We start from the raw sequence: 112,056 nt of genomic DNA, 5'->3' as shown, positions 1-112,056 counted from the left end.
AAATCGACGGCGGTACGCGGCTTGGCCGCGGTGCTGACCGCGGTCGACGACGATGCCCGCTTGGTCGAACTGCCGATCGGGGCGACCGAGGACCGGGTGGTCGGTTCACTGGACCTGCAGAAGGTGCTCCGAGACGGCGAACACGCCTTCTCTCCGGGTCTGCTGGCCCGCGCCCACGGTGGTGTGCTCTACGTCGACGAGGTCAACCTGTTGCACGACCATCTGGTCGACGTACTGCTCGATGCGGCCGCCATGGGCCGGGTGCATGTTGAGCGCGAGGGGATTTCGCACTCGCACGAGTCCCGGTTCGTCCTGATCGGCACCATGAACCCCGAGGAAGGCGAATTGCGTCCGCAGCTGCTCGACCGATTCGGGCTGACGGTGGACGTGGCTGCCTCCCGCGATGTCGACGTACGCGTCGAGGTGATCCGGGCCCGCATGGCCTACGAGGCCGACCCGCAGGCGTTCGTCGATCGCCATGCGGCCGCCGACGCCGAGCTGGCCGGCCGTATCACCGCGGCCCGGGCAGCGATCGGCTCGGTGGTACTGCCCGACATCGAATTGCGCCGGATCGCCGCCCTGTGCGCGGCATTCGACGTCGACGGGATGCGGGCCGATCTGGTGGTCGCACGCACCGCTGTCGCTCATGCGGCCTGGCGCGGCGTCACCACGGTCGCCGAAGACGACATCCGGGTGGCGGCCGAACTGGCACTGCCGCACCGGCGGCGCCGTGATCCGTTCGACGATCCGGGGCTGGACCCCGAGCGTCTCGAAGAGGCCATGCAGCAGGCGGGGGAGTCCGCGGCGCAGTCTGAGCCGGAGACGGGATCCGAGCCCGATCCAGACTTCGATCCCGATTTCGACCCACCCGGTGGCGGGGCCGAAGCGAATTCGGAAAGCCAGGCCCCGCAGGGCAATTCGAAGCAATCCGCTACGCGTCCCAGTGCCCCGCCTGCCGCGGTGTTCCGGACCAGGGCGCTGGTGGTACCCGGTGTCGGGGAGGGCGCCCCAGGGCGTCGTTCACGGGCCCGCAACCGCACCGGCACGCCGATCGCGGCGACCGCCGAACCCGGCAGCGGGTACGGACTGCACATGTTCGCCACGCTGCTCGCCACCGTCGGTCGCCAACAGGGTGCGGGTCTTCCCCGGCCCCGGCCCGAGGACATCCGGCGTGCGGTTCGTGAAGGCCGCGAAGGCAATCTGGTGATCTTCGTCGTCGACGCCTCTGGCTCCATGGCGGCCCGCGACCGGATGTCGGCCGTCACCGGTGCGACGCTGTCGCTGCTGCGCGATGCTTACCAGCGCCGGGACAAGGTCGCGGTGATCACGTTCCGCAGGCAGGACGCCCAGGTGCTGCTTCCGCCCACCACGTCGGTGCACATCGCCGGCCGGCGGCTGGCTCGGTTCGACACCGGGGGCAAGACCCCGTTGGCCCAGGGCCTGATGGCGGCCCGCGATCTCGTCATCCGCGAGAAGGCCCGCGACCGCGCCCGGCGCAGCCTGGTGGTGGTCCTGACCGACGGCCGCGCCACCGGTGGCCCGGATCCGCTGGGCCGCACCAGGCAGGCCGCGGCCGCGTTGGTGGCCGAGGGTGCCGCCGCCGTGGTGGTCGACTGCGAAACATCGTTTGTGCGACTGGGATTGGCCGGACAACTGGCCGAACAGCTGGGGGCGCCGGCGGTACGGCTCGAGCAGCTGCGCGCGGCCGAGCTGACCCGGCTGGTCCAGCACCAGACCGCCGCTTGACCGGCCCGCAGAATCCGCGCAGGAAGGACCGCCCATGCCACAGGGACAGCCGCTGACCGTTCCCGACGACGGCCTGACCACCAAGGCCCGCCGCAACGCGCCGCTGCTCGCCGTGCACACCGGGCCGGGGAAGGGGAAGTCGACCGCGGCCTTCGGGATGGCGCTGCGGGCGTGGAACCAGGGCTTCTCGGTGGCGGTGTTCCAGTTCGTCAAGAGCGCGAAGTGGAAGGTCGGGGAGGAGGCCGTGTTCGGTCAGCTCGGTCGACTGCACGACGAGCACGGGGCCGGCGGACCGGTGGAGTGGCACAAGATGGGGTCGGGCTGGTCCTGGACCCGCAAGCACGGCAGTGACGTCGACCATGCGGCGGCCGCCGCCGACGGCTGGGCCGAGATCCGCCGCCGCCTGGCCGAGGAGCGCCACGACTTTTACGTGCTCGACGAGTTCACCTACCCGCTCAAGTGGGGCTGGGTCTCCGTAGACGAGGTTGTCGACGTGCTCAGCACGCGTCCCGGCACGCAGCACGTGGTGATCACCGGCCGCGACGCCCCGCAAGGCTTGATCGACGCCGCGGATCTGGTGACGGAGATGACCAAGATCAAGCACCCGATGGATGCCGGCCGCAAAGGCCAGAAGGGCATCGAATGGTAGGCGGGGCGTGGTGAGCGCGGTGCGCGGGTGACCACTCCGGCGGTGGTGATCGCCGCACCGGCCTCGGGCAGCGGGAAGACCACGGTGGCAACGGGTCTCATCGGTGCACTGCGCCAGGCCGGTCATGCGGTGGCGCCGTTCAAGGTCGGGCCGGACTTCATCGACCCCGGCTACCACGCCCTGGCCGCGGGCCGTCCGGGCCGCAACCTCGACCCGGTACTCGTCGGTGAGGATCTGATCGGTCCGCTCTACCGGCACGGCTGCACCGGCGCCGACATCGCGGTCGTCGAGGGCGTCATGGGCCTGTTCGACGGTCGGATCGAGGGGCAGATGACCGGTATCCCGCGGGGTTCGGCGGCCCAGGTCGCCGGTCTGCTGGGGGCTCCGGTGGTATTGGTGGTCGACGCCCGCGGGCAGAGCCACAGCATCGCCGCGCTGCTACACGGGTTCGTCACGTTCGACCCCTCGGTGCGGATCGCCGGGGTGATCCTCAACCGGGTGGGTTCGGACCGGCACGAGGCGGTGTTGCGCCAAGCCTGTGAGCATGCCGGGGTCGCGGTATTCGGCTCGATCCCGCGGGCCGATGAATTGTCTGTTCCCTCACGGCATCTCGGGCTCATCACCGCGGTCGAACACGGCCGTCAGGCGCGCGATGCGGTGGCTGCCATGACCGCGCTGGTGGCCCGTCACGTCGACCTGAACGCCGTTGTCGCCGCATCGTCTGCCCACGTGACCGCCGAGCCGTGGAGTCCGGCGGCGGAGTCGGTGACCAATGTCACGGTCGCCCTCGCGGCGGGCAAGGCGTTCAGCTTCAGCTACGCCGAGCACGCCGAACTGTTGCGTGGGGCCGGCGCGCAGGTGGCGGAGTTCGACCCGCTGACCGGCGCACTGCCCGCCGGTGTGGACGCGCTGGTGCTGCCCGGCGGGTTCCCCGAACAGTTCACCGCCGAACTGTCGGCCAACGACATTGTGCGCCAGCAGATCAGGGACCTGGCCGCCCGCGGCGCCCCCGTGCATGCCGAGTGCGCCGGTCTGACCTATCTGGTCGACGACCTCGACGGGGTACCGATGTGCGGTGTGGTGGCCGGCTCGGCACGGTTCACCGAGCGCCTGACCCTGGGGTACCGCGACGCGGTCGCCGTCGTCGACTCGTGCCTGCATGCCGCCGGTGACCGCGTCACGGGACATGAATTCCACCGAACCGCAGTGGAATTCGCCGGCGACGTGCCACCTGCGTGGGCCTTCGCCGGCCCCGGACAGGCGGTTCGGCGCGACGGCACGGTCCGGGGCGGCGTGCACGCCGGGTACCTGCACACCCACCCTGCGGCGCATCCCGCGGCGATCACCCGGTTCGTCACGACAGCGGCACGAACTAAGCTCGGCGGGTGACTTCGGAGAATGCCTACCTCGTCGGCCTGCGGTTGTCCGGCAAGAAGGTCGTCGTCGTCGGTGGCGGGACCGTCGCGCAACGCCGGCTGCCCCTGCTGATCGCCCACGGTGCCGACGTGCACGTGATCGCCCGGGCGGCGAGCCCCGCGGTCGAGGCGCTGTCGCACGACGAACCGGGGATCACGCTGCAACTGCGCGACTTCCGGGCCGGCGATCTCGACGGCGCCTGGTATGTGCTCGCGGCGACCGACGACTCCGAGGTCAATGCCGCCATCGCGGCCGAAGCCGACGAACGGCGGATCTTCTGTGTCCGGGCCGACGTGGCTCGCGAGGGCTCCGCGGTGACCCCCGCGACATTCGACTCCGACGGTCTCTCGGTGGGTGTCCTCGCGGGCGGTGAGCATCGCCGCTCGGCTGCCATCCGCACCGCCATCCACGAAGCGCTGCAGCGCGGTCTGCTCACCGCCGATTCCGGTGAAGAGCCGGGCGAGGCACCCAAGGGTGTGGCCCTCGTCGGTGGCGGTCCGGGCGACCCCGAGCTGATCACCGTGCGGGGACGGCGCCTGCTGGCGCGCGCCGATGTCGTCGTCGCCGACCGGCTGGCACCCCAGGAGCTGTTGGCCGAACTCGGACCCCATGTCGAGGTGATCGACGCGGCCAAGATCCCTTATGGCCGGGCGATGGCGCAGGAGGCGATCAACCAGCTCCTTGTCGACCGGGCCCGCGCCGGAAAGTTCGTGGTCCGCCTCAAGGGCGGCGATCCGTTCGTCTTCGCCCGCGGTTATGAAGAGGTTCTGGCCTGCACCGAGGCCGGTATCCCGGTCACCGTCGTCCCGGGTGTGACCAGCGCCATATCGGTACCGGCGCTGGCCGGGGTTCCGGTCACCCACCGGGGCATGACCCATGAGTTCGTGGTGGTGAGCGGCCATGTCGCGCCCGGTCACCCCGAATCGTTAGTCAATTGGAATGCGCTGGCCGCGATGACCGGCACGATCGTGCTGCTGATGGCGGTCGAACGCATCGAGCTGTTCACCAAGGTGCTGCTGGATGGTGGCCGACCTGCGGATACGCCGGTGCTGGTGGTGCAACACGGCACGACCGTCGCGCAGCGCACCATGCGGGCCACCCTGGCCGACGCCCCCGAGAGGATTCGTGCGGACGGCATTCGACCTCCGGCGATCATCGTGATCGGACCCGTGGCAGCCTTCGCCGGTTAAAGGATTCTTAAGATTCCGGTAAGGTGGCGCGGTATGACGGCACTCAACGACGCCGAGCGCCAGGGCCTCGCTGCCCGCCTCCCGTCCTGGTTCCCGTCCTGGGGCTTCCTTTCCGCAGTCATCGCGATCGGCGGTATGCAACTGCTGGCCACGATGGACAGCACGGTCGCGATCGTGGCACTGCCGAGGATCCAGGACGAGTTGGGCCTTTCCGACGCCGGGCGCAGCTGGGTGATCACCGCGTACGTCCTCACCTTCGGCGGCTTGATGCTGCTGGGCGGGCGGCTCGGCGACACGATCGGGCGCAAACGGACCTTCATCGTCGGCGTCGCGTTGTTCACCATCGCCTCGATCCTGTGCGGCATCGCCTGGAACGAGACGACCCTGGTCACTGCCCGGCTGTTGCAGGGCGTCGGCGCCGCCATCGCATCTCCGACAGGTTTGGCGCTGGTCGCCACCACATTCCCCAAGGGGCCGGCACGTAACGCCGCCACCGCGGTGTTCGGCGCCATGACCGCCATCGGCTCGGTGATGGGCCTGGTGGTCGGCGGCGCCCTCACCGAGGTGTCCTGGCGGTTGGCGTTCCTGGTCAACGTGCCGATCGGCCTGGTGATGCTCTACCTGGCCCGCACCGCGCTGCGCGAGACCAACCGCGAGCGGATGAAGCTCGACGCGGCCGGCGCCATGCTGGCGACCCTGGCCTGCACGGCCGCGGTGTTCGCCTTCACCCAGGGGCCCGAGAGCGGCTGGTTGGCGCCGATCACGCTGGGCTCAGGTGCTGCCGCGGCGGTCTTCGGCATCGCCTTCCTCATAGCCGAACGCAGCGCCGAGAACCCGGTGGTGCCGTTCGACCTGTTCCACGAGCGCAACCGGGTCGCCACGTTCGCGGCGATCTTCCTGGCCGGCGGCGTGCTGTTCACCCTCACCGTGCTGATCGGCCTCTACGTGCAGGACATCCTCGGTTACAGCGCCCTGCACGCCGGCGTGGGCTTCATCCCCTTCGTGATCGGCATGGGCATCGGCCTGGGGACCTCGTCGCAGGTCGTGCGGTTCTTCCAGCCGCGCATCGTGGTCATCGCGGGCGGCGTCCTGGTGCTGGGCGCGATGCTCTACGGCTCGACGCTGCACGCCGGCATCCCTTATTTCCCGAACCTGGTACTTCCGATCACCGTCGGCGGCATCGGCATCGGCATGATCGTGGTGCCGCTGACCCTCGCGGCGATCGCCGGAGTCGGCTTCGACCGCATCGGCCCCGCCTCGGCCATCGCGCTGATGCTGCAGAACCTCGGCGGCCCGCTCGTGCTGGCCATCATCCAGGCGGTCATCACCTCGCGGACTCTGTTCCTCGGTGGGGTCACCGGCCCGGTGAAGGACATGAACGGTCCGCAACTGGCCGCACTCGACGCGGGCTATACCTACGGGCTGCTGTGGGTGGCCGCGGTCGCGGTCCTGGTCGGCGTCGCCGCGTTGTTCATCGGCTACACCTCCGAACAGGTGGCGCATGCCCAAGAGGTCAAGGACGCCATCGATGCGGGAGAGCTCGAGGTCGACTGACACCCCTGAGAGGTCGACACCGATGAATCGCCGGGAGATCTCCGAAGCCGTCGGCCCGCTGGGCTGGCGTCTGGTGTTGGGCGCGCTCTACACCGAGGTGCTCTCGCCTTCGATGGCCGATGCCGTTGCCGCGGCCTCTCATGCTGTGCACGCGGCCGGTTCCGATGCGTCCGGCCATCTTTCGATCGACATCCGGTCGGACCGGGCCATACTGCGTCTGCGCACTCAGGACGCCCATGCGGTGACCGAGCGGGACCTGGCGCTGGCCGCCGCGGTGTCACAGGTGTTGGCGGCGCATGGCTTCGAACTGTCTACCGGGCCGGGTGCCATCCAGGCATTCGAGATCGCGATCGACGCGCTCGACATCGGCGCCATACGCCCCTTCTGGAAGGCCGCCACAGGATATGTCGACGAGCCGGGCAACCTCGACCTCAATGCCGGACTCGTCGATCCGTTCGGCCGCGGCCCCGCCATCTGGTTCCAGCAGATGGATGCGCCCCGCTCGCAACGCAATCGGATCCACCTCGACATCGATGTCACCCACGATGCGGCGCAGGCCCGCGTCGACGCGGCACTGGCCGCCGGCGGCAGATTGGTCAGTGACCGGGTGGCGCCACGCTTCTGGGTGCTCGCCGACGCGGAGGGCAACGAGGCCTGCATCTGTACCTGGCAGGGCCGTGACTGAAGACACGCCTTAAGGTTGTCGCCTGTGATCACCCGCATGTCCGAGCTGTTCCTGCGAACTCTGCGCGACGACCCCGCTGATGCCGAAGTACCCAGCCACAAGCTGCTGATCCGGGCCGGCTACGTCCGACCGGTCGGCCCCGGCATCTATAGCTGGCTGCCGCTGGGTCTGCGGGTGCTGCGCCGCATCGAGGGCATTGTGCGGGAAGAGATGAACGCGATCGGCGGCCAGGAGATCCTGCTGCCCGCGCTGCTGCCCCGTGGTCCGTATGAGACCACCAACAGGTGGACCGAGTACGGCGACACCTTGTTCCGGCTGCAGGACCGGCGTGGCAACGACTATCTGCTCGGGCCGACGCACGAGGAGATCTTCACGCTGACCGTCAAGGGGGAGTACTCCTCCTACAAGGATTTCCCGGCGATCCTGTATCAGATCCAGACCAAGTACCGCGACGAGGCGCGGCCGCGCGCAGGCATCCTGCGTGGCCGCGAGTTCGTGATGAAGGACTCGTACTCGTTCGACGTGGACGAGGACGGTCTCAAGAACGCCTACCACGCCCACCGCGAGGCGTACCAGAAGATCTTCGGCCGCCTGGGCGTGCGCTACGTGATCGTGTCGGCGGTCTCCGGCGCGATGGGCGGCAGTGCCTCGGAGGAGTTCCTGGCCGAGAGCGAGGTCGGTGAGGACACGTTCGTGCGCTGCCTGGATTCCGGGTATGCCGCCAATGTCGAAGCGGTGATCACCCGGGCGCCTGCGCCGCTGCCGATCGAAGGTCTGCCCGAGGCCCAGGTACACCAGACCCCGGACACCCCGACCATCGCGACCCTGGTCGATTGGGCGAATTCGGCTGAGCTGGAACAGTTCTCGGGGCGTGCGGTCACCGCCGCCGACACCTTGAAGAACGTCCTGCTCAAGACCCGCGTGCCGGGTGGCGAGTGGGAGCTGCTGGCGGTGGGCATACCCGGCGACCGTGAGGTCGACGAGAAGCGCCTCGGTGCTGCGCTGGAGCCGGCCGAGTTCGCGCTGCTCGACGACGGCGACTTCGCCAAGAACCCGTTCCTGGTGAAGGGCTACGTCGGACCGAAGGCGTTGTTGGACAACGGCGTTCGTTACCTCGTAGATCCGCGCGTGGTGGACGGTACCTCGTGGATCACCGGTGCCGATGCGCCCAACCAGCACGTGGTCGGCCTCGTCGCGGGCCGCGACTTCACCCCTGACGGCACCATCGAGGCCGCCGAGGTCCGCGACGGCGACCTGTCGCCGGACGGCGCCGGTGTGCTGACCTCGGCCCGTGGCATCGAGATCGGCCACATCTTCCAGCTGGGCCGCAAGTACGCCGATGCCTTCACCGCCGACGTGCTCGGCGAGGACGGCAAGCCGGTGCGGCTCACGATGGGCTCGTACGGGATCGGTGTGTCCCGCATGGTCGCGGTGATCGCCGAGCAGCAGCACGACGAGTTGGGCCTGCGCTGGCCGAGCGCCGTCGCGCCCTTTGACGTGCACGTGGTGGTGGCCAACAAGGACGACGCCGCACGGGCCGGAGCGACCGAACTCGTCGCCGCCCTGGACCGGCTGGGCCATGAGGTGCTGTTCGACGACCGCAAGGCCTCACCCGGCGTGAAGTTCAAGGACGCCGAGTTGCTGGGGATGCCGTGGATCGTGGTGGTCGGGCGCGGATTCTCCGACGGTGTGGTGGAGCTGCGCAACCGGTTCACCGGCGAGAACCGCGAGATCGCCGTCGACGACGCGGCCACCGAGATCTCGGCCGCACTCACCGGTTAGCCCGCAGCGTCGTCGCTTTCCACACCGGGGTCGCCGCCTCCCACGCGCTGTGACCCTCAGGTGGAAAGCGGCGAACGGCTGTTCGCCTATTCGCCGCCGCCGGGGAAGGCGACCGTCACCGGCCAGGTATTCACGATCGCGCGCCACTTGGCGGCGGTGACGGCTGTCTGCGTCAGCGCGGTCATCGCGAACGCGCGGTCCTCGGGGCTGGTGGCCTGCTCGAGCACTGCCCGCCAGGCCACCGAGGTGTCCTCTTCCATGCGTATCGCCAGGTTGGCGGCGTCGGACGGGTCCGCCACAGGTGAGGGCAGCTGATAGCCGGCCGCGGGCAGCGGCGGAGTCACCGAGCGCGCTTGGAGCATCGTGATGGCGGATTCACGCCGTGACCGGTGGTCGGCCATCGCCGTCGCCACCAGGGCGTTTTCCTCGGGCGTCGAATGGGCCGATACCAGCCCGTAGCCGTAGATGGCCCCGTGCTCGACGGCCACGGCGTCGAACAGGGCGGCATCGGCCGCGGTGGTCGGGCGGGTCGGTGACGTGGTCGATCGGGGTCCCGGTGAGGTCACTGTCCGCCTCCCAGTGCGACGGTGTAGGCGGCCGTGCACGAGGCCGCGATGGATCCGAGTAGGCCGGCGCGGTAGCCGGAGAGCGTGCGGGCCAGGCCCGCGGCGCTGTCGGCGGACTGCTTGAGTGCGTTGACGACGTCGTCGACACCGGGTGCGGACGGATCGGCACCGGTGCTCGGGGTGGACGTGGTCGTGGTGCCGGCGGGGTCGTCCGCGGGGGCGGTTCCCGTCATCCGGGTCAACTCGTCGGACAGTGCCTTGGCGTGCGCGGTGCGGTCATTCGCCACCGCCGTCAACGCCCGCGTCGCCGCTGACTGGGCGGACTGGGCGGCCGCCGCATCTGCGGCCAGTGCACTGTCGGCACGCGCCCGGTCCCACTGCTCGGTCAGGTCGTCCACTTCGGGCTGAGGGGTCGTCGTACCGCAGGCGGCGGCGGTGGCGCCCAACAGGGCAAGGGCCGCGGCCGAGAGCAGTACGCGCCGTCGGCTGATGTCTGCATGGGCGCTCGGCACGTGAACATCCTGCCATTGCCCGAGCACCGGTCTGACGCGGCGCTGACCGGCCGGCGGGCTTCGGGGCGACGACATTCGCCACGCACCAGCCGTCGATTGGCGGTTGCTGCGGCGGGCCTGGCGTATCGTGAATAGGCGATTCCGGGGCCGCCCAGGTGGCTGGCCCTGGCATTTGTGTCGGAGACAATTCAAGATGAGGAGCTCGCCGTGGCACCGGATCCAAAGTTGCGGTCTGCGGATTTGCCGTCGCAGACGCAGGTGATCGAGCTACTTGACGGCGAGTTCGCGCGCGCCGGTTATGAAATCGACGATGTCGTGATCGACGCCTCGGTCCGCCCTCCCCGCATCACCGTGATCGCCGATGGCGAAGAAGGCCTCGATCTCGATTCGCTGGCAGGGCTGTCGCGGAGGGCCTCGGAGCTGCTCGATCAGGTAGCGCAGGGCGACACGCCGTATGTGCTCGACGTCACCTCGCCGGGTGTGGACCGGCCGCTGACCCAGGCCAAGCACTTTCGCCGCGCCCGCGGGCGCAAGGCTGAGCTGACGCTGACCGATGGTTCGGTTCTCACCGGCAGGCTGGGTGAAACCGACGGCACGGTGCTGAAAGTCGTGGTCCCAGAAGGACGTGATCTGGCCGTCCGTGAGCTGGCCCTTGAAGATATCGCCAAAGCCGTTGTCCAAGTGGAGTTTTCACCTCCGAACCGACGTGAACTGGAACTGTCGGGAGAAACCGGGAAGGGGGCCGGCGAATGAACATCGACATGGCGGCGCTGCATGCCATCGAAGCGGACAAAGGCATCACCGTCGATGTGGTTGTCGAGACCATCAAATCGGCATTGCTCACCGCATATCGCCACACCGAAGGGCACGAGCCCGACGCGTACATCGACATCGACCGCAAGACCGGTGTGGTCAAGGTGATCGCTCGTCAGACCGATGCCGACGGCAACGTGCTGCATGAATGGGATGACACGCCTGAGGGATTCGGCCGGATCGCGGCCACCACGGCACGGCAGGTGATCTTGCAGCGGCTGCGTGACGCGGAGAACGAGAAGACCTACGGCGAGTTCGCGGCTCATGAGGGCGACATCGTCGCCGGCGTGATCCAGCGCGACGCGCGAGCCAACGCCCGCGGGCTGGTCGTCGTACGGATCGGCAGCGAGACCAAGGGCTCCGAAGGGGTGATCCCCAGCGCCGAGCAGGTGCCGGGGGAGCGCTACGAGCACGGTGACCGCCTGCGGTGCTACGTCGTCGGCGTCACCCGAGGCGCGCGTGAGCCGTTGATCACCTTGTCACGCACCCATCCGAACCTGGTCCGCAAGCTGTTCTCGCTGGAGGTACCCGAGATCGCCGACGGATCGGTGGAGATCGTGGCCGTGGCCCGCGAGGCGGGACACCGGTCCAAGATCGCGGTGGCCTCCCGGGTCCCGGGCCTCAATGCCAAGGGCGCATGTATCGGCCCGATGGGCCAGCGCGTGCGCAATGTGATGAGTGAATTGTCCGGCGAGAAGATCGACATCATCGACTACGACGAGGACCCGGCCCGTTTCGTCGCCAATGCCCTGTCGCCGGCCAAAGTGGTGTCGGTATCGGTGATCGACGAGGCGGCGCGGGCCGCACGAGTGATCGTGCCCGATTTCCAGCTCTCCCTGGCGATCGGCAAGGAGGGGCAGAACGCCAGGTTGGCGGCCCGCCTCACCGGTTGGCGCATCGATATCCGCAGCGACGCGGCGCCGCAACCGGACAATGATGTCCGGCCCGGGGCGGTACACGATTGACAGAAGTGCCGGGCGTTTCGGAGCACAGCGCCCGGGGCGGTAGACTCAGCCGTGATCCAGCGCGAGACTCCGGCTCTGACGCATCGAAGCACCTCCGACACCTCTGTCGGACCAGTGCGGACCTGCATCGGGTGCCGGAAGCGAGAGTTGGCCGCCGAGTTGCTCCGAGTGGTCGCGGTGACCGACGGGAACGGGACGAGTTCCGTAACCGTTGACCCCACGGCAAGCCTGCCAGGGCGTGGTGCGTGGCTGCACCCCGACCAGCAGTGCGCACAGATGGCAGTGCGGCGACGAGCTTTCGTCCGAGCGTTGCGACTCACCGGTTCACCGGATTCATCCGCGGTGATCGAGTACGTCGAGAGGATCGCTGAAGATCTCGACAGCTCGGTGCCCCGGCAACAGAACAGGTAGCGAAGAACATGAGCACACCGTGAAGTCCCGATGACCATGCGTCATAGCTAAACCCGAGGCGCGGCGCCTACCACCGCTGTTGCCTCCAGACGAGGAGATGTAGTGGCAGCAGGTAAGGCCCGCGTGCACGAGTTGGCGAAGGAACTCGGTGTCACCAGCAAGGAACTCTTGGCCAAGCTCAAGGAGCAGGGCGAGTTCGTGAAGTCGGCGTCCTCCACAGTGGAGGCGCCAGTCGCGCGTCGATTGCGCGAATCGTTCGGCGCAAAAGCCGGCGGTAAGAAGCCCGAAGACAAGCCGCGTCCGCAGGCTGGGTCCGCGTCCGCGGCACCCAAGCCCGGCGCTCCCAGCCCGGCGACCGCAGCCAAGCCGGCTCCGGCCAAGCCCGCGGCTCCGGCGCCCGAACCCGAGGCTCCGGCCGCTGAGGCCGCCCCGGCCTCGCCGCGGCCCGCAGCACCCAAGCCCGCGGCTCCGCAGCCTCCGGCCGCACCGAGTGCACCGGCTGCCGCTGCACCCAGTGCCCCGGAAGCACCGGCACCAGGCGCAACGCCCGGTCCCCGGCCGAGCCCCGGTGCCACCCCCGGCCCCCGTCCGGGCCCGGCATCGGGTGCGCCGAAGCCGGCCCCCCGTGCACCGCGCGTCGGCAACAATCCGTTCTCATCACAGCAGCCCGTCGAACGGCCCATTCCGCGTCCGCAGCCGCGGCCGGGTGCGCCGCGTCCCGGCGGCGGCCCGCGTCCCTCGCCCGGCAACATGCCCCCGCGTCCGGCAGGTGCCGGCGCTCCGGGCCGTGGCGGCCCACGCCCCGGACCCCGTCCGGGCGGTGGACCCCGTCCCGGTGGCGGCGGTCAGGGAGCTCGTCCCGGCGGTGGCGGCGGCGGTAACTACCGCGGCGGCGGCGCCGGCGGCGGTGGCGGCGCTGGAGCAGGCGCGGCCGCTGGTGGCTTCAGGGGCCGTCCCGGTGGTGGCGGCGGTCGTCCCGGTCAGCGCGGTGGCGCGGCGGGTGCGTTCGGTCGTCCCGGCGGCGCGCCCAAGCGCGGCCGCAAGTCGAAGCGCGCGAAACGCGCCGAATACGAGAACATGCAGGCACCGGTCGTCGGTGGCGTGCGGTTGCCGAAGGGCAACGGCGAGACCATCCGGCTGGCCCGCGGTGCATCGCTGAGCGACTTCGCCGAGAAGATCGACGCCAACCCGGCCGCACTGGTCCAGGCGCTGTTCAACCTCGGTGAGATGGTCACCGCGACCCAGTCGGTCGGTGACGACACCCTCGAGCTGCTCGGCAGCGAGATGAACTTCAAGGTGCAGGTTGTCTCGCCCGAGGACGAGGACCGCGAACTGCTGCAGTCCTTCGACCTCACCTACGGCGAGGACGAGGGCGACGAGGACGATCTCGAGTTCCGCCCGCCTGTGGTCACCGTCATGGGTCACGTCGACCACGGCAAGACCCGACTGCTGGACACCATCCGCAACGCCACCGTCCGCGAGGGCGAGGCCGGCGGTATCACCCAGCACATCGGTGCCTACCAGGTCGAGGTCGATCTGGACGGCAACGTCCGGCCGATCACCTTCATCGACACCCCGGGTCACGAGGCGTTCACCGCCATGCGTGCCCGTGGTGCCAAGGCCACCGACATCGCGATCCTGGTGGTCGCCGCCGACGACGGTGTCATGCCGCAGACGGTGGAGGCCATCAACCACGCGCAGGCAGCTGACGTGCCGATCGTGGTGGCGGTCAACAAGATCGACAAGGAAGGCGCTGATCCGGCAAAGATCCGGGCGCAGCTCACCGAGTACAACCTGGTGGCCGAGGAGTACGGCGGCGAGACCATGTTCGTCGATATCTCCGCCAAGCAGGGCACCAACATCGAGGCGCTGCTGGAAGCGGTCATCCTGACCGCCGATGCATCCCTGGACCTGCGGGCCAACCCCGACATGGAGGCCCAGGGTGTGGCCATCGAGGCACACCTGGACCGCGGTCGCGGTCCGGTGGCCACGGTGCTCATCCAGCGCGGCACGCTGCGCGTCGGCGACTCGGTGGTGGCCGGCGATGCCTATGGCCGCGTCCGCCGCATGGTCGACGAGCACGGCGAGGACGTCGAAGAGGCGCTGCCCTCGCGTCCGGTCCAGGTCATCGGCTTCACGTCGGTGCCCGGTGCCGGTGACAACTTCCTGGTTGTCGACGAGGACCGCATCGCCCGGCAGATCGCCGACCGGCGCAGCGCGCGCAAGCGCAACGCGCTGGCCGCACGCAGCCGCAAGCGGATCAGCCTGGAAGACCTGGATTCGGCGCTGAAGGAAACCAGTCAGCTGAACCTGATCCTCAAGGGCGACAACGCCGGTACGGTCGAAGCCCTCGAGGAAGCCTTGATGGGCATCCAGATCGACGACGAAGTGGAGCTGCGGGTCATCGACCGCGGTGTCGGTGGTGTCACCGAGACCAACGTCAACCTGGCATCGGCCTCGGACGCGATCATCATCGGGTTCAACGTCCGTGCCGAGGGCAAGGCGACCGAGCTGGCCAACCGCGAGGGTGTGGAGATCCGGTACTACTCGGTGATCTACCAGGCCATCGACGAGATCGAGAAGGCCCTCAAGGGCATGCTCAAGCCGGTGTACGAGGAGAAGGAACTCGGCCGCGCCGAGATCCGGGCTATCTTCCGGTCGTCCAAGGTCGGCAACATCGCCGGCTGCCTCGTCACCTCGGGCATCATGCGCCGCAACGCCAAGGCCCGCCTGCTGCGGGACAACACGGTGGTGGCGCAGAACCTCACGGTGTCCTCGCTCAAGCGGGAGAAGGACGATGCCACCGAGGTCCGCGAAGGTTACGAGTGTGGTCTGACTCTGACCTACAACGACATCAAGGAAGGCGACGTCATCGAGACGTACGAGCTGGTGGAAAAGCAGCGTGTGTAGGGGCGGCGAAGTAAATGGCTGATCCCGCACGGGCCAAGCGGCTTGCCAAACGGATCTCCACCATCGTCGCCTCGGCGATCGAGTACGAGATCAAGGATCCGCGGCTGAACGGCGTGACGATCACCGATGCCAAGATGACCGGTGATCTGCACGACGCCACGCTGTACTACACCGTCATCGGCACCAGTCTCGATGAGGAACCGGATTATGCCGGTGTGGCGGCGGCGCTGGAGAGCGCCAAGGGCGTATTGCGGACCAAGGTGGGCGCCGGGACCGGGGTGCGATTCACCCCGACCCTGGCGTTCGTCCGGGACACCGTGCCCGACGCGGCGCACCGGATGGAGGAGCTGCTGGCCCGCGCACGGGCCGCCGACGAGGATTTGGCGAGAGTTCGGGAGGGCGCCAAGCACGCCGGTGACGCGGACCCGTACCGTGTGAGCGGGGCGGAAGACATGGACGGGCTTGCCGACGGGGCAGACACAGAGGATGCCGGTGACCGCGATCGAACGGATGACTGATACTGCTCATTCAGGGGTTCCCAACGGGTGCCCTCCCGGTCAGCGTGTCGATGCGCGTGCGGCCGCCGACCTCCTGTCGGATGCCGCCAGCATCAGCGTGGTGTGTCACGTCTATCCCGATGCCGACACCATCGGTGCCGGCCTGGCGCTGGCCCAGGTGCTCGACGACGCGGGCAAGCAGGTCGAGGTAGCCTTCGCGGCTCCCGACCAGCTGCCCGAATCCCTGCAGACCCTGCCGGGCGGGCACCTCATGGTTGCGCCGAACGCGATCCGCGATGATGCGGATCTGGTTGTCACAGTGGACATTCCGAGCGTCAACCGACTCGGCGCGTTGCGGGCGCTGGCCGAGGACGGACGCCAGGTGCTGGTCATCGACCACCATGCGTCCAACCAGTTGTTCGGCACGGCCAACTACGTCGATCCCACGGCGGACTCCACCACCATGCTGGTGGCCGAACTCCTCGACGCCTGGGACAAACCCATCGACAAGTGGGTGGCGCACTGTCTGTACGCCGGGCTGACCACCGACACCGGTTCGTTCCGCTGGGCGACCGCGCGGGCGCACCGGTTGGCGGCCCGACTGGTCGAACTCGGGGTGGACAACGCCTCGATCAGTCGTACCCTGCTCGACACACACCCATTCGCGTGGCTGCCGATGCTGTCACGGGTATTGGCGTCGGCACGGTTGCTGCCGGAGGCGGTCGGTGGCCGCGGACTGGTGTATGCCGTTGTGCCGCATGACGAATGGTCCAGCGCCCGGCCCGAGGAAGTGGAGAGCATCGTCGACATCGTGCGGACCACCCAGCAGGCAGAGGTGGCGGCGGTGTTCAAAGAGATCGAGCCGCAACACTGGTCGGTGTCGATGCGGGCGAAGTCGCTCAATCTGGCCGCGGTCGCCAGTTCTTTCGGTGGCGGTGGCCATCCGCACGCCGCCGGATACTCCGCGGCCGGGCCCGCCGACGACGTCGTTCAGGCGCTTGCCCAGGCTCTTGCCTGACCCGTCAGAGGGCATCTTGCTTCACTGCATCAATGGCGCCGCGCCTGGTGAGTCCCATGGTTGAGCCCGAAGGCGACGTTCCGGTCGCCCCGGCCACCACCCGTCGTATCGCCGGCCTGGCACTTCCCGCGCTGGGCGTGCTGGCGGCCGAGCCCATCTACTTGTTGTTCGACATCGCGATCGTCGGACGTCTGGGCGCCCTGAGCCTGGCCGGTTTGGCCATCGGCGGCCTGATCCTCGGCCTGGTCAACTCGCAGGGGACATTCCTGTCCTACGGGACCACCTCACGCTCGGCCCGTCTGTTCGGGGCAGGCGACCGGAAGTCGGCGGTCGGCGAAGGCGTGCAGGCCACCTGGCTGGCTCTGGGGTTGGGACTGCTCATCATCACGGTGGTGCAGGCTGCGGCGGTGCCGCTGCTGGCGGCGATCGCCGGCCGTTCAGACATCGCGGATGCCGCGCTGCCCTGGCTGAAGATCGCGATCCTGGCCGCCCCGGCGATTCTGGTGTCTCTGGCCGGTAACGGCTGGATGCGCGGAGTGCAGGACACCGCCCGTCCGCTGCGCTACGTGGTGTTCGGGTTCGCGGTGTCGGCAGTGTTGTGCCCGCTGTTGGTATACGGCTGGCTGGGCCTGCCGCGACTGGAGCTGGCCGGTTCGGCGGTGGCGAACCTGGTCGGGCAATGGCTGGCAGCGCTGCTGTTTCTCCGCGCCCTGGTGATCGAGAAGGTGGCGCTGCGGGTACAGCCCGCGGTGCTGCGGGCCCAGCTGACCATGGGCCGCGATCTGTTGCTGCGCTCGATGGCCTTCCAAGCCTGCTTCCTGTCCGCAGGGGCGGTGGCAGCGCGATTCGGTGCGGCAGCCGTGGCAGCGCATCAGGTGGTTCTGCAGGTGTGGAGTTTCCTTGCGCTGGTGCTGGATTCGCTGGCCATCGCCGCGCAGTCACTGGTGGGCGCGGCGCTCGGTGCGGGTCAACTCGCGCATGCCAAGAGCGTGGCCTGGCGGGTCACGCTGTTCTCCACGATGGCAGGGCTGGCGCTGGCCGTGATTTTCGCCGTCGGCTCCTCGGTCCTGCCGTCTGTCTTCACCGACGACGAATCGGTGCTGGCCGCCATCGACGTGCCGTGGTGGTTCATGGTGGCCCAATTGCCGGTGGCCGGCATCGTCTTCGCGCTCGACGGCGTGCTACTGGGTGCGGGCGACGCGAAGTTCATGCGCAACGCCACCCTGACCAGCGCGCTGGTCGGCTTCCTGCCGCTGATCTGGTTGTCGCTGATCTACGGCTGGGGTCTGTTCGGCATCTGGTCTGGGCTCAGCACGTTCATGGTGCTGCGACTCATCTTCGTGGGCTGGCGGGCGTCCTCAGGTCGTTGGCTCGTGCCCGGTACGGGTTGAGCCTTCTCGGCGCCTTCCGCACACCACCCACACCGCGTCCCGTCCGCGGCCGCGCGCTGCCACGGAAACGTCGTCGAATCCGGTGTCGCGACACACCTCGCCGAAGGCCTCGGCCTGCTGGTCGGTCCAGCCGTGGCTGGCCAGTCCGGTGGCATCGGCGGGTGATTGCCGCTCGATCGCGATCAACCGCCCATCCGGCGCCAGCACCCGGTGTGCTTCAGCAACCGCTGCATCGACGTTCTGCCAGTGGTGCACGGTGGCCAGCGCCCACACCACTGTCGCGGAGCCGTCCCGCACCGGGAGGGCCTCAGCGGTGCCCTCACTCCAGGTGATGGGCGCGCGCCTCGGGGTGACCAGGCGGGCGATTCGCAGCATGGTCGACGCGGGGTCGACGCCTGTCACTCGGGCACCTCGGCGGACTGCCACCCGGGCGGCTGTGCCCGGTCCGCAACCCACATCGACCACATGGTCTGCGGCCGAGACCTGCGCGATATCGGAGGCCAGCCGGGCCTTGGCCCGGCCCACCATCAAGAAGAGCAGCCCGCACAGCACCCCGCCGACACCCGCGAACCCGGGGTGGTCGGCATGGTGATTGATCGCACGCCCGGCGTTCATGGGGTAGACCTTGCCGGTTCAAGGTGGGTTGAAGTCAAATGGCGGGATGGACGTGATCCCGATCGGCGAGGCCGCCGCGCGGTTGCAGATGAGCCCGTCGGCGTTGCGGTACTACGACGAACGCGGACTGGTCTCCCCGCGGGCGCGGCGCGCCGGCGTGCGTATGTACGGACCCGAGGAGCTTCGCCGGCTCGCGTTGCTCAAGATCGTGAACCGGTTGGGTCTTCCGCTGGACACCGCGGCCGCGGTGCTCGACGCGCCGAGCGAGCAGTGGCGCGAGACGGTGCGCGAACAGATCGCCGCGCTGGATCGGGTGATCGCGCAAGCGCAAGGGGCGCAACAGTTTCTGACACATGCGCTGAGTTGTCCGAAAGACCACCCGGCCCGTGAGTGCGCCACGATGATCGGCGCGCTGGACCGGCTCATCGACGGGATGAGTGTCGAGGAACTGGCCACCGATCAGACCGGAAACGGCTGGCTCGTCGACTGATCAGCCTGTCAGCGCACCTGCGAACGCCCCCGCTCGATCACGGCACTGCGGCTGGCCGCGATGTCGTCACCGCTCGCCGTCGCCATCCACTCGCGCGCCGAGGCCGCCTCGATCCACAGCCCCTGATTGGTCTGGGACTCGTCGATGCGGTGATACGAGGCGAGCAGGGCGCGGACGGCGGCCTGATTGTTGGCAACGATCGAAGCGGCCACCTTGCGCGCGGCGGGCATCAGTTCGTCGTGAGGGACCACCTCGGTGACCAGCCCGGCGCGCAGCGCCTCGGTGGCCGAGAGGTAGTCGCCGGTGAGGCTCATCCGCCGGGCCAGGCCCACGCCGACCTTCTGCGGCAGGCGCACGCTCAGACCCCAGGTCGGCAGCAACCCGACCCGGGCGTGGGTGTCGGCGAATTTGGCCTGCTCGGAGGCGATCAGGATGTCGCAATACAGCGCCAGTTCCAGGCCTCCGGTGACGGCGGCGCCGTTGATCGCGCCGATCACCGGCTTGGTCATGGCCGGCCACTTGGGGGAGATGTCGGGCAACTCCGTGGTGTCGCCCAGTTCCTTGAGGTCCAGGCCCGCACAGAACACCGGATCGGCGCCGGTGAGGATGACGACGTCGACATCGTCGTCGGCTTGTGCTGCGCGCAGCGCGCCGTAGAACTCGGCCCGCAGTCGCGCCGAGAGCGCATTGCGTGCCTGGGGCCGGTTCAGCGTCAAGGTGCGGACCCGATCGGTGGTCTCGACGAGCAGTACGGAATCGGTCATGCGCTCACCGTATCCGCGGCGCTCATCGCGCCTATGGTGGGTCTCATGTGCCGCAACATCACCGAGCTGCGGGGGCTGGAACCCGCTGCTACCGACGAAGAGATCGAGGCCGCGGCGCGCCAGTACGTGCGCAAGGTCAGCGGCCTCACCCGTCCCACCGGCGCCAATGTCGAGGCGTTCGAGGCCGCCGTCGCCGAGGTCACCGCCACCACCACCCGGCTGCTCGACGGGCTGGCGCCGCGCCGTCAGCCGCCGAAGACCATTCCGCCACTGCGTCGTCCGGAGGTCCGCGCGCGGCTGGCCGCGCAGTGAGCGAAAGCTTCGCGACTCAGCCCGCGCTCAAGGAGTGGAGCGCGGCGGTGCACGCGCTGCTCGACGGCCGGCAGACCGTGCTGCTGCGCAAGGGCGGCATCCATGAGAAGCGGTTCTCGGTGGCGGCACCCGAGTTCGTCCTGTTCCCGACGATCGCGCACAGCCATGCCGAACGGGTGCGGCCACAACACGCAGACCTGCTCGACGCCGCGGCGCCAGACAGCACCGACGATGCGGTGACCATTCGAGCCGGAGCGAAAGTTGTTGCGGCAGTGGAGGTCAACCGGCCCGACGCGATCGACGAGCTGGCGTCGTTACATATCTGGACCGCCGAGTCCGTGCGGGCGGACCGGCTCGATTTTCGTCCCAAACATCGACTGACCGTCGTGGTCGTCCAGGTGAACCCGCTACGCGCGCCGATCACGCTGGCCCGCACGCCCGAGTTCGCCGGGTGCAAGAGCTGGGTCGACCTGCCGGTGCGGGCGGACTGGGGCACACCGGTGCACGACGACGCGGTACTGCGTGACGTCGCTGAGCGGGTGCGCCGAGCAGTGGGCTGACAGCGACAGTGCTGCGGATTGGAGTCACCACGTGACCGCAACCTTCAGCACTGTTCGCGCTCATCCGAACGGGTGCGCGCCTCAGCCGGCTGACGGCGGGACGGGGCCTGCCGGCAGCACCACCCTGGACACGCCATCGCGACCGTGATGCACCGTATGAGTGGCCCGCACCAACTGAGAACCGGAGACCGGTGGCTCGGCGGTTCCCAGGTTGCGGGCGAATCGCGGATGTGAGCCGCCGGCGATCATCACCCGGATCCGCGAACCGGCCCGGAACCGATGGGCGACGGCATCGAGCTCGAGCCGAACCGGCCCGGTGTGCCCGTTCAACCGGCGGAATCCGTCGGTTACGTTGCGGGACCGGCCTTTTGCGTCCACCTCGCTGATCCGGACGAAGATGTCGTGATAGGGGTTGTCGCAGCTGTGGGCAAGCTCGACGACAGGGCTGCCCGCCACGTACAGGTCGGTCGCAAGCGAGTCGCCGGTGAACGTCAGCACATCGCTGCGCCGGGCGAGGCGGGTGTCGTCGCGGTAGCCGCCGGTAGCTGCCAGCAACCGGCCGCCGACCGTGGGAGTGGGGTCGGCGGGGTGATAGACAAATGACGAGCCGGGTGCGGTTTCCGGGGGCGCGGGGGGACCCAGCCGTCCCATCGGCTGCAAGAACAGCTCGTGCTCCGGCATGGCAGGCGGCCAGTCCGGCAGGTCCACCCAGCCGTGCCCGTTGATGTGAACGCGGACCGGGCTGCGGGTCGTCTCGCCCTGGCCGGCCAGATGGGCCCCCAGCCAGTCGAGCGATTCGCCGACCACGGTGGCGACTCCCTTGGTCATCAACTGCGTGTGGGTCCACGGGCCGACGGTCAACGCCACCGGGACACCGCGCCGGTGGAGTTGCTCGTACTGCTTCAGGCTCTGGTCCAGGAACAGGTCCTGCCATCCACTGAGCAACAGGATGGGTATCTCGGCCCGCTCCAATGCCTCGTCGAACCGCAGCTGGTCCCAGAACGGATCGTCGAGTTCGGGATGTTCCAGCCAGGATTCGAACCACGGTGCACCGCTGCCCAGCAACTGGCGGGCGGCTGTACCCATCGGCAGTCCGGCGGTCGCTTTGGCGAGCTCGGCGGGCCCGCGCAGCTGCCGGGAGAGGGCTTGCATCACGCCGGGCTCCTCCTGGCGGGCCACCATCGCGCTCCAGCCCAGGAAGTCGCTGAGGCTGAAGGCTCCGGTGCCCCAGGATGATGTGCTGAAATCGTGCGGGCCGACCGTGATGACGGCGGCCTTCATCTCCGGCGGCGGGTCGGCCAGCAGGGCCCACTGGGTGAACCCGAGATAGGACAGGCCCACCGTGGCGAACGAGCCGGTGAACCAGGGCTGCTCGCGCAGCCAGGCCACGGTGTCGGCGCCGTCGGCCATCTCGTGGACCATCGGCGTGAACTTCCCGCCAGAGCCGAACGTGCCGCGCACACTCTGCAACACCACGTGATAGCCGCGCGCCGCGTACACCTGAGCGAACAAGGGTGAGAAGGGAAACCGCCGGCCGTACGGTCCGCGGACCAGCAGTGTCCCCGCGGGCGAGTCGGTGACTGGTGCGTAATGGTCCGCGACCAGTTGGACACCGTCGCGCATCGGCACCCGCAACCCGTGGTGCACGGTGAAGTCGGTCTGGTGCGGGGGGAGCCCCAGGACCCTGCTGGCGGCCTTACCGGCGTACCGGTGGAATCTGCTCACGCGACCAGGCTACGGATCGGTCCCCGCCGTTCTCAGAACTTGTAGTACGGCGCCAGTTCATGGGCCCGCTGCAGGTTGGTCTGTAGGCAGTCCGGCCGGTCCGGGGAGTGGACGGGCGAGTAGAACAGCGACTGCTGGATGACGCCGTAGCTGGTGTCGAACGAGATCATGCAGGTGATCCACCAGCGGTCGTTCCAGTCGGTGGGCTTCATGATCCAGTACTGGGCGGCCCGGTGCCCGTCGATGTCCAGTTCGACCGCGTCGGGCGGGATGGTCTGCTCATAGGTGCGCCAGACGAATGCCTCGACCGCCATCTGGTAGTTACCCGCGTCGTAGTGGCACCGCAGGCTGTCCTCGGGCTCCGGCGGGGTGACGGCCAGGCCGATCCGCTGGACCACGTCGAACGGGATGTCGTTGCACGGATCGAACGGGGACGGGTCCGTGGTTTCGATGACCGGCCATTTGATCGTCGTGGACACATTGGTCATCGGAAGATCCGTGACATCGAGGTGTAGCGGGCCGGCGCCGGCGCCGTCGGAGGGACTCGACTGGCACACCACTATCACCGCCGACACCAGCGCCGTCACCGCCGACAACAGGCGCAACTTGGCGGCCATCACACTCCCTCGCAGATTGGTGGCAACAACGTTCCCCGGCTTGCGGGGAGTGTAGCGGTCAGCCGCAACGGACTCGACCATAAACGAGAACTTGTTCTAGTTGTCAACGGCCCATGGTGACGGCGCCCGGTTAGGCTGGTCCGTTGTGGTGGTGCAACTGTGATGGATCATGAGGCGAGGGACCGGCAGCCGATTCTCTGGGCGATCAGCGATCTGCATACCGGCCACAACGGGAACAAGCCCGTCACCGAGTCGCTCTATCCGGCCTCGCCGGACGATTGGCTGATCGTCGCGGGCGATGTCGGCGAGCGCACCGACGAGATCCGGTGGGCGCTGGACCTGCTGCGCAAACGGTTCGCGAAGGTCATCTGGGTGCCGGGCAACCACGAGCTGTGGACCACCAACAAGGACCCGATGCAGATCTTCGGCCGGGCCCGCTACGACTACCTGGTCGACATGTGCGATCAGATGGGCGTCGTCACCCCCGAGCACCCGTTCCCCGTGTGGACCGAACAGGGTGGCCCGGCCACCATCGTGCCGATGTTCCTGCTGTACGACTACACCTTCCTGCCCGAGGGGGCTTCGACGAAAGCCGAGGGCCTGGCCATCGCGCGGGAACGCAACATCGTCGGCACCGACGAGTTCCTGCTGTCCTGCGAGCCCTATGCGACGCGCGACGCCTGGTGCCGCGACAGGGTGGCGGCCACCCGCAAGCGGCTCGAGGACCTGGACTGGATGAATCCGACGGTTCTGGTCAACCACTTCCCGCTGGTCCGCGAACCCTGCGATGCGATGTTCTATCCCGAGTTCTCGCTGTGGTGCGGAACGACGGCCACCAAGGACTGGCACACCCGTTACAACGCGATCTGCTCCGTGTACGGCCACCTGCACATTCCGCGCACCACCTGGTATGACGACGTGCGCTTCGAAGAGGTTTCCGTCGGCTATCCACGAGAGTGGCGACGCCGCAAGCCTTTCCGCTGGTTGCGCCAAATTCTGCCCGATCCCAATTACGCCCCCGGTTACCTCAACGAGTTCGGTGGACACTTTCAGATCACCGCGGAGATGCGTGCCCACGCCCAGCAGATGCAGGAGCGGATCAAGGCGAAGCGCTCATGAGTACCTTGCTGGGGCAGGTGCTGCCCGACATGCCGGACAAACTCGCGGCCGCCGAGATGTACGACGACCCGCCTGGCTTGACGGCGCTGCCCGAGGAGGCGGCACTGGTGGCCCGCGCGGTGGCCAAGCGCCGCAACGAGTTCACCACGGTCCGCTATTGCGCTCGCCAGGCGCTGGGCGAACTCGGTGTGGGTCCGGTGCCGATCCTCAAGGGGGACAAGGGCGAACCGTGCTGGCCTGACGGCATCGTCGGCAGCCTGACCCACTGTCAGGGCTTTCGCGGTGCCGTCGTCGGGCGCGTCGGCGGCGTACGTTCGGTCGGCATCGACGCCGAGCCGCACGATGTGTTGCCCGACGGGGTGCTGGGCGCCATCTCGCTGCCATTGGAGCGTTCCGAGCTCGGCGGGCTGCCGGACGGCCTGCATTGGGACCGGATCCTGTTCTGCGCCAAGGAAGCCACGTACAAGGCGTGGTACCCGCTGACGCACCGTTGGCTCGGGTTCGAGGACGCTCACATCACTTTCGGCGTGGACCAAACAGGTGCGGCCGGAACGTTCCGGTCCCAGATCCTGATCGATCCGGCCGCCGAACACGGGCCGCCACTGACGGCGCTGGACGGCCGGTGGTCGGTGCGAGACGGTGTGACGCTGACGGCGATCGTGCTGTGAGCCGACCAATTCCGGAGCCCGGCCTGGTGATCGTCGACAAGCCGGCCGGGATGACCAGCCATGATGTCGTGGGCCGGTGCCGGCGACTGTTCGGCACTCGCAAGGTCGGCCACGCCGGAACGCTCGACCCGATGGCGACCGGGGTGCTGGTGATCGGCATCGAGCGCGCCACCAAGATCCTCGGCCTGCTCACCGCCACCGACAAGTCCTATGCCGCGACCATTCGGCTGGGGCAGACGACCACCACCGACGACGCCGAAGGCGAAGTGTTGCAGACGGTCTCGGCTGTGGGCGTCAGCGATACGCAGATCGAGTCGGCGGTCGCGGCGCTGCGCGGTGACATCGAGCAGGTGCCGTCAGCGGTCAGCGCCATCAAGGTCGCCGGGCAGCGGGCCTACAAGCTGGCCCGTGAGGGGCAGACCGTCGAGCTGGCCGCGCGGCCGGTGCGCATCGAGCGGTTCGAGGTGCTCGCCGTCCGGCGAGTGGACGAATTCGTCGATGTGGATGTCGATGTGGACTGTTCGTCGGGCACCTACATCCGCGCCCTGGCTCGCGACGTGGGTGTGGCACTCGGTGTCGGCGGCCATCTGACGGCGTTGCGCCGCACCAGGGTTGGTCGATACGGCCTCGACGAGGCCCGCACTCTCGATGAGCTTGCCGAGGAGGCACGGCTGAGCTATTCGCTCGACGAGGCCTGCCTGCTCGGGTTTCCGCGCCGTGACCTGACCTCCGAGGAAACCGAGGACACCCGGCACGGCAGGCCGCTCAAACCGGCCGGGATCGACGGGGTCTATGCCGCCACCGCGCCTGACGGCCGGGTCATCGCACTGCTCGAAGACGGGCCGAAGCGCACCAAGAACGTGGTCGTGTTGCGCCCGGCGACGTTGTAGTCCCGAATCCTCAAAGTTGGCCGTGGCGAGGCGGTTTCGTCCCCGAGAGGGTGTAGTTGCCGATGTGGCGGATCTTCCACCGGGTGGCGTCGTGCAGCGTGTGAGTGCGGGCGTCACGCCAGTAGCGCGACAGGTTGCCCGACGCCGACGCGCTGCGGGTGCCGCCGAACTCGAACAGTGCGCTGCCGGCTTCCACCGCGGCCCGTGCCGCGGAGACCTTCGCGACCGCCACCGCGATCGAGGCGGCCGCGGTGCTGTCCTCGGTGAGATCGGCGCGGGCCGCGTCGACCTGGCGGGCGGCGTCGGCGAGTAACGCCTGGGCGGCGCGCACCGTCACGGTCAGTTCGCCGGCCACCTGTACCAGTGTCGGATCCTCGACGGCGCTGGACACCGATGCCTCAAAATGTGGCCGTGCCTTGGCGGCCTGACGCACCCCTTCCTCCAGTGCCGCCGTTGCGATCCCCACGTCGAGCGCCGCATGGAGCAGCTGAGCGCGCGCCCCGTACACCGTGGGACGCGTGAAGATCGGACTGAAGTCGATGACGTGGGCGCCCGGCACCTCGACGTCGGAAAGCGTGACGGTGCCCGACGCCGTGGTCCGCTGGCCCATACCGTCCCAGTCGTCGACGATCTCGACGCCGCGGGCGTCGCGCGGGACGAATGCGATGGCCTTCGGTGTGGCAGCCGTCGGCACCTGGCCGGAACCGTCTGCGCGCGAGGCCCGCACGATCAGCCAATCGGCGAACAACGCTCCGGTCGAGTAGTACTTGCGGCCGTCGAGCACGTAGCCCGAACCGGCCGCCGCGAGCGTGGTGGTGTCCACGTCGACGGGATGCGGTCCGCGTTCGGACTGGGCATTGGCGAACAACGCCCCGTCCAGCACCAGCCCATAGAAGTACGCCTGCTGCGCCGGCGTGCCCTGCAACCGCAGAGCCTCCAAGAACGTGAAATGCGAATGCGGGATCTGGCCGATGGACGGATCGCCGTGCGCGATCAATCGCAGCACCTCGGCGAGGACGCCTACGGACACGTCGAGCCCACCGTGCTCGGCCGGCACGCTCAGGGCCAACAGCCCCGACTCCTTGAGTGCCTGAACCTGCTCGTGCGGCAGTAGCCGGTGCGCGTCGCGCGCACCGGCGCCCTCGGCGAACGATCTCGACAGCTGTGCCGCGGTGGTCAGCGCCGCCCCCGCGGACGCGATACGGGCGGCGCCGGCCAGGTCGGTCATCGCGGCGTGCCGACGAACGGAATCGAGGCCGGTGTGCCGGATTGCGTGCCGCCGCCAATTAGGCCGCGCTCGCGCAAGATCGGCACCACGCCCTCGCCGAACCAGAACAACTCCTCCAGATGCGGATAGCCGGAGAAGATGAACTCGTCGATACCGATCTCGGCGTACTCGGCGATCCGGTCGGCCACCTCGGTGTGGCTGCCCACCAGCGCGGTGCCCGCGCCGCCGCGCACCAGTCCGACGCCCGACCACAGGTTCGGGGCGATCTCCAGGCTTCGCGCATCACTCCAGGTGCCGTTGCGCCGGTTGTTCTCGTGCAGCGCCAGCATGCGCTTCTGGCCCTCGGACTGGCTTCGGGCCAGCCCGGCCTGTGCCGCGGCGACCGTCTCCTCGTCGAGCGCGGCGACCAGTCGGTCGGCCTGGGCCCACGCCTCCTCGGAGGTGTCGCGCGAGATGGTGTGCAGGCGGATGCCGAAGCGCAGCTTGCGTCCCTGCTCCTCGCCGAGCGCCCGGATCCACTCGATCTTCTCGCGCACCGCGGCAGGCGGCTCGCCCCAGGTCAGGTAGACGTCGGAATGCCGGGCCGCCACCGGGCCCGCCGCCTGCGAGCTGCCGCCGAAGTAGAGCGGCGGCACCGGAGTGGGCGGGAGCGCCAGCGAGGCCTCTTCGACGTCGATGTACTGACCCTTGTGCGTGACGGTCTCGCCGGCCCACAGCCGGCGGACCACGTCGAGAAACTCGTCGCAACGCGCATACCGCGCGTCCTTGTCCAAGTGGTCGCCGAAGGCCCGCTGTTCGTGTGCCTCCCCGCCGACGACGACGTTGAGCAGGATCCGCCCCGGCGCATGCCGGGCGAACGTCGCCGCCATCTGTGCCGACAGGGTCGGGCTGACCAGACCCGGGCGGAAGGCCACCAGGAAGGCCAGCGACGTGGTCTCGCGGGCCAGCAGCGCCGCGGTGATGAAGGCGTCCTCGCACCAGGCCCCGGTCGGGATGAGCGCGCCGGTGAAGCCGAACCGCTCGGCCGAGCGCACGATCGACGCCAGATAGTCGATCGACGCCTCACGGTCACCACCCGCGGAGCCGGCGGGAGTGCCGTGGCCGCCGCCGACGATGAGCCGGCTGTCGCCGTAGGTGGGCAGGAACCAGTGCAGGGAAACAGTCACGAACAGGACATCTTGGTGGCGGATCGGCTTTTCCGCACGGGTAAAAATCGTCGTGATCCCGGGGCCCACGGATTTCGACCGCAGGGTCGTTGACCGGCAACTTCTACAGCCCAGGGGTCGAAAACGGCGCACGGCAGCCGCGAGAAACCTAGCTGGCGACGACCCAGATCGCCTCGGCCGCCGGATTGCCGAGTTCGACCATCACGCTGGCGTCGTCTCCCACTGAAGCGCCGGTCCGACCGGGTTTCTGGACGGCCACGGAGATCACGCCGGCGAAATCGCGGCGCGCGAGCACGCGTACCCGTGAATCGAGGCTGATGCCGACGCTGTCGAAGTACCTCAGCATCTCCGGATCAGCATCGGAGATGCGGGCCACCGTGCCGGCATCTCCGTCCTGGCATGCCGAGAGCTGCCGGGCCGGCGGGGTGGGCACCTGGCCGTCGGCGGCCGGGATCGGATCACCGTGTGGATCGCGCGTGGGGTGGCCCAGCTTGGCATCGATCCGGTCGAGCATCCGGTCGGAGACCGCGTGCTCGAGAATCTCGGCCTCGTCGTGCACCTCGTCCCAGCTGTAGCCGAGCTCCTGAACGAGGAAAGTCTCCATCAGCCGGTGCCGACGGACCATCGCCAGCGCGGCGTGGCGGCCCGCATCGGTCAGCGTCACGGCGCCGTACTTCTCGTGGTGGACCAGGCCCTGGTCGGCGAGTTTGCGAATCGACTCCGACGCGGTGGACGCCGACACGCCGATCCGCTCGGCCAGCAGTTTCGTGCTGACCTTGTCGCGAGACCATTCCTGGGCTGTCCAGATGACTTTCAGGTAGTCCTGGGCAACCGTGGACAGGTCTTGATGGTTACCGTCGGGACTCACAGTAGGAAAGTTTAGGCAATCATCACCTGATCGGGGGATCTAGAGCAGACCGCGCCGCCTTCGGGTCGTAGGCTGATTGCGTGCAGCGCTGGCGTGGGCAGGACGAGATCCCCACGGACTGGGGCAGGTGTGTAGTCACCATCGGGGTGTTCGACGGGGTTCACCGTGGACACGCGGAGCTGATCAGCCACGCGGTGAAAGCGGGCCGATCACGCGGAGTGCCGGTGGTTCTCATGACCTTCGACCCACATCCGATGGAGGTGGTGTTTCCGGGGAGTCATCCGGCTCAGTTGACCACGCTCACCCGGCGTGCCGAGCTGGTCGAGGAACTCGGCGTCGACGTGTTCCTGGTGATGCCGTTCACCTCCGATTTCATGAAACTCACCCCCGAGCGCTACATCCACGAGTTGTTGGTGGAAGACCTGCACGTGGTGGAGGTCGTGGTGGGGGAGAACTTCACCTTCGGCAAGAAGGCGGCAGGCAACGTCGCGATGCTTCGTGCGGCCGGGGAGCGCTTCGGGTTCGCCGTAGAGAGCATGTCTCTGGTGACCGAAACGCTCGACGCCGAGCATCGCGACGAGCGGGTCACCTTCTCTTCGACTTACATCCGGTCCTGCGTCGACGCCGGCGACGTGGTGGCTGCCACCGAAGCGCTGGGGCGTCCGCATCGCGTCGAAGGCGTGGTGGTGCGCGGCGACGGGCGCGGCCGGGTGTTGGGGTTCCCGACTGCCAACGTGGCGCCGCCGATGTTCTCGGCGATTCCGGCCGACGGGGTCTATGCCGCCTGGTTCACGGTGTTGGGACACGGCCCGGTGATGGGAACGGTGATTCCCGGCGAGCGGTACGAGGCCGCGGTGTCGGTGGGCACCAACCCGACCTTCTCTGGGCGAACCCGCACGGTCGAGGCGTTCGTGCTCGACACCAACGCCGACCTCTACGGACAGCACGTCGCGGTCGATTTCGTGGCCCGGATCCGCGGACAGGAGAAGTTCGAATCCGTGAAGGATCTGGTGGTCGCCATGGAAGGCGATACCGATCGGGCCCGCGCGATTCTGGCTGCGCAGACGCAGGGTTGAATTCGCGGGCTCACCCACGGTCCTGATTTCGGCGGTTAGCTGGGGTGCTGCTAGACTTTGCCCCGATCCGGCGCATGCTGCAGTCCGCGGTGGCTGTGCCGAGAATATGTTCGCGGGACTGATTGATGGAGTTATTTCGTGGCGCTTACCGCCGAGCAGAAAAAAGAAATCCTGAGCAGCTACGGTCTGCACGAGACCGACACCGGTTCGCCGGAGGCCCAGGTCGCCCTGCTGACCAAGCGGATCTCGGATCTGACCGAGCACCTCAAGCAGCACAAGCATGACCACCACTCGCGTCGCGGCCTGCTGCTGCTGGTCGGCCGTCGTCGCCGGTTGCTGAAGTACGTCGCCCAGGTCGACGTGGCGCGTTACCGCTCGCTGATCGAGCGCCTCGGGCTGCGTCGCTGACGCGGCGTCGATGCCACAACTTTCCGCGGCTGCCCCTCTCGGGGCAGCCGCGATACTTTTCGTCGGAGGATTGACCGCGTGCTCGTCGGCGGCGGCCGCGGACATGAAGGCAGGGGACTGCCTGAAGATGAGCGGCACGTACGAGCGTCCGGACGCCGGTCCGGCCCAGTGCGGCAGCGACGCGTCCAATTACAAGGTGATCTCCACGGTCACCGACAGCGACCAGTGCCCCGGTGACGTCGACACCTATTACTCCGTGCGCAGCGCATTCAGTGAGGAGACCCAGACGCTCTGTCTGGACATCGACTGGACCACCGGCGGCTGCATGAGCATCGATCCGGAGAACGACAAAGACCCGTACCGGGTGGACTGCGCGGATTCGTCTGCGCCGCACCGCCAACGGGCCACCGAGGTCCTCCGCGGGGTGTCGAACGTCGACCAGTGCGCCAGCGGAGTGGGCTACGCGTACCCGGAACGCCAGTTCACCGTATGTGTGGAGGACGTGTCATAAGCAGGTCTGCAATAGCGGTCGTGCTGTTGCTGCCGTGTAACATAAGGTCGTTCGCCGGCTGAAAGCTGCGCTGAACGAGGTGCAACGCCCGCATTCCGCGGGGGTTGTTCCTGCGAGTCATATCGGGCCCGCCTGGTCGGGCGGTCTTCGGTAGTGGCTGCCGGAACCCCGGTCACAGGGTTTTCCCTGGGGGTTCATCCGGCCGCTTCGATCGACGGCCGTAGCCGTATCCAGGCCCCGTGGCCTAGCGCCATCGTGACGCCGCGAAACAGTTGAAGATTTCGAAAGAGGCCAACGGACTCTATGTCTGTAGTTGAACTTGAAAACGGTGTGTTCGAATCCACCGCAACCCTCGACAACGGGAGCTTCGGCACCCGCACCATCCGTTTCGAGGCCGGGCGGCTCGCGCAGCAGGCCGCCGGCTCCGTCGTCGCCTACCTCGACGACGAGACCATGCTGCTGAGCGCCACCACCGCCAGCAAGACGCCGAAGGATCACTTCGACTTTTTCCCGCTGACCATCGACGTCGAGGAGCGGATGTACGCCGCGGGCCGGATCCCCGGCTCGTTCTTCCGGCGTGAGGGCCGGCCGTCGACCGATGCGATCCTGACCTGTCGCCTGATCGACCGGCCGCTGCGCCCGTCGTTCGTCAGTGGCCTGCGTAACGAGATCCAGGTCGTGGTGACCGTGCTGAGCCTGGATCCCAAGGACCTGTACGACGTGCTGGCCATCAACGCCGCGTCGGCATCCACCCAGATTTCGGGCCTCCCGTTCTCGGGTCCGGTCGGCGGCGTGCGCGTCGCCCTGATCGATGGCCAGTGGGTCGCCTTCCCGACCGTCGAGCAGCTCGAGAAGGCTGTGTTCGACATGGTCGTCGCCGGCCGCAAGGTGGGCGACGACGTCGCGATCATGATGGTCGAGGCCGAAGCCACCGAGAACGTGATCGAGTTGGTCGCCGGCGGCGCCCAGGCTCCCACTGAAGCCGTCGTCGCCGAAGGCCTGGAGGCGGCCAAACCGTTCATCGCGACGCTGTGCGACGCCCAGGCCGCGCTGGCCGAGAAGGCCGCCAAGGAGATCGCCGATTACCCACTGTTCCCGGATTACGCCGACGACGTCTACGACGCCGTGGCCGCGGTGGCGACTGAGGCGCTCGGGGAGGCACTGACCATCGCGGGCAAGCACGAACGTGATGACCGCACCAACGAGATCAAGGTCGAGGTGCTCGAGCGCCTGGCCGATCAGTTCGCCGGCCGGGAGAAGGAGATCGGTGCGGCTTACCGATCGCTGACCAAAAAGCTTGTGCGCCAGCGCATCCTGACCGACCACTTCCGTATCGACGGCCGTGGCGTGACCGACATCCGCGCTCTGAGCGCCGAGGTGGCCATCATCCCGCGGGCGCACGGCAGCGCGCTGTTCGAGCGTGGCGAGACCCAGATCATGGGTGTCACCACACTGGACATGGTCAAGATGGCCCAGCAGATCGACTCGCTCGGGCCCGAGACTTCCAAGCGCTACATGCACCACTACAACTTCCCGCCGTTCTCGACCGGTGAGACCGGTCGCGTCGGGTCGCCCAAGCGTCGCGAGATCGGCCACGGCGCGCTCGCCGAGCGTGCGCTGGTGCCGGTGCTGCCGAGCGTCGAGGAGTTCCCGTACGCCATCCGTCAGGTGTCAGAGGCGTTGGGCTCCAACGGTTCCACCTCGATGGGCTCGGTGTGTGCCTCGACGCTGTCACTGCTGAACGCCGGTGTGCCGCTCAAGGCGCCGGTGGCCGGCATCGCCATGGGCCTGGTCTCCGACGAGGTAAACGGTGAGACCCGCTACGTGACGCTGACCGACATCCTCGGCGCCGAGGATGCCTTCGGCGACATGGACTTCAAGTGCGCAGGCACCAAGGACTTCGTCACCGCGCTGCAGCTGGACACCAAGCTGGACGGCATTCCGTCCAAGGTGCTGGCCGGTGCGCTGGCGCAGGCCAAGGACGCACGCCTGACCATTCTGGATGTCATGGCCGAGGCCATCGACGCTCCTGACGAGATGAGCCCGTTCGCACCGCGGATCACCACCATCAAGGTGCCGGTCGACAAGATCGGCGAGGTCATCGGGCCCAAGGGCAAGATGATCAACTCGATCACCGAGGAGACCGGCGCGTCGATCTCGATCGAGGATGACGGCACCGTGTTCGTCGGCGCCTCCAACGGCGAGGCGGCGCAGGCCGCGATCGACAAGATCAACGCCATCGCCAACCCGCAGCTGCCCAAGATCGGTGAGCGGTTCCTCGGAACCGTGGTCAAGACCACCGATTTCGGCGCGTTCGTGTCGCTGCTGCCCGGCCGTGACGGCCTGGTCCACATCTCCAAGCTGGGCCGCGGCAAGCGGATCAACAAGGTCGAGGATGTGGTGAAGGTCGGCGACAAGCTGCGCGTCGAGATCGCCGATATCGACAACCGCGGCAAGATCTCGCTGGTGCTCGTCGACGAAGACCAAGCGGAGCAGGCCACCGACGCCGCGCAGGCGCCGGCTGAACCCGCATCCGCTGTCGAGTCCTGATCACCTCGGCTCGGTAAGGCGTTTGCGCTGAACACCACACATGTCCGCCGGACAGTTCTGCCCGGCGGACTCCGGGTGGTCACTGAGTACCTCCCTTCGGTGCGTTCTGCATCGGTCGGGGTCTGGGTGGGAGTCGGTTCCCGCGACGAGGGGCGAAGCGTCGCGGGTGCCGCCCACTTCCTGGAACACCTGTTGTTCAAGGCGACCCCGACCCGTAGCGCCGTCGACATAGCGCAGGCTGTCGACGCGGTCGGTGGTGAGCTGAATGCGTTCACCGCACGAGAGCACACCTGTTACTACGCGCATGTGCTCGACTCGGACCTGGAGCTCGCGGTCGACCTGGTGGCCGATGTCGTGCTGCGGGGTCGTTGCGCCACCGAGGATGTCGAGGTGGAACGCGACGTCGTCCTCGAAGAGATCGCCATGCGCGACGACGATCCCGAGGACAGTCTCGGCGATGTCTTCCTGTCGGCGATGTTCGGCGATCACCCGGTCGGACGTCCGGTGATCGGCAGTGTCGAGTCGATCGAGACGATGACGCGCGCACAACTGCATTCGTTCCACGTCCGTCGCTACACACCCGAACGGATGATCGTGGCGGTGGCGGGCAACGTCGACCATGACGTGGTCGTGTCGTTGGTCCGGCAGCATTTCGGTCCACGCCTGGAAGCGGGGCGTACCGCGCTGGCCCCGCGCAAGGGCTCGGGACGTATCGGTGGCAAGCCGTCTCTGCTCGTGGTCGACCGCGATGGGGAGCAGACCCACGTATCGCTGGGCGTCCGTACGCCCGGCCGGCACTGGGAACACCGGTGGGCGCTGTCGGTGCTGAACACCGCACTCGGCGGTGGGCTGAGTTCCCGCCTGTTCCAACAGATTCGGGAATCGCGCGGTCTTGCCTACTCGGTGTACTCCACGGTGGACACCTTCTCCGACAGCGGTGCGCTCTCGGTGTACGCCGGCTGCCAGCCAGAGCGGTTCGACGAGGTGGTCCGGGTGACCACCGATGTTCTCGAAGGTGTTGCCCGAGACGGGATCACCGCCGACGAATGTCGGATCGCCAAGGGCTCGCTGCGCGGTGGGCTGGTGCTCGGCTTGGAGGATTCCGGGTCACGCATGCACCGGATCGGGCGAAGCGAGCTCAACTATGGTGAGCACCGGACGATCGACCACACCCTGGCCCAGATCGAGGCGGTTACTCTCGATGAGGTCAACGCGGTCGCGCGCCAGTTGCTGTCCCACGATTACGGTGCGGCGGTGCTTGGACCGTACCGTTCGAAAAAGTCTCTGCCGCAGCAACTTCAAGCGATCGCCGGCTGACACGCTAGGCTGGGCGCGATGACGGGACTCTCGCGACGCAATGTTCTGATCGGTTCGCTCGTGGCGGCGGCTGCCGTCGGCACCGGTGTGGGTAACGCCGCGCCGGCACTCGCGGCCCCGATCGATGGCCAGATCGCGGAACTGGAACGACGTGACAACGCCCTGATCGGGTTGTACGCGGCGAACCTGGATTCCGGCCGGACCATCACGCATCGGCCCGATGAGATGTTCGCGATGTGCTCGACGTTCAAGGGCTATGCCGCCGCGCGGGTACTGCAGATGGTCGGACGCGGGCAGCTGTCACTGGACAACCGCGTTTTCGTCGATCGGAACGCGATCGTGCCGAACTCGCCGGTCACCGAGACTCACGCCGGCGCGGAGATGACGCTGGCGCAGTTGTGTCAGGCAGCGCTGCAGCGCAGTGACAACACTGCGGGCAACCTGCTGCTGAAAACCATTGACGGGCCTGGAGGAATCACCGCGTTCGCCCGCAGCGTCGGCGACGAGCGCACCCGGTTGGACCGGTGGGAAGTCGAGTTGAACTCGGCGATACCGGGGGACCCGAGGGATACCTCCACCCCGGCCGCGCTGGCCGTCGGATACCGCGCGGTGCTGGCCGGCGACGCGTTGAGCCCGCCGCAGCGCCGCCAGCTGGAGGACTGGATGCGGGCCAATCAGACATCGAGCGTGCGCGCCGGACTTCCCGAGGGCTGGACCACGGCCGACAAGACGGGCAGCGGCGATTACGGCAGCACCAACGATGTCGGGATCGCCTACGGGCCCGACGGTCAACGGCTGTTGTTGGCGGTGATGACGCGGTCGCAGGCCGACGACCCGAAGGCCGACAACCTGCGTCCGCTCATCGGTGAGCTGACGGGGCTCGTTGTGCCGTCGTTACTCTGAGTGCTCCACGGATCCGATTGCGGCCGAGCCGTTCTCGGTGCCCTGGATCTCGATCTGGCGGGCTCCGGCGGGATTCTGCGACAACGGCACGCGCACGGTCAGGATGCCGCGCTCGTAGCCGGCTGTGATGTTGTCCTCGTCAGCCTCGGCCGGCAGCGTCACGGTGCGCAGGAACGAGCCGTAGGAGAACTCCGACCGTGCCGTGGTGTCGGCGCGTTCTGAACGCTCGGCCTTCACGGTCAGTTGGCCATCGGCCACGGTGATCTGAACATCCGCGGCCGGATCGATGCCGGGGATCTCGGCGCGCAGCTCGTAATGATCCTCGGTGACCTCGTCCTCGATGCGCATGAGGTTGCGCTCGAAGATGGGGCGCAAGCTGGCGAACGGCGTGATCCCGGCGAAGAACTCCGAAAGCTCGGGCAGCAATGGGCGGGGCTGGTGTGCGACGGGCAGGTTGACCATGGGTGACTCCTCAGTCCTGGAACGTAGATCGGAGGAAAAGGCCTTGTAACGCTTGCCCTTTCGATCCAAGCACTGGCGTGGAGCCGTCGGTCGAATGCGGGGTGAACAGCGTGGGTACGTGCGGCTGCTAGGTCACCTGCAGAGAGTCGTCGCGGCGCAGCACGAAGAAGTACGGCTTGGGAGAGTTCCGCAGGTCCATCGCGCCGATCACTGCGTCGGGGGACAGGCGCCGGAACACGTCGTTGATCGGCAGCTGGTCGTAGACCATCGTCGCCGTGTCGATGCCGCGGTAGCGGGTGGTGCGCAACCTGGCCTTGGGCGCGCGGGTTTGCAACACCGGCCGCAACGCCGCGATCGGGCCCACCATCGACCGGCCCCGAAGTAGTGGGAGCTTGGCCGATACCGCGAGGCCGCCGAACGCCAGCGCCGGGTTGAGGGCCCACAGCGATGCGCCGTCGGTTCCGGGGAACAGCAGCGGGTGCACTGTCTCGGCGTCGACGAACTGCTTGCCCCACCAGCCGCTGGCTGCCAGCAGGCCGTCCATCGGATGTCCGGTTGGCAGTTCGGCGCCGTGCCAGGTGCCGACCATGAACTCCGGTTCGACCGCCTCGGCCGCGTCGAACACGTCGAGCGCCTCGGTTGTGGTCGACGGGACGGTGGAAAACAGCTGCTGCAACATGGACGCCACCATACTTGACACGTGTCAAGAATGGCTACGGGGCGGAATGCGCGATCGCCCGGCCGGAGCCAACTCCAGCCGGGCGATCATGGGGGTATCAGGCCAGGAAGGCGGCCGGATCGGTGAACGGCATGTCGAGGTCGGAGGCGACCTGCTCGGACAGCAGCGCGCCCTCGTGCGTGGAGAGGCCCTTGGCGAGTGCCTGGTCAGCCGCGCAGGCGGCCTTCCAGCCCTTGTCGGCCAACTTGAGCACGTACGGCATCGTGGCGTTGGTCAGCCCGAATGTCGACGTGCGCGGGACGGAGCCGGGCATGTTGGCCACGCAGTAGAACACCGTGTCGTGGACGGCGAACGTCGGGTCGTCGTGGGTGGTGGGCCGCGAATCCTCGAAGCAGCCACCCTGATCGATGGCGATGTCGACCAGGACCGCACCGGCCTTCATGTGAGAAACGGTCGCGTTGGTGACGAGCTTTGGCGCCTTCGCGCCCGGGATGAGCACCGCCCCGATCACCAGGTCGGCCTTCTTGACGGCCTCCTCGAGCTCCAGGCTCGACGAGTAACGGGTCTCGATGCTGCCGTTGTTCTCGTTGTCGATCTTGCGCAGCGTGTTCACGTTCAGGTCGAACACCGTGACGTGGGCGCCCATGCCCTTGGCGATGCGGGCGGCGTTGTAGCCGGCCACGCCACCGCCGATGACGACGACCTCGGCCGGTGCGACGCCGGGGACGCCACCCATGAGGACACCGCGGCCGCCCTGGGTCCGCATGAGGTGGTAGGAGCCGACCTGTGCGGAAAGCCGGCCGGCGACCTCGCTCATCGGGGCGAGGAGGGGAAGCGCGCCGTCGGTGGTCTGCACGGTCTCGTAGGCGATCGAGGTGGTACCCGAGGCCAGTAGGGCGTCAGTGCATTCCTTGGACGCCGCCAGGTGCAGGTAGGTGAACAGCGTCTGGCCCTTGCGCATGCGCGAGTACTCGGCTGCGATGGGTTCTTTGACCTTGAGGAGCAGTTCGGCCTCGGCCCACACCTGGTCGGCCGAAGTCACGATCTCGGCGCCGGCGGCTTTGAAGTCGTTGTCGGTGATGGCCGAGCCCTCGCCCGCGCCGGCCTGGATGATCACGTCGTGGCCGCGCCGGGTCAGCTCCGCCACACCCGCCGGGGTGATCGCCACTCGGTACTCGTTGTTCTTGATCTCGGTCGGGATGCCGACGAGCATGCTCGCTCCTTCAAAGTTGATGTGCTGAAATAATTGTGAAGAACCTTCGATTAATGAGCAATATCTCGGACGAAGATTCGCTACGCTTGGCGCATGGCAGAAGAATCATCAATCTCGGCCGTGCGTGCGGCCCGTTCGCCGAAGGATGTTCGGCCTGAGCTCGATGACGTCGACCGGCGCATCCTGCTCGCGTTGCACGCCGACGCCCGCATCTCCAACAGCGCGTTGGCCGACGCGGTAGGGATCGCGGCGTCGACCTGCCACGGTCGCGTGCGCAGGCTCCAGGACATCGGGGTGATCCGGGGCTTCTACACAGACATCGATCCCACCGCCGTGGGGCTCAGCCTGCAGGCCATGATCTCGGTGAGTCTGCAATCGAACGCCCGGGGCAAGATCCGCAATTTCATCGCCCACATCCGCACCAGGCCACAGGTGATGGACGTGTATTTCCTGGCCGGAGGCGACGACTTCATCCTGCACGTGGCCGCGCGTGACACCGACGATCTGCGGGCGTTCGTGGTCGAGAACCTCAATGCCGACGCCGACGTGGCGGGTACCCAGACCTCGCTGATCTTCGAGCATCTGCGCGGAGCGTCACCGCTCTGAGTTCACGGCTCTGAATTCACTTCGCGCGCAACACCAATCCATTGCCGTCGGCGCCGGAGAGCGTCAATTCGTCGGAGTCGACAGCGGTCTGGACCGTGCCCTTGAGGACCCGTAGGACGGCTTGCTCGATTTCGGCGACCTCGGGTGCGCAGGCCATTCTGGTGGTGGCCAGCGGCCCGAACTCGATGATTGCCGGTGACCCGGAAACCGTGGCGTGTCCGGTGATCCGGTTGCAGCCCGTCGAACCGGTCACCGCGCCGTCGTCGCCGATGGTCAAGGTGGGCTTGGACTGTTCGAGAGCGACCGACGTGCTGACCGCCTGCGCCGAGACCAGGCTGGTGACCTGCCAGGTGGTGCCGGTGAGCGGCCGATCGGGATCGGCCACCTTCTTGTCGCGCAACGTGACGGTCGCGGCGTCGGTGCGCAACGTGAGCGTGTCGCCGGAGAGCGCCCAGGTGGGCTTGGCGTCGAAAAACTTCGATACCCAGGCATCCGAATCACCGACGGGCGGCGCGCAGGCCATCATCGTCATGGCCAGTTGTGTGCTGATCCGGCCCTCGGCCACATCGACGGTGCCAGAACCGTGGTTGCAGCCGGCGAAGGTGCTGATCTGACTCCCGTCGAAACCGATGGTCAGTGGCCCACCGCCGGGGATCTGCTCGCCTTCCACCCGATCCGAGACGAACGTTCGGCCGGTGAGGTCTGCATCGTCGGCGGCTGCGTTGTCGGAACACCCCATGAACGCGAGAACAGCAACGGCGAACGGCACCGCATGGATCAGACGCATGGCTCCACCCTAGAGACCGGTTGTCCGTGTGGCCCCTGGTGTGCGCAATCATGTTGGTTGGCAGTCGGTTTCGTCATCGCTTTGGTTGTTGTCAGTGAGGTAGCGCTGAGGGTGGTGGTGCGTGTTGGTGCGGGCCTGGCCGGTGTCCAGCAGGCGGGGTGGAATCCATTCACACTTGCCGTGGGCGTTGATGCGAGTGGTCCATTTGCCAGGGCCTACCAGGCGTTGGTCGGGCCCGCAGCCCAGGGTCAGTTCATCCACATTGGTGTGCCCGCCTTTGGCCCAGTCGCGGTGGGCGTGGTGGACCTGTGACCGGTTGGCCGGAGCGGTGCAGCCCGGGCGGGTGCAGCCGCGTTCCCTGCCGAACAGCATCAACCGTTGTGCCGGGGTGGCAATGCGTCGGGTGCGTCCCAGATACAGCGGCATGCTGGTGTGTTTGTCGTAGATGGCCAGGTAGTGCCAGGCGTGGGCAGCCAACCGGATCACGTCGGAGATGGGCAGCTTCGATCCGCTGGTGGTCACTGCGACGCCGGCCCCGGCCGCGATTTCCTGCAGGGTGGTGGTGACCACGATCGACACCGGTAGCCCGTTGTGTTGGCCGAGTTCCCCGGACATCAGTGCGTTGCGGGTCAGTGCCAGCAGGGCGTCGTGGGTGCGTTGAGGTGGGGTGCGGGTGTCAGCCTGAACCTGTTCTTCGGACGGGGAGCCGCTGGTGCAGGGGTTCTCGTCGTCGGGGTTGCACATGCCTGGGGCCGCCGTTTTGGCGTTGACCGCCTCCAGGCCGGCGCGCAGTTCGGGGTTGATCCAGCCGCGAATCTGGGACATCCCGTCGGGTTCCTGCGGCCCGAGCACGATGCCGCGGCGTCGGGCGCACCGTTTGTCGGAGGGTTCGGGGCCGTCCTGATCGAGCAAGTACAGCGCCTCGCTGGCCGCTTGCTGCAGAGTCTCGGGGGCGTTGGTGGCGGCGACGGCGACCAGTTTCTCCTCGAACCGCGCCCGGCCGACCGCGTCAACCCAGGGCGGGCATTTGCGGAAGAACGATTCCAGGATCTCGATGTGTTCGGCGTTGATCCAGCCGCCGGCCTGGGCGGCGCCGGTCGCGGCCCGCAGCGGCGGCAAGGACTCTCCCGTTGTCGAGATGCGCGGCGCGAAGTTCAGCGCGTCGCGGTAGCGCCGGCGGGCCTCGGTCCCAGAGATCCGCAACCGGATGCGCAGTGCTTCGGGCCAGGACTTGGCGCCGATCCTGGCCGCGGCGCCTTGCTCGGCCAGTGCGGCGACCGCCGGGTGTTCGATCGTCGGGATCAGATTGCGGGCCTGCTGCATCCCCGAGCACACGTCCAGCAACTGCGCGGTGGACAGGGCGGTGAACGGCAGGGACTGCAGGTCGGCTACCGCGGCGGTCAACGCGGCGAGCTTGGCAGCGACCCCGTCGTTCATGATTCGAACACTAGTTCGATACCCTGACAGGTCTGCACGATTTGGGGCAGCAGTGACGAACGAGGCCAAAGTTTCCTTTTGCACCGGACCGAATACCCGAATAAGCCCGGGCAGTAGGCTCCCAGACATGCGAGTTGGTGTTCTCGGAGCTAAGGGCAAAGTCGGCGCGACCATGGTGCACGCGGTCGAATCCGCGGAGGATCTGACATTTTCGACCGGGGTCGATGTGGGCGATCCGCTGACCTTGCTGACCGATACCAAGACCGATGTGGTCATCGACTTCACCCATCCCGACGTGGTGATGGACAACCTGAAGTTCCTCATCGACAACGGTATTCACGCTGTCGTCGGGACCACCGGATTCACCTGGGACCGCATCGAACAGGTAGAGGCCTGGCTCAAGGCAAAGCCGGATGCCGCGGTGCTGATCGCGCCGAACTTCGCCATCGGCGCCGTGCTGTCCATGCACTTCGCCCAGCAGGCGGCGCGTTATTTCGAGTCCGTCGAAATCATCGAACTGCATCACCCACACAAGGCCGACGCACCGTCGGGCACCGCCGCACGCACCGCGAAGCTCATCGCCGAGGCGCGAAAAGGCATGCCCCCCAATCCCGATGCCACGAGTACGGGCCTCGAAGGCGCCCGTGGCGCCGATGTCGACGGCGTTCCGGTGCACTCGGTGCGGCTGGCCGGTCTGATTGCCCATCAGGAGGTGCTGTTCGGAACCCAGGGGGAGACGCTGACCATCCGGCACGACAGCCTGGACCGGTCCTCATTCGTGCCGGGCGTGCTGCTGGCGGTGCGCAAGGTCGGCGAGCGGCCGGGTTTGACCATCGGCATTGAACCGCTGCTCGATCTGTCGTGAGTGACGGCGCGCGGTCGCTGCGCATCCAACTGGTGATCGGCTTCATGTGCCTGGCGCTGATCGCCTACTTCCTGATGCTGGGTCGTACCGCGTTCGTCTTCATCACCTCGGGTGAGCCGGCTGCGATCGGCCTGGGCCTGGCGCTTCTGGCGTTCCCGCTCATCGGTATCTGGGTGCTGGTCACCACGCTGCGCGCCGGCCTGACGCACCAACGGCTGGCCCGCCTCGCCCGGGAACAGGACATGGAACTCGACGTCAGCGAGCTGCCGACGCGCCCGTCCGGGCGTATCGAACGCGACGCGGCCGATGGGCTTTTCGCGACGGTCAAGGCCGAACTGGAAGCAGATCCGGACAATTGGGTTCGCTGGTACCGCCTGGCCCGCGCCTACGACTTCGCCGGTGACCGTGGCCGTGCGCGCGAGACCATGCGCACGGCAGTGCGGATGCAGGAACAGCACTCGTCATGACCAAAACCCTGCTGGTGGTGCATCACACGCCGTCCCCGGCAACGCGGGAGCTCCTGGAAGCGGTGCTGGCCGGAACGCACGATCCGGACATCTCCGGAGTCACAGTCGAACTCAAGCCGGCGTTAGCTGCGACCGTGACGGACATGCTCGCCGCCGACGGCTATTTGTTCGGAACCACAGCCAATTTCGGCTACATGAGCGGTGCGCTGAAGCACTTTTTCGATACGGTGTACTACCCGAGCCTCGACCATGTGGCCGGGCGTCCGTACGGGCTGTGGGTGCACGGCAACAACGACACCGTGGGCGCGGCGAATGCGGTCGACAAGATCGTGACGGGACTGGCGTTGGTCAAGGCAGCGGACGTGCTCGAAGTTGCGGGCGCCGTCGATGCCGGGATTCGGGAACGGGCCTACGAGCTGGGCGGCACCCTGGCCGCAACGCTGATGGAGTGATGGAGGGACGTAATGCCAGGAATCGCCGAACTTGCGCTGGGGGCGGCGCCCATTGCCGGTGGTGCCCTGCTCGGAGCGGCTGCAGGCAACCTCAAGCCACCAGACGTACGCGGTCTGATCACCAAGGATCTCGATCTGCTCGCGCGTATTCCGGAGGACCAGGTCGAACGCCGGGCCAGAATGCAGGCCAGCATCGATCGGCGGATCGACGAATTGATCGATGCGGGCGAGCGCACCCGCGAACTCCGCGAAGCCGCGTTGTCCTATCGCGGCAATTGGCGCGACATCCTGGTGTTCGTCTGCGCGTTGCTGTTCACGTTCATCTGGTGGAACGTCAGCCACAGCAGGCCCAACTGGACGCTGACTTTTGGTTTGATGATCGTGGTGTCGGTGGCCGCGGGTATCTACGCGGGCCGCGGAATCGCCCGCGCGATCAGCAGCTTCATCCACCGCCACGACGACAAACCGCAGGCCTGAACCGGCGTCAGTAGTGGTACGTGTCGGACGGGGCCGGCACGTGGTCCGGATCGTCGCTGTACTCGGGCTCGTGGATGCCGTACGTCCGCGCCAGATCGAGGATCTTGTTGGCCCGGGCGATACGGGGCAGGTCTGAGCCGTTGCGGATCTCCCCGCCGTCGCGCTGAAATTCCGCGAAAAACTCTTTGGCCCAGCTGATCTCATCCTGCGACGGGGCCAGCCCCTCGTTGACCGTCGGGCATTGATCGGGTGTCAGGCAGATCTTGCCGGTCATGCCGAACTCGGCCGAGACCGCCGTTGCCTCCGACAGGCGCAGTGCGCTGGACCCCACTGTGGGCCCGTCGATGGCGCCGGGCAGCCCGGCGGCCTTGGCGGCGATGGTGAACCGTGACCGCGCGTATGCCAGCGTTGCCGGGTTGTCGCCGAATCCGGTGTCGCGCCGGAAGTCGCCGATGCCGAACGCGAGCCGGAATGCGCCCTTGGCCGAGGCGATCTCGGTGATCCGCTCGAGGCCACGTGCGGTCTCGACCAATGCGACGATCGGCACGCCGGGCAGCCGCCGGGCGGTCTCGGTGACGTGATCCACCGATTCGACCATGGCCAGCATGACGCCGCCCACCGCGGTGCCGGCCAGCATCTCCAGATCATCGGCCCACCACGGGGTGCCGAAGCCGTTGATCCGGACCCAGTCGCTGTTGCCGTCGGCCAGCCACCGGGTCACCTTCTCGCGCGCGGACACCTTGTCTTTGGGAGCAACCGCATCCTCGATGTCGAGGACGACGATGTCGGCGCGGGAGCGGGCCGCGGGGGCGAACCGCTCGAACTGTGCGCCGTTTACCAGCAACCAGCTCCGGGCCAGTACCGGGTCGATCCGGAATCCGGGTTCGGTGGGATGGGACTCGTCGGAGAAGGGCTGGTCATACACGCCGACAATCGTCGCTTACCGCCTATGCCGGGGCCAAAGCGGCCCCGAACACCCGCTCCGTGTTCTCCCAATGCCGCTTTGCGGCCGCCTCGTCGTACACCGCCGCGTGATCGGGTACCGCGAAGCCGTGCGCCGCCGGGTAGAACTCGATGGTGTGGTCGACGGCGGCGCCGGACAGCGCATCCTCCAACCTCTTGGCGTCGTCCTCGGTGAAGGAGGCATCGTTCTCGGCGGCGGCCACGTACACCGTCGCCTGGATCTTGTCGGCCAGAAGGTGAGGACTGTCGGGATCGTCCTCCACGGCCAGCCTGCCGCCGTGGAACGAGAGAGCGGCAGCAACCCGCTCCGGCACTCGCGTTGCGACGATGAGAGACGCCCGCCCGCCCATGCAGTAGCCGGTGGTGCCGAATTTCTCACCGGTGACATCCGTCCGGGCGGCGAGGTAGTCGAAGAACGCCTCGGCGTCGGAGGCGATGATCTCAGGGGTGAGTGTGCCCATCAGCTCGAAGAGCTGCCTGCGCTGCTCCTGGTCGGTGAACACGGTGTTGAGGTCGAACGGTCCCCAGCCCGGCGTGCGGTAGTAGACGTCGGGTACCAGTACGACGTAACCGAATCCGGCCAGCTTGGCCGCCATCTGTTCCATGGTGGGGCGCAGGCCGCCGGCGTCGGGGAACAGCACGACACCGGGCCATGGGCCGTCACCCTCCGGCGTGGCGACGGTGACGGGGCAGGTGCCATCAGATGTGGTGATTGTGTCTGTGGTGGTCGGCATGGCTACCGTTTTACTCCCTGGGCCGGCACGTAAGCTGAGTGCGTGCAGATCCAGACGCCCTACGAGGACCTGTTGCGGAAGGTATCCGAGCACGGGGTGCAGAAGTCGGACCGCACCGGCACCGGCACCCGCAGTCTGTTCGGCCACCAGATGCGCTACGACCTGGCCGCCGGCTTTCCGCTCATCACCACCAAGAAGGTGCACACCAAATCGGTGATCTACGAGCTGCTGTGGTTCTTGCGCGGTGATTCGAACGTGCGGTGGCTGCAGGATCACGGCGTGACCATCTGGGATGAATGGGCTAGTGAGACAGGCGATCTCGGCCCGGTGTACGGCGTGCAGTGGCGGTCGTGGCCCACACCGTCCGGTGAGCACGTCGACCAGATCTCGGGTGCCCTCGACCTGCTCAAGCGTGACCCCGACTCGCGGCGCAACATCGTCTCGGCGTGGAACGTCGGTGAGATCCCTCAGATGGCGCTGCCGCCCTGCCACGCCTTCTTCCAGTTCTATGTGGCCGACGGCAAGCTGTCCTGCCAGCTGTATCAGCGCAGCGCGGACCTCTTTCTGGGTGTCCCGTTCAACATCGCCAGCTACGCTCTGCTGACCCACATGATGGCGGCGCAGGCGGGCTTGGGTGTCGGTGAGTTCGTTTGGACCGGCGGCGATTGTCACATCTACGACAACCATGTCGACCAGGTGGCGCTGCAGCTGAGCCGTGAACCCCGGCCATATCCGGAACTTGTTCTGGCGCATCGTGATTCAATCTTCGACTACATCTATGAAGACGTCGCGATCCTGAATTACGCTCCACATCCGGCGATCAAGGCGCCCGTCGCTGTATGACCGACAAGCATGTGACAGGTGACCTCCGACGCCTGGCGCTGATCTGGGCGCAGTCGAGTAGCGGCATCATCGGCCGCGACAACGGCATCCCGTGGCGTCTGCCCGAGGACCAGGCCCGGTTCAAACAACTCACCCTCGGCCAGACCGTGGCGATGGGTCGGCTCACCTGGGAGTCGCTGCCGGCCAAGGTGCGGCCGCTGCCGGGCCGGCGCAACGTCGTCATCACCCGCAATGCCCGATACGTGGCGGATGGTGCCGAGGTGGTCACCGAACTCGGTGACGTCTTCCGGGGCTGGGTGATCGGTGGTGCGCAGATCTATGTGCAGGCCCTCCCGTTCGCGGACCGCTGTGAGGTCACCGAGATCGACCTGGACCTGCCACCCGCCGAGGGCGACGCGATGGCACCGGTGCTCGACGATTCCTGGAGCAAGACCACGGGTGAGTGGCTGACCAGCAGCTCGGGACTGCGGTACCGATTCTGCAGCTACGTGCGAGCGCGGTAGCCGGCCAGCCTGCGTACTTCGCTGTCCGGGTCTGCAGCGGCAAGCTCGTCGATCCGCTTCTCCAGCGCCGCGACGTCGTCGCTGTCGAGATCGCTCGGGCCCATGGGCCCGATCAGATCACCGATGACGATCACCGCGTGGCGACGGATCACCGGCTCGGGATGCTCGAGGCCGGACCGGACACCCGGGAGATCGCCGGCGTCGAGCGTGCAGAATCCGCGCCCCGGTTTCAGGTCCTCGGCCAGGAGCGCCGCGACGGCCGGATCTGCGAGCCCGGCGGCCAGCAGCGTGTAATCCAGCGGCGGATGCCCGCGTCCGTGATCGCGAAACGAAAGGTACGGCGCGGCGACCGCGGCCGATCTGCTGTCGGCCGGTAGGTCACGGCGTGCCAGCACCTCCAGCCCGGCGCCGAGGCGGCCCAGGGCCGTCGCCACCCAATCGTGGGCGTTGCCGCGCAGCGGTAGTGCAGCCCACAATGCGCCCAACACCTCGGGCGTCGCGATGTTGAGGTCGGCGAGGAGTTTGGCGCCGGTCCAGGCGTTCTCGGAGTGCCCGAGCGCCGCGATTCCGACCGGTACCGCGGCCGCACCGGTATCGAGCAGAAGCTCGATCGCCCGTTCTCTGCCGAGTGCGTTGTCCGGTCCGGCGGCCAGACCCGCCGCTACGGCGAGGGCTGCCACACGCTGCTCGACCGGCATGGCCAGGAGCTGTCGTTCGGCTTCCGCCACGGCGACGTAGTAGGGGAAGTGACGGCGCAGCTCCTCCTCGGTCACCGACCGAACCAGAAGATCCGCGTCCTCGTCGTCGAGGTAGACCACAACGTCGGCAGGCAGCGTGCCATCAGCGACGAGCGCGGTGCGCGTGCGCGCGGCGATGTCCAGCATCGACTGTGCGAACCGGTCCCATTCTTGCTCCCACTCCGCGCGGGGCAGACCCGTGACCGCCTTGCCGAGCCGCTCACCCCACCGCGCATCGGTGTCGCCCCACTCGTAGTCCTGGTACGGCCAATCGGGTGGGCTGAACCGGCAGTCCGGGTCCTCGACTGATTCCTCGGTGGCCAGCGCGAGATTGGGCAGGTAGATCACGCCGGTGGTCTCGGCGTAGAACTCGCTGAACGCCACGGCGTACGGCGTTTGCGAACCGGCCGTCTCGACCATCGCGCGGACGGCATCCGCTGCGGCCACGGTCAACTCTGCCTCGAACGCATCCCACTCGAACGCCACGCGGACCAGTATCGCCGACGCGCCTCTTGCTCCAATCCGCTTCGCTCCTTGTCGGTGCCGTAGGGGACGATGGCCATCGTGGCCACCCTCACCAGCGCACAGGCCCGCCGCATTGCCGTCGCCGCTCAGGGGTTTCACGAACCCAAGCCCCGCGGCGCGGTGACCCGTGCGCATCTGCGCAGGCTCATCTCCCGGATCCAGGTGCTGCAGTTGGATTCGGTGTCGGTGGCCGTGCGCGCGCACTACGCTCCGGTGTTCAGTCGGCTGGGGCCGTATGACCGGGAGACGCTGGACCGGGCCGCATGGTCGCACAGCGCGCGCTCACCCCGGCTGTTGGTGGAGTACTGGGCGCACGAGGCCGCGCTGATGGCGGTCGAGGACTGGCCGCTGCTGCGGTGGCGGATGCGTGAGTACACGCACGGCCGGTGGGGTACCGAGATCGTCCGGAAGAACCCCAAGCTCGCCGAGGACATCGTCGCGGCCGTTGCCGAGCTCGGCCCGTCGACCGCCGGCCAGATCGAGGCGCACCTGGAAGCCGAGCCGCGCGGCCGCAAGGGGCCGTGGTGGGACCGCAGCGAGACGAAATGGGTGGCCGAGGCGCTGTGGTCCGCAGGGGTTTTGACGACGGCGACCCGGGTCGGGTTCGCCCGGCATTACGACCTCACCGAACGGGTGCTACCACCGGAGGTTCTGGCCCGGCAGGTCGGTGACGAGGAGGCGATCCGCGAGCTGGCATTGCGGGCGGCCACCGCGCTGGGGGTGGGCACCGAGGCCGATATCCGCGACTATTTCCGGTTGGCGGCCAGGCAGATCAAGCCGGCGATCGCGAAGCTGGTGGCCGACGGTGAGCTGGAGCCCGTCGACATAGAAGGCGTTCCGGCCTACCTGCGGGCGGGGCAGACCGTGCCGCGTAATGACCGCGGGACGGCGCTGCTGTGCCCGTTCGATCCGTTGATCTTCTTCCGGCCCCGGGTCGAGCGGTTGTTCGACTTCCACTACCGGATCGAGATCTACACACCAGCGGCAAAACGCCAATTCGGTTACTACGTATGGCCGTTCATGCTGGACGGGGAGCTGGTCGCACGCGTCGACCTCAAACGCACCGATGCCGCGCTACAGGTTCCCGGTGCGTTCATGGAGGACGGCCAGGGCCCCGCGCGGGTGGCGGAGGCCCTGGCCGTCGAGCTGAGGACGATGGCGTCGTGGCTGGGGGTGGGCGAGGTCGAGGTGGGGGGCCGTGGCGACCTCGCCGAGCCGTTACGTCGCCGTGTCCTCAGCTAGCTCGGGAACCCCACGCCCACGGATCATGTTGGTGGCGAAGATGATTCCGCCGATGATCAGCCACACGAGGCCACCGATCTTGGCCAGCGCGTCGGCGTTGATCAACACATAGCCGATGATCAGGAAGCCCACGATCGGCACCACGAGATGCAGCAGATAGTTCTTCGACTTCTTGCGCACCGTGTAGTACCAGATCACCGAGGCATGCAACAGGCAGAAGCCGAACAGCGCGCCGAAATTCACCAACGATGAGATCAGGCCGATCTGACCGACGAAGAACAGCACCAGCACCAGGCTCAGGGCGCTGACCACCAGGATGGCCGCGATCGGCACCTTGCGGGAGCTGATCGTGGACAGAAACGCGGGCAGCTGGCGGTCGCGGCTCATCGAGAACAGCAGGCGGCTGGTGGCGGCTTGGGCGGCCATGGCGTTGGCGAAGCCGACCGCGAGCACGTTGACGACGAAGAACGCGTTCATCCACCCGGTGCTCGACGCGGCCTGCACCAGTAGGAAGAACGCGTTACCCACCTCGTCGTCGCTGAACGATTCGCGGCCTCCGGCCAGCAGACTGGCCAGCCAGGTCTGGGTGATGAACAGGAAGGCGACCACGAACAGGGCGACGATCATCGCGCGGCCGGCCGGATTCTTCTTGCCGGTCGATTCCTCGGCAAGCGTGGAGATACCGTCGAAGCCGAGGAAGCTCAGCACGGCGATCGACAGAGCGGCCGCAATGAGTGGCGCGGTCACCACCTCGGAGTTCCAGATCGGCAGCGCACTCCACCCGACGTCGGGCAGTGACTGCCCGTTGATGGCGCGCACCGCGATGATGACGAACAGCACGACGAAAACCAGCTCGACGGCGAGGAATACGCGGTTGACGAGCTTGAGCGAACCCACGCCGAGCAGGTTGATGATCGTGTTCACCACCACGAAGACGATCGCCCACACCCAGCGCGGAGTACCGGGAAAGAGCCCGACCATGGATTCGGCGGCGAAGACGTACAGCAGGGTGGGGATCAGCAGGTAATCGAGCAGGATGGCCCAGCCGGCGAAGAACCCCAAACCGGGGTGGATGCCGCGGCCCACGTAGGCGTAAACCGATCCGGCGAGCGGGAACGACTTGGCCATCTGCGAGTAGGCCAGGGCGGTGAACACCATGGCGATCAGGCCGATCAGATAGACCAGCGGCACCATGCCCGATGCGCTGTTGTAGACCGTGCCGAAGATGGTCCAGGGTGCGATCGGCACCATGAAGACCAGGCCGTAGACGATGAGGTCGGCCGTCGAGACCGACCGGCTGAGTTCCTGTTTGTAGCCGAATGATTCGAGATCGCGTTGCCCTTCACCGGTGGTGAGATGGGCGGCGGCCGCTTCGGTTGCCATGGCGTTCCTGTCGAGTCGAGAGGGAGAGGGGTCAGACCCGGGCGGCAGCGGCCAGATCGTGCTGATTGAGGAACTCGGCGATCACCGAGCGGAACTCCTCGGGCTTCTCCAGGTGAGTGCAGTGGCTGGTGTCGGGAAACACGTGACTGCGGGCGTCGGGAATGAGGTCGACATAGGGCTGCCAGGTTGCCGGGGTCGCCTCGTCGAACTCTCCGGCGATGACGAGCGTCGGGGCGTTGACCGACGGCAGCCGGTCGATGATGCTCCAGCCGCGCAGAGTTCCGATCACGTGAAACTCGTTGGGGCCGTTCATGGTGTGGTACACCGTCGGCTCGGCCTCCATCTGGGCCACGGTGTCGGCGAAGTCCTTCGGCATCGGCTCGACCCGGCAGACATGGCGACGGTAGAACTCCTCGGTGGCGGCCAGGTAGGCGGGATCGGTGACGGTGCCATCGGCCTCATGGCGGTCCAGTGCGGCCCGGGCTTCCGACGGAAGTTGAGCGCGCAGTTCAGCGGCGCCTTCGACCCACAGTTGCATCGAGGCGGGGGAGTTGCAGATCGACAGGGAGGCCAGTCCTGCCGGTGCACGGACGGCGATCTCGGCGCCGAGCATGCCGCCCCACGATTGGCCGAGCACGTGATAGCGGTCGACCCCGAGGGCCTCTCGGACGGTGTGGAACTCGTCGACGAACAGCTGTGGCGTCCAGAAGTCGGCGGGGGCGTCGGGCAGGTGTGTGCTGTTGCCGCAGCCCAGTTGGTCGTAGTGGATGACGGTGCGGCCGGTCTCGTCGGCGAGGGCGGCGATATTGGCGACGTAGTTGTGGGCCATGCCGGGCCCGCCATGCAGGACGAAGAGGGGAAGGGTGTCGGGCCTGGCGGTTTCGGGGGTGGTGACCTGGACCCAGGTCTCGTGACCGCGGAAGGGCACCGTGCGGGTGGTACGAGGCATGGCGGTCAGCATGAACCAATAATGGTCTTGTGACAAGACCATTAATCAGGATTTAATGTGAGACGTCGATATTGTGTGCCCATGGGGAATCCCGAGCCGCAGCCGACAGAGCCCGCGGGCGCCACGCCTGGGCTGCTGGAGCGTGAACTCGAGCCCTCGTCACGGGTGGACGAAATCACCGATCGTCTCGTCACCGCAGTCGCGATCGGCGAATACCTGCCCGGGTCCCGTCTGCCCTCCGAGCGTGAACTCGCAGCGTCGCTGCGGGTCGGGCGGATGACCGTGCGCGCGGCCCTGGCCAGGTTGGTCGACCTGGGCCTGGTGGAAACCAGACGCAGCGGCCGCAGCGGTGGAACCTACGTGCTGCAGCAATGGCCGGAATCGTCGACCGCGGCCGTCGGGCGCACCCTGACCATGCGAATCGACGAACTGCGGGACCGCTGCGATGCCATCTGCCGGATCCACGGCGCGGTATGCCGGGCGGCGGCCGAAGCCCGCACTGATCACGACGTCGCGGTGCTGCGCGAACGGCTTGAGGCATACCGACAGGCCGAGAGCGGACTGGCGGCTCAGCAGGCCGACAGCGCGCTGCACCTGGCGATCATGGACGCCTCCCGCAACACCGTGCTCAAAGGCCTGCTGCTCGAGCTGGAAGCCTCGGTGAGCATCGCCGCGCCGGCGCATCTGTGGGGTGAGCCGGCGACGATGCGACAGATGGAACTGCGGGCACTGCGCGAGCATGAACAGTTGATCGACGCGATCGCCCAGCGGCGCGGAGACGACGCCGAAGCGCTGGCGCGGGCCCACCTGGCGATCGACTTCGAACACATCTCGGCCGCGATGCGCCGCGTCGGTGCACTCGCCGACTGACGGCCGGCCGGATCGTAGCCTGTACGCTCCAACGCCCCGGTGGGCACACCGAGGCGCTGGAGACCATTGTTGAGCTGAGATCAGCTGTGGTGCAGCTCGATTCATTCCTCCGCTGGCGCCAGAAACCGCTCCCGGTACTCGCGGAATCGTTCCGCCAGGGCGGCGGGATCGAGCTGAAGGTTCGCCGCGTCATAGATGACGCCTCCGTAGCGTCCTCGCGGGTGTTCCGTGAGGAAGCTGGTCATCGCCGCGCGTACGTCCTCGCCGAACGGCTGATCGGCGAGTCGGTAGAGGTCGGCCAGGGTGCCTCGCTCGTCGGCCATGAAGTCCTCGAACCGGATGTCGATGGACTGCCCGGCGGGCAGCGCACCGCGATCGCGGACGCAACCGGCGAGCAGATCGTCGATGCGGTTCAGCCAGTGCCCGGTCACCTTGACCACATCGGGCCGCGTCACCGCCATCCGCATGGCGTAGCAGATCATGGTCATCATCGACAACGTCACGTCTACCGGATCACGATGTGTGACAACGAATATCGCATCCGGGAAGGTGGCGGCGAGGGTCGGGAACTGTTCCAGATGCTGGGGCGATTTCAGTACCCACCGGGTGCCGCCGCGCAACCACTGCATCGCCTGCAGGCTGCGTTTGAGATAGCCGTAGGACGCTGACTGATCGTGCGCCTTGTAGTGAGCGGCGAAACTCGGTACGTAGTAAGTGGTTTCGAAGAGCATGCCGGAAATGTCGTTGGCCAGGAGCTGGATCTCCTCGTGGGCATGCTCAACGGTCATGTCATGCATGCGCCGGAACTCCGGCATCGAGGTATTCACCATTTCCAGCCCGGCTCCGCACCGCTCCCGCCGCGGTTCTGGCGTGTCCTCACCCGGGGCGGGCACCGGCTCGAGGCTCTCCCAGTAGGGCAGGTAGCGCAGTGCCGGGTCCGCGGCGAGCAGATTGTGCAGATGCGTGGTGCCGGTACGGGGGAGACCACAGATGACGATCGGCCGCTCGATCGTGACGTCCTCGATCTCGGGATGCTCGGCGATCAGCGCCTCCAATCGCAGCCGGTTGACCAGGTTGCCCACCAGTTGCTCGAACGCGATCGCCAGTCCGGTATCGGACAGACCCGCCTCGTCCCGGAGCGCGGTACAGAGTACGTCGAGACGTTCCCGGAAGGCGGGGTCGCCGAAATCGTCCAGCCCGGTGCGTTCGACTGCGGCCGTCAGCAGCGCCTCAGGGTTGAGGTCCAGGGTGGTGCCGTACGCGGCGAGTCCATCGCGAATCGGTTGGGCCGCCGGCGGATACACCGGGTTGGTGAGATCGTCGAACCTGATCGGTGCCGGACGTTGGGTGCTTGTGGTCACAGGGCCGCTACCTCGGCCACGTCGACCACCCGGCACTTCGGATGTTCCGGTGTCTCGTCGGGCAGGAACCAGCGCAGCCAGATGAGGCCCTTGGACCGGCCGGCCGTCGAGACCCAGTTCGGGTGGCCGGGATCCTTGTCGCTGATGACGATGCGCCACGACCCGTCCGGTTCGTAGCTGACGTGGGCGCCGTTGATCGTCACGCGTTCGTGGGTGTAGTCGTAGGTATGGAGGAACGGGTTCCACAGGCACAGGTTCCAGAACACGCAGTCCGGTGAGGTGCCTTCGATGACCAGGGCCTGATCCGGTGCGAGATCGTAAGCGCCCATCGCATAGGCGGCGTCGGCAGCCGACCAGCCGTAGGCGTTCTGCGGGACCGGGAACGGCGGGTGCAGCTGATTGGCCGGTTCCACCTTGGTCGGCAGGAACGAAACCTGTTCGTGCAGCCATCTTCTGGCGTACTCGAAGCGTCGGGCCAGCTCGGCGGCACTGTCAGAGCGTCGGGCCGGCGGGTCGAGCGTCTCGATCCGCCACTCCGGCCGGCGCCCCGTGGTGGGATCGTTCAGATAATCACGGGTCAAGGAGAATTCGGCGTCAGGGTCGAGCTTCAGCCATGCGCCGGTCTGAGGGTCGGGGCTCATCACGAACTCGAAGTTCCCGTCCTCGTCGAAATCCAGGTCGCGGTTGTTGATCGTGCCGACAATGCGATCGCTGTAGCGGCCTTCACCCGGTCCGCCGTAGACCGTCATCGACAGGTACACCGCATCGCCGCGGTTGCCGATGACCCGGTAGGTGCGGGAGGGGTCCAGCGGTGCCAGCTTGTAGAAGGCGTCCGCGTTGTCACCGCCCCATTTGAGGTAGGGGCTGATGACGTCGACCAGGATCGGCTTGTCCCGGTCGCCCCACACGTACGCGTCGACGGTGACGCGCAGCAGACTGAACGCCAGCCGGTAGCCGTCGAGCAGGTCGGGTTCGCTGAGCGCGGGGTCGGCATCGAGCAGCTTCTGCTCGATGCCGCGCACCTCGTCGAGCAGCCCGTTGAATGCCGCGGACAACTCGGTCGTGTCGGTCATGGGTGGTCCTTCCTTTGGGGGTGGGTACGTCCGGCTCCTTCGATCAGCAAGGAGCACAGTCGATCTGCGGTGTCATCGACGTCGACACCCGGTTCCATATGGGCGGTGTAGAACGCGGTGCCGATCAACGACTGGTAGGCCATGTCGACGTCGACTTCGGGATGGACCCTGCGCTGCTCGATGCCGGACTGGACCAGCGACTTGAACGCGTCCTTGGTCCGCTCATCGAGCAGTTGTTGGGTCCTGATGTGCAGCTCCGGATCGCGACGGCGTTCGGTGAGGATGCCCAGCGCGGCGGCCTCGACCACGGGATCAAGCCAGAAGGTGAGCACCGCACGGGCGAAGGCGCGTAAGTCGTGGTCGAAATCGCCTGTGAGCGACAGTAGTTCGCCCCCGGGCGGCTGGCCGAATGCGGCGTCGAACACCAGGTGCGCCTTCGAGGGCCACCGCCGGTAGATGGTGGGCCGGCTGACGCCGGCCTCGCGGGCGATGGCCTCGATGGACAGTTGGTCATAGCCGTCTCGGGCAAGCAGGTGCCGGGTGGCGCTCATGATGTCGTGCTGGGTTCGGGGGTCACGGGGCCGTCCGGGGCCTGTGATCGGGGACACACGATTACGTTACGATACGTCACGTAATTAGGCAATAGGCGAGTTTGGTGCTCGCCGCTTCGACACCTGGGTCGTGGTCGTCGTCGATCGACGGCCGTGGGGTCGAAAACGACGTGGCAGGGGAAGTTGTGCGGTCAGGTGCCTCGGTCGATCAGGTCGAACACCATCACAGCGTGTGAAAAGCGTTGTGGGGTAACGCCGATCGGGCCGTACGGATGGTCCAGCATGAAAACCAGGTACAGCAACAAGGCAAGCAGGACGGTCACCGAGCTCACCAAGACCATGTGAGCGCGGTTGTTCTCGAGCCGCATGAAGCTCGCGAGGCTGATCAGTACCACGCTGCCGAAGACCAGGCTGAACCACAACAGCGTGGGTATCCGGGGGCTCGAGTTGAGGATCCGCGCGCTGCGGTCCGAGGTCAGCACAGCCAACTGGCTGAGGAACTGACTGTTGATGGCGCTCGCGGTACCGTCCGATTTCGACGTGCCGACGATGCGATACATCTCGGTGAGTGCGCTGCGGCCATTGTTACTGATGGTGCCGAACTCTTCCCGGCCCCATTCGGGGCCCTGCACTGCGGCCGCGTACCTGCGAAGTTGTTCGCGCACCTGCGTCTGCTGCGGCTGGGGCATCGCCACGGTCTGGCGGTACAGAGTTACCAAGGTCGAGGCCTCGTTGGACACGTTGGTCTCGGCCGAGAGGTATTGCTGCCATCCGACGACGACGGTGAACCCGAGGAGCGCACCGTAGACGAGGCCGACGACAGTGAGAAACGGTGACAATACCGAATTGTGTTCTGGACGCGTGTCACGCGCGATGACGCGGCTGGCCAACAGCACGGTCCCGACGGCCAACAACACTGCGCCGACCACCACCACGACGAGCATGACCCACGCACCGACCGTCCCGAAGTCGCCCATAGCTGATCAGGATGGCAGCAAACTTCTCGCCACTGAGGCGGATCGCTCGGATTTCGCCGTGTGGTTTGGCGATCAGATCATCGCGAGCGCCGCGAGATAGATATCGGTCGATGCGAATGCTGTGGTGGGCTTGACGCGTTTGTGGGCGATACCGCCTCTGCGCCGCTCGGAAAAGACGATGCGGCCGTCGGGGCTGAAGCCGATCTCCAACTCGGTCGCCACACCTGTTGAGCTGAGCACCGGATGCTCCCACACCATCGTGCGGTACTCCGCCTGTGGGCCGCTGTCGAAGATCAAGTCCCAGTCTTTCTCGTTGGCGCGTTCGCGGACCAGATCCAACATTTCGTATTGCACGGCCGCTCCTTTCATGATCGGACTGTGTGACTGCAATCTTCGGTCGACCCGACTTCGGTGTCTGTCCACCGATCGGCCTGCTGGGAGTACCAACTCCGGATCGGCCGATCAGGGGACGTGACGCGCGACGAGATGGTCGTGTCGCTCGGGGCCGTGCAGTCCCGGGCTCGTCAGGAAATCTGAGCGCGCTCGTACTCGGCCGCGCTGGACACGGCGATCGCGACCGCACCGCCCACCGCCGCGATGAAGGCGATGACCACCAGCCAGCCGTAGCCGGGGCGTGAAACGTCACCCAGCAGAACCACACCCACGATCCCTGGGATGACGGTTTCGCCGACCACCAACGCCGCCGCGACCCCGTTCACCGACCCGACCTGCAAGGCCACGGTGAACAGATAGAACCCGCCCAGACCAGCGACCAGAATGGCCCACAACGCCGGGTCCGCGATCAGCACACCCACGTCGAGGGGCTCGAGACCGTCGACGACGCGAACAGCGACGGCCATAGCCCCGTAGAGCACCCCGGCGATGAGGCCGGCCGGCACGGCGGCATTCCTGCCGAGCAGCCGGACCAGCGCGGCACCCAGGCCCAGGATGATCGCGGACACCACGAGGACGCCCCAATGCATCACCGCACCCGGGTCCCGGTCGCCGAGGCGGCCGGCGGTAGCGCCCAGGATGCACAGCGCCACAAGTACTATGGCGATCGCTGTCCAGTCACGCCGATGCAGCCGGGCGTGGAGCACGAAGATGCTCAACACCGCGGTCACCACCAGATTGGCGCTGATGATGGTCTGTGACAGGAACAGCGGAATCAGCCGCGCCGATACCAGGCTGCCCCCGAAACCGAGAAGGTCGAGCGCCATGCCCGCGATGAAGATCGGAGCCAGCATCGCAGTGATAGTCGACCGCAGCGTGGGGCCGTTCTCGGCGGTCTGCGGAGGAGCTCCGGAATGTCCCGCGGCAAACGACTGCAGAACCGAGGCTGTGCCGTAACCGAGGCACGCGAGGAGTGCGGCGGCCACACCGATCAGCACTGCGAACCGCGCTGGCGTATCGGTGCGAACGGGACGGCGCTGAGCATCAGGCGATTGTAGGAGCGTGACTTCTGCGGTTCGGGTAAATGGTGGCCGATTTCTGCAGCAGGGTTGTCGTCTCGGCCGAGCAACAGCCCGGAGGTAGAAACCGGTGCGTCAGCGATGCTCAGGTCAGATCGGAAGTTGCTTCAGCGTCGCTGCCATGACATCGGAGACGATTGGGGTGCTGTCGCCGTTGATCTCCACGACGGGGACAAGTCGACCGACGCGGCCCGCGTCGACACCGTCGAACTCGTCACCCACGATCGCCCCGGCAAAAGTCGTCTCCTCGTGCACCTTGCGGTAGCCGTCGTAGTTCGCGAATTTCGTCGGATCTGCCCCGGTGCTGACGAGTTCGCGTGCCTGGTAGGCGAATGTCAGCAAGATGTCGACTCCGTCGACAGTGAAGAAGCACGAAGTGAGGGACTGGTCCTTCCAGTCAAAAGCCACCTTCCGGAACTTCTGCAGCTCAGGCACCACCGCGCACGGCGAAGCGTCGGTGAGGACGGTGACGGTCGTGTTCGGGGAACTGCCCTGCCGGGGCTGATCGGGCCACTCGGAGATCACGGCACGCGCCAGCGGTTCGGCGGTTGCGCACGCGTCGCGATCCCGCTCCATCGACACTCGCATCCGCACGGCGATCTCGTTCTCGAACGCCACGTCGTAAGTGCAAGCGCTTTCGACGAGCTGGTTCCGCATGTCGGGTGCGAAGGCCGATGCAGGATCTGCTCGCCGGGCCTTGCGACCGTCGATGTCTTCGAGCGTGCCGACCGACGAGGTGAGGAAATCGTTCGGGCTGAAGGCGATCGACCAACTGACGTCGATGCCACGTGGGGTGCCGTCGTCGACAAGCGCCTCGCACGACGTCGAATTCGACGATGTGCCGACCGCTTTGACGGTGCCGAGCGACGCCAGCCGGTCGGGGCCGATCAACGCACACGGGTCGATGCCACGAGCCCACGCGATGGCTTTCTCGCGGGACAGCGCCGCCGGCACTGACGTGGTGGTCGACGGTGCTGTGGTTGGACCCGTCGCAGTCGAGCAACCCGCGGCCAGCAATGTCACTGCGGACAGCGCCGCCCACCCCCGGTTCACATGGGCAAGCCTAGGTCGGCGTCGAGTAGGCCGATTGCGGCAATTCTGTCCGCCGCGAGTCTGAAGCGCGGATGCCTGGAAGGCCGACAGTAAGGTGAGTCCGTGGCCGAGATCGCGCCGCTGCGCGTGCAGCTGATCGCCAAGACCGAGTTCCAGGCACCGCCTGATGTGCCGTGGAGCACCGATGCCGACGGGGGACCTGCGCTCACCGAGTTCGCCGGCCGGGCCTGCTACCAGAGCTGGTCGAAGCCCAACCCCAAGACGGCGACCAATGCGGGCTACATCCGCCACATCATCGACGTCGGACACTTCTCAGTGCTCGAACACGCCTCGGTGTCCTTCTACATCAGCGGCATCTCCCGATCGGCGACCCATGAGCTGATCCGGCACCGGCACTTCTCCTACTCACAGCTGTCGCAGCGCTACGTACCCGAGAACGACGCCGAGGTGGTGGTTCCGCCGGGGTTCGAAGACGACCCGGAGCTGGTGGAGATCTTCACCGCCGCTGCCGACGCCAGCCGCGCCACCTACATCGAGTTGCTGGCTCGTCTGGAGGCCAAGTTCGCCGACCAGCCCAATGCGGTTCTGCGGCGTAAGCAGGCCCGACAGGCTGCCCGCGCGGTGCTGCCCAATGCCACCGAGACGCGAATCGTGGTCACGGGCAACTACCGCGCCTGGCGCCATTTCATCGCGATGCGGGCCAGCGAACACGCCGATGTGGAGATCCGCAGGCTGGCGATCGCCTGCCTTCGTGAGCTCGTCGAGGCGGCTCCGGCGGTGTTCTCTGATTTCGAGATTTCGACGCTGGCGGATGGTAGTGAGGTGGCTACGTCGCCTTTGGCCACGGAGGCTTGACGGAGTGGCCGGTCAACACCGCGACGGAGGCTTGAGACCACCGGGTAATCTTGGCGCGTGAGTACGAGCGGAATCGATGTAACAGCGCAGTTGGGCACGGTGTTGACCGCAATGGCAACTCCGTTCAAGCCCGACGGCTCGCTTGACCTCGACGCTGCCGCTCGCTTGGCGAATCGCCTGGTCGACGCCGGATGTGACGGCTTGGTGCTCTCGGGCACCACCGGTGAGTCGCCGACCACCACGGACGACGAGAAGCTCGCGCTGCTGCGCACGGTGCTGGAGGCCGTGGGAGACCGGGCCCGCATCGTCGCCGGCGCGGGCAGCTACGACACCGCCCACAGCGTGCACCTGGCCAAGGCCTGTGCCGCCGCGGGTGCCCACGCTCTGCTCGTGGTGACGCCGTACTACTCGCGTCCCGCACAGGCCGGTCTGGTCGCGCACTTCACCGCCGTCGCCGACGCCACGGATCTGCCCAACCTGCTCTATGACATTCCGGGCCGGTCGTCGATTCCGATCGCCTGGGAGACCATCCGCACCTTGGCCGCTCACCCGAACATCGTGGGCGTCAAGGACGCCAAGGGCGATCTGCACGGTGGCGGTCAGATCATCGCCGAGACCGGTCTGGCGTATTACTCCGGCGACGACGCCCTGAACCTACCCTGGTTGGCCATGGGCGCCGTCGGCTTCGTCAGTGTGTGGGGTCATCTGGCCGCCGGCCAGTTGCGAGACATGTTGACCGCGTTCAATTCCGGCGACATCGCCACGGCCCGCAAGATCAACGTCTCGCTGGGCCCGCTGGCTGCCGCCCAGATACGTCTCGGTGGGGTGACGATGTCCAAAGAAGGCCTGAGGTTGCAGGGATTCGACGCCGGTCAACCACGGTTGCCGCAGATTCCGGCATCCGCGGACGAGATCGAGGCGCTGGCCGTCGATATGCGTGCGGCTGCGGTGTTGCGATAGTGAGCACCGAACTCGCGCCCCCCAAGCCACTGGCCCCCGGCGGTCTGCGAGTCACCGCGCTGGGCGGAATCAGCGAAATCGGCCGCAACATGACGGTCTTCGAGCACCTCGGCAGGTTGCTCATCGTGGACTGCGGGGTGCTCTTCCCCGGACATGACGAACCCGGGGTCGATCTGATCCTGCCGGACCTGCGCCACGTCGAGCACCGGCTCGACGATGTCGAAGCGCTCGTCGTCACCCACGCCCATGAAGACCACATCGGCGCGATTCCGTTCCTGCTCAAGCTGCGCCCCGACATCCCGGTGGTCGGCTCGAAGTTCACCATCGCACTGATTCGGGAGAAGTGCCGGGAGCACCGCATCAAGCCGGTGTTCGTCGAGGTCGCCGAACGGCAGAGCAGCCAGCACGGCGTCTTCGAATGCGAGTACTTCGCAGTCAACCACTCGATCCCGGGCTGCCTGGCCGTGGCGATTCACACCGGTGCCGGCACCGTGCTGCACACCGGCGACATCAAGCTCGACCAGCAGCCGCTCGACGGACGCCCGACCGACCTGCCGGGTATGTCGCGGCTCGGTGACGCCGGCGTCGACCTGTTCCTGTGTGACTCGACCAATTCCGAACACCCCGGCGTCAGTCCGTCGGAGACCGAGGTCGGCCCGACGCTGCACCGGCTGATCCGTGGGGCCGAGGGCCGGGTGATCGTCGCCTGTTTCGCGTCGAATGTCGATCGCGTACAACAGATCGTGGACGCCGCGGTGGCGCTGGGCCGGCGGGTGTCGTTCGTCGGACGCTCGATGGTGCGCAACATGGGCATCGCCCGCGAGTTGGGCTACCTGCGGGTGGCCGATTCCGACATCCTCGACATCGGCGCGGCCGAGATGATGCCGGCCGAGAAGGTCGTGCTGATCACCACCGGCACGCAGGGCGAGCCGATGGCAGCGCTGTCGCGGATGTCGCGCGGCGAACATCGCAGCATCACGCTGACCGCTGGCGATCTGATCATCCTGTCCTCCTCACTGATCCCGGGCAATGAGGAGGCGGTCTACGGTGTCATCGACGCGCTGGCCAAGATCGGTGCCCGTGTGGTCACCAATGCTCAAGCGCGCGTACACGTTTCCGGCCACGCCTACGCGGGGGAGCTGCTGTTCCTCTACAACGGGGTGCGCCCGCGCAACGTGATGCCGGTGCACGGCACCTGGCGTCACATGCGCGCCAACGCGGCACTGGCCGCGAGCACCGGGGTGCCGCCGGAGAACATCGTGCTTGCCGAGAACGGCGTGAGTGTCGACCTGGTGGCAGGTAAGGCTTCGATCGCCGGTGCGGTGACCGTCGGCAAGATGTTCGTGGACGGGTTGATCACGGGCGATGTCGGTGATGCCACCCTCGGCGAACGCCTGATCCTGACTTCGGGATTCGTGGCGGTGACGGTGGTGGTGCACCGTGAGACCGGAAAGCCCGCCGCGCCGGCCCACCTGTATTCCCGCGGATTCTCCGAAGATCCCAAGGCGCTGGAACCGGTGGCCCGCAACGTTGAGCGGGAGCTGGAAAGCCTTGCCGCGGATAACATCACGGATCCGGCCCGGATCGCCCAAGCGGTCCGGCGCACCGTCGGCAAGTGGGTGGGCGAGACCTACCGGCGCCAGCCGATGATCGTTCCGACCGTCATCGAGATCTAGCCGGATTGGTGCACTGGCCGACTCGGCGGTGCCGAGTCTGGAGTCAGCCGGCAAGTAGCAGGACCCCGCCGGTCAGCAGGGCCACGACTTTGATGAGCTCGAACGCGACGTAGACGTAGTGCGCCTGCGACCGCCCCTCTGCTTCCTGTCCCGGAGCGGTGGCCAGCACGGCGTTCGAGCGCTGAGTCAGCTTGGGCCGCACGGCGATCAGTTGTACGGCCAGTGCCACGACGGCAATCGCGAAGGCGGCGATCGTTGCCCCCGACGGGCGGTGCAGGGCGAGAGCCACGATGATGACGACGGCGAACGCGGTTTCCACGGTGTTGAGCGCACGAAAAACCCTGCGCCCGATGCCGAGTCCTATCTGCAACGTCACACCCGGCGCGCGGAACTTCAGTGGCGCTTCGATGAACGATATCGCCAGCACCATGCCCAGCCAGCAGAAGGCGACGGCGATCGCGACAGCCAGACCGACATTCATCATGAATCTCCCCTCGGGCCCAAGCGGGCCACGCACAGGTCCGGTTCGACGAACGCGTCGAGCCGCTCGACTGCGACGGGTGCCTGCCAGCTTTCCAACGCTCCCTGCATCAACCCCAGGTGGATGGGACACACGACGGAGGCACGGGTCTGGGCGAGTTCGAGAAACGGGCAGTGGCGCAAACGGAGTTGGTCGTCGTCGGGTGGCTCCGGCGCGAAGCCGATCTCATCGAGCGTCTGCACGAGGGCGTCAACAGGGGAGTCGGCAGCCGGGCGCGGCAGCGTGCGTCCCCAGGCGCGCCCCATCTCCCGTGCCCTGGCGGCGGGATCGTCGTCGGCGGCCAATCCACTGGCGAGGATCTCTGCCAGCATCCGGTACTGGGCCGGCCCGGTCGGGTCCATCCGGCGCACCGCCCGGTACCGCTGCGGAGGACGCCCGGGGCCGCGGTGGTGAGGTTGGACACGCTCCACCTGACCGCCGGCCTCGAGGTGTTCGAGGTGAAACCGCACGGTGTTGGCGTGGACCGCGAGTTCGGCGGCGATCTGCGCGATGGTCATCGGCGTCGCCGAGGCCTTCAACGTGCCGAGCACGTCAACTCGGCGCTTCCCGATCGCGGCGATCATGGCTAGAGTTTATACAACTCCAAGTTGTAGAAACTAGGGGCGGCGCCAACTCGGAAAGGGGCCTGTCCATGGCTGACGACCTATCTGGGCACGACGATGTCGAGCTGCTGCTGTGGCGCTTCTACAGCAAGGCGCTGACCGATCCGGTACTCGCCGAACCGTTCTCCGAACTGCGCGCCAAAGGCCTGCGATCCCATCTGCCCGTCATGTGCGACTTCTGGGAGACCGTGCTGTTCCGTGCCGGGCTCTATCAGCGCAGCGCACTGACCGTGCACCGCGAACTACATGCCCGCCATCAATTGTCGGCAGAGCATTTCGTGCGGTGGCTGACGTTGTGGACCGGCACCGTCGATGAGCTGTTCGAAGGTCCGCACGCGGAGCGGGCCAAGCTACAGGCGGGGCGCATCGCCAAGGCCATGCACCGTCGACTGGTCGGTGCCGATGCCGCCGAACTCGACGCGCTGGTCGCCTGCTAGCGCTTTTCGGCGAAAGCCGACCATTCCACCTGGGAGGCGGTCAGATTCCGGCCGGACGGCGAAATGTAGTGCTCGGTAAGGTAATCGGGCCCGGCCTGCTCGATCAACTGCCAGCCGTACGGCTCGATGAACGGAGCAACCTGGTCCGGGTCCAGGCCGAACTGCCAGATCTGGCTCCGAACGCGGAACCGTCGATACAGGGATTCGGCTCCGTACCGGTTGGTGCCGTCGATGAAATCCCTGCGGACGTACGTGAACGCCAGCCGGCTACCCGGTGCCGCCGAGCGAAGAAACGTGAACGTCGATGCGACGCCGTCGGCGCTGAGGTACTGCGTCACGCCTTCCCAGACGAAAAAGGTGCGATGAGCATCTACGTGGCCGTGCCGCGCGAGTTCGGTGGCCAGGTCATCGTGCTCGAAATCCACCGGCACCAGGTGCACCGAGTCCGGCACGGTTCCCAGGGCGCGGCGCACCACCGAACGTTTGCGCTCGATGTTGACCGGCAGGTCCACTTCGAACACCGGAATCGCGCTGTGCCGGGCAAGCCGGTAGCCCTTGGTGTCCAGACCGGCACCGAGAATCACCACGGCGTCGATGTTGGGCAACGCCTGCGTGAGCTTGTCGCCGATATAACGCTTGCGGCAGGTCAGATTCGCCCACAGCCCCGGACCCGAGCGCTCGGTGGCCTGGATCAGAAGCCTGCGGGCAACCGACCACCGTGTGGTCCGGGTGAACGCGCGTAGCCCCGCCGGCAGAAAGGACAACGCCATGTCGTCGTCGACTAGCCGTTGCCGCACCGGTTCGTATTGCTCGACGGCGGCCAGCACCATCGGGCCGATTGCGGTTGCGGCGACGGGATTGCTCATCGTTTGTTGACGATGCCAGCATCCACGGGAAGTGTCACGCCGGTGACGTAGCGCGCCTGATCGGAGACCAGCCAGGCCACCGCGTTGGCGATGTCCTCGACCTGCACCACCTGCACCGGCAGCGCGTTGCCGAAATCGGTTGGAGCGTTGAGCTCCTCGGCGACGTGTTTGAGCCATGACCGGGTGAACTCGTTGTTGATCATCGGGGTGTCCACGCCGGTGGGGTGGATCGAGTTGACCCGAATGCTGCGCGGCGCGAGGAAATTGGCGTACGCCCGCATCAATCCCACCACGCCGTGCTTGGCGGCGGTGTAGCCGAGTGATCCGCGATCGCCGCCGCCCACGCCGATCAGGCCGGCTGCCGAGCTGATCAAGACGATCGACCCGCCGTCACCCTGCTCGACCATGATCGGCATCGCCGCCTCGACGGTGTGGTGTACGCCCGTGAGGTTCACATCGATGACGTCGCGCCAGCCGTCGGGGCCCGACTGCATCGGGGCGATGCCGGCATTGGCGACGACGATGTCGAGCCGGCCGAGCTGTTCCACTCCGGCCCGCAGCGCCGATCGCAGAGCCTCCTCGTCGCGCACATCGACTTGCGCGGCGACGATGCGCGCCCCCGACTCCTCGACGAGCTTGACCGTGGCCGCCAGATCGTCGGGGGTGGCCAGGGGATAGGGCACCGACTCGATCTGGGCGCACAGATCGATCGCGATGATGTCAGCCCCGTCGGCGGCCAGCCGCAGGGCCTCGGCCCGCCCCTGGCCGCGTGCCGCGCCGGTGATGAAGGCGACCTTTCCGGCCAGGGGAGCCTCGTTGCTCATCTCTGCCATCTCCTCTTCGCGCAAGCGCTCATCAGCCCCGCAGCTGGCCCTTGGCCGGGTCTCCGGCGACCACCGGTTGCAACATCTTGATATCGGGAGCGCCGTCGAGCAGCTCGCCGATGGAGCCGAACAGGGCTCCGATGGCCGGGGCGGTGCTGTGTGCCTTCAGTGCATCGGCGTCGGCCCACTGCTCGACGAACACGAAGGTGCCGTCGGACTCGTGCAACGAATACAGCTGGCATCCCGGCTCGTCGTGCACGGCCGCGACCGCGTTTGTGCAGGCCTCGCGCACGGCTTCGACGGACTCGGGCTTGGCCTTCATGGTGGCGACGACGACAACAGGCATAGGGGAGTGCTCCTCGATGAGTGCCAGAACTGGACGAGTGTCCACCCTAGGCGATAACCGGCCAGATTCGGTTCGTATAGCTAAGTGTCATTCGATACCGTCTTGTGACCCGTGTGGCAGATGGTGGTTGTGGGGCATATGCGACTAGGCTTGCGGTCATGGCTAACAAGACCGCCGGCCGATCCGCAGCGCGTTCGAGCAGGTCAAACGCCAGCTCGAGAAGCGGTTCGCGGCGTCCGGCGCAGGCCCGCCAGGGCCGCGCGGCCGCGCCACGGCGCAAGCCCGCGCGCAAGCCGCAGGCCTCGCCCGTATCGGTCGCCGGCCAGAAGCTCGGCCAAGGCGCCCGGGCGGGCTGGTTGATGCTCGCCAAGGGGGCCGGATCGACCGCCCGCTCCGTGGGCCGCGCCCGCGAAATCGAGCCCGGCCACCGACGTGACGGACTGGCGCTCGCGCTGCTCGGCATCGCCGTCGTCGTCGCCGCCAGCTCGTGGTTCCACGCGGCCGGCCCGGTGGGGCAGTGGATCGACACGGCGCTGCGGACCCTGATCGGCGGTCCGGTGGTCCTGGTGCCCGTCGTCCTCGGCGCCATCGCCGTCGTCCTGATGCGTACCGAGCCGGATCCGGAGGCACGCCCCAGGCTGATCCTGGGATCGGCCATGATCGCGTTGCCGATGCTGGGCCTGTGGCACCTGTGGTCCGGCTCGCCGCAGGATCCCATCGCCCGTCAGCACGCCGCCGGATTCGTCGGCTTCGCCATCGGCGGGCCGCTGTCGGATGGGCTCACCGAGTGGATCGCCGCGCCGCTGCTGTTCATGGGTGTGCTGTTCGGCGTGCTGCTGATCACCGGGACGACGATTCGCGAGGTGCCTTCGACCCTGCGGACCATGTTCAGCACCCGTGCCTTCCGGGACGACTACGACGACGAGTACGACGAATACGACGACGAGTACGGGGCCGAACCCGACGATTTCTCCGACGGCTACTACGACGACGACACGGCGGGCAGCGACGCCGCGGCCCAGGCCTGGCCCACGGCCGCGATCGAGGCGCCCAAGGCACCGACCGGTTCGCCGATGGACAACTACCCGCTGTCCGACGACACGGACGCACCCACCGTTCCCGAACCCGCGGTCAAGGCTCGCCGCAAGAAGCCCGAGATCAAGCCCAAGCCCGACGACACCCTGGTGATGGACCGGGTCATCGAAGGGCCGTACACGCTGCCCCCGCTGGATCTGCTGATCGCCGGCGACCCGCCCAAACTGCGCACCGCCGCCAACGACCAGATGGAAGCCGCCATCACCTCGGTGCTGGAACAGTTCAAGGTCGACGCGGCCGTCACCGGCTGCACCCGCGGCCCGACGGTGACCCGCTACGAAGTCGAGCTCGGCCCGGGCGTGAAGGTCGAGAAGATCACCGCCCTGCACCGCAACATCGCCTATGCGGTCGCCACCGAGAGCGTCCGCATGTTGGCCCCGATCCCCGGCAAGTCCGCCGTCGGCATCGAGGTGCCGAACACCGACCGTGAGATGGTCCGGCTCGCCGACGTGCTCACCGCGCCGTCGACCCGGCGCGACCATCACCCGTTGGTGATCGGCCTGGGCAAGGACATCGAAGGCGACTTCGTCTCGGCCAACCTGGCCAAGATGCCGCACCTGTTGGTCGCCGGTTCCACCGGTTCCGGTAAGTCCAGCTTCGTCAACTCGATGCTGGTGTCGCTGCTGGCGCGGGCCACGCCGGAAGAGGTCAGGATGATCCTGATCGACCCGAAGATGGTGGAACTGACGCCGTACGAAGGCATTCCGCACCTCATCACGCCCATCATCACCGAGCCGAAGAAGGCCGCCGCAGCGCTGGCCTGGTTGGTCGAGGAGATGGAACAGCGCTACCAGGACATGAAGTCCTCCCGGGTGCGCCACATCGACGTGTTCAACGAGAAGGTGCGCAGCGGTGAGATCAGCACGCCGCTGGGCAGCGAGCGGGTCTACAAGCCGTACCCCTACATCCTGGCCATCGTCGACGAGCTCGCGGACCTGATGATGACCGCGCCCCGTGACGTCGAAGACGCCATCGTGCGCATCACTCAGAAGGCCCGCGCCGCCGGTATCCACCTGGTGCTGGCCACGCAGAGGCCGTCGGTGGACGTCGTCACCGGTCTCATCAAGACCAACGTGCCGTCCCGGCTGGCGTTCGCCACCTCGTCGCTCACGGACAGCCGCGTCATCCTGGACCAGCCCGGCGCCGAGAAGCTGATCGGTATGGGCGACGGCCTGTTCCTCCCGATGGGTGCCAACAAACCCTTGCGTATGCAGGGCGCGTTCATCACCGACGAGGAGATCCACGCCGTCGTCGAGGCCACCAAGACCCAGGCCGAGCCGGAGTTCATCGAGGGCGTCACCGCGGTCAAGGCGGGCGAGCGCAAGGACGTCGACCCCGACATCGGCGACGACATGGACGTCCTGCTGCAGGCCGTCGAACTCGTGGTGTCTTCACAGTTCGGGTCGACCTCGATGCTGCAGCGCAAGCTGCGCGTCGGTTTCGCCAAGGCCGGCCGGCTGATGGACCTGATGGAGACCCGCGGCATCGTCGGGCCGTCCGAGGGCTCCAAGGCGCGTGAGGTGTTGGTCAAGCCCGACGAACTCGCCGGGACGCTGGCGTTGATCCGTGGTGGGGCCGACGCCAATGGTGCCGACGCTGACGACGATCCGGACGAGTTCTAGCCCGCGACTTGTGGAGTCTCAACCGTGACCGGTACGGGTGAGACTCCACAAATCGCCTAGAGCGTCAACAACATCCGGGTGTTGCCCAACGTGTTGGGCTTGACGTAGGACAGGTCGAGGAATTCCGCCACACCGGTGTCATACGACCGGCACATCTCCTCGTACACCTCGGCGGTGACCGGCGTGCCGTCGATCTCCTCGAAACCGTGCTTGGCGAAGAATTCGACCTCGAAGGTCAGCACGAAGATCCGTCCCAGGTGAAGCTCGCGGGCCACGTCGAGCAACTGCTCGACCAGCACGTGGCCGACACCCGTACCGCGGACCTTGGGGTGCACCGCCACTGTGCGCACCTCGCCGAGATCGGCCCACAGCACGTGGAGCGCGCCGCATCCGACGAGTTCGCCGTCCAGTTCGGCCACCCAGAATTCCTGGACCGCCTCGTAGAGCGTCACCAGGTTTTTCTCCAGCAAGATCTTGCCCGCGTAGACATCGACGAGGTTCTTGATTGCCGGTACATCGGACGTGCGGGCGCGCCGCACCACAGGGTGTTTGCGCTCCTCGACACTGCCTGGGTTCACAGGCGCAAGAGTATCGGTTACGGCAACGGATATTCTGTTGCGGTGCCGGGCCAACCTTCTACCGATCCGGTGGTCCCGCGTGCGCGCGTGGCCAACCTCGCCAACGTGCTCACCGGTGTGCGAATGGTGCTTGTTCCGGTCTTCCTCGTCTTCTTGTTCGTCGGTGACGGTCATGAAAGCTTCTGGCGGATCGCCGCTTTCGCGGTGTTCGCGGTAGCCGTGATCACCGATCATTTCGACGGGGCGTTGGCCCGCAGTTACGGAATGATCACCGAGTTCGGCACTCTGGCCGATCCGATCGCCGACAAGGCGCTGATCGGGGCGGCGCTGATCGGCCTGTCGATGCTCGGGGATCTGCCGTGGTGGATCACCGCGGTGGTGCTGACCCGTGAGATCGGAATCACGGTGCTGCGGTTCGCGGTGCTGCGTCACGGTGTCATCCCCGCGAGCCGCGGCGGCAAGCTCAAGACCCTGGTGCAGGCCGTCGCCATCGGACTGTTCATCCTGCCACTGCATGCCTGGCCCGACATCTGGCTGAACGTCGCGTGGGTGATCATGTGGGCCGCAGTGGTGCTGACCGTGCTCACCGGCGCCGATTACGTCATATCCGCGATCAGGGACAGCCGTGGACGATCCGCTGCTCACTGACGACGCCAGGGCACTGGTCGCGGACCTGACGGTGCGCGCACAGAGCGTGGCCACCGCTGAGTCGCTCACCGGTGGGCTGCTCGCGGCGACGATTGCCGGGGTCTCCGGGGCCAGTGCGGTTCTGCAGGGTGGCCTGGTCACCTACAACGAGGACACCAAGATCTGGCTCGCCGGTGTGGCCCCTCAGGTGCTCGACGCGGTCGGCCCGGTTTCCGCTCCCACGGCGCGGGCGCTGGCTGTCGGAGCCCGGCAGCGCTGCGCAGCGACCTGGGGCGTCGGCCTGACCGGCGTGGCCGGCCCGGAACCGCACGGCGGACACCCGGTGGGCACGGTATTCATCGGGCTGGCCGGTCCTGTCGACACCGATGTCGTCGAGTTGTCGTTGTCCGGCTCACGCTGGGATATCCGCCGCGCCGCCGTCGACGAGGCGATCGCCCGGTTGCGTGCCCTGGTCCAGAACCAATAACCGAAAACCGTCGCCGCGGTTGCCCCGGGAACCATGCGGTGGCCCGCGGCGTTGGTCTGATAGCGAACCTGTGACAGGCGAGGCGAAGGAGAGCGCGATGACGACATTGCTGCGTGAGGTGATTGGCGACGTGCTGCGTAACGCCCGCACCGAACAGGGGCGCACGTTGCGCGAGGTCTCCGACGCGGCGCGCGTGAGCCTCGGGTACCTCTCTGAGGTGGAGCGGGGCCGCAAGGAAGCATCCAGCGAACTGCTCGGGGCCATCTGCGATGCCCTGGACGTCCCGCTGTCACGGGTACTCACCGATGCCGGCGAGAACATGGCCGAACGTGAGCACGCCGGCGCAGCGGTCCAGGTGCCGGACCGCACCGATGTCACTGCCAACGTCGCCCACATCGATGCGGCCATCAAGGTCGTCATTCCGCAGCCCGTGTCGATGGCCGTCGCCTGACATGAGCACGGTTCTGACTGCGGCCTGATTGCCCTGCTCGTGCCTGGGTCGCGAATTTTCGCAAAACGCCCATACGAACCGCGTGCGGGGCTGTGGCTGCATGTCCGGAACCGATAAGTTGGCAGCAGAGGAATTGCGGCAACCTGAATGACAAGGCCCGATGAGGGCCTGGCAGACAAGCCCGACAGATAAGGCGGAACGAACCAATGGCCAATCCGTTCGTCAAGGCGTGGAAGTACCTGATGGCGCTGTTCAGCTCCAAGGTGGACGAATACGCGGATCCGAAGGTGCAGATCCAGCAGGCCATCGAGGACGCGCAGCGTCAGCACCAGGCCCTCACCCAGCAGGCCGCCCAGGTCATCGGCAACCAGCGCCAGCTGGAGATGCGGCTCAGCCGTCAGCTTGCCGACATCGAGAAGCTGCAGGTCAACGTCCGTCAGGCATTGACGCTGGCTGATCAGGCCACGGCTGCCGGCGACGCAGCCAAGGCCACCGAGTACAACAACGCCGCCGAGGCGTTCGCGGCGCAACTGGTGACCTCCGAGCAGAGCGTCGAGGACCTCAAGGCTCTGCACGATCAGGCTCTGCAGGCTGCCGGGCAGGCCAAGAAGGCCGTCGAGCAGAACGCGATGATGCTGCAGCAGAAGATCGCCGAACGCACCAAGCTGCTGTCGCAGCTCGAGCAGGCCAAGATGCAGGAGCAGGTCAGTTCCTCGCTCCGGTCCATGAGTGAGGTCGCCGCGCCGGGTAACACCCCGAGCCTCGATGAGGTGCGCCAGAAGATCGAACGCCGCTACGCCAACGCCATGGGCGAGGCCGAGCTGGCCCAGAACTCCGTGCAGGGCCGCATGATGGAGGTCCAGCAGGCGAGCGTTCAGATGGCAGGCCACTCTCGGCTGGAGCAGATCCGCGCCTCGATGCGCGGCGACGCCCTGCCCAGCGGTGGTGCCACCCCGGCCACGCCTGCCTCTCCGGCAACCAATCAAACTTCGCCCACCCCCGAAAACCCGCTCGGGCAATAACGATTCGAGTGTTTTAGATCATGGCTACCAAGACCGGTCGACCGGACGCGTGGAGATCGCTGGCGCAGCGGGCTGTCGACACCGCGGCCGATCTGTCCGGTGCGCTGACCGAAAAGCTCAGCGCCGCCGCCGATCCGCGCGCAAAGCTGTTGCGCAAGCGGCGGTGGGCACTGCGGTTCAGTGTGTTCTTCACCCTGTCCAGTGCGTTCTGGGTCTTGGTGACGGCGTTGCTGGCGTCGTGGAGCACACCGGTCTGGGGCCTGATCATCAGCGGAGCGATCGCGGCAGGCGCGGCGTTCCCGGCCACGTTGTTCTGGCTGCGCTACCGGTGGCTGCGCGCGGAACCTCTTCCGGTGCAGCGGCCGGTTTCCGGGCGCCGGTTACCGCCATGGGGTTCGGCGGCCCGGCAACCGATGGCAGCGCTGATGGCCTCCGAGCGGGGCATGTTCTCGCTGCTCGGGGTGTTGGAGCGCGGCCGGATGCTCCCGCCCGACGAACTGCGGGAACTGACCGCGGTGGCCAATCACACAGCACTGACCATGGCAGCCACCGCCACCGAGGTGGTGTCGATGGAGCGGGCGATCACCAACGCCCCGCAGTCGCGCCAGCATCTGGTACCGACCATCAACGCGTTCACCGCGCAGCTTGGTGAGGGCGTGCGGCAGTACAACGAGATGGTCACTGCCGCAGCACAACTCGTGTCCACGGTGAACGGCGGGCAGGGCGCGGTGTCGCCGTTGTCGCAGCAGCGCTACCGCAGCGAGTTGACCGGCGCCACCGATCGCCTGATCGGCTGGGCGCAGGCATTCGACGAGCTGGGCCGGCTGCGTCGGGCCTGAGCCGCCGCTACAGCGATGTACGGAGTGAGGGCACGACCACCCCGACAAGGCCGCGTGCCGTTGCCTTGAGCATGTCCAGCATGTCGAAGTAGTCCCGCCACAGGGTGATTCGGCCTTCGTGCACCTCGAACACGCCGCAGACCCAGAACTGCAGGCGCAGCGGCCCGAACACCAGCGCATCGGTGCGCTCGGTGAGCACGGCGGCGCCATCGGCGGCGATCCGGTGGATCTTCACCTCGAAGCCCATGCGGCCCGGCATCGACCGGAACAGCTTCATCGCGCGGTTGCGTCCATAGATGGTCGGAAAACCGACGTTCTGGTACACCAGGTTCTGCGCCAGCGCGTTCTCGGCTGTGTCGAAGTCCTGCTCCTGCAGTGCGTTGAGGAAGGTCTCGACCGTGCTGGTCTGGGACGCAGCCGCGGTGGTGGATTGGTCAGCCATGCCCGCAGCCTAGTGCGGACAGCTGTGGCAGGGTAGGCCGGTGCGCGTAGCTGTAGTCGCCGGACCTGATCCCGGACATGCCTTCCCGGCCCTTGCCCTGTGCCTGAAGTTCCTGGCCGCGGGGGATGTCCCGACATTGCTCACGGGGGTGGAATGGCTCGACACCGCGCGGGCCGCCGGTGTCGACGCGGTCGAACTCGTCGGTCTCGATGCGACCGACGCCGACGACGACGCGGATGCCGGGTCCAAGATCCATCGGCGGGCCGGGAGGATGGCGCAGCTCAACCTGCCGGGGCTGGGGGAGTTGCAGCCGGATCTCGTGGTCTCCGACGTGATCACCGCCTGTGGCGGGTTGGCCGCGGAGTTACTCGGATTGCCGTGGGTCGAGCTCAATCCGCACCCGCTGTACCTGCCGTCGAAGGGCTTGCCGCCGCTCGGCAGCGGATTGGCCCCGGGTGTCGGGCTGCGCGGACGCCTGCGCGACAACCTCATGCGTGCCTTGACCGCGAGATCCATCCGGGCCGGTCTGGCAGAGCGGGCTTCCGTACGGGCCGACATCGGTCTTCCCTCCGTCGACCCCGGCCCATTGCGGCGCCTGATCGCCACTCTGCCCGCGCTGGAGGTACCACGCCCGGACTGGCCGGATGAGGCCGTGGTGGTGGGTCCGCTGCACTTCGAGCCCACCGACGCGGTGCTGACCGTGCCGCCGGGGTCGGGGCCCGTCGTGATGGTCGCGCCCTCCACCGCGACCACCGGGACACAGGGCATGACCGAGCTGGTCCTGGAGTCGCTGCGCCCGGGCGAGACGCTGCCCGATGGGGCTCGTGTGGTGGTGTCGCGACTGGGCGGTGCCGACGTCGCGGTACCCCCGTGGGCGGCGGTCGGGCTCGGCCGTCAGGACGAGTTGTTGTCGCACGCCGATCTGGTGGTGTGCGGTGGTGGGCACGGCCTGGTGTCCAAGGCGATGCTGGCCGGTGTGCCGATGGTGGTGGTCCCGGGCGGTGGTGACCAATGGGAGATCGCCAATCGTGTTGTGCGCCAGGGCAGTGGACAGCTGGTGCGGCCACTGTCGGCGGATTCGCTGACCGCCGCGGTCGGCACCGTGCTGGCGTCGTCGTCCTATCGCGCGGCCGCGCAGCGGGCCGGCGCGTCCGTGGAAGGGGTGGCGGATCCGGTACGGGTGTGCCATGACGCCCTCGCACACACTGGGTAGGTTGGGGCCGTGCGGTTGACGGAATTCAATGAACTCGTGGACGGCCAATTCGGTCCGGTACGGGGTCGCTCACTGCTCGTCGATCACGTGCTCGGCGCTCTCGGCGGCCGCACGGCCGCACAGGCCATCGAGGACGGCGTGGAGCCGCGCACCGTGTGGCGGGCGCTGTGCGCCGACTTCGACGTCCCGCGCGACGTGTGGTGAACCGCGCTGCTTCCCCTGTGCCTGTTTTCGGCGTATACCGGAGGCATGGGTCTCGGTGACCATCCGATGCGGACGCCTCTCTACGGTGTTCTGCTGGTGATCGCGGCGGTTCTGCTGTGCTGGTTGGTCGCGTCCACCCTCGACGGGTGGCAGGCCGCTCTCGGGTATTTCCTGGCAGTCGCCGTCGGCGCGTTCGGTTTCGTGATGACGCTGCGGGATCTCGACAACTTTCCGAACTGGCGTCGCTGATCCCGTATCGCTAGCGCCGCAGCAACAGCTGCGCGGTTTCTCGATGCAACCTGCCGAAGTTGTAGTAGGCCGCGCAAGCGCCCTCGGGGGACACCATGCAGGTACCGATCGGAGTTTCCGGTGTGCAGGCCGTCCCGAACACCTTGCACTCCCACGGTTTGATGACGCCCTTCAGCACCTCACCGCATTGGCAGGCCTTGGGGTCGGCCACCCGCACCCCGGGCATGTCGAACTTCAGCTCGGCGTCGTATTCGGAGTAGTCGGCATGGACCTTCAGTGCGCTCTGCGAGATGAATCCCAGGCCGCGCCATTCGAAATGCGGACGCAATTCGAACGTCTCCGCCATCAGCTTGAGCGCCGCGGTGTTGCCTTCGGGCCGCACCACGCGGGTGTACTGGTTCTCCACCTCGCAGCGGCCATCCCGGATCTGCCGCAGCAGCATGTGTACCGACGCCAGGATGTCGAGCGGCTCGAAGCCGGCGACCACGATCGGTTTCCCATAGACGGCGGGGACGAACCGGTACGGGCGCAAACCCACCACGGTCGAGACGTGCCCCGGCCCGAGGAACCCGGAAAGGCGCAGGTCAGGCGACTCGAGTATGGCCTTTATGGGCGGGACGATGGTGACGTGGTTACAAAACACACTGAAGTTGCGGACACCGAGCGCGCGAGCCCGGACCAGCGTGACCGCAGTCGACGGTGCCGTTGTCTCGAACCCCACGGCGAAGAACACCACGTGGCGGTCAGGGTTGTCCCTGGCGATCTTGAGCGCGTCGAGTGGGGAGTACACGAACCGTACGTCGGCGCCACGGGCCTTGGCCTCGATCAGGTTCCCGTTGGAGCCGGGGACACGCATCATGTCGCCGAATGTCGTGAAGATGACGCCCGACTGCTCGGCGAGCCACATCGCATCGTCCACCCGGCCCATCGGGATCACGCACACCGGGCATCCGGGGCCGTGGACCAGTTCGATCGATTCCGGTAGGAGATGCTCGATACCGTGCCGATAGATGGTGTGGGTATGGCCGCCGCACACCTCCATGAACTTGAACTCGTCACCGGATGAGAGTTCGGTGATGGCTTTGACCAGGGCGCGGGCGGCGGCCGGGTCCCGGAATTCGTCGACGAACTTCATGCGGGGAACCTTCTTCTGTCTCAAGCGATTTCAGAGGAATTGAAGGCGTCGATCTCGGTTGTGTAATCGGCACCCATTTTCTGCACCTGATCGAGGGTCAGCTTCGCCTCGCGCTCGTCGATCTTGGCCATCGCGAAACCGACGTGCACGAGTACCCAGTCACCGATCCGCAGGTTGTCGTCGGCGAGCAGACGCACGCTGATGATGCGGCGCACCCCATTGACATCGACCTTGGCGAGGTGGGCCTCGGCATCGACGATGTCGACCACCTGGCCCGGTATTCCAAGACACATATCTTGCTCCTTACCGTACCTAGCAGATCCGCGGCAGCGGGTCGCCGACGAGCATGTCGACAATCCGGCTGCCGCCGAATGATGTTCGCAGCGCGACGATTCCCGGCGGTTCGGGCACGATCTCGCCGACGACGGCTGCCTGTGCCCCCTGTGGGTGCGCGCGCAACGCAGCCACTGCGGCATCGGCCTCGTCGCACGCGACGATTGCCAGGAACTTGCCTTCGTTGGCGACATAGAGCGGATCGATGCCCAGCATGTCGCACGCTCCGAGCACCTGCGGTTCGATCGGCAGTCGGTCCTCGTCGAGGATCACCGCGAACGGCGAGTCCTTGGCGAGCTCGTTGCACACCGTGCCGACACCGCCGCGGGTGGCGTCACGCATCCATCGGGTGGACGGTGCGGCCTCCAACAGGATCTCGACGAGTTCGTGCACGGGCGCGGTGTCGGAGACGATGTCGGCGTCGATCGCCAGGTCACCGCGCGCAAGCATGACCGCCATACCGTGTTCGCCGATCGTGCCCGACAGCAGCACCTTGTCGCCGGCCTGCACCTTCTCGCGTGACAATCGCCTGCCCGCGGGAATCACGCCGACACCGGCGGTGCAGATGAACATCCCGTCGGCGGCGCCCTTTCCGACCACCTTGGTGTCGCCGGTGACGATCTGGACCCCGGCGCGAGCAGCGGCTTCACTCATGTCGGCGACGATCTCGCGCAACTCGGAGATCGGGAAACCTTCCTCGATGACGAAGCCCGCCGACAGCCACTGAGGACGTGCACCGGACACCGCGAGGTCGTTGATCGTTCCGTGCACCGCGACATGGCCGATCGAACCGCCCGGGAATCGATGTGGGGCAACCACATACGAGTCGGTGGAGAACGCCAGCGTGTCACCGGACGGGGTGTGAAGGACAGCGGCGTCACCGAGCTGCTCGAGTTCGGGGTTGCGGAATGCTTCGAGGAAGACCGCATCGACCAGCGCTGCCGACGATTTGCCGCCGGCCCCGTGCGCGAGCGTCACCACCTCATCGAGTAGGCGCGGGCGCCGGTGCCGGAACTTGTCGATCCGTTCCAGAACCCGGTCTTCACGTTGCGCTGCTGTCGTCATGACGTGCGTACCTCGTCTCGGGTGCGGGACATCTTCTCCTGGGTCACGGTCCAGAGCCGGTAGCCGAGCATGGCGTGGGACTCCTGGATGCGATGGATGCTCTGGCTGTGCACGGTGAAGCAGAAATCCAGGTCCTCGGTGAGAGCCATGCGGCCGCCGTCGTGCCCGGAGAATCCGATGGTGAGCACGCCTCGCTGCTTGGCTTCGGTGATCGCCGTCATCAGATCCTCGGAGTTGCCCGACGTGGACAGTGAGATGGCGATGTCACGATCACGGGCGTGGGCGATGATCTGGCGTTTGAAGATCAGCTCGAAGCCCACGTCGTTGCCGAGCGCGGTGACCACCGCCTCGTCGGCGGCCAGTGACCAGGCCGCAACGGGCCGGCCCAGTGCGGGGCGGCTGAACAGCGACGCCAGGGTCGCCGCATCGGTGGAACTGCCGCCGTTGCCGAGTGTGTAGAGGCGGCCGCCACGCAGGAACCTCTCGGCCATGGCGGTGCCCGCCGCCGTCAGCGCGGGAGCGTACTCCTCCAACGATTCCTGTTGCAGCCGAGCGCTTTCAGTCGCTTTACCGCGTGCGGAGGCAGCCAGGTCATCGAGCAGCGCGTGGGTGTCGGTCTCCTCGGAATCGATGAAAGGGTAGAGGAAGCCGGTGGCTTCGCCTCCGGTGATGTTCGATGTCATCAGTTCACCTCGTTCAGTCGCGCCATGGCCGCGCCCGCGTGCACCAGAACCAGATCGTTGGTCGCGACGTCGCCGAGCATCCCGATGTCCACCCATTCCTCACCACCGGCGGTGCGGACCAGTGCTTGACCACTTGAGTCGGTGGGCGCCAGGATCACCTCGGCGAGGCGTCCCTCGTCGCTGCACGTGACGCAGGCCTGCTCGGTGTCCTGCGCGCCAGGGGATTTCAGCAGGCCCGGATGTTCGAAGCAGACGTGGGTGAGTTCCCACAGCAGGTGATACATCAAGACGAACCGCCCGGTGGCCGGCACCATCGGGTTGTCTGAGTCGACCCACAGGACGTGGTGCGCGGCGCCCGCGGGGGGCCTCGGTCCGGACCCGATCCATACCGTCGACACTCCCCAGGCGGCCGCCCGCCGCATGGCGTCGATCACCGCGGGCTCGTCGGCCGAGGCCACCGCCAGCAGGAGGTCACCGGGCTGACTGGCCACCCTGGCCTGGGCCACCGGATCAGGTTCGACCAGCGCGACCGAAGGCAGCGCCCGCTTGCCCACGATCACCGGATGGACGAACTCGACGGCCACGTGGTGCGCATGCGGTTCCCATTGGGGTGCAATCACCCAGAGGGTTGCGCCATCGTGGAACTTGCGGGCGACATCCAGTGCCGCGGCGGCCAGATCGGCGGCCAGATCGGTGTCGACGAATGGTGCGCCCGGTGGTGTGGTGACAGTCATTGTCGACCTCCCTTCGATTCTCGTTGCCTGCCGACGCCTGACCGGATCGTGTTCACCAGGTGGAGCGTGGTCCGTGTCGCTTCGGCCAGCGCGGCGCCCTCGGCGGGGGTCAGGGTGTCGCACACCCAGTCCCAGTGCGCTGACACGGTGTCACCGGGTGCCGGCGGGGCAGTCAGCGAGGAGCCGTCCCGGCTCCACCGCGTCCGTTCGGTGACCGCTGCGCCGAGTCGGATGTCGCCGCGGTCCACGACCAGTGGGCAGGAGTCGAGCAGCACGTGCTCGCCGTCGATGGCAGTGACTGTGCCCCAACGTATCCGGCAGTTCTGCAGCACCCGCAGCGCGGTCTGCGGATCCCGCTCCAGGAAGCGGACCCATGGATAGACGACGAACACGTGGAAGCTGTGGTGTGCCAGCGCGGAGCCGGCCCCGTGCACGTCGTCGAGCAGCCCGGTCACCTGACCCTTGAACGCCCCCTGGAGCTCGGCGAGTAATGCGACCGGGTCGACCCGATCCAGCAGCGGTCCGCCGACCCAATAGCCGCGTACGACGTCGGGAGCCAGCGGATCCGAGCCGGCTGCCCTTGCGATGGCATCCAGATACGGCCACGCGCCGTCGAACTCCCTGGCGTGTGTGCCCAATTCGGCCGGCTCGTGAAGCAGTTCAGTGGACCCGGTGGGCCCGCAGTACCCGAGCTCGTTCGGCGGATACGCGTAGCGGGCGAACAACCCGTATCCGGAGGGCAGACGGTGCGTCGATTGCACGCTCATCGAGCTACCCCGCATTCCCCACGAGTAGTTGTCCCAACGCGATGCCACCATCGTTCGGGGGCACCTGTCGGTGGGTGATCACGCGGAAACCGTTCATCCGCAATCCGGCCAGGGCCAGTCGCAGCAGCAGGGCATTCTGGAACACCCCGCCGGACAATGCCACCGGTTGGTCCACGGCCCCATCCTCGGCCGCCAGTTCGACGATCAGGTCGGCGACCGCACGGTGGAATCGCGCACCGATCACGGCTGCCGCGACACCGGCGCGCAGGTCCTCGACCACCGCGGCCAGCACGGGTCCGGGATCGACCAGCATCGGCTGTTGAGCGGTATCGAGTGCGAAGGCGTACCGCGACGTGCCTGCTGGAGTGTTCCGTGACAACCCCTCCAACTCGACCGCGGCCTGAGCCTCGTAGGCGACCACCTGACGCACACCGATCAGCGCGGACACCGCGTCGAACAGCCGACCCATGCTGGACGTCGGAACGCAGCCGGTCCCGGTTCTCAGCTGATGTGCCAGCGCCCGGCGTTCGTCATCCGGGCATGCCTGAACCGGCGGCAGGTCGGCATCCCAGGGGATCCCGGCGGCCCACAGGTGTGACAGTGCCATCCGGTAGGGCCGCAGCACACTCACATCGCCGCCCGCCAGCGGCGCATACCTGAGGTGGGCGACCCGCTGGAAGCCCTTGTAGTCGGCGAGCAGCACCTCACCGCCCCATACGGCGCCGTCGGATCCGTAGCCGGTTCCGTCGAAAGCGAAACCGAGCACCTGCCGGGAGCCGTCCAGACCGTGCTCGGCCATGACAGCGGCGATGTGGGCGTGATGATGCTGTACGGCTCGCACCGGCCTGCTCCGGGCATTCCGATGTGCCCAGTCAGCCGACCGGTAGCCGGGATGTGCGTCGGTGACAAGTGTTTCCGGTGTGACGCCGGTCAACGACCCGAGGTGGGTGGCCGCTTTCCCGAACGCCGACAGCGTGGCCAGATCGTCCATGTCGCCGATGTAGGCGCTCAACCAGGCGTACTTGTGTTCGGCGATGGCCAGCGTGTTCTTCAGGTCGGCCCCCACCGCGAGCGTCGGCGGAACGGATACCGGCAGGGCGACAGGTAACGGCGCATAGCCACGGGATCGACGGATCGCCAACTCGTCCCCGTCGACGACCCGCAGCACGGAATCGTCACAGGGGACCAGGATCTCCCGGTCATGCCACAACCAGCCGTCGGCAAGCGATGAAAGCCGTTCCAGCGCATCGTCATCGATGAAGCAGATCGGCTCGCCGGTGCGGTTGGCCGATGTCATGACCAGCACGGGCGGCACCGGGGCGTCACCGGGCAGTCCGAACACCAACGTGTGCACCGGGCTGTACGCGAGCATGACCCCGAGGTCGGGGTTGGACGGCGCTACGGCGGTCGAGACCCTGACACCTCGCACGGCTGGAAGGCGGGGCATGAGAACGATCGGACGCTGCGGGCCGCACAACAACCGCGCGGCCGCGGCGTCGACCTCGGCGATGGCTCGCGCTGTCGTCAGGTCGGGCACCATCACCGCGAACGGCTTGTCACCGCGCCGCTTGCGCCGCCGCAGCTCGGCGACCGCGGTGTCGCTCCCGGCATCGCAGGCGAGGTGGTATCCGCCGATCCCCTTGACTGCGAGGATCTTTCCGTCGACCAGCAGTTGCCGGGCGCGCTGCAGCCCTGATTCGCCCACCAGGTCGCCGTGGCCGTCCCGGAACCGCAACGTGGGGCCGCAGTTGGGACAGCACACGGGCTGAGCGTGGAAGCGCCGGTCGGTGGGATCTCCGTACTCATGAGCGCAGGTCGCACACATGGCGAAGGCCGCCATGGTGGTGGAGCCGCGGTCGTAGGGCAGTGACGCGATGATCGTGAACCGCGGGCCGCAGTTCGTGCAGTTCACGAATGCGTGCCGATAGCGGCGATTGGCCGGGTCGCGTTGCTCGGCAGCGCATTCCGTGCACATTGCGACGTCGGGCGAAGCCAGCGTGCGGCCGCCGCCGGCCCTGGACGTGTCGGCGATCGTGAATCCGGTGCCGCCGGCAACCGGGACGGGCTGTGTGTCGACCGATTCGATGACCGCCAGCGGGGGAGGGGCGGTGCGCAGCCGGTGCAGGAATCGGTCGAGGTCGGCGACCCTGCCTTCGATTTCGATGATCGCGCCGGAAGGGTCGTTGCGCACGCTGCCGCTCAGCCCGAGTGCCGCCGCGGTGGTGTAGACGAACGGCCGGAAGCCCACGCCCTGGACGACTCCGTGCACTCCGACACGTAGGCGGCGGCGCCCGGTCATGGTGGCGCCTCGGCATCTCGTCCCCGGCCCATCAGCTCCAGGCCCTGCAAGGCTGCCTCGGCACCGGCGCTGTCGGTTTTCTCGACGACGAAACCCATGTGAATGATCACCCAGTCGCCGGGAGCGAACGTCTCGTCCGGCAGCATGCCGATGTTGACCTTGCGGTGTTCGCCCGCGACGTCGACGAGTGCGAGCTGGTTGCCGTAGCCCTCCAGCATCCGGACGACCTGCCCCGGGATTCCCAGGCACATGATTCAGCCCTCCCGTACCGGTGTGGACAGTTGGGCCACGGCAGCTTCCACGGCGGCTACGGCGTCGGGAACGGCTGCTGCGACAGCCTCGGACAACCCGATGCCCTCGGCGACGTTGTCGACTTCACAACCGATCACGATCGTGTACGGGGCAGTGCCGCCGAGCGCGTTCAGACTCGCGAACACCGCGGCCGGGTCCATGGCGTGTGCGTCCAGACCTGAGGTTGCAGACAGGCTTTCGCGATCGGCCTCGAACACGTGCAGCGCGCCGGGCCGTTGTCGGCAGGGCACCGCGTCGACCAGCACGAGTGCGTCCCAGCCGTCGAGGAGGTCGTAGGCCAGGTGCATACCCCGGATGCCGTAGTCGCACAGGCGAACACGCGGGCCTGCCAGTTGCCGCGGCACGTGGCGCATCACCTCGGGACCGAATCCGTCGTCACCGAGGAAGATATTGCCGATGCCGGCTACCAGAACAGAAGACGTGATCGCACCTGCTACATGCGTCGCATCTTCAGGTAACGCCGGGCGTCGGGAATCGACCGAACCCCTACCAGCACTCCGGCGATCACGACTACCGCGACCGCCGTAACGGCTATCCAACCCACGACTTCCATCTCGAATTCCTCTCACTGCTGCAATGGCTCGACTTCGTCAGGTGCGAAGTACAGATAGCGGCCGTACCACTCGTGCAGGTCGGCAGCGGGGTCGTCGTCGATGACGACACCGACGTGTCGCTCGCCCTCGACGTCCTCGTGGACCGAGGCCACCCGTGCGACCCGGTCGGCGAAGAAGAGATCCTGAGCGTCGGCACGGCGGGAGGGGTGCAGCCGCACCCGGCTGCCGCGACTGACCCGAACCCCGTTGATCAGCACGGCGTCGACGGAAGGATCGACAGCGTTGTCTGCCATTGGGTCCCACCAGCCGATACCGTCGGGAACCTCTGGGATCAGGCTGGGTGAATCGGCCCTGCCGTGGGGATCTCGCAGCACTCCATGCAGATTGAGCATCGCGTCAGGCGACATCGAGTCACACCGATCGATGATCGCCGCCGCCAGCGGGTCAGTGGCCCGGGCGTGTGCCTTCTCCTCGTCCGTCATCGTCATGATCCTCAGGGTCAGGATCTCGTCGATCTCGGTCGAGTCGTAGAGGGCGCCTTCGCTCTGGTCGGCGATCTCCGGGTGGTCATAGAGGATGATCGGTGACACCAGCATCAGGCCATGGTCGCCGGGCGGCCCGGCCAGCACTGGGAAGCAGCGGTGGCGCGTGCAGCGTGACACCGCTGCGGCGGCGGATTCGTCCGGCTCCAGGAGCGAGACGAACTCGCCCTCGGTGACCTCGGTGACCAGGTGGGTGCCGATGAACGACAACGCAATGGCTTCCTCTTTGTCTACGGCGGCTTGGGCGCAATTGCGTACCGCCACCGTCAACCGCACCAGACCGTCGTCGGGTTCCGCCGCGATTGTCAGCTCGCCGCGCAGTTCCCGTCGTGAACGAACGAGCCGGCCGCCCTCGACGATTTCGATGTCGGTTCCGGCCGCGACGACAATGGGATGTGTCTGCGGTGCCACCAGGTCGGCGGTGTCGAACGGGCCGAAGGCGAGTTGGTGTTCCACCGCCTCGTCCCAGCTCAGCCAGGACCGTGCACCGGCGGTGAATTCACCGACCGGCTCAAAGGTGTCGTCGTCACGGCGACGTTCCGCGGATCGGCGCTGCAGCTGCAGGAACCGGACCAGGATCGTGATCTGCGGGCGGTCCTGCGGACGCACGACGAGCTGCGCCGACAGAGAGCTGTCCTCTCCGACGCCGGCGCGCTCGGCGCCGGTCGGGCCCAGCACTCCGAACTGCCAGCGGCATTGATTCTTGGCTGAATTCGCTCGGTACGGGTAGAGCAGATAGCCCTCGTAGAGGACGGCGTCCGCCACCGCGAGGGCTTGTTCCCAACGGCCGCTCATCGGATTTCCTCGCACGCCATCAGTGAGGCGATCGCTTCGTCGTAGGACAGCAATGCGCGCTGCGTCTTGTAGGCGGTGAGTTGGCCGAGGGTGTCGCGTCGCAGCCGCAACCAACCGGTGTTCGGGAAGTGTTGTGCCATGAGGTTCTGCCACACCGAGACCGGAAGTTCGAAATGGTCCTCGCGATCCCACGGCACCTGCTGCACCGCGAAGCCGCGGGTGCCTCGGGTGAAAACGGTTCCACTGAAAAGGAATTGCAGCGGTATCGTTCCTTCGCGAAGCGCGTGCAGATACTTCGAGGCCGCGACCTCGAAGTCGTAGGTGCAATCCAGCGCGAGGTCGACCTGGGTGGTGTCGACGAAACCGGGCACCATCGCGGCGCCATGCTGCCAGAGAAAATTGCGCTGTGTCGAGCTCCAACGTTCGCGCGGCCCGAAAAGGTCCAGCAGTCCGGCCGCTTCCGGATCGGTGTAGTCGCGCCGCAGTGGCTCGATGCGGACCTGGCAGCGCAGTGCGATGGCGTGCACCGGATCGTCTCCGATGGCGGCCACCCCGATCCGAGCGGTCAGGATCGGAGTCACGGCATACGGTTCCGGTGCGATCTCCAGGACGGCGAAGGTGACCGCGGTGGCCGGTTCGGTGTCAGGGCTGGTCATCGCGGCACCACTGAGCTGCGTTCTTCGAGGGTGCCGAAGAATTCGTCGATGTAATTGCGCACGTCCTGGCCGCCGTCGAATCCGCGCCACAGCATCCGCAGCCTTCCGACGAACTCGTAACAAGCGTCGATGGGCACCAAATGGCATACCGGCGGCTGGTTTTCGTCGTCCGGTATCAGGACGATCAACGCCTCGGTGTCCTCGGCCAGCAGGTCCACCCTCGGGTCGGCGGCCCTGACGGTTTCCCAGGTGACCAGGTCGAGTTCGGATTCGGTGGCACCGGCGGGGCCGGGATAGAACGCCACCATGCGGTTCAGCGCGGAGTTCAGGAAGAAGAATGCGAGGCCGACCGGAATCTGGAGCGACTCCCATTCGCGCCTGCCGAGGGCGAGGTCGGGGAACATCACGTAACGGTCGGGAACTGCGCGGTAACGCAGCCCGGCGTTACTGTCGGTGAACAGCAGATAACAGCCGCGGCATACGCACATCAGCTGGCGGCCTTCGACATTCACCACATGCTGGTGCTGGTCGGCGATCGGTTCTGAGCACATTTCACAGCGCTCACCGACCGGCTCGGGCATGCCCCGGTTGGCGCGAATGCGGGCGATGACGTCCAACGGACCGGTCACGACGCGAACTCCTCGGCCAGCGCCATCGTGGGCACCCCGTCGCGCACCAGAACCGGAATCGGCTCCAGGTGCGGGCCGCCCGGGTCGTGCGCGCCGGCCCCCGCGTGGACGACATCGAAATCGGTGCCGCACTGTGGGCAGCGCAGCATTGCCCCGGTCAGCGTCGCCCCCGCGAACGGTTGGGCGCAGTTGGCACAGTGATCGTGGTAGGCGAAGAACTCGTCACCGATCCGACAGGCCAGCACGGCAGTGCCCGCGACCGCGAAGCCACCGACCTCTCCGGGTGCGAGCCCGGTCAGCGCCGCGACCGGCTGCCAGGAGGCATGCCGGTGCCCGTTGGCGTGCACCCGGCTCAGCAGTGACTGCGCGGGTATCACATTCGGCGTCGAGTCGGCCGGCGCCTCCACCACCTCGATCGACGAGATTTCCGGTGCCGCGGCCCGGACCGCATCTTCGATCGCGAGCTCCAGGGTCACCGCCGAAGACGGGCAGCTCTTGCAGCTTCCGGCGAAACTCAGCCGGACCACCTCGCCGTCGACCTCGAGGAGGTGGACGTCACCGCCGTGGGAGCCGAGGTACGGCCGGACCCCGTCGAGAGCGTCGGCGATGCGCCGCTCGACGGGATGCGGATGCAATCCGTGCACCAACAGCAGGCTGGCGATCAGATCGTCACCGGCGAACGCCTCTGCCAGGCCGGGATCGGCGGTAGTTGCCGTGCGCAGCATCCGGTCCAGACCGGCACCGTAGAGATCGGTGACCTCGCGCACCAGTTGCTCAGCCCGATCGCGCGCCGCGGTACCGCCTGCGGCGCTGGCATCGAGCAGGGTCTGTATCCGTTCGCCCGCCACGCGCCATCGTGTGTCGTCTTCGGGACAGTCCGGGACTGGCGATGCGGCGGGCGGCATATGTCATTCCCCGGTTGCGGATTGGGTGGGGGAGTGCAGCAGGTCCAATGTCTTGCCGTCGCCCAGGTACATGTGCACGCCGCACGGGAGACATGGGTCGAAACTGCGCACCGTGCGCATGATGTCGATGCCCTTGAAGTGCTCCCGGTCGTTCTCCTCGAAGATCGGCTGGCCCTGCACCGCATCTTCGTACGGGCCCGGGGTGCCGTAGCTGTCCCGCGGATTGGCGTTCCACGGTGTCGGCGGATATGGGTGGTAGTTGGCGATCTTGCCGTCCCGAATGACCATGTGGTGGCTGAGCACGCCGCGCACCGCTTCGGTGAATCCGCAGCCGATGCCCTCGTCCGGCACCTCGAATTTCTCCCAGGTTTTCGTCCGGCCTGCACGGATCTCGGTGAGCGCCTGCTCGGCGAAATGCAAGGCGCAGGCAGCGGCGTAGGCCTGGAAGTACGTGCGGGCGCGATTGCGTTCGATGGTGTTGCTGCCCTTGGCAGGGATCTTCCACTCGAACTCGACCGGACCCTTCAGCGCGGTCTTCGGCAGGTTGATCCGCACACTGCTGCCGGTGGCCTTGACGTAACCGATGTCTACGAGCCCGGCCAGGGCGGTCGACCAGAGCCGGGCCAGCGGACCCCCACCGGTGTCGAGAGCCAGATGGTCCTTGCCGTCATACCAGCGCGGCGACATCACCCAGCTGTACTTGTCGTCCATGTCCCGCTTCTGCGGGTGGGGGTTGGTGTGCTGGTTCCACGGGTGGCGGCGGTCGATCGGATTGCCCAGCGGATCGTTCTTGACGAACATCTCCTGATCGGTCCAGTCGTCGTAATACGAACTGCCCAAAAGGATTCGGATGCCCAGGTTGATGTCCAGCAGCGACGTGGTGACCAACTTTCCGTCCACCACCACGCCCGGCGTGACGAACATCGCCCGGCCCCAGTCCTCCATGTCCTTGTAGGCGAAGTTGCACACCTCAGGATCCTGGAACGAACCCCAGCACCCCAGCAGGGTGCGCCGCAAGCCGACCTTTTCGTAGCCGGGCAGCGCCTCGTAGAAGAAGTCGAACAGGTCGTCGTGCATCGGAACGACCTTCTTCATGAACTCGACGTACCGCATGAGCCGGGTCACGTAGTCGGTCATCAGCTGCACGGTGGCCGTCGTACCGATCCCGCCGGGATAGAGCGTGGACGGATGCACGTGCCGGCCCTCCATCAGACAGAACATCTCCCGGGTCCAGCGACTGACCTGGAGCGCCTCGCGGTAGAAGTCGCCGGTGAACGGGTTGAGCGCGCGCATGATGTCGGCGATCGTGCGGTATCCGTGGGCGTCGGCGTGCGGGGACTGAGCGTTCTCAGCCTTGGCCAGCACGCTCGGATTGGTCTCGGACACCATCTTCTCGCAGTAATCCACGCCGACCAGGTTTTCCTGGAAGATGTTGTGGTCGAACATGTATTCCGCGGCCTCGCCGAGATTCACCAGCCACTCACCGAGATGCGGCGGCTTGACTCCATACGCCATGTTCTGGCAATAGCAGGAGCAGGTGGCGTGGTTGTCACCGCAGATGCCGCAGATCCGGCTCGTGATGAAGTGCGCGTCGCGGGGATCCTTGCCCTTCATGAAGATCGAGTAGCCGCGGAAGATCGACGACGTGCTGTGGCACTCGACAACCTCCCGGTTCTCGAAGTCGATCTTGGTGTAGATACCGAGGCTGCCGACGATGCGGGTGATCGGATCCCACGCCATCTCCACCAGTTGGCCCGGTTCGCGTTTCACCTGTGACGGCTCGGGGATGATGGTTGTCATCGAACTTCTTCTTCCCTATGGATCACTGCGGTGCAATCAATTTCGACGACCTGTCGTCGATACGTGTGGTGACTGCAAACGGGTGGCTGACCCACCCGCGCTACCAGGTGCGAGCGGCTCCGGTCTCGAGCTTGGTGCCGCGATGGCGCCACTTCGGTTCTTTGTCGACGGTTCGGGCCGTCACATGGCGCAGGCTGCGAATCACCGAGCCGTACAACCCGGATGCCGTTGTCGAGACCTTGCCGCCGGGCGGCTCATCCATGAACGGCATGAACTTGTCCGGGAATCCCGGCATCGTGCACCCGATGCAGATGCCACCGACGTTCGGGCAACCGCCGATTCCATTGATCCAGCCGCGCTTGGGCACGTTGCATTTGACTACCGGTCCCCAACAGCCAAGTTTCACAATGCATTTCGGTGAACCGTACTCGGTGGCGAAATCACCTTGCTCGTAGTAACCGGCCCGGTCGCATCCTTCGTGCACGGTGTTGCCGAACAACCACTTCGGTCGCAGTGCCTCGTCCAACGGGATCATCGGCGCCTGGTCTGTGGCCATGTACAACAGGTACGTCAGGGTCTCGGACAGATTGTCGGGCTGGATGGGACATCCCGGGACACACACGATCGGGATCCCGGCCTTGCTCTTCCAGTCCCAGCCGAGATAGTCGGGTACGCCCATCGCGCCGGTCGGATTGCCCGCCATCGCGTGGATTCCGCCGTAGGTCGCGCAGGTGCCCACCGCCACCACGGCGGTGGCCTTCGGCGTCAACCGATCGAGCCACTCGCTGGTGGTCATCGGCTGGTTGGTCGCCGGATCGTTCCCGAACCCGCACCAATAGCCTTCGCTCTTGAGTTCCTCGTTCGGGATGGATCCCTCGACGACCAGGACGAAAGGATCCAGTTCGCCGCGGTCGGCTTTGAAGAACCAGGCGAGAAAATCGTCGGCACCTCCACTTGGCCCGCATTCGAAGTCGATGAGGGGCCAATGGACAGCGATCTTGGGCAGGCCGGGGAGCGCCCCAAGGGCGATTTCCTCGATGCTCGGTTGGGTGGCCGCAGTCAACGCCACCGAATCGCCGTCACAACTCAAACCGGCATTGATCCACAGCACGTGGATCAATGCCTCTTCCGCTTTGACTGCTGCCTCGGTTGGCATACGTCACAGCTTTCCGGGGCCCGGGCTGAGAGCCCCAACGTCTTGTGTTCAGACGCAAGCGCCGGCGTCTTTCCAGCGCTGATCTCGGTCTACTCCCGGCGCTATGTCTTGTCAACGACAGAGGGTGAGTTTGCCAGATCGCCGATCTCGGTGCGGATCCAGTCGTACCATGCTTCTACGCCATCTCCCCGAGTCGCGGAGACGGGCAATACTCGGACGCCGGGGTTCACCAATCGCACATTGCCCATAAATGTTTCAAGATCAAAGGTTACGTAGGGAACAAGATCCATCTTGTTGATCACGACCAGCCCCGCCGCGGCAAACATGTGTGGGTACTTCAGGGGTTTGTCCTGACCCTCCGTCACTGATATGACGACAACTTTGCTGTGCTCGCCGAGATCGAAGAGGGCGGGACAGACGAGATTGCCCACGTTCTCGATCAGTAGTAGTGACTCCGACTCCGGACCCAGCGCGTGAAGTGCGCGATGAATCATGTCGGCGTCGAGGTGGCAGCCGGCGCCTGTGTTGACCTGGACCGCGCGTGCCCCCGCCGCCCGTATCCGCTCAGCGTCGAGCAAGGTTTCCTGGTCGCCCTCTATGACGGTGACCGGGCGAATGCCCCCGAGCTCTCGGATGGTCCGTTCGAGAAGCGTCGTCTTCCCCGCGCCGGGTGAACTCGTCACGTTGAGGGCCAGGATGGCCCGCTCGGCCAGCCACGTGCGGTTGTGCTCGGCGATGAGGTCGTTCTTCGCCAGCACCTTCTGCTCCAGGGAAATGGTTTCGGTAGGTCCCGTTTCGGTATGAACATGGGGGTGGTCGTGGTGGTGTGCGTGATCGTGCGGATGGTCGTGCTGTTGATCGCCGGCCAGGGTGATCACCGCTGAGTCTTCGCCGCATCCGCATGTTGCGCACATATCAGCTCACTTCCATCGAAAGGATCTTCAATTCCCGGCCTGCGAGCACTTCGACGTCGGCACTCCCGCAGGGGCACAACAGGATCGGGTCACGTAGCTCGAACTCGTCGGCGCAGGTGCGGCAACGGGCGATGCCGGGATGCACGTTGAGTTCGAGCTGCGCACCGTCGGCCGCGGTGCCCTCGGTCGCCAATTCGAAGCAGAACCGCATCGAATCGGGGACCACGGCGCACAGCGCACCGATCTCAAGCTTGACGCTGTGCACACGCCGGCCTGCGGCGTGTTCGCACACCGCCTCGACAACGCTCTGGGTGATCGCCATCTCGTGCATCGCTTACCCCGTTATCGGCCGGGTCGGCCGGATGTTCCCACGATAGGCCTGATTCACCGTGAGCACGGCGTGTCTACTTGAGTCGAACAGGTGTTCGCTTTACTGTGGGCGGTGTTCGGCTGGAAAACCGGGGTTGTCGGTGTCTTGCTCTAGCGTCACGGCCAACCGATCGGAACACCGGTCAGCACGACTACTCGGAGAGGCACCATCATGGCGCAACAGGCCCCTGATCGCGAAAAAGCGCTCGAACTGGCGATGGCCCAGATCGACAAGAACTTCGGTAAAGGCTCGGTGATGCGCCTCGGCGAGGAGGTGCGCCAGCCGATCTCGGTGATCCCCACCGGTTCGATAGCCCTGGATGTGGCCCTCGGCATCGGCGGCCTGCCGCGCGGCAGGGTGGTCGAGATCTACGGCCCGGAATCCTCGGGTAAGACCACCGTGGCGTTGCATGCCGTGGCCAATGCCCAGGCCGCCGGCGGTATCGCGGCGTTCATCGACGCCGAGCATGCGCTGGATCCCGAGTACGCCAAGAAGCTCGGTGTGGACACCGATTCGCTGCTGGTGAGCCAGCCGGATACCGGTGAGCAGGCGCTGGAGATCGCCGACATGCTGGTGCGCTCGGGCGCTCTGGACATCTTGGTCATCGACTCCGTGGCGGCCCTTGTGCCCCGCGCCGAGATCGAGGGTGAGATGGGTGACAGCCACGTCGGACTGCAGGCCCGCCTGATGAGCCAGGCGCTGCGCAAGATGACCGGTGCGCTGAACAACTCGGGCACCACCGCGATCTTCATCAACCAGCTCCGCGAGAAGATCGGTGTGATGTTCGGCTCACCCGAAACCACTACGGGCGGTAAGGCTTTGAAGTTCTACGCCTCGGTCCGTCTGGACGTCCGCCGCATCGAGACGCTCAAGGACGGCACCGACGCGGTCGGTAACCGGACCCGCGTCAAGGTGGTCAAGAACAAGGTCTCCCCGCCGTTCAAGCAGGCTGAGTTCGACATCCTGTACGGCCATGGCATCAGCCGTGAAGGGTCGCTCATCGACATGGGTGTCGAGCACGGCTTCATCCGCAAGTCCGGCTCCTGGTTCACCTATGAGGGCGAGCAGTTGGGGCAGGGCAAGGAGAACGCCCGCAAGTTCCTGTTGGAGAACGGCGACGTCGCCAACGAGATCGAGAAGAAGATCAAGGAAAAGCTCGGCATCGGTGCTGTCGTGACCGCCGAGGCGAAGGCTGATGACGTCCTTCCCGCCCCGGTTGACTTCTGAGTCGTCGGGTAAGCCCGAGGGGGAGCAGGCGCACGATCCTCGCAAACGCGAGGAGCAGGCCAAGAACGTCTGCCTGCGCCTGCTCACCGTACGGGCCCGCACCCGCGCCGAGTTGATCGAACAGCTCACCAAACGGGGCTACGAAGAAGACCTCAGTGCCAGAGTGCTCGACCGGCTCGCCGAGGTGGGCCTGATCGATGACCAGGACTTCGCCGAGCAGTGGGTGCGGTCCCGGCATGCCAACGCGGGAAAAGGCAAGCGCGCCTTGGCTGTCGAGCTTCGCAAGAAGGGTGTCGACAACGACGTCATCGACGCGGCGCTCGCCGACCTGGATCCGGCCACCGAACGGCAACGGGCAGAGCAGTTGGTCCGTGACAAGCTGCGTCGCGAACGACTCGATGACGACGACGGCGACGTGAAGGTCACCCGTCGGCTGGTCGGCATGCTGGCCCGCCGCGGCTACAACCAGTCGATGGCCTTCGACGTGGTCAGCGGGGGGTTGGCGGCCGAAAGGGAACGGCGCTCGGTCTGACAACGGCGCAGACGCCGGAGGTGTAGTTTGCGGACATGCTGGTATCGGTGAAGCTCGCGCCCACGTTCGACTATCCCGTGCTGGAGGAGTTCTGGTGCACCGCCGACAAACTGGGATTCCACGGCATCTGGGATTACGACCACTTTTACGGGCTCGTCGATCCTGAACAGCTGACCTTCGAAGGTTGGACGATGTTGGCAGGCATGGCCGCGTTGACCCACAATTCGCGGATCGGTTGCCTGGTCAGTTCGGTCACCTACCGCAACCCGGCGATGCTCGCCAAGATGGCAGTCACCGTCGATCACATGTCCGGCGGCCGACTCGAGTTCGGGATCGGCGCGGGCTGGCATGAGAACGAGCACCAGGGCTATGGCATCGAATTCCCCAGTCCGGGAGCACGTGTCGAGATGCTCGATGAAGCGCTGACCGTCGTCCGCCGACTCTGGACCGAGGAGCGCGTCAGCTTCGACGGCAAGTTCTTCACATTGGACGCGGCCCTGGGCAATCCGAAGCCACTGCAGAAACCCCACCCGCCGATCGTCATCGGCGGTGTCAAGCCGAAAATGCTGCGCGTGGTGGCCCGGCACGCGGACGAGTGGAATGCCCCTGGCCAGGGGCCGCAGGACTGGGCGCAGGCCAGCGCAAACCTCGACACGGCCTGCGCCGAAGTAGGTCGCGACCCGCGGGAGATCCGCCGCTCGGTGCAAGTGTTCCTACATCCACAGCAGCCGGACCAGGTTGACGGACAACTGAACTCATTGGCTGCCTATGCAGACGCCGGCTGCGAGCACGCGGTGCTGTCGTTCTATCAACCGCCGGACGCCGCGCTGCTGGAGCGCTGTGCGACGTTGTGACGAACGCCGCGATAGGCGTCGCGAACGTCGACGCCTGCGCTATGTGGCGAATGCGGCGTGATGCGGATCCGGTCAGTCGCGCTGGGCCTGCAGCACCTGCGCGCCCGGGGCACCTTCTTGTTCGATGGCCTCGGCCTCCAGCGGCGCCGGCCCGCGTTTGGACCGGCGCAGCCGCCGTTCCAGCCACGTCGCGAACCAGGACAGCGTGAAGTTCACCGTGATCATCAAGATGGCGATCACGATCAGCGCGGGCAGGTAATTGCCGTACGCCGACCCGATATTGGTGCCTTGGCGCACCATCTCCACAAAGGTGATCTGATAGCCGATCGCGGTGTCCTTGAGTACCACCACCAGTTGGGACACCAGTACCGGCAGCATGGCGGTGATCGCCTGCGGCACCAGAATCAAGCGCATCGTCTGGGACCACGACATGCCGAGTGACGCGGCCGCCTCGCGCTGCCCGCGGGGCAGGGAGTTGATACCGGCCCGCACGATTTCGGCGATCACCGCGCTGTTGTACAGCGTGAGGCCGGTGATCACACCGGCCAGCGCGAGTTGGTTGGAGGGGAACACGTCGTACAGCGCGTAGAGGAAGTACGCGAAGATCATCATGATCAGGACAGGAACCGCGCGGAAGAACTCCACGATCACCGCGCTGACCCAGCGGACCGGCCTGATCGGCGCCAGTCGGGCCACCCCGAGCAACATGCCGAGAATCCCCGCCAACACGATGGAGACCGCGGCGGCGGTCAACGTTCCCTCCACACCCGGAAGGACATACGTCCGCCACAGGTCGGGGGTCAGGAACGGTTCCCACTTCTGGCCGGTGAGTTGGTCTTTGGCGGCCATCCGCGAGATCACGAGACCGAACAGCACCACGGCGACCGCCACCGTCAGCAGCGTGAGAAGGCGGTTGCGGATCCGCGCCCGCGGACCCGGCGCGTCGAAGAGAACAGATGCGCCCATTACCGTGCCACCGCCAGTCGCTTACCCAGCCACCCGAACAGCAGTCCCAGTGGCAATGTCAGAATCACGAACCCGGTCGCGAAGATGGTACCGACGGTCAACAGTGCCGCGGTGCTCTCGATCATCTCCTTCATCAACAGCGCGGCCTCGGCAACCCCGATCGCCGAGGCGATGGTGGTGTTCTTGGCCAGTGCGATCAGTACCGATCCCAGTGGGATGATCACTGCCCGAAAAGCCTGAGGCAGCAGGATGATCCGCAGGTTCTGGCCGAAGCTCAGACCCAGCGAGCGGGCCGCCTCGGCTTGGCCCATCGGCACCGTATTGACTCCCGAACGCACCGTCTCGCAGACGAAAGACGCTGTATAGACGGTCAACCCGAGCACCGCGAGCCGGAAATTGCTGTCCGCGATCGATGTTGGCGACGTGGGGTCGACGAGGGTGATGCCCATGGTCTGGCCGACACCGAACGAGCAGAACAGGATGATCAGCGTCAACGGCGTGTTGCGCACGATGTTCACGTAAGCCGCGCCCAACCAGTTCATCACCGGCGTCGGTGCCAGTCGCATCGCGGCCAGCACCGTGCCCAGGACCAGCGCACCGATCGCGGAGTACACCGTCAGCTGGATCGTGGTCCAGAACGCCGCGAAAATCTGGTCGCGGTACTCATTGAAAATGTCCACGGTCGGTGCGCTGCCCCGGAACTCAGTTGCGGTCGACGGCAGGCGGTTCCGGCGTCTTGATGCCGGCCGGACCCAGATTGCGCTCGAACGCTTCCTTCCAGGCGCCGCTCGATTCCATCTTCTCGATGGCGGCGTTGATCTTCGTGCGCAGTTCGCTGTCGCCCTTCTTCAGACCGATGCCATAGCGCTCCTCGGAGAACGTGTCACCGACGATCTTGAAGGTGCCGGGGCTCTGCGCGGCGAAGCCGGCCAGGATCACCTCATCGGTGGTCACCGCGTCGATGACACCGTTCTTGAGCGCGTCCACGCATGCCGAGTAGGTGTCGAACTGCTGCAGTTGCACCTTCGGGTACTTGGTCTTGATGTTCTGCGCCGGCGTCGAACCCGACACGGAGCACAGCTTCTTGTTGTTCTCCAGCGAGGCGGCCCCGGTGATGTCGTTGTTGTCGGCACGAACCAGAAGACTCTGCCCGGTGAGCAGGTACGGGCCGGCGAAGTCCACCTTCTCCTTGCGGGCGTCGGTGATGGAGTAGGTCCCGACGATGTACTCCACCTGACCGTTCTGGATCAGCGTCTCGCGCTGGGGCGAGGGTGCTTCTTTCCACTCGATCTTGTCCTCGGGGTAGCCGAGTTCGTTGGCCACATACTTGGCCACATCGACGTCGAACCCGGACATGGTGCCGTCGGGCTTCTTCTGGCCCAGCCCGGGCTGGTCGTACTTGGTACCGATGACGATCTTGCCGGAATCTCCACCGCCGCCACACGCGGTCGCGGCGAACGGCAGTGCGATCGCCAGAGCGAGGGCACCGACCAACTTGAACGGCACAGAGGGCATGTTCGGGGTTCCTTTCGGCGGAGCGTCAGTGATGTCAGTGATGCAGGATCTTGCCGAGAAAATCTTTGGCGCGGTCCGATTTCGGATTGTCGAAGAACTCGGCAGGCTGAGCGTCCTCGACGATCGCGCCGTCGGCCATGAACACCACGCGGTCGGACGCCCGCCGGGCGAAGCCCATCTCGTGGGTGACCACGACCATCGTCATGCCCTCGCCGGCCAGTGAGGTCATCACTGCCAGCACCTCGTTGATCATCTCGGGATCCAGGGCGCTGGTGGGCTCGTCGAACAGCATGACCTTCGGGTTCATCGCCAGCGAACGGGCAATCGCGACGCGCTGCTGCTGACCACCCGACAGTTGGGCGGGGTACTTGTCGGCCTGGTTGGCCACCCCGACCCGCTCCAGCAGCGCCATCGCCTTGTCCCGGGCCTCGGACTTGGATTTCCTGCGCACCTTCACCGGACCGAGCGTGACGTTGTCCAGGATGGTCTTGTGGGCGAAGAGGTTGAACGACTGGAACACCATGCCCACATCCGAACGCAGCTGCGCGAGCTTGCGACCCTCTGCGGGCAGTGCCTGGCCATCGATCGAGATGCTGCCGGAGTCGATGGTCTCCAGTCGATTGATGGTGCGGCACAACGTGGATTTACCCGAGCCCGAAGGCCCGAGCACCACCACCACCTCGCCGCGACCCACGTCGAGGTTGATGTCGTTGAGCACATGAAGCGGTCCGAAGTGCTTGTTGACTGCCTGGAGTGAGATCATCGGCACTTCTGGCGGTGCCGTCTCGTCGACCTGCGGCTGCTCGCCGGGGCTACCCATGGCAGGTGACCTTACCCAGGGAACGTCCAGCCTGCCCGGATCTCGTGAATCCGCCGCGTTAACGTTTCGGGCGGCTCCGTACCATTGAGTCCGTGACGACGATGGAGACCAGGGACGCGGCGGCCGCCCCGGCCAAGCAGCGCAACCTCGGCTCCGCCCGTACCTATCAGGTCCGCACCTACGGCTGCCAGATGAACGTGCATGACTCCGAGCGGCTGTCGGGGCTGCTGGAGGACGCCGGATACCGGCGGGCCGAGGACGGTGCCGATGCCGACATCGTGGTGTTCAACACCTGCGCGGTCCGCGAGAACGCCGACAACAAGCTCTACGGCAATCTCAGCCACCTGGCCCCGCGCAAGCAGGCCGACCCGAACATGCAGATCGCCGTCGGCGGCTGTCTGGCGCAGAAGGACCGTGACTCGGTACTGCGTCGGGCCCCGTGGGTCGACGTGGTCTTCGGCACCCACAACATCGGATCCCTGCCCACGCTGCTGGAACGTGCCCGCCACAACCGGGTCGCCCAGGTGGAGATCGTCGAGTCCCTGCAGGAATTTCCGTCCACCCTGCCCGCGACACGGGAGTCCGCCTACGCGGCCTGGGTGTCCATCTCGGTGGGCTGCAACAACACCTGCACGTTCTGCATCGTGCCGTCGCTGCGCGGCAAAGAGGTCGACCGCAGGCCCGGCGACATTCTGGCCGAGGTGCAGGCATTGGCCGACCAGGGAGTGCTTGAGATCACCCTGCTGGGGCAGAACGTGAACGCCTACGGCGTGTCGTTTGCTGCGGACGAGCAATTGCGCGAGGACCCGATGAACTGGTCGGAGGTATCCCGCGACCGCAGCGCCTTCGCGAAGCTGCTTCGTGCCTGCGGTGATGTGGACGGGTTGGAGCGGGTCCGGTTCACCTCGCCGCACCCGGCCGAGTTCACCGACGACGTGATCGAGGCGATGGCGCAGACGCCCAACGTGTGCCCGACGCTGCACATGCCGTTGCAGTCCGGTTCGGACCGCATCCTCAAGGCGATGCGCCGCTCGTACCGGGCCGAGCGCTATCTGGGCATCATCGACAAGGTCCGGGCCGCGATCCCGGACGCCGCGATCACCACCGACCTCATCGTCGGTTTCCCCGGCGAGACCGAGGAAGATTTCCAGGCCACCCTCGACGTCGTCGAACAGGCCCGGTTCGCCAGCGCCTTCACCTTCCAATACTCCATCCGGCCCGGCACCCCGGCCGCCGAGATGCCCGACCAGTTGCCGAAAGCGGTTGTGTCCGAACGCTATCAGCGGCTGATCGACCTTCAGGAGCGAATTTCCCTGCAGGAGAACCAGGCCCAGGTCGGCCGGACCGTCGAGCTGCTGGTCGCCACCGGCGAGGGCCGCAAGGATGCCAGCACTGCCCGTATGTCGGGCCGGGCCCGCGATGGGCGCCTGGTCCATTTCGCGCCAGGACTCAACGACATTCGGCCCGGCGACATCGTCACCACCGCCGTGACCGGCGCGGCGCCCCATCATCTGATCGCCGACGCTCCGCTGGTCACCCATCGGCGCACCCGCGCCGGTGATGCGCATGCCGCTGGGCAGCGCCCCCGCACCGGCGTCGGTCTCGGGCTACCACGGATCGGCGCGCCGACGACGCCGCCGGCATCAGAAGGATGTGGCTGTTGAGCAACGAGAGCGACTTCGACCGGTTCAAGGACGACCTCGCCGCAGTCGAACGCAAGGTCACCCGGGAATTCGACACGGGTCCACGGGCGATGGTGGTCGCGATCCTGGTGTTCGTGGTGCTGCTGTCGTTCGTCCTGCCGCACACCGGCTCCAGTAAGGGCTTCGACGTCCTGGTCGGTGATGCCACAGCCCTGGCCGACGGCATCTCGCTGCCGTCGCGGGTGTTCACCTGGCTGGCGCTGGTGTTCTCGGTCGGTTTCTCGACGTTGGCGCTGATCACCCGCCGCTGGGCGTTGGCCTGGGTGGCACTGGCCGGTTCGGCGGTGGCCAGCGCGCTCGGCATGCTCGCGGTGTGGTCACGTCAGACCGCCGCAGGCTATCCCGGCCCGGGCATCGGTCTGATCATCGGCTGGCTCGCGGTGATCGTGCTGACGTTCCACTGGGCCCGGGTGGTGTGGTCGCGCACCGCGCTGCAGCTGGCGGCCGAGGCGGAGCGCCGTCGCGACGTCGCGGAGCATCAGCAGCACGGGGTGCTCGGCTTCCCCACGGCAGCCCCGGAGAACGACTCGACCAAGCGCGACCCCGGCAAGAAGCCGGACCAGCCCGACCAGACCTAGACGCGTCGACCGAGCCGCTCCGGCTCTACTTGCGCTCTCCGAGCGCGGCTGCCGCCGCGTCGGCCCACTGACGCCACTGCTCAGCGCTCGCCCTGGCCTCGGCCGCATCCTTGGCCCGGCCGGCCGCCTCGGCCTTCTCGGCCTGCCGCTCGAACTGTTCGGCGCGTGAGCGGAATTGATCGGCACGGGCCTTGGCCTCGGGATCGACTCCACCGGAGGGCGCGTCGCGGACCTTCTTCTCCACGGCGCGCAGTCGTCGTTCCAGATCGGCGGCGCGTTCGCGGGGGACCTTGCCGATCGCATCCCACTTGTCGCCGATGGTGCGCAGTGCCGCGCGGGCCGCGTCCAGATCGGTCGTGTCGATCTTCTCGGCCTCGGCCAGGAGCGCCTCCTTGGCGGCGGCGTTGGCCTTGAACTCGGCGTCACGTTCGGCGTGTGCGGCGTTACGGGCGCCGAAGAACGTGTCCTGGGCAGCCTTGAACCGGTGCCACAGTGCGTCGTCGACGTCTTTGGCGGCGCGGCCGGCGGACTTCCACTCGGTCAGCAGGTCGCGGAAGGCGGCCGCGGTGGCACCCCAGTCGGTCGAGCCGGAGAGCTGTTCGGCCTGCTCACACAGCGCCTCCTTGACCTGGCGGGCGCCGACGCGGCCGCGGTCGAGTTCGGCGAAGTGCGAGCCGCGACGGCGATTGAAGGTCTCCCGGGCGGTCGAATACCGCTTCCACAGGGCATCGTCGACCTTGCGGTCCAGCCCGGTGATGGTGCGCCACTCATCGAGGATCTCGCGCAGCCGGTCACCGGCGGACTTCCACTGGGTGGAGTTCGCGGCCAGATCCTCGGCCTCGGCGGCGAGCGCCTCCTTGCGGGCGGTCTGCGCCGCGCGGTGCTCGTCACGCTGGGCCCGCTCGGTCTTGGCGGCCTCGTCGGCGTGCTCCAGGATCGCTGTCAGGCGGGTGTTCAACGCATCAACGTCGCCGAGAACCGCTGCCGTGGGCAGACTTTCGGCCAGCGCGGCGGCTGCGGACTTGATCTTGCGGGCGTCGCCGGTGCCGGTGGACAGCCGACGCTCCAGCAGTGCCACCTCGGTGTGCAGATCATCGAAGCGCCGGCCGAAGTGAGCGAACGCCGCTTCGGTGTCGCCGGCCTGCCACGAACCGATGACGCGCTCACCGGATCCGTTGACCAACCACACCGTGCCGTCGTCGTCCACCCGCCCGAAGCGGTGCGGATCGCTGGTGGGCGCCACCGCAACCACCGGGGCGACCCGGCTGGGACGGGGAACGGGGCGAGGCGGTCCCGGCCTCGGGGCAGGCGAAGGAGTGGGCCTGGGTGTGGGCTCGGACGTCGGCTGGGGGGTGGCTCCGCCTGGCTCACTGGTTGTCATATCCGCTCCTCGTACTCCGCGCGGTTTGCCCGCGCATCTGCCGCGCGACGCGGCGCCTGATGCTGTCGCTTTGTCCGCTATTGAAGCAGGTCGCGCTGTGCCATGCCCATGGCTTTCGGCTCAATGTCCCCACAAAGCCCGATGGGCCGGGGTGGATCGGGCTGATCCGGCGGGCTCGTGGGGGTCATGGCGAGGTCGTTTCCGAGGGTCTCACCGGCACTCGGCGCAGCGCAGCACGGGCCGCGCATTAGTTTGGTGACGTGCTCAGCGCCATCGCGATCGTCCCCGCCACACCGGTCCTCGTGCCCGAATTGGTGGGTGCGGCCGCGGGGGAGGTGGCTGGGTTACGCGACGCGGTGATCGCCACGGCAACGGCGCTACCGCCGCGCTGGCTGGCTGTGGGCGTCGGCCCCGCCGACGCGGTGTACGGACCCGGAAGCGCCGGGACCTTCGCCGGCTATGGCGTCGACATCCCGGTGGCCCTGGGGCCCGGCCCGGTGGCCGAGGCGACCGAGCTGCCGCTGTGTGCGCTGATTGCCGGGTGGATCCGCGGCCAGGCCGCACCCCACGCGAGTGTCGACGTGCACACCTTCGCCGCCTCGCACCCGGCCGGGGAGGCCCTGGCCCACGGGCGCGCCCTGCGGGCCCGAATCGACGAATCCCCGGACCCCGTGGGCGTCCTCGTGGTCGCCGACGGGCTGAACACCCTCACTCCGGCGGCCCCCGGCGGTCACCTGCCGGCGTCGGTGGCCGATCAGCAGGATCTCGACGACGCACTGGCCACCGGCGACCTGGCGGCGCTGGTGGAGCTGCCCGAGCCCGTCCTCGGCAGGGTGGCCTTTCAGGTGCTGGCAGGCCTGACCGTATCGTCGCCCGGCTCGGCACGTGAGCTCTACCGCGGGGCGCCCTACGGCGTCGGCTACTTCGTCGGCGCATGGCTGCCGTGACCCGGCCCATCGCGATCATCGGGCCGACCGGCACCGGGAAATCGGCACTCGGGTTGGCGATCGCCGAGGCACTGGGCGGCGAAATCGTGAACGCCGACGCGATGCAGCTCTACCGCGGCATGGACATCGGCACCGCGAAGCTGCCCGTCGCCGAGCGGCGCGGTATCCCGCACCACCAGCTCGATGTCCTGGAAGTCACCGAGACCGCGACGGTGGCCCGCTATCAACAGGACGCCGCGGACGATGTCGAGGCCATCGCGGCCCGTGGCGCGGTCCCGGTGATCGTGGGCGGGTCGATGCTCTACATCCAGTCGCTGCTCGACGAATGGACGTTTCCGGCCACCGACCCGGCCGTGCGGGCGCGGTGGGAGGCCCGGCTGGCGGAGGTGGGTGTGGCCGCACTCCATGCTGAGCTGACCCGGGTGGATCCCGCCGCCGGGGCTTCGATCCTGCCCACCGATGGTCGGCGGATCGTGCGGGCCTTGGAGGTCGTCGAGCTCACCGGTCAACCGTTCGCCGCGTCGGCGCCGAAGATCGGTGCGCCCCGATGGGACACCGCGATCATCGGATTAGATTGGGAAACAACAGTTCTCGATGAGCGCCTGGAGCAACGCACCGACCTGATGTTTGCCGGCGGGTTGGTGGACGAGGTCCGGACACTGATCGGCCGGGGGCTGCGGGACGGGGTGACCGCTGCGCGGGCCCTGGGTTATTCGCAGGTGCTGGCCGACCTCGATGCCGGGGGAGATGGCACCGCGGCGCGGGAACCCACGTTCATCGGCACCCGCCGCTATGTGCGACGGCAGCGGTCCTGGTTCCGCCGCGACCATCGGGTGGTGTGGCTGGACGGCGCCGCCGGCGGGCTGGTGCAGGAGGCCCTGCGGGTGTGGCGGCACGTATCCTGAACAGGTGATCTCCGGCAGCGTGGGCTTTGTGAAAGGGCACGGCACCCAGAACGACTTCGTGGTGCTGCCCGACCTTGATGCCGCCTTGTCGCTGACGCCTGCCGCCGTGGCCGCACTGTGCGACCGCCGCCGCGGCCTCGGCGCCGACGGCGTGCTCCGGGTGACGACGGCCGCCGCTGCGCAGGCCGCAGGCGTTTTCGAGCGGCTGCCCGACGGGGTGGCGGCCTCCGACTGGTACATGGACTACCGCAACGCCGACGGCTCGATCGCCCAGATGTGCGGCAACGGGGTGCGGGTGTTCGCGCATTACCTGCGTGCCTCAGGCCTGGAAACCGCCGACGAGTTCGTGGTGGGCTCGCTGGCCGGCCCACGTCCCGTGGTGCTGCACAGGGTCGACGCGACCTCCGCCGAGGTCACCGTGGAGATGGGCAAGGCCAACCGGTTCGGCACGGGAACCGCGGTGGTCGGCGGCCGCAGCCTCAGCGGTGTGGCCGTCGATGTGGGTAATCCGCATCTGGCGTGTGTCGGGCTGACCGAGGGCGAGTTGGCTGTGCTCGACGTCGCGGCGCCGGTGTCGTTCGATCAGCAACTGTTCCCCGAGGGCGTCAACGTCGAAGTGCTGACTGCTCCGGTCGATGGCGCGGTGTCGATGCGTGTGCACGAGCGGGGCGTCGGCGAGACCCGCTCCTGCGGCACCGGAACTGTCGCGGCCGCCCTCGCGGCCCTGGCCCATCAGGGCGCCGACACGGGCTCGCTGCAGGTGCGCATCCCCGGCGGTGAGGTCACCGTGACGATCACCGAATCCACGAGCTACCTGCGTGGACCGTCGGTGCTGGTGGCCCGCGGTGACCTGTCCGAGCAGTGGTGGAATGCTGCGCACGCCTAATTGGAGTGCGGGCGGCACGATCCACGTGACAACCTGTAAGTACATATGACTGAACCAGAACATCCCGTCACCCCCAGCACCGGTGAGCTGGCCCTCGAAGACCGCGCCTCGCTGCGCCGCGTCGCCGGGTTGTCCACCGAGCTCACCGACGTCACCGAAGTCGAATACCGCCAGCTGAGGCTGGAGCGCGTAGTCCTGGTCGGCGTGTGGACCGAGGGCAGTGCGGCCGACGCCGACGCGAGTCTTGCCGAGCTGGCGGCCCTGGCCGAGACCGCGGGCTCGGAAGTGCTCGAGGGGCTCATCCAGCGCCGGGACAAGCCCGACCCGTCCACCTACATCGGCTCGGGCAAGGCCATCGAGCTGCGCGAGGTGGTCCTCGCGACCGGGGCGGACACTGTCATCTGTGACGGCGAGCTCTCACCCGCACAGCTCAACTCGCTGGAGAAAGTGGTCAAGGTCAAGGTCATCGACCGCACGGCGCTGATCCTCGACATCTTCGCCCAGCACGCCACCAGCCGGGAGGGCAAGGCCCAGGTGTCGCTGGCCCAGATGGAGTACATGCTGCCGCGGCTGCGCGGCTGGGGTGAGTCGATGTCGCGTCAGGCCGGCGGTCGCGCCGGTGGTGCCGGGGGCGGAGTGGGCACCCGCGGGCCGGGTGAGACCAAGATCGAAACCGACCGCAGGCGCATCCGTGAGCGGATGGCCAAGCTGCGCCGCGAGATTCGCGACATGAAGAAGATCCGCGACACCCAGCGCAGCCGCAGGCTGGGCTCCGACGCCGCGTCAGTCGCCATCGTCGGCTACACCAACGCCGGCAAGTCCAGCCTGCTGAACGCACTGACCGGGGCGGGTGTGCTGGTGGAGAACGCCCTGTTCGCCACCCTCGAACCCACAACGCGCCGTGGGGAATTCGATGACGGGCGGCCATTCGTGCTGACCGACACCGTCGGCTTCGTCCGGCATCTGCCCACCCAGCTGGTCGAGGCGTTCCGCTCCACCCTCGAGGAAGTGGTCGACGCGGATCTGCTGGTGCACGTGGTGGACGGTTCCGACGAGCACCCGCTGGCACAGATCAATGCGGTCCGTCAGGTGGTCAACGACGTGGTGGCCGAGTACGACATCGCCCCTCCGCCGGAATTGTTGGTGGTCAACAAGATCGACGCGGCCACCGGCCTCGGGTTGGCGGCACTGCGGCGCGCGCTGCCCGACGCCGTGTTCGTCTCAGCGCGCACCGGCGACGGGCTGGACCGGCTGCGGGCCCGCATGGCGGAGATGATTCCTCCCACCGATGCCACGGTGGACGTGACGATTCCCTACGACCGTGGGGATCTGGTGGCGCGGGTGCACACCGACGGTCGGGTGGACGCGACCGAGCACACCGCCGACGGCACCCGCATCAAGGCACGGGTGCCCATGGCGCTGGCCGCGAGCCTGAGCGAGTTCGACACCTTCTGACGTGCGATGCGGGCGTCAGGCCGCGGGCTTCTTCTCGGTGGCGCCGGTCTGCTTCGCCTTGGCCGTGTCCTTGGCCTTGTCCATGTCCTTGCCGACGCTGTGGCCGCCGATCGCTTTGCGCACGGTGCTGCGGATCGACTTCGCCACCTCACGGGCCGGATGTCCCTTGACGCCCTGGGCTTTCGGCGACGACGGACGCTCCTGCCGGGTAACTGTGGCCGGCTCGGTGTCGGGTGTGGTGACCGCCGTCGCGGCCTCGGCGGCCCGATTCAGTCGCGAGAGCGGTCGGCGTTCGGTCTGCTCGGCGATCTTCGTGGTGGTGAGGACGGCGTCGTCAGGGGTGTCCTGGACTGCGACGGTGTCGCCTGGCTCGGTCGGATCGGTCCACCCGGGCAGTGGATCGAGGCCTGGGTTGAGCGCTGCCCGGATGCCTTCGGGGATGTCGTTGACGAGGTCGGTCGCCACTGTCACGGGGTTGAACCGGGGCAGCAGCCGGAACGGCGTGGGGGTGCTGTAGTCGGTTCTGGTGTAACCGGTTTCGATCAGGGTCTGCGCCATCGGTGACACCAGGTCGACGAGCGGAACCACCAGGGCCGAGGTGCCGGTCGCCGCGCCCAGATCGAGGAACGGCTGCATGATCGGCAGGGTCTTCGCCGGCAGGGTGATGTAGTAGGTGTCGCTGCCGTCGACCTTCTGGCAGTGGGTTTCGGTGCTGCAGTTCTCCTTGGCGTTCTCGATCGCGGCCTGTACCTGCTCGGGCGTATATCCGTAGGGCGTGGCCGTGGCCGGATCGTCGCCCCGGGGATCCAGGTACGTGCCGTGCACGTACTGGAAGCCGGCCAGCGCGTTCGCCAGGGCAAGCGGGTTGAGCACCCAGGACGGAGCGTCGGCGACCCCGTCGTACTGCAGCGCGATGTCGTAGGTCTCGATGCCCGTGTCGGTCGGGGTCGGTTGGCCGAACGTCGCATCGAGGACGGGAACGGTGCCAAGGATCGCGAGCCGTTCGAAGAGCCCACCGTCCGGGCGGTTCGGATTGCCGATCAGGACGAAGCTGAGATTCTCCTTCTGCTCGTCGGTGAGGTCGGCCAGATTGCCTTTGACAATGCTGGCCACGGTGGCACCCTGCGAATAACCGAAGACGACTACGGGGTGCGCGGCACTGGGATTGTTCTCACCGACCAGCTCACTCGTCAGCCGGGTGACTCCGCTGGCCACCGACACGTTCCACTTGGCCCCCTCCAGCCCACCCCAGCCCGGCAGCGGAATCGGCCAGAACTGGGCGATGTAGGGGATTGCCACCGGCTCCGCACAGTCCGCGGCGCCGCAACTGCCACTCGGCTGTACGTAGTACGCGACCGCGTTGGCCATGTAGTTGTTGGAGTCCTGCGGGTTCGGAGTCCCGGTGCCGGGCACCACCAGCGGTGTCACCGCCACCACCAAGCCGAGCGCTGCCGTGCCCACGGGCGTCAGACCGATGGCTACCGAACCGGACAGGGCCACGGCGCCGACCAGCAGCGATCTGGCAGCAGAACGGGGTGAGAGTCGCATCGGCCCGGATCTCCTTCTGCTGACGGCCTCGTCAGCGCTGAGGGGATCTTTGCACCGGCACGTATGGGTTACCGGGCAAACGGCGAAACTGCCTGCCGCCCAACGATTTCAGCGTGCCCGGATCACCGGCGGCTCGTGTGCCCGCACCGGGGGCGGTGCTGCGTCGAACTTCTCCACCTGCACCAGCACATGGGCGCCCGTGCAGCCGCGCGCCAACGAGGAGGTGCCGACATCGGCGGTGAGCACGTTGGGATTGCCGTGCACACACATCGAGTCGGGGTCGGCCGGATCGGCCGGGTCGAACCAGGCCCCGGTCGACAGTTGCACCACCGCCGGTCGCAGCCGGTCGTCGATCACCACGCCGGCCAGGCAGGCGCCGCGGTCGTTGAACACCCGCACCACGTCACCGCCGGCGAGTCCACGTGCCGTGGCGTCGTCCGGATGGAGCCGGATCGGTTCGCGCCCTTGCACCTTCGACGCCTGGCTGGTGGCGCCGCCGTCGAGTTGGCTGTGCAGGCGGGTCGCGGGCTGATTGGCGACCAGGTGTAGCGGATAGCGGGCGGCCCGCGCGCCGCCCAGCCATTCCGTGGGCTCGTACCACTTGGGATGGCCGGCGCAGTCGTCGTAGCCGAACCGGTCGATGTCGGCCGAGAAGATCTCGATGCGGCCGCTCGGGGTGGCCAGCCGGCGCCCGACCGGGTCGGCCCGGAACTCGGCGAGAAGCGTCAGCCCCGGTTCGGTGGGTAGCCGTAGGCTCCCGGCCGCCCAGAAATCGTCGAATCCCGGCACGTCGAAATCGAGCCCGGCAGACCACTTTTCGTACATGTGGATCAACCACTCTCGCGCCGTACGGCCCTCGGTGAACTTCAGGCCGAAGCCGAGCCGCTCGGCCAGCGCCGAAAACGTGGTGTAGTCGTCACGGGAGTCGGCATACGGTTGCGCCAGCGCGGGCATGGCCACGAGCAGCGGATCGTTGCGCGAGCCCGAGTAGTCCTCGCGCTCATAGGCGGTGGTCGAGGGCACAACGATGTCGGCGTGCTTGGCCATCGCCGTCCAGTACGGGTCGTGCACCACGACGGTCTCCATCCGGGACAGGGCCCGGCGGAACCTCGGAATGTTCTGGTGGTGGTGGAACGGGTTCCCGCCGGCCCAGTACACGCACTTGATGTCGGGATAGGTCAGTCGCATGCCGTTGTAATCGAACGGCTGACCCGGGTGCAGCAGCATGTCGGTGACCGCCGCGACCGGGATGAACGTCCGCACCGGGTTGAGCCCCTGTGGTAGGGCGGGCAGACCGCACCGCAGCGGCGGCAACCCCGGTTCGTTCATCGACCCGTAGCCGTGCCCGAAACCTCCTCCGGGAACTCCGATCTGGCCGAGCATGGCAGCCAGGGTCAGCCCCATCCACGGTGCCTGCTCGCCGTGCCTGATGCGCTGCAGCGACCAACTGACGGTGACCAGGGTGCGTGAGGCGGCCATCCGGCGGGCCAGCGCGGTGAGCTCGCCCGCAGGCAGGCCGCTGAGCGCCGATGCCCACTGCGGGGTCTTGGCGACGCCGTCGTCGTGGCCCAGCAGGTAACGCTCGAAGCGGGGATATCCGGTGCAGTGCGTGCCGAGGAAATCGCGATCGGCCAGACCTTCGGTGGCCAGTACGTAGGCCAGCGCGAGCATCACCGCCACGTCGGTGCCGGGAATCGGCGCCAGCCACTGGCAGTCGCCGTCGACGTCGTCGCGCAGCGGGCTGAACGAAACGATCTGTCCGCCGCGGTCACGCAACCGGCGCAGCGCGTCACGGGCCGGATGTGCGGTGGTGCCACCGTGATTGATACCGGTGTTCTTCAGCGCGACACCGCCGAAGCACACCAGCAGGTCGGTGTGCTCGGCGATGACGTCCCAGTCCGTGGAGCGTTTGAACAGATCGTCGTGGGTACCGACCACCCGGGGCATGATCACCCCGGTCGCCCCCAGGCTGTAGGAATGGCGGGAAAAGGTATAGCCGCCAAGCATTTTCAGAAAGCGGTGCACCTGGCTCTGGGCATGGTGGAAGCGGCCGGCGCTGGCCCAGCCGTAGGAGCCGCCGTAGATCGCCTCGTTGCCGTGGGTGTCGACGACTCGGCGCAACTCGGCGGCGAGCAGTTCGGTGAGCTCGTCCCAGGACACCGCGACGTACTCGTCGGCACCGCGCTCGGTGCTCGGGCCGGGGCCGTCGCGCAGCCAGCCGCGCCGCACTGCGGGCCCCGCGATGCGGGAGCGGTGCCGCAGTGAGCCCGCCAGGTTGCCGAGCAACGGTGAGGGGTCGGTGTCGCCGGCCGCCGGGGCGACGGCGGCGATGTCACCGTCGGCGAGATCGGCGGTGAAGGCCCCCCAGTGCGCGAGGGTCGCGGGGGACTGAGGCATGGCCCGAGTTTACGGGCGGTACCGACCCTCCCCGGGGCTGACCAACCACCCGGTTGGTATAGGTTGGCCCCAAATCCGTAACCAGTACCGGAGGTCACACCATGGGCAGTGTCGTGAAGTACGACCGCACGTTGTTCGAGCCTGAGCACGAATTGTTCCGCGAGTCGTACCGGGCATTCCTGGACAAGCATGTCGCGCCGTTCCACGACCAGTGGGAGAAGGACAAGATCGTCGACCGCGGGGTCTGGCTGGAGGCGGGTAAGCAGGGCTTTCTCGGAATGGCGGTGCCCGAGGAGTACGGCGGCGGCGGTAACGACGACTTCCGGTACAACACGATCGTCTGCGAGGAGACCGTGGCCGGCCGGTACAGCGGCATCGGCTTCAGCCTGCACAACGACGTCGTCGCGCCCTATCTTCTCCGCCTGGCCAACGAGGAGCAGAAGCAGCGCTGGCTGCCCAAGTTCTGTACCGGTGAATTGATCACGGCGATCGCAATGACCGAGCCGGGCACCGGCAGCGACCTCCAGGGCATCAAGACCCGCGCGGTCCGCGACGGCGACCACTATGTGCTCAACGGGTCGAAGACCTTCATCACCAACGGCATCCACTCCGACCTGGTGATCGTGGTCGCGCAGACCGATCCGGAGAAGGGCGCCCTTGGCTTCTCCCTGTTGGTGGTGGAGCGCGGCATGGAGGGCTTCGAGCGCGGCCGTCACCTCGACAAGATCGGCCTGGAGGCCCAGGACACCGCCGAACTGTCGTTCACCGACGTGCGCGTGCCGGTCGAGAATCTGCTCGGCGAGGAGGGCCAGGGATTCGTCTATCTCATGCAGAACCTGCCGCAGGAACGCATCTCGATCGCCATCATGGCCGCCGCGGCGATGGAGGCGGTACTGGAGCAGACGGTGCAGTACACCAAGGAGCGCAAGGCCTTCGGGAAGCCCATCGGCAGCTTCCAGAACAGCCGGTTCCTGTTGGCCGAACTGGCGACCGAGGCCACCGTGGTGCGGATGATGGTCGACGAGTTCATCCGCCTGCACCTCGAGGAGAAGCTCACCGTGGAACAGGCCGCGATGGCCAAGTGGTACTCGACCGAGAAGCAGGTGGAGCTCATCGACCGCTGCCTGCAGCTGCACGGCGGTTACGGCTACATGCGGGAGTACCCGGTCGCGCGGGCCTACCTGGATGCGCGGGTGCAGACCATTTACGGCGGAACCACCGAGATCATGAAGGAGATCATCGGACGCGGTCTGGGCGTCTGATGAGCCCGAAATACCCCGGATGAGAGCCCGAGAAGCCCAAATCTGGGTCCTCAGGCCCGGATATTGCGGCTTTTTTGGTCATGATCGGCCACGTTCCTTGGTTATCGTCACCTGCTGAAGCAAAGTTGTCGGGGCGGGACAATTCTGAGGAAACTTTGCCGAACGAGCGGGGAGGGCGCATGACTAGGCCTGGAGCGAGGCTGAACGCGGCCGTGTGGCGGTTGGCGGTCGGCCTGCTCGCCCTCGCGGTCGCTGCTTTGATGGGTCCGGCGGTGGCTTCGGCCACCCCGGAGTCCGATGCCGACGCAGCGGTCACCGCCGCCTGGGATGCCAGCGGCGGCGAAGGCGGGCCGCTGGGGCCGCGCCAAGGCGACGTCTACGCGGTGGGTTCGGGCTTCGCGCAGAACTTCGCCGGCGGCAAGATGTTCTTCACGCCGGCGACGGGCGCGCACTTCATGCAAGGCGCGATTCTGGAGAAGTACGAGTCGCTGGGCGGTGCCGCCGACGGCGACCTGGGTTTCCCCACCATCGACGAAGGCGCCGGGCGGGCCGCCGACAGCCGAAACTCGACGCTGAGCGCGCCGGATCACCCCGTCATCTTCTGGACGCCGTCGACCGGCGCCCGGGTGGTCCGGGGTGCGGTCAACGCCGCGTGGGACAAGCTCGGTGGTTCCGCTGGAGTACTGGGCGTCCCGACCGAGGACGAGTCGTTCGACGGCGACGTGAGCTCCCAAGCCTTCACCGGCGGAGAGATCTCCTGGAACCGCAAGACCAAGGTGTTCACCACCGTGCCGCCGGAGCTGGCCGATCAACTCGCCGGCCTGGACGTCCCGTCGGATCCCGCGGCGGCGATCGCGGCGGCCCGCAGGGCGGCAGGCGGGCCGATGGGTCCGCTGGGAGCCAAGGACGGCGATCAGTATCCGATCGGCGACGGCGGGCTGGGCCAGAACTACGCGGGCGGCAAGATCTTCTACAGCCCGGCCACGGGCGCCAACGCCGTGACCGGCCAGCTGCTGGAGAAGTACGAGAGCGTAGGTGGTCCCGAAGGCGATCTCGGCTTCCCGACCGCAGGCGAGTCGGAAGGCGGGCTGGGACCCAACAGCCGGATCAGCACCTTCGCCGCGGCCGACAACCCCGTCATCTTCTGGACGCCCGACTACGGCGCGGTGATAGTCCGGGGCGCGATGAAGGCGGCCTGGGACAAGCTGGGCGGGGCCAAGGGCGCGCTGGGTGCTCCGATGGCCGACCAGACCGAAGACGGCTCGGTCATCAGCCAGCGATTCAGCGGGGGCGCGGTCTCCTGGGATCGCGAGGCCAACAAGTTCACCACCGAGCCGTCCAAGCTCGCCTCCGAGTTGAGTGGCCTGCAGGTTCCGGGGCTCGAGCAGCCTCACGCCGCCGGTCCGCAGCAATCCGGCACCGATACCAAGAAGCCCTTCGCCTGGCATTGGAGCTGGTGGTGGCTGATCGCCGTGGTGCCCGTGTTGCTGCTCGCCGGCCTGATCGTGGGTGCGGCGCTGTGGCACCGACGCCGGGCTGGTGGCGACGACGACTTCGACCACGACCCGTTCGACGACGACTACGACGGCGGACCCGGCGAACCGCACTATGACGACGGTGGCTATTCCGACGCGCACTACGAATCGCGTGGATACGACCACGACGAATATGTCGACGACCGGGACGCCGACGTGCCGAGCGGTTACCGACCGGGCCCCGCATACGGTCCCGCTGAAGCCGCGACCGCGCGATTCGCCGGGCCGGCCGAGGATTCGGCAAGCGGCGCGGCGTCGCCGTACGACGATCCCACCGATATCGCGATGCCGGTCAGTCAGTGGGCCGCTCCTCATCAAGGGCCGGCCGGTGAATACGGAGCACCGGGCGAGGACGACGAACCGCCCGAGGATTCCTCGCGGCTGGCGGGCCCGGAGCCGGGACAGGGCTTCGACAGGTTCCAAGACGATGGCTACCAGGACGGTGGCTACCGGGACGACGACGACTACGAGGACGACGACTTCGAAGAGGACGACTTCGACGACGACTACGACGAGGACGAGGACCTCGACACGCCTATCGACGCGGAGTTCGAGGAGGTCGCCGAAGGTGAGGACACCGACGGAGAGATCGAAGCCGAACTCGCGGACGACGTGACCGTGACCGGGGGACTCGCTGGTGCGGCCGGCAGCATGCGGGAGGCGCAGGGTTTCGCGGCGCTGAGCGGCCTGGTCAGGCCCAGCGAGCGGGGCGGCGATCAGGACAGCGACCAGGACAATGTCGACACCGCTCCGACCCGTGTCATCACCGAAGCCGAGGCATACAACAGTGAGGCCCACAGCGGGCGTCATGCCGCCATCGAACTCGACGAGATTCCCAGTGCCACGGCCATTCACCTACCGCTGGACGACCCGAACCGCGCACCGGAGGGCTACCCCATCAAGGCGGACACGAAGTCCGGCCGGTACTGGGCACCCGACAGCAGCCAATACGACGACGCCGTGGCCGAGATCTGGTTCGCCAGTGAGGAATTCGCCCGCACCAACGGATTCGTGCGGACGGACTGAGTCTGCAGGGCCCGGCCACGGTTCGACGTGGCCGGGCTACGGCACGTCAGATCTTGCGGATGACAGTGACGACCTTGCCGAGCACTGCTGCGTCGTTACCCGGAATCGGGTCGTATGCCGGATTGTGCGGCATGAGCCAGACCTGACCGCGGGTCCGCTTGAACGTCTTCACAGTGGCTTCGCCGTCGATCATCGCGGCCACGATTTCCCCGTTGTCGGCCACGCTCTGCTGGCGCACGACCACCCAGTCGCCGTCGCAGATGGCGGCATCCACCATCGAATCCCCGACGACCTTGAGCAGGAACAGCGAGCCCTCGCCGACCAATTCGCGGGGCAGCGGGAAGACGTCCTCGACAGCCTG

At 67.1% G+C, this 112,056-nt stretch carries 118 protein-coding genes (2 of these 118 only partly in view); 59 read left to right on the top strand and 59 right to left on the bottom strand.

Annotated elements, in window-relative coordinates; genetic code table 11:
* The 7 genes in view from H977_RS0129225 to H977_RS0129195 are tightly spaced (at most 34 nt apart) and all read left to right on the top strand, a layout consistent with a single transcriptional unit that may run on beyond the window.
* Positions 1-1,746, top strand: partial view of a magnesium chelatase subunit D family protein gene (locus H977_RS0129225; protein WP_029111176.1) — the 3' portion only. The gene continues 132 nt to the left of window position 1, outside the view; only the last 1,746 of its 1,878 coding nucleotides appear in the window; its start codon lies off the left edge, out of view; the stop codon is at positions 1,744-1,746.
* A 34-nt stretch (positions 1,747-1,780) separates the two neighbouring features.
* Positions 1,781-2,395 (top strand): cob(I)yrinic acid a,c-diamide adenosyltransferase, encoded by a 615-nt coding sequence (gene cobO / locus H977_RS0129220; protein WP_029111175.1) that lies wholly within the window; start codon positions 1,781-1,783, stop codon positions 2,393-2,395.
* Between the two features lie 27 nt (positions 2,396-2,422).
* Positions 2,423-3,784 (top strand): cobyrinic acid a,c-diamide synthase CobB, encoded by a 1,362-nt coding sequence (locus H977_RS0129215; RefSeq protein WP_029111174.1) that lies wholly within the window; start codon positions 2,423-2,425, stop codon positions 3,782-3,784.
* Entirely contained in the window at positions 3,781-5,001 is a 1,221-nt protein-coding gene (gene cobA / locus H977_RS0129210) for a uroporphyrinogen-III C-methyltransferase (protein WP_029111173.1), read from the top strand. The genes H977_RS0129215 and cobA overlap by 4 nt, the downstream gene beginning before the upstream one ends.
* Positions 5,002-5,034: 33 nt before the next feature.
* Positions 5,035-6,555, top strand: coding sequence for an MFS transporter (locus H977_RS0129205; protein ID WP_029111172.1), 1,521 nt, complete (start codon positions 5,035-5,037; stop codon positions 6,553-6,555).
* 22 nt (positions 6,556-6,577) lie between these two features.
* Positions 6,578-7,240 (top strand): 4a-hydroxytetrahydrobiopterin dehydratase family protein, encoded by a 663-nt coding sequence (locus H977_RS0129200; protein ID WP_029111171.1) that lies wholly within the window; start codon positions 6,578-6,580, stop codon positions 7,238-7,240.
* Positions 7,241-7,264: 24 nt separating this feature from the next.
* Entirely contained in the window at positions 7,265-9,022 is a 1,758-nt protein-coding gene (locus H977_RS0129195; protein ID WP_029111170.1) for a proline--tRNA ligase, read from the top strand.
* Between the two features lie 86 nt (positions 9,023-9,108).
* Here H977_RS0129195 and H977_RS0129190 read toward each other — a convergent pair whose 3' ends face one another.
* Both H977_RS0129190 and H977_RS0129185 read right to left on the bottom strand, forming a co-directional pair.
* Positions 9,109-9,588: a ferritin-like domain-containing protein gene (locus H977_RS0129190; protein ID WP_029111169.1), complete on the bottom strand. Its 480-nt coding sequence runs from the start codon at positions 9,586-9,588 to the stop codon at positions 9,109-9,111.
* Positions 9,585-10,100 carry a hypothetical protein gene (locus tag H977_RS0129185; RefSeq protein WP_029111168.1) on the bottom strand — a complete coding sequence of 172 codons (516 nt, stop codon included), beginning with the start codon at positions 10,098-10,100 and terminating at the stop codon, positions 9,585-9,587. Before H977_RS0129185 ends, H977_RS0129190 begins: the two co-directional genes overlap by 4 nt.
* Positions 10,101-10,307: 207 nt before the next feature.
* Between H977_RS0129185 and rimP the strand changes: the two genes are divergently transcribed.
* From rimP to H977_RS0129150, 7 genes are all read left to right on the top strand, one after another.
* Entirely contained in the window at positions 10,308-10,853 is a 546-nt protein-coding gene (rimP, locus tag H977_RS0129180) for a ribosome maturation factor RimP (protein ID WP_029111167.1), read from the top strand.
* Positions 10,850-11,878 (top strand): transcription termination factor NusA, encoded by a 1,029-nt coding sequence (gene nusA, locus H977_RS0129175; protein ID WP_029111166.1) that lies wholly within the window; start codon positions 10,850-10,852, stop codon positions 11,876-11,878. Before rimP ends, nusA begins: the two co-directional genes overlap by 4 nt.
* A gap of 51 nt (positions 11,879-11,929) precedes the next feature.
* Positions 11,930-12,289 carry a YlxR family protein gene (locus H977_RS34190; protein ID WP_081681901.1) on the top strand — a complete coding sequence of 120 codons (360 nt, stop codon included), beginning with the start codon at positions 11,930-11,932 and terminating at the stop codon, positions 12,287-12,289.
* 102 nt (positions 12,290-12,391) lie between these two features.
* A complete protein-coding gene (gene infB / locus H977_RS0129165; protein ID WP_029111165.1) occupies positions 12,392-15,199 on the top strand; it encodes a translation initiation factor IF-2 in 2,808 nt (935 codons plus the stop codon).
* Between the two features lie 14 nt (positions 15,200-15,213).
* Complete coding sequence (rbfA, locus tag H977_RS0129160) at positions 15,214-15,717, top strand: 30S ribosome-binding factor RbfA (protein WP_029111164.1); 504 nt, start codon at positions 15,214-15,216, stop codon at positions 15,715-15,717.
* Entirely contained in the window at positions 15,710-16,714 is a 1,005-nt protein-coding gene (locus H977_RS0129155) for a DHH family phosphoesterase (protein ID WP_051289282.1), read from the top strand. Before rbfA ends, H977_RS0129155 begins: the two co-directional genes overlap by 8 nt.
* A 56-nt stretch (positions 16,715-16,770) precedes the next feature.
* Positions 16,771-18,105, top strand: a complete 1,335-nt coding sequence (locus H977_RS0129150; protein WP_029111162.1) for an MATE family efflux transporter — start codon at positions 16,771-16,773, stop codon at positions 18,103-18,105.
* On the opposite strand, the gene H977_RS34185 is transcribed toward H977_RS0129150, so the two are convergent.
* Positions 18,073-18,720, bottom strand: coding sequence for a class I SAM-dependent methyltransferase (locus tag H977_RS34185; RefSeq protein WP_051289199.1), 648 nt, complete (start codon positions 18,718-18,720; stop codon positions 18,073-18,075). The genes H977_RS0129150 and H977_RS34185 overlap by 33 nt on opposite strands.
* A 46-nt stretch (positions 18,721-18,766) precedes the next feature.
* Here H977_RS34185 and H977_RS0129140 point away from each other — a divergent pair, with 46 nt between their 5' ends.
* Positions 18,767-19,210 (top strand): MerR family transcriptional regulator, encoded by a 444-nt coding sequence (locus H977_RS0129140; protein WP_029111161.1) that lies wholly within the window; start codon positions 18,767-18,769, stop codon positions 19,208-19,210.
* 8 nt (positions 19,211-19,218) lie between these two features.
* On the opposite strand, the gene H977_RS0129135 is transcribed toward H977_RS0129140, so the two are convergent.
* Complete coding sequence (locus H977_RS0129135; RefSeq protein ID WP_029111160.1) at positions 19,219-19,974, bottom strand: enoyl-CoA hydratase; 756 nt, start codon at positions 19,972-19,974, stop codon at positions 19,219-19,221.
* 45 nt (positions 19,975-20,019) lie between these two features.
* Here H977_RS0129135 and H977_RS0129130 point away from each other — a divergent pair, with 45 nt between their 5' ends.
* Together H977_RS0129130 and H977_RS0129125 are read left to right on the top strand one after the other, a co-directional pair.
* Complete coding sequence (locus H977_RS0129130; RefSeq protein ID WP_029111159.1) at positions 20,020-20,286, top strand: DUF2277 domain-containing protein; 267 nt, start codon at positions 20,020-20,022, stop codon at positions 20,284-20,286.
* Entirely contained in the window at positions 20,283-20,846 is a 564-nt protein-coding gene (locus H977_RS0129125) for a DUF1802 family protein (protein ID WP_029111158.1), read from the top strand. The genes H977_RS0129130 and H977_RS0129125 overlap by 4 nt, the downstream gene beginning before the upstream one ends.
* Positions 20,847-20,927: 81 nt before the next feature.
* Here the strand turns inward: H977_RS0129125 and H977_RS0129120 are convergent, their stop codons facing one another.
* Both H977_RS0129120 and H977_RS0129115 read right to left on the bottom strand, forming a co-directional pair.
* Positions 20,928-22,571 (bottom strand): CocE/NonD family hydrolase, encoded by a 1,644-nt coding sequence (locus H977_RS0129120; protein ID WP_029111157.1) that lies wholly within the window; start codon positions 22,569-22,571, stop codon positions 20,928-20,930.
* A gap of 32 nt (positions 22,572-22,603) precedes the next feature.
* Positions 22,604-23,188 (bottom strand): DUF3558 domain-containing protein, encoded by a 585-nt coding sequence (locus H977_RS0129115; protein ID WP_029111156.1) that lies wholly within the window; start codon positions 23,186-23,188, stop codon positions 22,604-22,606.
* A 162-nt stretch (positions 23,189-23,350) separates the two neighbouring features.
* Here H977_RS0129115 and pptH point away from each other — a divergent pair, with 162 nt between their 5' ends.
* From pptH to truB, 3 genes are read left to right on the top strand one after another with little or no spacing between them, the layout of a single operon-like run.
* On the top strand, positions 23,351-24,307 hold the full coding sequence (gene pptH / locus H977_RS0129110; RefSeq protein WP_029111155.1) for an ACP phosphodiesterase PptH: 957 nt from the start codon (positions 23,351-23,353) through the stop codon (positions 24,305-24,307).
* Entirely contained in the window at positions 24,304-24,975 is a 672-nt protein-coding gene (gene pptT, locus H977_RS0129105; RefSeq protein ID WP_029111154.1) for a 4'-phosphopantetheinyl transferase PptT, read from the top strand. The genes pptH and pptT overlap by 4 nt, the downstream gene beginning before the upstream one ends.
* Positions 24,972-25,865 carry a tRNA pseudouridine(55) synthase TruB gene (gene truB / locus H977_RS0129100; RefSeq protein WP_029111153.1) on the top strand — a complete coding sequence of 298 codons (894 nt, stop codon included), beginning with the start codon at positions 24,972-24,974 and terminating at the stop codon, positions 25,863-25,865. Before pptT ends, truB begins: the two co-directional genes overlap by 4 nt.
* A gap of 10 nt (positions 25,866-25,875) precedes the next feature.
* Here truB and H977_RS0129095 read toward each other — a convergent pair whose 3' ends face one another.
* From H977_RS0129095 to mntR, 3 genes are all read right to left on the bottom strand, one after another.
* The gene (locus H977_RS0129095; protein ID WP_029111152.1) at positions 25,876-27,093 is read right to left on the bottom strand and encodes an SfnB family sulfur acquisition oxidoreductase; all 1,218 of its coding nucleotides are present in this window, start codon (positions 27,091-27,093) and stop codon (positions 25,876-25,878) included.
* A complete protein-coding gene (locus H977_RS0129090) occupies positions 27,090-28,259 on the bottom strand; it encodes an LLM class flavin-dependent oxidoreductase (protein WP_029111151.1) in 1,170 nt (389 codons plus the stop codon). The genes H977_RS0129095 and H977_RS0129090 overlap by 4 nt, the downstream gene beginning before the upstream one ends.
* A 148-nt stretch (positions 28,260-28,407) precedes the next feature.
* On the bottom strand, positions 28,408-29,127 hold the full coding sequence (gene mntR / locus H977_RS0129085) for a manganese-binding transcriptional regulator MntR (RefSeq protein ID WP_029111150.1): 720 nt from the start codon (positions 29,125-29,127) through the stop codon (positions 28,408-28,410).
* An 80-nt stretch (positions 29,128-29,207) separates the two neighbouring features.
* Here mntR and H977_RS0129080 point away from each other — a divergent pair, with 80 nt between their 5' ends.
* From H977_RS0129080 to bla, 6 genes are all read left to right on the top strand, one after another.
* Positions 29,208-30,203 (top strand): bifunctional riboflavin kinase/FAD synthetase, encoded by a 996-nt coding sequence (locus H977_RS0129080; RefSeq protein ID WP_029111149.1) that lies wholly within the window; start codon positions 29,208-29,210, stop codon positions 30,201-30,203.
* A gap of 138 nt (positions 30,204-30,341) precedes the next feature.
* Positions 30,342-30,611, top strand: a complete 270-nt coding sequence (gene rpsO / locus H977_RS0129075; protein WP_003880490.1) for a 30S ribosomal protein S15 — start codon at positions 30,342-30,344, stop codon at positions 30,609-30,611.
* A gap of 10 nt (positions 30,612-30,621) precedes the next feature.
* Positions 30,622-31,122, top strand: a complete 501-nt coding sequence (gene lppU / locus H977_RS0129070; protein WP_502691228.1) for an LppU family putative lipoprotein — start codon at positions 30,622-30,624, stop codon at positions 31,120-31,122.
* A gap of 303 nt (positions 31,123-31,425) precedes the next feature.
* Positions 31,426-33,672 (top strand): polyribonucleotide nucleotidyltransferase, encoded by a 2,247-nt coding sequence (locus H977_RS0129065; RefSeq protein ID WP_029111147.1) that lies wholly within the window; start codon positions 31,426-31,428, stop codon positions 33,670-33,672.
* Between the two features lie 27 nt (positions 33,673-33,699).
* Entirely contained in the window at positions 33,700-34,989 is a 1,290-nt protein-coding gene (locus tag H977_RS0129060; RefSeq protein WP_029111146.1) for a M16 family metallopeptidase, read from the top strand.
* A gap of 18 nt (positions 34,990-35,007) precedes the next feature.
* Positions 35,008-35,892, top strand: a complete 885-nt coding sequence (bla, locus tag H977_RS0129055; protein WP_029111145.1) for a class A beta-lactamase — start codon at positions 35,008-35,010, stop codon at positions 35,890-35,892.
* Here bla and H977_RS0129050 read toward each other — a convergent pair.
* The 3 genes from H977_RS0129050 to ald all read right to left on the bottom strand — a co-directional run bounded on the left by H977_RS0129050 (position 35,884) and on the right by ald (position 38,246).
* On the bottom strand, positions 35,884-36,354 hold the full coding sequence (locus tag H977_RS0129050; protein ID WP_029111144.1) for an Hsp20/alpha crystallin family protein: 471 nt from the start codon (positions 36,352-36,354) through the stop codon (positions 35,884-35,886). The genes bla and H977_RS0129050 overlap by 9 nt on opposite strands.
* A 127-nt stretch (positions 36,355-36,481) precedes the next feature.
* Complete coding sequence (locus H977_RS0129045; protein ID WP_036477890.1) at positions 36,482-37,033, bottom strand: DUF4334 domain-containing protein; 552 nt, start codon at positions 37,031-37,033, stop codon at positions 36,482-36,484.
* Positions 37,034-37,130: 97 nt separating this feature from the next.
* Positions 37,131-38,246 (bottom strand): alanine dehydrogenase, encoded by a 1,116-nt coding sequence (gene ald / locus H977_RS0129040; RefSeq protein ID WP_029111142.1) that lies wholly within the window; start codon positions 38,244-38,246, stop codon positions 37,131-37,133.
* 93 nt (positions 38,247-38,339) lie between these two features.
* Here ald and aldR point away from each other — a divergent pair, with 93 nt between their 5' ends.
* Positions 38,340-38,852, top strand: a complete 513-nt coding sequence (gene aldR, locus H977_RS0129035) for an HTH-type transcriptional regulator AldR (RefSeq protein ID WP_029111141.1) — start codon at positions 38,340-38,342, stop codon at positions 38,850-38,852.
* A gap of 16 nt (positions 38,853-38,868) precedes the next feature.
* Here the strand turns inward: aldR and H977_RS0129030 are convergent, their stop codons facing one another.
* Both H977_RS0129030 and H977_RS0129025 read right to left on the bottom strand, forming a co-directional pair.
* Positions 38,869-39,639 carry an META domain-containing protein gene (locus tag H977_RS0129030; RefSeq protein ID WP_029111140.1) on the bottom strand — a complete coding sequence of 257 codons (771 nt, stop codon included), beginning with the start codon at positions 39,637-39,639 and terminating at the stop codon, positions 38,869-38,871.
* A gap of 48 nt (positions 39,640-39,687) precedes the next feature.
* Positions 39,688-41,076, bottom strand: coding sequence for an HNH endonuclease signature motif containing protein (locus H977_RS0129025; protein ID WP_029111139.1), 1,389 nt, complete (start codon positions 41,074-41,076; stop codon positions 39,688-39,690).
* A gap of 127 nt (positions 41,077-41,203) precedes the next feature.
* Here H977_RS0129025 and dapB point away from each other — a divergent pair, with 127 nt between their 5' ends.
* Genes dapB through H977_RS0129005 form a run of 4 tightly spaced genes read left to right on the top strand, consistent with a single transcriptional unit; the run spans position 41,204 to position 43,337 of the window.
* The gene (dapB, locus tag H977_RS0129020) at positions 41,204-41,941 is read left to right on the top strand and encodes a 4-hydroxy-tetrahydrodipicolinate reductase (protein ID WP_029111138.1); all 738 of its coding nucleotides are present in this window, start codon (positions 41,204-41,206) and stop codon (positions 41,939-41,941) included.
* Positions 41,938-42,408 (top strand): hypothetical protein, encoded by a 471-nt coding sequence (locus tag H977_RS0129015; protein WP_029111137.1) that lies wholly within the window; start codon positions 41,938-41,940, stop codon positions 42,406-42,408. Before dapB ends, H977_RS0129015 begins: the two co-directional genes overlap by 4 nt.
* Positions 42,405-42,860: a flavodoxin family protein gene (locus H977_RS0129010; RefSeq protein WP_029111136.1), complete on the top strand. Its 456-nt coding sequence runs from the start codon at positions 42,405-42,407 to the stop codon at positions 42,858-42,860. Before H977_RS0129015 ends, H977_RS0129010 begins: the two co-directional genes overlap by 4 nt.
* Positions 42,861-42,872: 12 nt before the next feature.
* Positions 42,873-43,337 carry a hypothetical protein gene (locus H977_RS0129005; RefSeq protein WP_029111135.1) on the top strand — a complete coding sequence of 155 codons (465 nt, stop codon included), beginning with the start codon at positions 42,873-42,875 and terminating at the stop codon, positions 43,335-43,337.
* A gap of 7 nt (positions 43,338-43,344) precedes the next feature.
* Here the strand turns inward: H977_RS0129005 and H977_RS0129000 are convergent, their stop codons facing one another.
* Together H977_RS0129000 and H977_RS0128995 are read right to left on the bottom strand one after the other, a co-directional pair.
* Positions 43,345-44,262, bottom strand: a complete 918-nt coding sequence (locus H977_RS0129000; protein WP_029111134.1) for an HpcH/HpaI aldolase/citrate lyase family protein — start codon at positions 44,260-44,262, stop codon at positions 43,345-43,347.
* A 22-nt stretch (positions 44,263-44,284) separates the two neighbouring features.
* Positions 44,285-45,034 carry a dienelactone hydrolase family protein gene (locus tag H977_RS0128995; RefSeq protein ID WP_029111133.1) on the bottom strand — a complete coding sequence of 250 codons (750 nt, stop codon included), beginning with the start codon at positions 45,032-45,034 and terminating at the stop codon, positions 44,285-44,287.
* Positions 45,035-45,076: 42 nt separating this feature from the next.
* On the opposite strand from H977_RS0128995, the gene H977_RS0128990 reads away from it, so the two are divergent.
* Together H977_RS0128990 and H977_RS0128985 are read left to right on the top strand one after the other, a co-directional pair.
* Positions 45,077-45,877, top strand: a complete 801-nt coding sequence (locus H977_RS0128990) for a thymidylate synthase (protein ID WP_029111132.1) — start codon at positions 45,077-45,079, stop codon at positions 45,875-45,877.
* Positions 45,874-46,380, top strand: a complete 507-nt coding sequence (locus H977_RS0128985) for a dihydrofolate reductase (protein ID WP_051289197.1) — start codon at positions 45,874-45,876, stop codon at positions 46,378-46,380. The genes H977_RS0128990 and H977_RS0128985 overlap by 4 nt, the downstream gene beginning before the upstream one ends.
* Here the strand turns inward: H977_RS0128985 and H977_RS0128980 are convergent.
* The gene (locus H977_RS0128980; protein WP_029111130.1) at positions 46,362-47,603 is read right to left on the bottom strand and encodes a DUF4303 domain-containing protein; all 1,242 of its coding nucleotides are present in this window, start codon (positions 47,601-47,603) and stop codon (positions 46,362-46,364) included. The two genes, H977_RS0128985 and H977_RS0128980, sit on opposite strands and share 19 nt — an antisense overlap.
* Before the next feature lie 78 nt (positions 47,604-47,681).
* On the opposite strand from H977_RS0128980, the gene H977_RS0128975 reads away from it, so the two are divergent.
* Positions 47,682-48,884 carry a winged helix-turn-helix domain-containing protein gene (locus H977_RS0128975; RefSeq protein WP_029111129.1) on the top strand — a complete coding sequence of 401 codons (1,203 nt, stop codon included), beginning with the start codon at positions 47,682-47,684 and terminating at the stop codon, positions 48,882-48,884.
* Here H977_RS0128975 and H977_RS0128970 read toward each other — a convergent pair.
* Both H977_RS0128970 and H977_RS0128965 read right to left on the bottom strand, forming a co-directional pair.
* Entirely contained in the window at positions 48,861-50,267 is a 1,407-nt protein-coding gene (locus H977_RS0128970) for an APC family permease (RefSeq protein ID WP_029111128.1), read from the bottom strand. The two genes, H977_RS0128975 and H977_RS0128970, sit on opposite strands and share 24 nt — an antisense overlap.
* A 31-nt stretch (positions 50,268-50,298) precedes the next feature.
* Positions 50,299-51,228: a proline iminopeptidase-family hydrolase gene (locus tag H977_RS0128965; protein WP_029111127.1), complete on the bottom strand. Its 930-nt coding sequence runs from the start codon at positions 51,226-51,228 to the stop codon at positions 50,299-50,301.
* Between the two features lie 69 nt (positions 51,229-51,297).
* Here H977_RS0128965 and H977_RS0128960 point away from each other — a divergent pair, with 69 nt between their 5' ends.
* Positions 51,298-52,086 carry a FadR/GntR family transcriptional regulator gene (locus H977_RS0128960; RefSeq protein WP_029111126.1) on the top strand — a complete coding sequence of 263 codons (789 nt, stop codon included), beginning with the start codon at positions 51,298-51,300 and terminating at the stop codon, positions 52,084-52,086.
* 101 nt (positions 52,087-52,187) lie between these two features.
* Here H977_RS0128960 and H977_RS0128955 read toward each other — a convergent pair whose 3' ends face one another.
* The 7 genes from H977_RS0128955 to H977_RS0128925 all read right to left on the bottom strand — a co-directional run bounded on the left by H977_RS0128955 (position 52,188) and on the right by H977_RS0128925 (position 58,573).
* The gene (locus H977_RS0128955; RefSeq protein WP_029111125.1) at positions 52,188-53,447 is read right to left on the bottom strand and encodes a sulfotransferase family protein; all 1,260 of its coding nucleotides are present in this window, start codon (positions 53,445-53,447) and stop codon (positions 52,188-52,190) included.
* A complete protein-coding gene (locus H977_RS0128950; RefSeq protein WP_029111124.1) occupies positions 53,444-54,520 on the bottom strand; it encodes a DUF1214 domain-containing protein in 1,077 nt (358 codons plus the stop codon). Before H977_RS0128950 ends, H977_RS0128955 begins: the two co-directional genes overlap by 4 nt.
* The gene (locus H977_RS34180) at positions 54,517-55,128 is read right to left on the bottom strand and encodes a TetR/AcrR family transcriptional regulator (protein ID WP_036477653.1); all 612 of its coding nucleotides are present in this window, start codon (positions 55,126-55,128) and stop codon (positions 54,517-54,519) included. Before H977_RS34180 ends, H977_RS0128950 begins: the two co-directional genes overlap by 4 nt.
* Before the next feature lie 134 nt (positions 55,129-55,262).
* On the bottom strand, positions 55,263-56,048 hold the full coding sequence (locus H977_RS0128940; RefSeq protein WP_029111123.1) for a bestrophin-like domain: 786 nt from the start codon (positions 56,046-56,048) through the stop codon (positions 55,263-55,265).
* 72 nt (positions 56,049-56,120) lie between these two features.
* Complete coding sequence (locus tag H977_RS0128935) at positions 56,121-56,402, bottom strand: hypothetical protein (protein ID WP_029111122.1); 282 nt, start codon at positions 56,400-56,402, stop codon at positions 56,121-56,123.
* Between the two features lie 170 nt (positions 56,403-56,572).
* Positions 56,573-57,439 carry a DMT family transporter gene (locus H977_RS0128930; RefSeq protein ID WP_029111121.1) on the bottom strand — a complete coding sequence of 289 codons (867 nt, stop codon included), beginning with the start codon at positions 57,437-57,439 and terminating at the stop codon, positions 56,573-56,575.
* Between the two features lie 171 nt (positions 57,440-57,610).
* Positions 57,611-58,573 (bottom strand): DUF3558 family protein, encoded by a 963-nt coding sequence (locus H977_RS0128925; RefSeq protein WP_196808352.1) that lies wholly within the window; start codon positions 58,571-58,573, stop codon positions 57,611-57,613.
* A 102-nt stretch (positions 58,574-58,675) separates the two neighbouring features.
* Here H977_RS0128925 and thyX point away from each other — a divergent pair, with 102 nt between their 5' ends.
* The 3 genes from thyX to H977_RS0128910 are packed head-to-tail and all read left to right on the top strand — an operon-like array spanning position 58,676 to position 62,064.
* Entirely contained in the window at positions 58,676-59,428 is a 753-nt protein-coding gene (gene thyX / locus H977_RS0128920) for an FAD-dependent thymidylate synthase (RefSeq protein ID WP_029111119.1), read from the top strand.
* Positions 59,429-59,485: 57 nt separating this feature from the next.
* Positions 59,486-60,388, top strand: coding sequence for a 4-hydroxy-tetrahydrodipicolinate synthase (gene dapA, locus H977_RS0128915; RefSeq protein WP_029111118.1), 903 nt, complete (start codon positions 59,486-59,488; stop codon positions 60,386-60,388).
* A complete protein-coding gene (locus H977_RS0128910) occupies positions 60,388-62,064 on the top strand; it encodes a ribonuclease J (protein WP_029111117.1) in 1,677 nt (558 codons plus the stop codon). Before dapA ends, H977_RS0128910 begins: the two co-directional genes overlap by 1 nt.
* 43 nt (positions 62,065-62,107) lie before the next feature.
* Here H977_RS0128910 and H977_RS0128905 read toward each other — a convergent pair whose 3' ends face one another.
* Positions 62,108-62,545 (bottom strand): hypothetical protein, encoded by a 438-nt coding sequence (locus H977_RS0128905; protein WP_029111116.1) that lies wholly within the window; start codon positions 62,543-62,545, stop codon positions 62,108-62,110.
* Positions 62,545-63,168, bottom strand: a complete 624-nt coding sequence (locus tag H977_RS0128900) for a helix-turn-helix transcriptional regulator (RefSeq protein ID WP_036477650.1) — start codon at positions 63,166-63,168, stop codon at positions 62,545-62,547. Before H977_RS0128900 ends, H977_RS0128905 begins: the two co-directional genes overlap by 1 nt.
* A 68-nt stretch (positions 63,169-63,236) precedes the next feature.
* Between H977_RS0128900 and H977_RS0128895 the strand changes: the two genes are divergently transcribed.
* Positions 63,237-63,644 (top strand): group III truncated hemoglobin, encoded by a 408-nt coding sequence (locus H977_RS0128895; RefSeq protein ID WP_029111114.1) that lies wholly within the window; start codon positions 63,237-63,239, stop codon positions 63,642-63,644.
* Here the strand turns inward: H977_RS0128895 and H977_RS0128890 are convergent.
* The 3 genes from H977_RS0128890 to H977_RS0128880 are packed head-to-tail and all read right to left on the bottom strand — an operon-like array spanning position 63,641 to position 65,680.
* Positions 63,641-64,510, bottom strand: a complete 870-nt coding sequence (locus H977_RS0128890; protein ID WP_029111113.1) for an SAM-dependent methyltransferase — start codon at positions 64,508-64,510, stop codon at positions 63,641-63,643. The genes H977_RS0128895 and H977_RS0128890 overlap by 4 nt on opposite strands.
* On the bottom strand, positions 64,507-65,334 hold the full coding sequence (locus tag H977_RS0128885) for a mycofactocin-coupled SDR family oxidoreductase (protein WP_036477883.1): 828 nt from the start codon (positions 65,332-65,334) through the stop codon (positions 64,507-64,509). The genes H977_RS0128890 and H977_RS0128885 overlap by 4 nt, the downstream gene beginning before the upstream one ends.
* A gap of 31 nt (positions 65,335-65,365) precedes the next feature.
* A complete protein-coding gene (locus tag H977_RS0128880; protein WP_029111111.1) occupies positions 65,366-65,680 on the bottom strand; it encodes a putative quinol monooxygenase in 315 nt (104 codons plus the stop codon).
* A 158-nt stretch (positions 65,681-65,838) separates the two neighbouring features.
* Between H977_RS0128880 and H977_RS0128875 the strand changes: the two genes are divergently transcribed.
* The gene (locus H977_RS0128875; protein ID WP_196808351.1) at positions 65,839-68,397 is read left to right on the top strand and encodes a DNA translocase FtsK; all 2,559 of its coding nucleotides are present in this window, start codon (positions 65,839-65,841) and stop codon (positions 68,395-68,397) included.
* Positions 68,398-68,453: 56 nt separating this feature from the next.
* Here H977_RS0128875 and H977_RS0128870 read toward each other — a convergent pair whose 3' ends face one another.
* Positions 68,454-68,975, bottom strand: a complete 522-nt coding sequence (locus H977_RS0128870; protein WP_036477647.1) for an amino-acid N-acetyltransferase — start codon at positions 68,973-68,975, stop codon at positions 68,454-68,456.
* A gap of 42 nt (positions 68,976-69,017) precedes the next feature.
* Between H977_RS0128870 and pgsA the strand changes: the two genes are divergently transcribed.
* From pgsA to pspM, 5 genes are all read left to right on the top strand, one after another.
* On the top strand, positions 69,018-69,623 hold the full coding sequence (gene pgsA / locus H977_RS0128865) for a CDP-diacylglycerol--glycerol-3-phosphate 3-phosphatidyltransferase (RefSeq protein ID WP_029111108.1): 606 nt from the start codon (positions 69,018-69,020) through the stop codon (positions 69,621-69,623).
* Positions 69,601-70,089 carry a CinA family protein gene (locus tag H977_RS0128860; RefSeq protein WP_029111107.1) on the top strand — a complete coding sequence of 163 codons (489 nt, stop codon included), beginning with the start codon at positions 69,601-69,603 and terminating at the stop codon, positions 70,087-70,089. Before pgsA ends, H977_RS0128860 begins: the two co-directional genes overlap by 23 nt.
* 97 nt (positions 70,090-70,186) lie before the next feature.
* Positions 70,187-70,540, top strand: coding sequence for a transcriptional regulator ClgR (gene clgR / locus H977_RS0128855; protein WP_029111106.1), 354 nt, complete (start codon positions 70,187-70,189; stop codon positions 70,538-70,540).
* A 206-nt stretch (positions 70,541-70,746) separates the two neighbouring features.
* Positions 70,747-71,562: a phage shock protein PspA gene (gene pspA, locus H977_RS0128850; RefSeq protein ID WP_029111105.1), complete on the top strand. Its 816-nt coding sequence runs from the start codon at positions 70,747-70,749 to the stop codon at positions 71,560-71,562.
* Between the two features lie 20 nt (positions 71,563-71,582).
* On the top strand, positions 71,583-72,401 hold the full coding sequence (gene pspM / locus H977_RS0128845) for a phage shock envelope stress response protein PspM (protein WP_029111104.1): 819 nt from the start codon (positions 71,583-71,585) through the stop codon (positions 72,399-72,401).
* Positions 72,402-72,408: 7 nt separating this feature from the next.
* Here the strand turns inward: pspM and H977_RS0128840 are convergent, their stop codons facing one another.
* Positions 72,409-72,843 (bottom strand): limonene-1,2-epoxide hydrolase family protein, encoded by a 435-nt coding sequence (locus tag H977_RS0128840; protein ID WP_029111103.1) that lies wholly within the window; start codon positions 72,841-72,843, stop codon positions 72,409-72,411.
* Between the two features lie 40 nt (positions 72,844-72,883).
* Between H977_RS0128840 and H977_RS0128835 the strand changes: the two genes are divergently transcribed.
* Genes H977_RS0128835 through H977_RS0128825 form a run of 3 tightly spaced genes read left to right on the top strand, consistent with a single transcriptional unit; the run spans position 72,884 to position 74,509 of the window.
* Entirely contained in the window at positions 72,884-74,056 is a 1,173-nt protein-coding gene (locus tag H977_RS0128835; protein WP_029111102.1) for a glycosyltransferase, read from the top strand.
* Between the two features lie 9 nt (positions 74,057-74,065).
* Positions 74,066-74,260: a DUF3046 domain-containing protein gene (locus tag H977_RS0128830; protein WP_029111101.1), complete on the top strand. Its 195-nt coding sequence runs from the start codon at positions 74,066-74,068 to the stop codon at positions 74,258-74,260.
* Positions 74,261-74,305: 45 nt separating this feature from the next.
* A complete protein-coding gene (locus H977_RS0128825; protein WP_029111100.1) occupies positions 74,306-74,509 on the top strand; it encodes a hypothetical protein in 204 nt (67 codons plus the stop codon).
* A 10-nt stretch (positions 74,510-74,519) separates the two neighbouring features.
* Here the strand turns inward: H977_RS0128825 and hypD are convergent, their stop codons facing one another.
* The 18 genes from hypD to H977_RS0128740 form a co-directional block, all read right to left on the bottom strand.
* A complete protein-coding gene (gene hypD, locus H977_RS0128820) occupies positions 74,520-75,644 on the bottom strand; it encodes a hydrogenase formation protein HypD (protein WP_029111099.1) in 1,125 nt (374 codons plus the stop codon).
* Between the two features lie 20 nt (positions 75,645-75,664).
* Positions 75,665-75,937 (bottom strand): HypC/HybG/HupF family hydrogenase formation chaperone, encoded by a 273-nt coding sequence (locus tag H977_RS0128815; protein ID WP_029111098.1) that lies wholly within the window; start codon positions 75,935-75,937, stop codon positions 75,665-75,667.
* A gap of 19 nt (positions 75,938-75,956) precedes the next feature.
* A complete protein-coding gene (gene hypE / locus H977_RS0128810) occupies positions 75,957-77,042 on the bottom strand; it encodes a hydrogenase expression/formation protein HypE (RefSeq protein WP_029111097.1) in 1,086 nt (361 codons plus the stop codon).
* On the bottom strand, positions 77,039-77,725 hold the full coding sequence (locus H977_RS0128805) for a D-sedoheptulose-7-phosphate isomerase (RefSeq protein WP_029111096.1): 687 nt from the start codon (positions 77,723-77,725) through the stop codon (positions 77,039-77,041). The genes hypE and H977_RS0128805 overlap by 4 nt, the downstream gene beginning before the upstream one ends.
* A complete protein-coding gene (locus tag H977_RS0128800; RefSeq protein ID WP_029111095.1) occupies positions 77,725-78,459 on the bottom strand; it encodes a HypC/HybG/HupF family hydrogenase formation chaperone in 735 nt (244 codons plus the stop codon). The genes H977_RS0128805 and H977_RS0128800 overlap by 1 nt, the downstream gene beginning before the upstream one ends.
* A complete protein-coding gene (locus H977_RS0128795) occupies positions 78,456-79,226 on the bottom strand; it encodes a DUF6390 family protein (protein WP_029111094.1) in 771 nt (256 codons plus the stop codon). Before H977_RS0128795 ends, H977_RS0128800 begins: the two co-directional genes overlap by 4 nt.
* A 4-nt stretch (positions 79,227-79,230) precedes the next feature.
* Positions 79,231-81,525, bottom strand: a complete 2,295-nt coding sequence (gene hypF / locus H977_RS0128790; protein ID WP_029111093.1) for a carbamoyltransferase HypF — start codon at positions 81,523-81,525, stop codon at positions 79,231-79,233.
* The gene (locus H977_RS0128785) at positions 81,522-81,776 is read right to left on the bottom strand and encodes a HypC/HybG/HupF family hydrogenase formation chaperone (RefSeq protein WP_029111092.1); all 255 of its coding nucleotides are present in this window, start codon (positions 81,774-81,776) and stop codon (positions 81,522-81,524) included. The genes hypF and H977_RS0128785 overlap by 4 nt, the downstream gene beginning before the upstream one ends.
* A gap of 3 nt (positions 81,777-81,779) precedes the next feature.
* Positions 81,780-82,262, bottom strand: a complete 483-nt coding sequence (locus H977_RS34175; RefSeq protein WP_029111091.1) for a hydrogenase maturation protease — start codon at positions 82,260-82,262, stop codon at positions 81,780-81,782.
* An 8-nt stretch (positions 82,263-82,270) separates the two neighbouring features.
* Positions 82,271-82,390, bottom strand: a complete 120-nt coding sequence (locus tag H977_RS36295; RefSeq protein WP_155946886.1) for a DUF6893 family small protein — start codon at positions 82,388-82,390, stop codon at positions 82,271-82,273.
* A 12-nt stretch (positions 82,391-82,402) separates the two neighbouring features.
* Positions 82,403-83,728 carry a hypothetical protein gene (locus H977_RS0128775; RefSeq protein WP_029111090.1) on the bottom strand — a complete coding sequence of 442 codons (1,326 nt, stop codon included), beginning with the start codon at positions 83,726-83,728 and terminating at the stop codon, positions 82,403-82,405.
* A complete protein-coding gene (locus H977_RS0128770) occupies positions 83,725-84,384 on the bottom strand; it encodes a DUF6084 family protein (protein WP_029111089.1) in 660 nt (219 codons plus the stop codon). Before H977_RS0128770 ends, H977_RS0128775 begins: the two co-directional genes overlap by 4 nt.
* Complete coding sequence (locus H977_RS0128765) at positions 84,381-85,013, bottom strand: DUF5947 family protein (protein WP_029111088.1); 633 nt, start codon at positions 85,011-85,013, stop codon at positions 84,381-84,383. Before H977_RS0128765 ends, H977_RS0128770 begins: the two co-directional genes overlap by 4 nt.
* Positions 85,010-85,918, bottom strand: a complete 909-nt coding sequence (locus H977_RS0128760) for a NifU-related iron-sulfur-binding protein (RefSeq protein WP_029111087.1) — start codon at positions 85,916-85,918, stop codon at positions 85,010-85,012. Before H977_RS0128760 ends, H977_RS0128765 begins: the two co-directional genes overlap by 4 nt.
* Before the next feature lie 3 nt (positions 85,919-85,921).
* On the bottom strand, positions 85,922-87,718 hold the full coding sequence (locus tag H977_RS0128755; protein ID WP_029111086.1) for a nickel-dependent hydrogenase large subunit: 1,797 nt from the start codon (positions 87,716-87,718) through the stop codon (positions 85,922-85,924).
* A gap of 100 nt (positions 87,719-87,818) precedes the next feature.
* Positions 87,819-88,874, bottom strand: coding sequence for an NADH-quinone oxidoreductase subunit B family protein (locus tag H977_RS0128750; protein WP_029111085.1), 1,056 nt, complete (start codon positions 88,872-88,874; stop codon positions 87,819-87,821).
* A gap of 101 nt (positions 88,875-88,975) precedes the next feature.
* Positions 88,976-89,788 (bottom strand): hydrogenase nickel incorporation protein HypB, encoded by an 813-nt coding sequence (gene hypB, locus H977_RS0128745; protein WP_029111084.1) that lies wholly within the window; start codon positions 89,786-89,788, stop codon positions 88,976-88,978.
* A 1-nt stretch (position 89,789) separates the two neighbouring features.
* A complete protein-coding gene (locus tag H977_RS0128740) occupies positions 89,790-90,119 on the bottom strand; it encodes a hydrogenase maturation nickel metallochaperone HypA/HybF (protein WP_029111083.1) in 330 nt (109 codons plus the stop codon).
* Positions 90,120-90,329: 210 nt separating this feature from the next.
* Here H977_RS0128740 and recA point away from each other — a divergent pair, with 210 nt between their 5' ends.
* Genes recA through H977_RS0128725 form a run of 3 tightly spaced genes read left to right on the top strand, consistent with a single transcriptional unit; the run spans position 90,330 to position 92,771 of the window.
* On the top strand, positions 90,330-91,385 hold the full coding sequence (recA, locus tag H977_RS0128735) for a recombinase RecA (protein ID WP_029111082.1): 1,056 nt from the start codon (positions 90,330-90,332) through the stop codon (positions 91,383-91,385).
* Positions 91,354-91,917 (top strand): recombination regulator RecX, encoded by a 564-nt coding sequence (gene recX / locus H977_RS0128730; protein WP_029111081.1) that lies wholly within the window; start codon positions 91,354-91,356, stop codon positions 91,915-91,917. Before recA ends, recX begins: the two co-directional genes overlap by 32 nt.
* A gap of 35 nt (positions 91,918-91,952) precedes the next feature.
* Positions 91,953-92,771 carry a TIGR03560 family F420-dependent LLM class oxidoreductase gene (locus H977_RS0128725; protein WP_029111080.1) on the top strand — a complete coding sequence of 273 codons (819 nt, stop codon included), beginning with the start codon at positions 91,953-91,955 and terminating at the stop codon, positions 92,769-92,771.
* A 72-nt stretch (positions 92,772-92,843) separates the two neighbouring features.
* Here the strand turns inward: H977_RS0128725 and H977_RS0128720 are convergent, their stop codons facing one another.
* Genes H977_RS0128720 through H977_RS0128705 form a run of 4 tightly spaced genes read right to left on the bottom strand, consistent with a single transcriptional unit; the run spans position 92,844 to position 96,015 of the window.
* On the bottom strand, positions 92,844-93,737 hold the full coding sequence (locus H977_RS0128720) for an amino acid ABC transporter permease (protein WP_029111079.1): 894 nt from the start codon (positions 93,735-93,737) through the stop codon (positions 92,844-92,846).
* The gene (locus H977_RS0128715; protein WP_029111078.1) at positions 93,737-94,417 is read right to left on the bottom strand and encodes an amino acid ABC transporter permease; all 681 of its coding nucleotides are present in this window, start codon (positions 94,415-94,417) and stop codon (positions 93,737-93,739) included. The genes H977_RS0128720 and H977_RS0128715 overlap by 1 nt, the downstream gene beginning before the upstream one ends.
* A gap of 22 nt (positions 94,418-94,439) precedes the next feature.
* Positions 94,440-95,252, bottom strand: coding sequence for a glutamate ABC transporter substrate-binding protein (locus H977_RS0128710; protein ID WP_029111077.1), 813 nt, complete (start codon positions 95,250-95,252; stop codon positions 94,440-94,442).
* Positions 95,253-95,286: 34 nt separating this feature from the next.
* Positions 95,287-96,015, bottom strand: coding sequence for an amino acid ABC transporter ATP-binding protein (locus H977_RS0128705; RefSeq protein WP_029111076.1), 729 nt, complete (start codon positions 96,013-96,015; stop codon positions 95,287-95,289).
* 158 nt (positions 96,016-96,173) lie between these two features.
* On the opposite strand from H977_RS0128705, the gene miaB reads away from it, so the two are divergent.
* Together miaB and H977_RS0128695 are read left to right on the top strand one after the other, a co-directional pair.
* Positions 96,174-97,736, top strand: coding sequence for a tRNA (N6-isopentenyl adenosine(37)-C2)-methylthiotransferase MiaB (gene miaB, locus H977_RS0128700; protein ID WP_029111075.1), 1,563 nt, complete (start codon positions 96,174-96,176; stop codon positions 97,734-97,736).
* Entirely contained in the window at positions 97,724-98,353 is a 630-nt protein-coding gene (locus tag H977_RS0128695) for an Rv2732c family membrane protein (RefSeq protein ID WP_029111074.1), read from the top strand. Before miaB ends, H977_RS0128695 begins: the two co-directional genes overlap by 13 nt.
* A gap of 25 nt (positions 98,354-98,378) precedes the next feature.
* Here H977_RS0128695 and H977_RS0128690 read toward each other — a convergent pair whose 3' ends face one another.
* Positions 98,379-99,734, bottom strand: coding sequence for a DUF349 domain-containing protein (locus tag H977_RS0128690; protein ID WP_029111073.1), 1,356 nt, complete (start codon positions 99,732-99,734; stop codon positions 98,379-98,381).
* 260 nt (positions 99,735-99,994) lie between these two features.
* Here H977_RS0128690 and H977_RS0128685 point away from each other — a divergent pair, with 260 nt between their 5' ends.
* The 4 genes from H977_RS0128685 to hflX are packed head-to-tail and all read left to right on the top strand — an operon-like array spanning position 99,995 to position 103,927.
* Positions 99,995-100,681 (top strand): class III extradiol ring-cleavage dioxygenase family protein, encoded by a 687-nt coding sequence (locus H977_RS0128685; protein WP_029111072.1) that lies wholly within the window; start codon positions 99,995-99,997, stop codon positions 100,679-100,681.
* Positions 100,669-101,586, top strand: coding sequence for a tRNA (adenosine(37)-N6)-dimethylallyltransferase MiaA (gene miaA / locus H977_RS0128680; protein WP_051289193.1), 918 nt, complete (start codon positions 100,669-100,671; stop codon positions 101,584-101,586). The genes H977_RS0128685 and miaA overlap by 13 nt, the downstream gene beginning before the upstream one ends.
* Before the next feature lie 19 nt (positions 101,587-101,605).
* A complete protein-coding gene (gene dapF, locus H977_RS0128675) occupies positions 101,606-102,472 on the top strand; it encodes a diaminopimelate epimerase (RefSeq protein ID WP_029111070.1) in 867 nt (288 codons plus the stop codon).
* A 45-nt stretch (positions 102,473-102,517) separates the two neighbouring features.
* Positions 102,518-103,927, top strand: coding sequence for a GTPase HflX (hflX, locus tag H977_RS0128670; RefSeq protein ID WP_029111069.1), 1,410 nt, complete (start codon positions 102,518-102,520; stop codon positions 103,925-103,927).
* Between the two features lie 15 nt (positions 103,928-103,942).
* On the opposite strand, the gene H977_RS0128665 is transcribed toward hflX, so the two are convergent.
* Both H977_RS0128665 and H977_RS0128660 read right to left on the bottom strand, forming a co-directional pair.
* Entirely contained in the window at positions 103,943-105,475 is a 1,533-nt protein-coding gene (locus H977_RS0128665) for a PE-PPE domain-containing protein (RefSeq protein ID WP_029111068.1), read from the bottom strand.
* Positions 105,476-105,583: 108 nt separating this feature from the next.
* On the bottom strand, positions 105,584-107,872 hold the full coding sequence (locus H977_RS0128660; RefSeq protein WP_029111067.1) for a molybdopterin-dependent oxidoreductase: 2,289 nt from the start codon (positions 107,870-107,872) through the stop codon (positions 105,584-105,586).
* Between the two features lie 101 nt (positions 107,873-107,973).
* Here H977_RS0128660 and H977_RS0128655 point away from each other — a divergent pair, with 101 nt between their 5' ends.
* Entirely contained in the window at positions 107,974-109,134 is a 1,161-nt protein-coding gene (locus H977_RS0128655; protein WP_029111066.1) for an acyl-CoA dehydrogenase family protein, read from the top strand.
* Between the two features lie 179 nt (positions 109,135-109,313).
* Positions 109,314-111,695, top strand: coding sequence for an LGFP repeat-containing protein (locus tag H977_RS0128650; protein ID WP_029111065.1), 2,382 nt, complete (start codon positions 109,314-109,316; stop codon positions 111,693-111,695).
* Between the two features lie 46 nt (positions 111,696-111,741).
* Here the strand turns inward: H977_RS0128650 and lexA are convergent, their stop codons facing one another.
* Positions 111,742-112,056: the 3' portion of a transcriptional repressor LexA gene (gene lexA / locus H977_RS0128645; protein ID WP_029111064.1), read on the bottom strand. It continues 405 nt past the right edge of the window; the window shows 315 of its 720 coding nt (coding positions 406-720); the start codon falls outside the window, past its right edge — the gene reads right to left on this strand; it ends in the stop codon at positions 111,742-111,744.

Source organism: Mycobacterium sp. URHD0025, assembly GCF_000426065.1.
Taxonomy (GTDB): Bacteria; Actinomycetota; Actinomycetes; order Mycobacteriales; family Mycobacteriaceae; genus Mycobacterium.
This window is presented reverse-complemented; position numbering and strand designations above follow the sequence as displayed.

Coding starts and splice junctions, on each gene's coding strand:
- H977_RS0128690 (WP_029111073.1), bottom strand. CDS start 99,734: ATGACAACCAGTGAGCCAGGCGGAGCCACCCCCCAGCCGACGTCCGAG.
- H977_RS0129150 (WP_029111162.1), top strand. CDS start 16,771: ATGGTTGAGCCCGAAGGCGACGTTCCGGTCGCCCCGGCCACCACCCGT.
- H977_RS0128875 (WP_196808351.1), top strand. CDS start 65,839: ATGGCTAACAAGACCGCCGGCCGATCCGCAGCGCGTTCGAGCAGGTCA.
- H977_RS0129130 (WP_029111159.1), top strand. CDS start 20,020: ATGTGCCGCAACATCACCGAGCTGCGGGGGCTGGAACCCGCTGCTACC.
- H977_RS0129095 (WP_029111152.1), bottom strand. CDS start 27,093: ATGACCGACCTGGCCGGCGCCGCCCGTATCGCGTCCGCGGGGGCGGCG.
- H977_RS34185 (WP_051289199.1), bottom strand. CDS start 18,720: ATGAACGCCGGGCGTGCGATCAATCACCATGCCGACCACCCCGGGTTC.
- H977_RS0128940 (WP_029111123.1), bottom strand. CDS start 56,048: ATGGGCGACTTCGGGACGGTCGGTGCGTGGGTCATGCTCGTCGTGGTG.
- H977_RS0128660 (WP_029111067.1), bottom strand. CDS start 107,872: ATGCCTCAGTCCCCCGCGACCCTCGCGCACTGGGGGGCCTTCACCGCC.
- pptH (WP_029111155.1), top strand. CDS start 23,351: ATGGATCATGAGGCGAGGGACCGGCAGCCGATTCTCTGGGCGATCAGC.
- H977_RS0128770 (WP_029111089.1), bottom strand. CDS start 84,384: ATGACCAGCCCTGACACCGAACCGGCCACCGCGGTCACCTTCGCCGTC.
- H977_RS0128905 (WP_029111116.1), bottom strand. CDS start 62,545: ATGAATGTCGGTCTGGCTGTCGCGATCGCCGTCGCCTTCTGCTGGCTG.
- H977_RS0128890 (WP_029111113.1), bottom strand. CDS start 64,510: ATGAGCAATCCCGTCGCCGCAACCGCAATCGGCCCGATGGTGCTGGCC.
- pptT (WP_029111154.1), top strand. CDS start 24,304: ATGAGTACCTTGCTGGGGCAGGTGCTGCCCGACATGCCGGACAAACTC.
- H977_RS0128740 (WP_029111083.1), bottom strand. CDS start 90,119: ATGCACGAGATGGCGATCACCCAGAGCGTTGTCGAGGCGGTGTGCGAA.
- cobO (WP_029111175.1), top strand. CDS start 1,781: ATGCCACAGGGACAGCCGCTGACCGTTCCCGACGACGGCCTGACCACC.
- H977_RS0129005 (WP_029111135.1), top strand. CDS start 42,873: ATGCCAGGAATCGCCGAACTTGCGCTGGGGGCGGCGCCCATTGCCGGT.
- H977_RS0128965 (WP_029111127.1), bottom strand. CDS start 51,228: ATGCTGACCGCCATGCCTCGTACCACCCGCACGGTGCCCTTCCGCGGT.
- H977_RS0128950 (WP_029111124.1), bottom strand. CDS start 54,520: ATGACCGACACGACCGAGTTGTCCGCGGCATTCAACGGGCTGCTCGAC.
- H977_RS0129065 (WP_029111147.1), top strand. CDS start 31,426: ATGTCTGTAGTTGAACTTGAAAACGGTGTGTTCGAATCCACCGCAACC.
- H977_RS0129135 (WP_029111160.1), bottom strand. CDS start 19,974: ATGACCGATTCCGTACTGCTCGTCGAGACCACCGATCGGGTCCGCACC.
- H977_RS0128805 (WP_029111096.1), bottom strand. CDS start 77,725: ATGACATCGAACATCACCGGAGGCGAAGCCACCGGCTTCCTCTACCCT.
- H977_RS0128755 (WP_029111086.1), bottom strand. CDS start 87,718: ATGACAACCATCATCCCCGAGCCGTCACAGGTGAAACGCGAACCGGGC.
- pspA (WP_029111105.1), top strand. CDS start 70,747: ATGGCCAATCCGTTCGTCAAGGCGTGGAAGTACCTGATGGCGCTGTTC.
- H977_RS0128695 (WP_029111074.1), top strand. CDS start 97,724: ATGTGGCTGTTGAGCAACGAGAGCGACTTCGACCGGTTCAAGGACGAC.
- H977_RS0128970 (WP_029111128.1), bottom strand. CDS start 50,267: ATGGCAACCGAAGCGGCCGCCGCCCATCTCACCACCGGTGAAGGGCAA.
- H977_RS0129200 (WP_029111171.1), top strand. CDS start 6,578: ATGAATCGCCGGGAGATCTCCGAAGCCGTCGGCCCGCTGGGCTGGCGT.
- H977_RS0128880 (WP_029111111.1), bottom strand. CDS start 65,680: ATGCCTGTTGTCGTCGTCGCCACCATGAAGGCCAAGCCCGAGTCCGTC.
- H977_RS0128750 (WP_029111085.1), bottom strand. CDS start 88,874: ATGCCAACCGAGGCAGCAGTCAAAGCGGAAGAGGCATTGATCCACGTG.
- H977_RS0128775 (WP_029111090.1), bottom strand. CDS start 83,728: ATGAGCGGCCGTTGGGAACAAGCCCTCGCGGTGGCGGACGCCGTCCTC.
- H977_RS0128710 (WP_029111077.1), bottom strand. CDS start 95,252: ATGCCCTCTGTGCCGTTCAAGTTGGTCGGTGCCCTCGCTCTGGCGATC.
- recX (WP_029111081.1), top strand. CDS start 91,354: ATGACGTCCTTCCCGCCCCGGTTGACTTCTGAGTCGTCGGGTAAGCCC.
- H977_RS0129140 (WP_029111161.1), top strand. CDS start 18,767: ATGGACGTGATCCCGATCGGCGAGGCCGCCGCGCGGTTGCAGATGAGC.
- H977_RS0129030 (WP_029111140.1), bottom strand. CDS start 39,639: ATGCGTCTGATCCATGCGGTGCCGTTCGCCGTTGCTGTTCTCGCGTTC.
- H977_RS0128840 (WP_029111103.1), bottom strand. CDS start 72,843: ATGGCTGACCAATCCACCACCGCGGCTGCGTCCCAGACCAGCACGGTC.
- H977_RS0128800 (WP_029111095.1), bottom strand. CDS start 78,459: ATGACTGTCACCACACCACCGGGCGCACCATTCGTCGACACCGATCTG.
- rbfA (WP_029111164.1), top strand. CDS start 15,214: ATGGCTGATCCCGCACGGGCCAAGCGGCTTGCCAAACGGATCTCCACC.
- H977_RS0128655 (WP_029111066.1), top strand. CDS start 107,974: ATGGGCAGTGTCGTGAAGTACGACCGCACGTTGTTCGAGCCTGAGCAC.
- pspM (WP_029111104.1), top strand. CDS start 71,583: ATGGCTACCAAGACCGGTCGACCGGACGCGTGGAGATCGCTGGCGCAG.
- H977_RS0129010 (WP_029111136.1), top strand. CDS start 42,405: ATGACCAAAACCCTGCTGGTGGTGCATCACACGCCGTCCCCGGCAACG.
- H977_RS0128900 (WP_036477650.1), bottom strand. CDS start 63,168: ATGATCGCCGCGATCGGGAAGCGCCGAGTTGACGTGCTCGGCACGTTG.
- H977_RS0128895 (WP_029111114.1), top strand. CDS start 63,237: ATGGCTGACGACCTATCTGGGCACGACGATGTCGAGCTGCTGCTGTGG.
- hypE (WP_029111097.1), bottom strand. CDS start 77,042: ATGACGACAGCAGCGCAACGTGAAGACCGGGTTCTGGAACGGATCGAC.
- H977_RS0128705 (WP_029111076.1), bottom strand. CDS start 96,015: ATGATCTCACTCCAGGCAGTCAACAAGCACTTCGGACCGCTTCATGTG.
- ald (WP_029111142.1), bottom strand. CDS start 38,246: ATGCTCGTCGGCATCCCGACCGAGATCAAGAACAACGAGTACCGAGTG.
- lppU (WP_502691228.1), top strand. CDS start 30,622: ATGCCACAACTTTCCGCGGCTGCCCCTCTCGGGGCAGCCGCGATACTT.
- H977_RS0128650 (WP_029111065.1), top strand. CDS start 109,314: ATGACTAGGCCTGGAGCGAGGCTGAACGCGGCCGTGTGGCGGTTGGCG.
- hypD (WP_029111099.1), bottom strand. CDS start 75,644: ATGAAGTTCGTCGACGAATTCCGGGACCCGGCCGCCGCCCGCGCCCTG.
- hflX (WP_029111069.1), top strand. CDS start 102,518: ATGACTGAACCAGAACATCCCGTCACCCCCAGCACCGGTGAGCTGGCC.
- clgR (WP_029111106.1), top strand. CDS start 70,187: ATGACGACATTGCTGCGTGAGGTGATTGGCGACGTGCTGCGTAACGCC.
- H977_RS0128760 (WP_029111087.1), bottom strand. CDS start 85,918: ATGCCGCCCGCCGCATCGCCAGTCCCGGACTGTCCCGAAGACGACACA.
- H977_RS0128885 (WP_036477883.1), bottom strand. CDS start 65,334: ATGAGCAACGAGGCTCCCCTGGCCGGAAAGGTCGCCTTCATCACCGGC.
- H977_RS0129025 (WP_029111139.1), bottom strand. CDS start 41,076: ATGAACGACGGGGTCGCTGCCAAGCTCGCCGCGTTGACCGCCGCGGTA.
- H977_RS0128720 (WP_029111079.1), bottom strand. CDS start 93,737: ATGGGCGCATCTGTTCTCTTCGACGCGCCGGGTCCGCGGGCGCGGATC.
- H977_RS0128960 (WP_029111126.1), top strand. CDS start 51,298: ATGGGGAATCCCGAGCCGCAGCCGACAGAGCCCGCGGGCGCCACGCCT.
- H977_RS0129045 (WP_036477890.1), bottom strand. CDS start 37,033: ATGTTGCAGCAGCTGTTTTCCACCGTCCCGTCGACCACAACCGAGGCG.
- H977_RS0129050 (WP_029111144.1), bottom strand. CDS start 36,354: ATGGTCAACCTGCCCGTCGCACACCAGCCCCGCCCATTGCTGCCCGAG.
- H977_RS0128795 (WP_029111094.1), bottom strand. CDS start 79,226: ATGAGCGTGCAATCGACGCACCGTCTGCCCTCCGGATACGGGTTGTTC.
- hypF (WP_029111093.1), bottom strand. CDS start 81,525: ATGACCGGGCGCCGCCGCCTACGTGTCGGAGTGCACGGAGTCGTCCAG.
- H977_RS0128665 (WP_029111068.1), bottom strand. CDS start 105,475: ATGCGACTCTCACCCCGTTCTGCTGCCAGATCGCTGCTGGTCGGCGCC.
- hypB (WP_029111084.1), bottom strand. CDS start 89,788: ATGTGCGCAACATGCGGATGCGGCGAAGACTCAGCGGTGATCACCCTG.
- miaB (WP_029111075.1), top strand. CDS start 96,174: ATGGAGACCAGGGACGCGGCGGCCGCCCCGGCCAAGCAGCGCAACCTC.
- H977_RS0128785 (WP_029111092.1), bottom strand. CDS start 81,776: ATGTGCCTGGGAATCCCGGGGCAGGTCGTCCGGATGCTGGAGGGCTAC.
- aldR (WP_029111141.1), top strand. CDS start 38,340: ATGGCAGAAGAATCATCAATCTCGGCCGTGCGTGCGGCCCGTTCGCCG.
- H977_RS0129205 (WP_029111172.1), top strand. CDS start 5,035: ATGACGGCACTCAACGACGCCGAGCGCCAGGGCCTCGCTGCCCGCCTC.
- H977_RS0128995 (WP_029111133.1), bottom strand. CDS start 45,034: ATGCCGACCACCACAGACACAATCACCACATCTGATGGCACCTGCCCC.
- recA (WP_029111082.1), top strand. CDS start 90,330: ATGGCGCAACAGGCCCCTGATCGCGAAAAAGCGCTCGAACTGGCGATG.
- H977_RS0128825 (WP_029111100.1), top strand. CDS start 74,306: ATGGGTCTCGGTGACCATCCGATGCGGACGCCTCTCTACGGTGTTCTG.
- H977_RS0128815 (WP_029111098.1), bottom strand. CDS start 75,937: ATGTGTCTTGGAATACCGGGCCAGGTGGTCGACATCGTCGATGCCGAG.
- H977_RS0129155 (WP_051289282.1), top strand. CDS start 15,710: ATGACTGATACTGCTCATTCAGGGGTTCCCAACGGGTGCCCTCCCGGT.
- H977_RS0129115 (WP_029111156.1), bottom strand. CDS start 23,188: ATGGCCGCCAAGTTGCGCCTGTTGTCGGCGGTGACGGCGCTGGTGTCG.
- H977_RS36295 (WP_155946886.1), bottom strand. CDS start 82,390: ATGGAAGTCGTGGGTTGGATAGCCGTTACGGCGGTCGCGGTAGTCGTG.
- nusA (WP_029111166.1), top strand. CDS start 10,850: ATGAACATCGACATGGCGGCGCTGCATGCCATCGAAGCGGACAAAGGC.
- miaA (WP_051289193.1), top strand. CDS start 100,669: ATGGCTGCCGTGACCCGGCCCATCGCGATCATCGGGCCGACCGGCACC.
- H977_RS0128985 (WP_051289197.1), top strand. CDS start 45,874: ATGACCGACAAGCATGTGACAGGTGACCTCCGACGCCTGGCGCTGATC.
- dapB (WP_029111138.1), top strand. CDS start 41,204: ATGCGAGTTGGTGTTCTCGGAGCTAAGGGCAAAGTCGGCGCGACCATG.
- H977_RS0128725 (WP_029111080.1), top strand. CDS start 91,953: ATGCTGGTATCGGTGAAGCTCGCGCCCACGTTCGACTATCCCGTGCTG.
- bla (WP_029111145.1), top strand. CDS start 35,008: ATGACGGGACTCTCGCGACGCAATGTTCTGATCGGTTCGCTCGTGGCG.